This window comes from Sphingobium sp. GW456-12-10-14-TSB1, from assembly GCF_059424385.1.
Genome location: NZ_JBWKZI010000001.1, coordinates 2,540,131 through 2,655,473, shown reverse-complemented (window position 1 = coordinate 2,655,473; position 115,343 = coordinate 2,540,131). Strand labels below are relative to the sequence as shown.

The window sequence follows — 115,343 nt, the reverse complement described above, 5'->3', positions numbered from 1 at the left end:
TATGCCCGCGAGGGCGTAGAGCTGAGCCTTTCCACCCTGGCCGATCAGGTTGGCGCCTGCACCGCCGCGCTCATGCCGCTCTATCTGCTGATCGAAGCCCACGTCCTTGCCGCCGAGCGGCTGCATGGCGACGATACGACTGTGCCAGTGCTGGCCAAGACCAAGACCGATACGGGCCGGATCTGGACCTATGTCCGGGATGATCGACCTTTTGGCGGGCCCGCGCCGCCAGCAGCGATCTTTCATTATTCCCGTGACCGGCGGGGCGAACATCCTGTGGGCCATCTGCGTAGTTGGAGAGGCATCCTCCAGGCCGATGCCTATGCCGGCTATAATGCGCTGTTCCATGGCGATCGCCTGCCGGCGCCACTCACCCGTGCTTTATGCTGGAGCCATGCGCGCCGCTATTTCTTCGAACTGGCCGATGTCGCCGCGCAGCTCAGAAAGCGCCGCAAAAAGGCCGTCATCTCGCCGCTGGCAGTGGAGGCGGTTCGCCGTATCGACGCGATCTTCGACATCGAGCGCGCCATCAACGGCAAATCGGCGCAGGATCGTTTGGCTCTGCGGCAGGAGCACAGCGCCCCGCTGGTGGCCGATCTGGAAGAATGGATGCGCGACAGCCGGTCGAAGCTATCGAAGAACAGCGATGTGGCCGAGGCCATGGATTACATGCTCAAGGCGTGGCCCGCCTTCGCCGCGTTCCTCGACGACGGCCGTATCTGCCTCTCGAACAACGCGGCGGAACGGGCGCTGAGGGGCATTGCCCTGGGGAGAAAGTCGTGGCTCTTCGCTGGTTCAGATCGCGGCGGCCAGCGCACCGCCTTCATGTTGAGTCTCATTGGCACGGCAAAGCTCAACGACATCGATCCGCAGGCCTGGCTCGCCGATGTGCTCAGCCGCATCGCCGACATCCCCCAGAACCGTCTCCACGAACTGCTTCCATGGAATTGGCGTGCCGCCGAGGATCAACGAAAAGCCGCCTGATCCGCGGCCTTCACCGCATGCCTACCCTGAAGGACACGGCACATCAACTCCACCCGCCAGCGATGCCGCCAGCTTTGCACAAAGGCAAACCTCACGGCCTTTGGCTCGCGAAGAACTGAGTCGCCTTCTTAAGAAACAGCCATATCAGGCTCCGGTGTCAGTTCCTGAAGCGAGAAGCGCTCTCTTCATGCCGGCGCTCATCGCCGCCCGCTTCAATCCCGACCTAAAATCCAAATATCAGCAGATGGTCGCCGCTGGCAAACCAGCCAAGGTCGCCATCACTACACTCATGCGAAAGCTCGTCGTCACGGCCAATGCTCTGCTCAAAGCAGATCGCCTTTGGCAGCAATCTCGCGCTTGACCATCATAGATACTCTAAAGCTTGATAAGGTTTCAATCAGACGTCATCAGTATGGGAAAACCTATTCAATTGAGCAAGACGAGACTGCAGTCGATCGGCCAGCGAATTCCTAACCGGCTTACCTATTTTAATCTTACGCCACGTGTTGTAGCTAATCCCGAATCTGTAATTCAACGCTTCGTCTGTTTGACCAGTAAGAAGTCGTTCCATATCTCGAACAACAGATTCATCAATTATAACTTGACCTTTCATGGAATATTTCACTCATTATTATTGACAGGACACATAAGAATGATCTTGCGAGAATATCCACGAACTGAGATTTCGATCCACGAAGCTTCGAGGAGCAGCTATGGATCAAGATGGTAGGCGAAGTGGGCGTCCAGTGTGATGATCTTCGACTGCCTTCGTACGCGGGGGTCGCCCGGTGATTTTCATTCTAGAAAACCGCCCTCCGGATCATCGAAAATGGAACCACGAAGCTGCTTGCGTACCTTTCGCTTCATGAGTGACCAAGCCGCTTGCTTCCCGAGATAATCAAGCGGCCAAGCGGGCCACCTCTGCGGCTTGCGGTTGACGATCCAAAAATCGGTTAGATCACTACGGCGACCGGCGAGCATGTCTGCGACAGTCTGACCATGTAAATGGCTGATGGCGAGCCCATGGCCCCAGCACCCGCCGATATAGATCACGCGCTCGTCACCGACATTCGTGAGGTGAGGCACCAGGTCGCGCGTCCCCGACATGTGTCCACCCCAGTTATGTGCCAGCCTGACATCTTTTAGCGCAGGAAAGATAGCCTTCAAGTGAGCAAGCGACACCTGGCCCCCCTTGGCATCGACGGTTGGCTCCATCTCGGTTCGCGTCGGATGGCCGCCATAATAGATGAAGTAGAACTGGATGCGCTTGTCCGCAGTGGGTGCCATATAGTGGAACAGATCGAGTGAGCTTTCAATCGCGTTGCCCTGTTTCCAGCCAATCGACGCCCATTGCTCGTCGGACAAGCGCTCGGTCACCGCGCCGCGCGCGAATACCGGAGCTTGATACCGGTCGAGTTCCCTGCCGAGTGGACCTTGTAGCTGGTGCGTGAATGCATTGGTCGCCAGTACGACCTTGCTCGCAAAGATTCTTCCCCCCGGCGTCGACACTCGCACCCCGCTGGGCGTCCGCTCCAGATGAGTCGCTGGCGTGTTTTCATACACCGTAACCCCTGCTGCCTCCGCAATGCGCTTTAGTTCACGCACTTGTTTGCAGGGATTCAGCAGACCTAGATCAGTGTCTGCGATTGCAGCCTTAAAGTGGGTATTTCCGTTGTAACTAGCCTGCACCTGACGGGCATCAAGCCAGGATATCGTATCAACGCCCACCTTTTGGTGAGCGGAGTACAGATCGTGGAGATCATCGATCCATCGATCATCAAAAGCGACACGCATCAGTCCAGGAGCACGATAATCACTGTCCAGACCATTTTGTTCGATAATCTGGCGAGTGTAAGCGGTCGCGCGACGACAATATGCAAAGGCCGCCGCAGATCGTTCCACCCCGTATTTCTTGTGTATGGCCAACTGGCTCATGCCAAACTGTGGCATGAGCCAGCCAGCGGCTCGTCCGCTGGCGCCGAAACCGATGATTTCGCTTTCGATCACGACCACCGAGCCCAGACCGTCCTTCGCACAGTGCCAGGCCGATGAAAGTCCGGCGATGCCGCCGCCTATTACGAGAATGTCGCATCGCAGATCGGCAGCCAGGTCCGGATTCGCGGTGTAATTTCCATAATCCCGAATCCAGAAGGACTTGCCTGCGTGCGGGGGCGACGAGGGCTTTGCTCGCTCGTTCGTGCCCGACGCCGGGTACGGCACATCATGGCCAGGCCCGGGAGTTTGATTGTGCATCCTACCAACTCCAACTATTAAGCCAGGCCGACATCGCATCGTCCTTGGCGCAGCGCTATGAGGGCTTCAAATCCTGACATCCGGTCCGACCCGACCGATCGCTTTACAAACGCGCCACCCTGAAGTGGCGACGCAAGCCATGGTTCAGGAGGCAGCAGGCACCCGCGCCGCTTCGTGGGGCCTTCGGGCTGCATATACCGCAATTATCACAAGGGCAGCTGCGGCGGGGAAGGGCGCGGCAAGAAGGACGATGCTCAGCGAACCTTTCGCGACCAACATCGCACCGATGGCAGGGCCTATGGCCTGCGCAGCTACGTTGATGATATAGATCATGCGGGTGAACTTTTCATCTGGATCATTGTCCGCAACGAGTGACATATAATAGGTCAGGCCCAAACCCCAGGCGGATAGGTATGCTGCGAATGCTATCGTGTAGGAGAAAGTTGTCGTCGACTCGTACAGCGCCCAAATCGCGCCGAAGAATAACAGGGTAGTAAAGGCGATCCACTTGAGTCGGCCTCCGATCACGCCGACAGCAGTCGGGATCAGGACGGCCACTATCGACAAGATGTAGCTGAACGCGGCGGCATTCGCGACCTGGGCCGGATTAAGGCCATTGGCGAGGCCGACCCGTTCCGTAAATCCGGAAACCACGTTTGCCCCCACGGCGAACAGTAGCAAGCCCACCAACGCGATCTTTCCGAACGCTATGGCGCCAAGCCGGGTGCCTTCTCCATCACGGCTCCCCAGATCAACCGTGCCACCGCGCAGGTCGGCGGGAAGCAGCAGCGATAGAAACACCGCGGCACCCAGCCAGAGCGCGCCCGATGAAAGAGCGGCGCCGTAGCCGATATACTCACGCAAGGCGTCAAGCAGCCAGATTGCGGCGGCCGACAGCAACAGGGAGATGGCCATTCCGGCGCCGAACGCGCGATCCGGAACGGTCGCTCGAGCCATGATGCATGCGCACACGGTCGTCAAAAGCACCACGCTCAATCCTGATGCGAACCGCACCGAGCAGAGCAGTAAGTAACTGTCCGCCATGCCGGTCAGCGCGTTGGCGACGGTTGCCGCCAGGGAAGCGCCCAATATAAGCAACCGCCACGGCGCGCGTGGCATCAAGATGAAGCCGAGTACGGCTCCCACGACGCCGCCGGCCTGGTCGATGGTTTGAACAAAGCCCGCCTGGCTTAGGCTGATACGCAGCGTGTCGTTGTACATGCCCACAAAAAATGGCGCCACATCGATCAGAACGAGTGATAGACCATAGAGGGTACACGCTATCGCCAACGTAATTCGAGGGTGTGCACCAAGTCCGCTCTTCACTCTCTAATCTCCTGATGACAGCCTGCTCGCAGGGTGAGGTCGTTCGATGATGCCCTCGATGCAAAAGGACCGCAGGCGGGGAGCTTATCACAGGCCACGAGGCCAACAAGAATAATTCATCAATCGAATATTTATCGGCCTATCGGGCCACGCGCCCGTATCTTTCCACACCAGGACGCTTCAGGGATGGTCCTGAAGAATGGCTGCGAAACGCGATGGCCGATAGCGACGAAGCCAGAGCGCGAAGCCGATGCCGACAACCATCGCCACCGGAATACCGATAGGGATCCGATTAACGACAGGGTTGCTGCTCCCGCTGAGATACTCGAAGTTTTCAAAGGCAAAGTATAGCGCGCCCAGCAGGCCGATAAACGCCAGTGCGGGTGCGATCACGTGCTGCCAGAGCTTACGTTGCGGATGGTCCCGGAAGTAGGAGATGACCGCAAGGCTGGTCAGCGCCTGCATGAACATGACCCCAGCCGCGGCGAAGCCGAGCGCCACCAGTCCAAGTCCCAGCATCGGGTGCAGGCCAAGATATGCGGCTCCAACGATGACTATGAGCGAGATGCCCGATACGGTCAGACTGGCCATGGTCGGTGAACCATGAACGGGATGCGCACGGCCGAGCACGAGCGGAAGGCAACCTTGGCGGCCAAGCACAAACATGTAGCGGGCAGCCACGTTGTGCATCGACAATACGGTAGCGAACATGCTGGTGATGACCGCGACCTGCATGATCGTGGTGAATCCGCCGCTGATGAATTTGTCGCTGAGCTTGAAGTAGATGAGGCCGACGTCGGACTCCGGTATGCCCTTGATGTTATCAGGTCCCACCCCGCCAACGGTGATCCACGACGTCACGAAATAGAAGACACCAATGGCGCCGATCGCGAGATAGGTCGCCCGCGCAACAGACTTTTGTGGAGACTTGGCCTCCTCCGAAAAAAGTGCCGCGGATTCGATTCCGAAGTAGCATGTAAAGGCGAGCAGGATCGCGACGCCCGGCGCACCACTGGCGAGGCCACCGATATCCAATGACTGTATTGGAAATGCGCTTGTGCCGAGCTTGTCGACAAGGGCGGCATCGAAGAACAGCAGGAGAATGAATTCGATAAGGATTACGATCAGCACGGCGCGAGCGCTGAAATCAATCTTGCGCAGACCGAATAAGCCGACGATGACCCAAGCTGCCAAGGAATAGGTTACCCAGTGCAAGTCATAGCCCAGCAAAGTCTGCACCGTGGTATGCATGATAAAACCCAGGTAACTGAAGCCGCCAGGCACAAACATCGTGTAGGAAACCACGGCCACGCACGCCGCGCCCATACCCACCACTGATCCCAGACCGCGCGCGATATAGGCATAGAAGGCGCCACCCACCAAAACCTCGCGGCTGATCGCCGAATAGCCTACAGCGAATAGCGCTGTAACCACCGTGGCGATGACGAAGGCCAGCGGCAGGGCAGTCCCGCTGCCGAACACAAGCGCAACCGGCAAAACACCGATCACGCAGGCTAGAGGCGCGACCGCAGCAATGACAAATACGGCTAGCCTGAATGTGCTGAGCGTGCGCGGCAACGCAACGGGCTCGGCTCCACGGGGAGGAGGGACGGCTATTGATGCAGTGTCAACTATGGTTTGTGTCATCCCAATCTCCCGAAATTCTTTTCGTCTCGCATGGCACCGGATGGTTGACGGTGACCGTTGGCAATAGAGCGCAAGTGCCGCGACCATAATTATTCATCTGCATAAATGCAATCGCCAAACTTGAACCTGTAACATGCGTGGAAAAGGAAGCGCGAATGGACGTTCCTGGCTAACTTTGTTCGCCGATGCGGTCTGCCAGGAACTGGCCTGATTTAATAAGAATAGCCCCGGTCTTGCGCCTTCACGAAGGTGCAAGCCGGGGCAAAGTTATGCAATACCAGGAAGACTGGTGGGGAACATAAAGCTATTTTCCGAAGTCACCAGCCTGCCACATTTCGCGCACTACGCGCCAACCGAGCGGCGAACGCTTCAGCACGAAGAGCTGACGGATCGTCTCTTCCTTTTTGGTCTTGGGAGTCGGCTTGCATTTCAGCACGGCGAATACCGAAGCAAGGTCGCCCGATGCCACAAGCGAGTCTTGCACACTAAATTCGCAGCCCTTGTTTCCATTCGGACCCAGATAAGCGAACCAATCGTCAAGCGCGGTGACGGCATCTTTGATACCGCGCCTGGGAACGGCATCCCCTTCACCCGTGATGATCACGTCTTCAGCATAGAAGCGCTTGACCAACTCGGTGGTCGACAGACCATCCCGATTTGCTTTGTCCTGACTAGCGAAGAACGCGCGGAGTCCTTCCGTGATTTCCGCCTCCGAATTAGTGGTGCCCATGTCATGCGCCATGGCGCCGACTGGTGCGAGGCAAAGGGCGGATAATAGGGTCAAGCCCGCTTTGAAGTTGAGAGCCATAAGATCTCCCCGATGATGATTGGTGGATACAGTAGTTATTAGGCGTTCGGATAATAATGCCGGTTGTGCCTTTGTCAACGTGTCACCATCCTGCACAGGGACCAAAAATCTCTTCTAACCCGCAGGGCGCTTCATGGTGAAGGCGGCTGTCGAGCCGATCTCAAAATAGTCGGCGGCATAGCCGGCCCTCAACACGATCCCGGCAGAAGCGGTGTCGAACAGCCCGTCCCGCAGAAGCGTGCGATCGATGTGTACGCCGACGATCTCGCCAAGGGTCAACCAGGCCGAGGTACGGCTACCCGCGGCATCGGTCAGCCCCCTGATGTCGATCAGGCGGCACTCCAAAGCCACCGGAGTTTCCGCAACGCGCGGGCAGTCGATGATCGTGCAATCGGCCGACTTAAGGCCCGCCTCTTCAAATTCATCGATGCCCGGTGGCGCGGGTCGCGAGCTGATGTTCATCGCCTCGGCATGGCGCCGCGTGACGAGGTTGCAGGCGAAAACCCCCGTTTCGCGGATGTTGGCCAATGAGTCCTTCTCGCCGATGCTCGAGAAGCCAATGATCGGCGGCTTGTCACAGAGCATCGAGAAGAAGCTGTACGGCGCAAGATTGGCCACTCCCGCAGCCGATCGGCTCGATATCCAGCCGATCGGCCGGGGGCCAAGGATGGCGCGCAACGGATCCCGAGTCAGGCCATGTCCGGCACGAGGTTCGTAGAAATGCGTGTCGTGCATGTGCTGGTCCGTTTCGTCGGATGAGATGGGTCGCCGGTGTCGCGCGCAGTCCGACGCGCAAATCCGCTCCGGTCGGGACTTGGCCCAACGGGAGCGGAATGGCTCGCCCTATTTCGAGCCGGTGCCCGCCAGATAAGCGACCACGGCCTTTCGATCGGAACCCTTGGCCAGGCCTCCGAACGCCATGGCGGTGCCCGGATAAGCCTCCATCGGGTTCTTCAGGAAAGTGTCAAGCTTCTCGGGCGTCCAATCCCCCTCAGCCTTTGCCAAAGCCTGGGAGTATGGATAGCCTGCCGCGCCACCGATCTTGCGGCCAAGCACCCCGGCGAGGGTGGGACCGGCCGGAGACGGCGCCCCCGCCTCTGCGGAGTGGCAAACGGCGCAATTGCTGAAAACCTTCTTCCCGGCCTCGACCTCCGCAGGATTGCTCGCCAGGGCGGAATAGTCCGCCGAGGCGGCTGGTGCGGGGGCGGTGTTTCCGTCCTGCTTGTTTCCGTCGGCCGTCGGGTTCGAGCATGCAGCGAGCGCGCCGAGGCACAACGTCGCGCATGCCGTCAAACGGCGGTACCTCAACAACCGGTTGATCATTGTTGGTTTCCCTTCTCGAGCAACTGCGTCACCTCACGGCACGCACGAATACCACTTTCGACAGCGCCGTCGATATAGGCGTGCCAGCCGTCCGCCGTCCCGGAACCTGCGAAGAACATGCGGCCTTCCGGCTTCGCCATGTCCTTATACTTCTTGAACCATCCCGCCCGGTAGGCAGGCCACGCCTGCTTGGAAAACGGGTCCTTGACCCAGTTATAGGGTGCGATGTCGGTGATCTCCGCAGTCGGATGGATCTTGCGCAGTTCGGCGTTGACGGCGTCCTGGTCGTTGATGTCGAGGAGGGATTGGCGGCCAAGGGTCGCCTTCAGGATCGTACCCACCGTGTCGTCAGACTCCTCGGTCTGGATGGCGTTCAGGGGATTGGGATCGTCGCAGAAGGCGAAGGTGTTGCCGATATTCTGCTTGATGCGCATATACATCGTCGCGCCGTCGCAGATGTCCCCGTTCTTGATGAATGCGCGCTTCTCTGCGGAGAGGCCCGGCTTGAATTCTATGTCCGGATAGACCTGGGTCGGCAACGTGAAAAGCACCGCTTTCGCCTCGACCGTCTGTCCATCGGCAGTACGCAGCGTGACGCCTGTCGCGGTGGTCTCCACCTGCTTGACTACGGTGCCGAGCCTGACGTCGGCCTTGCTGTCGTCGAGGATCGCTTTCGCGAGTGCGGCAGTGCCGCCGTTGGCGATGTGCCAGTGCTTTTCTGAGTCTGTGAAGGTATATGGATCCCAGGCCGCGAGTGCGGCCAGCTTCACGAAGCTCATGGCGCTGAACGTGTTTGTGGGGGATCCCGCGTAGAGCACCAGCTCCGCGTTCAGCGACGCGCGCTGGATAGGGTCAAGGTCGAGCTTTGCCATCCTCGCGGCGCCTGAAATCTCGTCCAGCTTGGCAACCTCCGGGTTGGCGAAGGGCGAGAAGGGTTGCGGGAAAAGGGTCCTGGCGCCTTCGCAGAACTTCTTGAACGCGTCGTCGTAGCCAGCGTCAAAACGTGCCGGTGGCACATCGTGCACCTTGCCATCGGCAGTCATCACATAGGCCTTGTCCAGGTTGCGCAGCGGCACTTCCTGGAAGCCGAAGCCGTAACGCTGCATCTCGGCGAAGACATGCGGCTGTAACCAGTGCACCGACGAGCCGCCCAATTCGATCTGGCGACCAAGGAATTTACTTGTGAAGGTACGGCCACCAATGCGCGGACGCGCTTCGAGGACCACTACTCGCCAACCCTGGGCAGCCAGTTCGCGGGCGGCGGTGACACCGGCGTAACCAGCACCAACGACCACGACATCGTAGGGACCTTCGTCCTTGCCGTCACGCGCTTCCCGGTTCGGGTTTTCCTTGGCGCAGCTGACCAGCGCGATTGAGCCCGCAGCCGCGGCGCCGAATTTCATCAGCGATCGCCGATCCAAGTGTCGATCGTCCATTGGCTCGTCATTGTCCTGATGCGTAGTCATGCTGCTCCTCTTTGGCTTCCGGTGCCGCTATCGCGAATGCTATCCTGCGGCATTGATCACTTGTAATCGGGTGTATTCGTACACCCCCTCAATCCCGCCTTCCGAACCAAGACCGGACTGCTTTACGCCCCCAAACGGGATATCGGGATGGATGGCGATGTGCTGGTTGATCCAAACGCTGCCCGCCGTGATGCCGCGAGCAAGCTGCCGCGCGCGATCGATGTCCCGCGTCCAGATGGAGGCGCCCAATCCAAAAGCGCCCTCGTTGGCACGCGCGATCGCGTCCGCCTCATCCGTAAAGCGCAGTAGCGGCACGACGGGGCCGAATTGTTCGTCGGTAACCAGCGGAGCCTGATCGTCGAGATCGGCAATGATGGTCGGCTCGATGAAAAAGCCTGGTCGATTGGCGACGTGGCCGCCGGTCAGTACCGTGCCGGATGCTGCTGCCTCTTCGATCATGCCGCGCACCTTGTCGAACTGCATGCGGTTCTGAACAGGCCCGAGCGTTACGCCGTCCTCGTCGCCAGCCCCCATCCTGATTTCGCGTGTGGCGGTCACGAACCGCTCCCTGAAATCATCATATATCTGGTCGGCGACATAGAGGCGCTTGGGCGCTGCGCATACCTGGCCGGCATTGAGGAAGGCGGTGGCAGCGAGGCCCCGGGCCGCCGCCTCGACATTAGCATCCGCCAGCACGATGGCGGGATCGTTGCCGCCTAGTTCGAGAGTAACGCGCTTCATATCGTCCGCAGCGCTTCTCAGAACGGCCTTGCCGGTGTTCGTGGAGCCGGTGAACGAAACCTTGGCGATGTCCGGGTGCCCGGCCAGGCGCGCACCAAGGTCGTTGTTGTCAGCAACGATATTGAACACGCCACGGGGGAAAATGTCGGCGGCCAGACGGCCCAGTTCCAGGGTTGTCAGAGGCGTGGTCGCCGCAGGTTTGAGGACGATCGTGTTTCCGGTAATGAGAGCGGGCGCATATTTGTTGCTCGCCAGGATCATCGGGAAATTCCACGGCGTAATACCGGCCACGACACCAAGCGGGCGGCGCTCGACCTCATAATCGCCCGTGGGGTGGGTTCGCGTCTCGGCCTTCAGCTCGACATTCGCATAGAAACGGATGCCGCGGATCGTTGCCTCGACCTCGAAACGGGCTTCGCCATAGGGTTTGCCCTGCTCCCTGATAAGGAGGTGCGTAAAGCTATCCGTCTCGTTTTCGAGGCGCTGCGCGAACTCCAGCAGGCACGCACGGCGCGTTTCCCAAGGTGCCGCCGCCCATGCCGGGAACGCACGCGCCGCAGATGCGACCGCTTCGTCGATCTGCGCCCCATCGGCGGCGTGGGCCTGGGCGAACGGTTCGCCCGTCGAAGGATCTATGACCGGGATGATGCGCGCACCATCCACCAGCTGACCATCTATGAGCATTTTGTAGGCGTTCATTGCGGCTCCTGTCCTCTCGATAGTGGGTCCAACAAGTGGTCTTTATGATCTTCGGCCTGATTTTGCGGAAGCCGACCCGCTAATCGTTTCGGATGGACCGATTGCTAAGATGCTGCGAACCGCCCGAACCGATAAGGTGACGGATCTATTATGGGGTCGGCGCCCGTTATCAGGTCGGCCGCCAGTTCACCCGCCGTAGGCGAGGTTCCGAAGCCATGACCTGAAAAGCCCGTGCAGACGGTCAGCCCGGGGATGCTGCTCACGTGATCGATGACTGGCGTTGAGTCCGGGGTGACATCCACGGTTCCTGCCCACGTCTGGACGATTTCGGCCTGCTCGAATACGGGCCAGGCTGCGCTCAGAGCAGCGAAAGCTTCACCGATTGCGCGTTGATCGATCGCCGGATCTTTTGTTCGGACACGCTCAAAGGGTGAACGGGCATCAGGTTTCCAGCGGCGAGGAAGGGCCAGATCCTGAAAGAATTCGCGCCCGATCGACACTCGAAGATACCGCCCTTGGGTCTTCAGGGAGGAAATATATCGTTGGCCGATCAAGAGATGGTCAAGCGTGATCGGCGCCTTTACGGCACTGCGCTGGGTTACGATAAAGCCGCCATCCGCATGTTTCCGAAAGGAAAAGTCCGGCCCTCCCACGGCAATCTCGGTCGGCCCCTCCATCGGAGCGGTGCGGGCCACCGACACAGTAAGCGGCAAAGTCGGAAGATCGACGCCCAGATTACCCAGGAAGCGCCGCGACCACAGGCCGCCCGCCAGCAAAACGGCATCGCTGCGGATCTCGCCATGCTCTGTCACTGCACCCGTGACACGACTGCCAGAAAGGACGAGCGAGCGCACCGCACAGTTTTCGAGTATGATCGCCCCCTTGGCGCGTGCGGCGCGCGCGATCGCGTAGGCGGCTAGCGAGGGCTCGGCACGCCCGTCCGACGGCGTATAGATGCCCCCAGCCCAGTCGCCGCGTCCGCCAGGAACGAGGTGATCGATATCCCGCAGGGTGAGCAGACGAGAATCCAGATCGCACTGCTCGACGGATTGTAGCCATTTCTCGTGGACATGCATTTCCGCCTCGCTTTTAGCGAGAAAGAGAATGCCGGCCTGCCGATAGCCTACATCGGAACCGACCCGCTCTGCCAATCCAGCCCAAAGCCGGTCTGAAGCGGCAGCCAGCGGCACGTCGGCCGGAGCGCGACTGGTCTTGCGAATCCAGCCCTGGTTACGGGACGACTGCTCCCCCGCTACCGACCCCTTTTCCAGGACAACCACCTGAACACCGCGCTCGCTGAGCGTGAGCGCCGCTGTCAGCCCAACGATCCCACCCCCGATAATGACCACGGAAGCGGATCGCGGAAGCCTGTCGCTAGTTGTTATGGATGCGGTTGGCGATTCCACCTGGCTATCCTTCATACATATATATACCCGCCGCCGATGGAGCGACGACGACGTGGGTCAGATCGACAGTCGTCGGGTTTCCACCTTACCCTTCGAAGCGCCCCGGAATGCGGTCACTTCGATCTCGACCTTGTACACGTTCGAACTAAGTGGAGGACACGTCAATGTCATCGCCGGATCGACGCCGCGGAAACGTTCCCCTACCTTGGCCATGACCGCTGGTACGTCGGCCGGGTCCTGGATGAAAATGCGGGACGCAACCACGTCGCCAAGGCTTGCTCCGACCTCGCCAAGCGCGCGCTCGATGTTGGCTATCACCTGTTCGGTCTGTTGGGTGACATCGTCCGGTATCTCCTGCGTTTGAGGATTGCGGCCCGCGGTGTTGGAAACGAATATCAAGTTATCGACCGCTACCAGTCGCGAATAGCTCGCCAGATCCTCATATCTTGAGCCTGTCTTGAGTTTTACGACATTAACCATTTGTCCTCCGACTAAGTAGCGCGGCCGATCTGGCCGAATACGGATTATGCATCAGCGCAGAACGGGCGTTTCCCAAAGGTTCAGGGTTTGCCCGATGTTGCGTTCGATGGCGTTTCGATAGATGATTGTGCCCCAGGCGACGTCCTCAACCGGCATTCCGCCTACCGACATGATGATGATCTCCTCATCATTCGTCCGGCCCGGCGCCTCTCCAGCGACGATGCGACCCAAATCCTCGAGATCCTCTTTGGCCATTCGGCCTTCGGCGATCATGTCCATGAACTTTACGCCAATGACGGGCACCACATTGTGTGCAGGCTTTGGCAATTCTTCAAACCAGGCTTCATAGAGACCAGTATTGTCCACGACCTTACGAACTTCCGGAGCTTCCATGTCACTGTCGATCTCACAGCTGGATGGCATAGCCAGGAAAGCGCCGGGCTTGACCCATTCACGTTTGACAAGAGGATAGGTCGATGGGTCGCCGGACAGACCGGTGTTGCAGTAGGTGACGATGTCGGATTCGCGAACCGCCGCCTCGATCGTATCGACCACCTCGATGTTCGCGATCTGGGGCATGTCGGATTTGAGCCAGGCGAGGAAGCTATCGATACTGGATTTGCCGCGCCCTTTGATCTTGATCGTGTCGATGTCGGGACAAACGGCGCACAGAGCCATGAGCGTGGTCTTACCCATGACGCCGGGGCCGACAAGGCCGACCACTTTGGAGTCCCGACGCGCCAGATGGCGAGCCCCGACGCCGGGAATGGCGCCGGTCCTGTACGCTGACAGGAGATTGGCGGACATGAAGGCAAGAGGCGCACCCGTGTCTGCGTCATTGAGCACGAACATCAGGATAGACCGCGGCAGGCCTTTCTCACGATTTTCAACGTTCGATCCATACCATTTGACGCCGGCTGTACGGAAGCGACCGCCAAGATAGGCGGGCATGGCCATGAAGCGGCGGTCGGCAGTCGCCTTCGGCATGTCGGGGAAAGGAGACTCCTTTGGAAACAACACCATCGCGCCATGGGAGTCATTATTGGCACCCGCCATGCGATAGTCGCCGTGCCACAAGAGCCCGAACATCTCCTCCATCGTATCGACGCAGGTCGGCATGTCGGTCACACCCGCTGCGATCATGTCGCTCTCGGATAAATAAACAAAATCTATCTTTGCCGGGCTGGCCATTGAATCTTCTCTCCAGAATATTCTTCAAGTCAATAATAAAAAGATCGGGTCGTCGTCGGTTTGAACAGTGTCCCTGCGTCGGTTCTCCGAGCCGGTATCTACCCGGCCAGACTGCTTCTCCACGCTCGATCGCCGGATACTGCGAACATGCCTTTAGTCCTATATTAAGAGAGCCTGGCTTTCCGTGCCGATCAAATCTGCTCAGCTGATTTTCGACCAGACGGGCTCCACATATGCGCTGAGCTTTCCCGGGTAAGTTCATCCGAACGATGTTATTTCAGGCAGGGATATCTCGCGCTAGACTCTCTCAGATTTCCGGATTAATTCTACAGATGCAAAATTATTGGTCAAGTCAAGAAAGGCGGCTCTGCTCGGTCGAAAGGGCAGGGCGCATATACCTCGTTTCGAGCGGTTTGTTTTTGTTGTCGTAGGGCTTTCCTGGGCGGATAGTCGATGCGTCGTTTCGGCGATCATCTGGAGCCATGCGCGAGGGGCGAAGGAGATCGACGGATGCTGAGCGAAGGCCAGTTGATCGATCGCAAGTGCAGATTTCTACCGTTATTTACGCCACTCGATGCCTCCGACTGCTTCGCAATGGGGCCATGGCGGCCACCTTGCTCCGTGCATCACGCCCGGCTTACTGCCCAGGTCGCCTCAAGGTCGAGCACTACCACGACATGATATCCTGCCGGTTGCGCGCAACAAAATCGAGAATATAACGTTGGCGGCTCGGGCTAAACGGCGAGATAGTAAAGAGTTTCATCTTGTAATATTGCAGGTGTAGAATTAACGCGCGTCTGGGCAGCATAGGAGGTGGCGGTTGAAGGCCCATCGCATCGGAAAGACCGTAGCGAGTTGGAATGTGACGACGAGGGCGGGAACAGCTGCTGCACGCCGCAGCCGCGAAACGATACCGACCGGGCGTCGTGCGTTAGCTTCGGCGCGAGTGCGCCCGCCGCTGCCCACCTTCCTCGTCGGTCGTTACAACATCAATGCTATGGTTCTGGCGGCGTATGCGCAGATGCTACCCCACCTGTCCATTCCAACAATGGACAGGCAAATTGACCATCGGCGAAATCGCGGAGATATTATTCAGTGACTGGACGTGACGTTATCCAAGGACGTGGACGAGCTCGGCTTCTCGCAAGCCTGGTACTTGCCCATGCGATTCAGAAATCTTGATGTTGGAAGCGGCGAGAATGGAAGCTGAAGCGCAGGCCGCGGCCGCTCCGGAAAAAAAGACGGAAGCTACAGAAAGGCGGCGTAAGCCTGGTCGGCCAAGGAAGGACGGCAACCATCGCGAGACGATCCTCAACAAGGCGGAGATCGCCTTCGCAGAAGGGGGCTATGCGGGCATCAGCATCCGCGATATCGCCGAGCGGGCGGGCGTTAACCAGGGGTTGATCCGCTATTATTTCGAGAGCAAGCAGCAGCTGTTCGATGAGGTTTATCGTCGTCGCGGCGGATTGTTGTCCGGACGCCGTCACGTTCTGCTGGATCAGCTTCTTGAAGGAGGAAAACCGTTAACGGTCAAGGCGATCGTCCGCGCTTATCTTCAACCACAATGGGATCTGAAGTACAGCGGAGAGGCGGGGTCCGCCTTCGTGCGCCTTCAGGCCCGTCTGCACGCCGAGCCGGAAGAGCATGCGCTGAGACTGCGGCGGGAGGTCTACGACGCCTCAGTCAAGCGGTATGTCGATGCGCTGGCGAAGGTGCTCCCCGACATTCCCAAGAGAACCATCGGCCTGCGCATGGCGTTTCTCGTGGGGACATATCTCTTCATGCTGAACGATCTCGGCCGCATTGAGGACCTGACTGAAGGTAAGATCAGGCATATTTCCAAGGACGAGATGCTCGACCATATGGTCGAGTTTCTCGCTGCGGGCATCCAGGCGGCCGTGCCATAAGCGAACGCTGGCCGGGCATATAGACCAGCCAGCGTTCCGAGCTCATCCGGTTGGAGTCAACTCGCCGAACCGGATTCCCGCCTTTCTGCCATCGTAAGTAGCCTGCGCGATTTGGCCAGCGCCGAGGCAGTCTCCGACCCGATCGACCGAGCGGATGAGGCCCGCCCCGCGCTTCGCGACTAGCTCCTGATAGAGTTCATCGTCAGAGATCTGGCCGGTAACCAGGACAACTGTGTCCGCGTCGATGCGGCTTTCTGCCCCGTCAAGCAGGCGGCTGGCGGTCACCGAACCTTCGTCGATCGATGTGATCATTGTGCCGACCACGATCGCGATCCCGGCTTCATTCATTGAATTGATGACGTGCACGAGTTCCAATGTGTTGTGCGTCCAGGGGGAAGGATCGCTGGCCGTCGTTACATAGGTCACCTTGCAACCCGCCTTGGCAAGGCGGTCGGCTATAACGGCCGCCATATAATAATAGTCCTCGTCGTAGACGACAACGCTGCCGCCACTCGGCACATTGTCGTTGAGGATGTCCTCCGCGCAAAGCACATGGGGAAGGTCGTGCCCCGTGATGGGCTCGTCGTGATGGCGTCCCACGCCTTCGCCGCGCCATTTGGCGCCCGTCGCAATGATGATGTGGTCGGCCCCGAAACCCACGATATCGTCTGCGTTGAGCGGACTTTCGAGATACATGTTGACGTTCGGCATCGTCTGTAGCTGACTGACGCGGTAATCCACCACGCGACCCCAGGCACTCAGCCGCGGCATCCTCCGCTCGCGTACGAGGCGGCCGCCCCATTCGCTGCCCGCGTCCGCGATAGATACCTGATATCCACGCTTGGCAAGCGTGTGGGCTGCCTCCAAGCCAGCCGGGCCGCCGCCCACTACGAGTATAGATGCGTCGGGGTCGTGCGCCTCCGGCACATTCTCAGGATGCCAGCCGTTCACATGCTCCTCGCCTGCGGAGGGGTTCTGCGTGCAACGGATTCTGGAATAGGTCATCACCTCAGCGGTGCAGGCGTTGCAGCCGATACATTCCCGGATGTCGTCGTGACGGCCCGTGTCGATCTTGTTCGGGAGGAAAGGGTCAGCTATCGAAGGGCGCGCGGCCCCGATGAGATCAAGCACTCCGCGCTTGATCTGACTTACCATCGCATCAGGCGAGGTGAAGCGGCCGACGCCAACAACCGGCTTGTTGGTGACCTTTTTCACAAAATCGATGAACGGCTCCTGCTGGCCCTCCTCAAAGAACCGACTGCTGCCGCTATCCCAGGCCCAATCGCTGACGTTCACGTCCCACAGGTCAGGCACATCGGCAAGCGCCTCCACCACACGGCGACCATCCTCGAGTGCGGTGATGTTCGAAGGCCGACGCCGATCCTCGACAGCGAAGCGAACGGCGACGGCACAGGTGTCCCCCACCGCGTCCTTCACGTCGGAAAGCGTCTCCCGGAGCAAGCGGACGCGATTCTCAAATACGCCGCCATATTCGTCGGTGCGCTTGTTCGTCCTGGTATCCAGAAAGTCCTGCAGCAGCGACAGGTTGTGCGCGCAGTAGACGTAAATGATATCGAAGCCGGCCTTGCGGGCACGCAGCGCCGCGTCCCGATACCACTGGCGGAAGTTTGTGATGTCCTGCCTGTCGATGGTTCGCGCCGAGATGGGATTGATGAAATAATGTGGGAACTTGCCGGTGGGTGAAAGCGGATGTTCGCGATGGTTGATGGCAGGGCCGGAGGCACCCGCATGCGCGAGCTCTATACCTGCGAGCGCGCCATACTCCTTCACGGCTGCGACCACGCGTGATAGCGGCTCGATATATTTGTCGTTGTACATCCGCGGATCAGGCAAAGGTGCGTGGTCCGAGGTTTCGTGGATCATCGTCTCCTCAAGACAGACAACGCCCCAGCCACCCTCGGCCCTGGCTTTCCGGAACGCAATCATCTCATCCAGGGCGGGCATGCCCATCGCGGTGGCGTGCGGCACAACATAGAACCGGTTCTTCGTTCTTACAGGGCCGATCTGCAGCGGTTCGAAGAGAATATCGTATCGAGGGTCGCGCATTTGTTACTCCACGTTATCACGCAGTCAGTTTTCGGAATGACGGGAAGACGCCGCCGCGCATCCATCTCGTCCAGAGCCGGATGGATGCGCGGGACCATAGTGCCAACGGCGTGAAGTCGCATATGGAAAGCGGCCAAAAAAGGGGCAATCACACAGCTAAGGGCATAGATGAGTTGAAAGGCGGGCCTGTTGCTTCCACGCTGATGTGGACGCAAAGATGTACCGACATAAGCGATCGATCAAGGGCCGATCTATAGTTCTCAACCTATTTTTGCCCCGCGTACCAAGCTGTTACTCATGCTCATAAGGGCTGAATGCCTTGGCTATGGCGAAGTCGTCACTTTCAAGGACGATGCTGGGCTCGTTCATCTCAACCCAGCCGCAGAATGGCGGCGACATCTCATATCCCAAAAGCTGTTGAACCCGCTTGGGATATTGTTTCACCATGTCTCGCGGCACAACCAGATACTGATTCTCCTCCTGACGATGATAGCCTTGGGTGAAGGATAGTGCGATCGCCAAGCGGCACTCGTTCGAAATATTCGCGCCCCCTCCATGATAGACGCTGCCCACATACATAAGACCCGATCCGCGCTTCATTTCAGCAGGAACCGCTTCATGGGGCTGAGGCCGCCGGTCCATGTCCCATTTATGGCTGCCCGGGATCACCATCGTTGCGCCGTTGCTTGCGGTGAAGTCCGTTCCTGCAAGAAGCGTCTGGAGGAGCACATGGGGACCGGGATGGCGGACGTGGTACATTCCATCGTCACGGTGCAGGTCCTGTGCAGCCTGGCCCGGACTGATCTCGATTGCTTGCGTCACCGATACCTGAACCGTGGGCCGTACCATGGTCTGCCGTTCGCCTGCCATCATCGGGAACTCGACGCAAAGAAGTCTCTCAGCCGTGCCTAGAAACAACGGATGGAGAACAAATTCCGTCATATGCCGTGATTTGGCAAATAACGCGGACGTGCGCCGGGTTCGATTGCCCGAGAAGCCAGCCTCTCCGAACGGTGAACGCTTTATCCATGGCTCCAGGTCGCCGACTAGCTGATCCATCACACCCGGTGTGATCATGCCCTCAATGATGACGGCACCATCCCGGTCAATGATTTCACATACAGCGTCAACCGAGGTGTCATTCGAGACAGAAGCTATTGTAGCCATGACTATACCTTATCAACGTAAACGAAGGCGAGGACGGGAAAAATGGAGCGGCAATTTCTGCAATTCATGCACTTGATCACGGACGTCACAGAACAGCGGCGGGATCGAAACGATCTATCATGCGCTCTGTGTCGGTCGAACGACTCGCGCCACATTCACCCGACGCTGTCTGGAGCCTGATCCGATCAAACTGGATCGGATCAGGCTCTAAAGTCTTTCGATTCCTACATTTTCCGATCCAGCAGGTGATGCCATCTGCTTCGAAAATGCTCTAGCTGCGCACTCCTATATGCGGACGACTATGGTCCTGATATAAGCTCCCCGGCTCCCGCTGTCGAAGCTTAGTGCCGGGGAAGCGCAAAGTCGGCAGAACTTCATTTCACCGATCGTATGGCAAGTCCATTTGCTTTGCAGAAGGCGTTCTTCGAGATGAGCTTGCCGTCGCGAAAATCCAGGATATCCAGCCCGTCGACGCAAGATTGCTGGCCGTCTGCGGCCGTCATCATCATCGTCCAGGCGACAAGGGCGCGGTCGCTTGCTTCGTCCAGCATCGTCGAGGAAACCGTATACTGGACGCTTCCAAGAGTGCCGTCGAAGATGGACTTGAGTGATGCGCCGATGGCATCGACACCCTTATGCTCGATGCCGTTGGGATCCATGTACACGCAGTCTGGAGACAGAAGACCGAGCATTTTGTCGTAATCGCCGTCATTGAATGTGCTCATAAAAGCGGTAGTGTGTGCATTTAGGTCAGACATGGTCGCTCCTTTGACGTGTTGCGTGCGGAAAGATGACGGCCGCCTATGCTGGCCTTTGTAATCGGCTGGGTCAGAGGGCTCGCTCGTCCTGGCTGAGTCAGGCCTATCAAGTCGCGGAAAGCCTGTGGTGAAACGTGCGCCCATCGTTTGAAGGCGTTCCTGAAGTTGCTCACTTCGGTGTAGCCCGCCCGATCAGCCACGTCGCCAATCGTCAGTTGTGGATCGGAAAGGCATTGCTTGGCGAATGCGAATCGGACTTCCGCGATAATTTGTGCGTAAGACGTCTCTAGACAATGGAGTCGTCGGCGCAGGGTTCTTGCTGACAATCCCAAATCCCGCGCAATATCGGCTTCGGCCGCATCGAAGCGTGGGCCATTCAGAATCGCCTGCTTCAATCTGCGGATTAAAAAGGCGTCCGAAGAATGGCCCTCGTCGGAAAGCAACTGAAATAGGCCTGGCATTGCAGCGGTTATGGGCTCTTCAGCAGCACCACCGTTCTCCTGGCAATGATGATGAGTGGGCGCGTGACGCGGCGTACACCGAGGGCGCGCGTGCTTTGAATTGGCAAAGGAGTGGGAGGACTTATCCCCTGAACTCCTCCAGGTATCACGCGAGATGCACGAAGCACGCGTAACGCTCGAGCCTTCGATACCTGCGGCGCTCACCAGATGCCGCCGATTCAAACTTTCGGACTGTTTCTGGACGTTTGTTATTTGCGGTGGCATCCAGTGCATTCCTCTCGTATCTTCGCTGGCGCGCCTTGTTCGGCCGCGCGACGAAAATCTTTCAATCTCGTTATAAACTGGATCCGGTCGGCGGTTCGCAACCAAACAGACAGGACCCACGGGCAGCCTGCAATCGCACATCGGCCAGACATGCTGCGCGCAAGGTAACTTCCCGATATTTCCACAATCAATTATACAGAAAAAGAAATCAAGTGAGAATGTGCATGGGCAGTGGCCGCCGTCGCAGGCGCAGCGTCCCATCGGTCATGTGTTTGACACCTGACTAAATTAGGACCGGCTCCGATATGCATAAGCCAAGCTGGATCCCATGGATATTCGACCTTGTATTTATCCAACGGACGAATTAATGTTGCCACAGCAGCAAAGGAGAGGGCAATTGAGGGCCTACCGTATAGGGCAGATCGTGCCGAGTTCGAATGTTACGATGGAGACTGAAATACCGGCGCTCCTCCGTGCCCGCGAGACCATCTCGCCCGAGCGCTTTACCTTCCATTCGGCCCGCATGCGCATGAAGCACGTGACCAAGGAAGAGCTGTCCAAAATGGACGGCGCCAGCGACACGTGCGCCATCGAGTTATCTGACGCGGCCGTCGACGTGATGGGTTATGCATGTCTGGTGGCTATCATGTCGATGGGCAAGGGTTACCATCGTGAGTCCCAGGCCCGCCTGCATCAGGCAACAATCGATAATGGCCATCCGGCCCCCGTCGTATCGTCAGCTGGCGCGCTCGTGGATGGGATCAAGGCGATTGGCGCGAAGCGAGTGGCGATTGTGGCGCCATATATGAAGCCGCTAACCGAGCTTGTTGTCGACTATATTCGTGCCGAAGGCATCGATGTCGTCGAATGGCGCGCTCTTGAGATTTCGGATAATTTGGCAGTCGCCGCTCACGACCCCGCCCGGCTTCCGGGCATCGTCGCGTCGATGGAGCATTTGGCCGAGGTCGATGCTGTAATTTTGTCTGCATGCGTGCAGATGCCGTCGCTGCCCGCCGTCTCGATCGTTGAGGCGCAGGTCGGCAAGCCGGTGTTGACCGCAGCCATCTCCACAACCTGGGCGATGTTGCGAGCCCTTGACCTCGACACGCGCGTGCCCGGTGGCGGGACGCTTTTATCAGGGGCATTCTAACAATGGACGGCAGTCCTTTCGGATACAACGTTCATGCGAACGGCATCCGGCACCATCTTGTGCGCCATGGCGCGCCTGGGCGGCGTCAGATGCTTCTCGTGCCTGGCATCACGTCGCCAGCGGTCACGTGGGATTTCGTTGCCGCTCGCCTGGCCGAGACGTACGAGGTTCATGTGCTCGACGTTCGGGGCCGCGGATTAAGTCAAGCTGGCGACCTTGATTATTCCCTGGATGCAATGGCGGATGATGTCGTCGCGCTGACGGGTGTTCTTGATCTCGATCGTCCGGTGATTCTTGGTCATTCCATGGGCGCCCGCACCGCGATCCGCGCCGCCCGGAAAGCGCCCGGGATTTTTGCCGGGCTGATCTTGGCCGATCCGCCCGTAAGCGGGCCGGGCCGTCGCCCCTATCCCTCGGCATGGCCATGGTATGAGGATTCGATCTTGCTGGCGCAGCGCGGCTGCTCGGCGGAAGAAATGAAGGCATTCTGCCCGACCTGGACTCAGGATCAGCGCGCGCTGCGTGCTGAATGGCTCCACACGTGCGAACTGCGTGCGATCGACGCGGCCTATAAAGGCTTTCATACGGATGACGTTCATGCCGACCTGCCGCACCTTGACCTGCCGATACGGCTCGTCGTGGCCGGTGGCTCGCCGGTCATCGAAACGGCAGATATTGAAGAAATTCGGACACTGGCGCCCGGCATCGAGGTCGTGACCGTCGAAGGCGCAGGGCACATGATACCGTGGGATGATCTGGACGGTTTCCTCGGCGCAGTCGCAGGTTTTCAAGCCGACATCAAGGAGGCCACCGCAAATGGATCGCGCTAGTTTCGCGGAGATATGCCTCCACCAGCTGAAAATGTCCTGTGTTCGCGCCGACGAGCGGCTGGTCGTGCTGACTCAGGGTGACGAGCGACTAGATTATGCCGACGCGTTTCTCGCTGCGGGCCGGGCGCTCAAGGCGAATATCTACCACATGCGGCTGCCGGCGCCTGCACCGATGGGCAATTGGGCGGTAGGGCAGACGCCGCTTTCGCGGATGCCTGAAGCCGTGGAGGCATTGAAGAATGCCGATATGGTGATCGACTGCGTCTTCCTGCTGTTCTCGCCCGAGCAGATGGCGATCCAGGCCGCGGGTGCTCGCGTCCTTACGGTTGTGGAGCCGCCGGAGTTGCTCGCGCGGATGCTGCCTTCCAGGGAGTTGCGTGAGAAAGTGGAGGTCGCAGGCGAGTTGCTGTGTCGCGCGAAATCGATGCACATCACGTCGCCTTATGGGACGGACGTCACGTATAAGCTTGGCACCTATCCCACTGTCACCGAATATGCCTGCACCGACACGCCGGGCCGATGGGATCACTGGCCATCCGGCTTCGTCTTTACAGGCGGCGACGACGACGGCGTGGACGGGCAGATCGTCATCGCGCCGGGCGACATATTGCTGCCGCAGAATATTTATGTGCGCGAGCCTATAACATACACGATCGAGAAGGGCGTCGTCACCTCGATCCGGGGCGGCTTGGAAGCTGATCTGGTCAAGTCGTACATGGCGGACTTTAATGATCCGCGCGGCTTTGCGCTGAGCCACATCGGCTGGGGAATGAATCCTGACGCCAAGTGGCACCGGATGACGCCCGGCGAATTCCCCGGCGGAATGGGCATGGAGATGCGTAGCTTTCTTGGCAACGTGCTGTTCTCAACCGGTCCAAATAACGAGCTTGGCGGCATGAACGACACGGACTGCCATCTCGATATACCGCTGCGCGGTTGCTCGCTGTTTTTGGATGGAGAACCGGTGTTGCTGGACGGAGCAGTCGTAGCGAAGGACCTGACGGCTTGCGAAGGGGGTAAGGTGTTCGATGTCGCAGGATGAAGTCTATGAAAAGGCGGGGTTCGGAGGCAGCGTGCCCCGCGGCACTCGGCCGGCGGTCGTGGTGGTCGATTTTACCTATGGCTTCACCGACACTGTTTACCCGACGGCGGCGGATATGCATGCGCAAATCGCGCGAACCCGTGCCATCACCGATCTGGCCCGAAGCCGTGGTTTTCCCGTTATCTACACGACTATCGCCTACCAGCCCTGGGAGGTCGAGACGTTGGCCTGGCTGCGTAAGGCCACCGGAATGAGAGCGCTTCTCGCGGGGAGCAGGCTCGTTGAGATCGATGCGGCGACCGGGATCTCCGATGGCGATCCGATCGTGGAGAAGCATGGCGCATCAGCATTCCATGGCACGAACCTGGCGGCCATGCTCACCGGGGCGGGTGTCGATACCATAGTGGTAACGGGCGCGACTACGTCCGGTTGTGTCCGGGCGACCGTCGTGGATGCAGTGCAGTCTGGCTTCAACGTTCTGGTGCCGCGCGACTGCTGTGCTGATCGCGCGAACGCGCCACATGAAGCCAGCCTTTATGACATCGATCAGAAATATGGCGACGTCACCGACGCCGCGGACGTGACCGATTGGATCGCGAAGCTTTGAATAACGCAGGTGCATGCGCATCAGAAAACAACTGGAGGGAACCGCAATGGCTCAACATGTAATCGTCGTTGGAGCCGGGCCCATTGGCCTGCTAACCGCTTTCGGACTCGCGAAGGAAGGCACGCGTGTCACGATTATCGAGGCGGAGGAGCAGTTCAACGATAAGCCGCGTGCGCTGGTCTATCACTATCCCGTTCTGCCCCATCTCGACCGGCTTGGACTGTTGCAGGACTGTGAAGCGGAGGGTTTCCTGCGCCAGACCTTCGGCTGGCGTATCCACAGCACGGGCGAACTTATTGAGTGGAAATGGACGCCTGAGGGGATGGGGGGGAATGCGCTTCATCTGCACCAAGGGTTGTTGTCCAAGATCATTGCACGGCATGTCTCGGCGCAGCCGAATGTGGAGATATTGCTGCGAACTAAGCTGACCGGGTGCTGCCAAACTGCGGGCGGCGTGATCGCGGAGGTCGAGGGACCCAATGGATCGGCAGTGCTGGAAGGCGACTATCTCATAGGGGCGGATGGCGCGAACAGCACGGTACGCCAGAATGTACTGGGGCTCCAGTTTCTGGGGACAACCTGGCCCGAGCGCTATGTGGCGACGAACACGAGAATCAACCTGTCGGCGCTGAACTATCCTGAGTCCGTCATGCAGCTCGATCAGAAGCACGGCTCCATTATCTGCAAGATCGAGCAGCCAGACGTCTGGCGGGTAACCTTTGTCGAAGACCCCGAGCTACCTTTCGAGGGGCTGGAAGAGCGCATCCACACGATGTTCGCTGATCACCTGCCCGACCTGCCCTATGAGGTGCTCGCCTACTCGCCCTACCGCATGCACCAGCGCATAGCCGATCGGATGCGTGTGGGGCGGATCCTGCTTGTCGGTGACGCTGGCCATATCACCAACCCCACAGGCGGGCTTGGCCTGACTGGCGGCATGTTCGATGCTTTCGCCCTGATCGGCGCTTTGAACCGGGTCATCCATGACGGGGCAGGGGAGGAAATACTCGAATTTTACGAGCGCGATCGTCGTCGGGTGTTCGCCGAGGTTACGTCGCCCCGCGCGTCGTTCAATCTGCGCAACCTCTATCACCTGAAGGAAGGACAGGAGAAGGAGGACCGCATAGCTTTCCTCCGCGCCGTGGCCGCAGATCCGCGGCTAGTTGAGCGGGAAATGAGCTTCACGACGCAGATGGAAACGCATTTCTGAGCAACATGCGCACCTTTGAAATGGCAGACTTTGGCGGTGTCTTCCTGACATCGCCGCCTGTTGATGCCGGGGACGCGGTGTGGCCCGGCATCAACGCCTATGTCCAGTGGTTCATTCCTGTAAATCCCCGTCCGGTTTCTATCCTCTTCGTCCATGGTGGCGGCGGACAGGGCGCTGACTTCGTCAGGACACCGGACGGTCGGCGCGGATGGGTGCATCGGTTCCTGCAGGCGGGCTATGCAACATATGTCCTAGATCGGCCGGGGCATGGAAGGTCAGCCTGGAACGAAAACGTGCTTGGCCCGGCAACGCCCACGGCAGACTACGGAATGCTATACCCCCGGTTCGTGGAGCCGGCGAAGCACGACTTATGGCAAGGTGCCTCCAAGCATAACCGCTGGCCCTCCGATCCGTTGGCCGGTGACCGGTTCATGGCAAGCCAAGGACCGATGGCCACTTCGTTAGGTGCGAGCCAGCGTCACGTTGAGGCTATCGCCGAACAACTGCTCGATCTGACCGGCCCGACCGTGGTAGTGAGCCACTCGATGGGGGGGCCATGCGGATGGGCTCTGAGTGCCGTTGGCGGGCAGCGGGTCGCGGCCGTACTGGCGGCGGAACCTCTGGGGTACTCGGGCATGGTGCATCCGCTTGGAACCTTCAATAACGGTCTCGCGCCGGAGGCATATCAAGGACTTCACGACCCGTTCGCGAAGCCGGTCGCCATTGTTACAGGCGAAGCCACGTGGATGAGAGAAGCCAATAGGCGCGCAGCGGAGTACGTACGAGCACGGACTCCAGTGTTTGAACACATCGCCTTGGAAGAACATGGCATAACTGGAAATGGTCATATGCTAATGGCCGAGTCCAATAGCGACGAAATCGCCGATCTGATGATTCGATGGTTGGATGCGAATGTTTCGTGTGGGCTGGCTCAAGCTAGAGCTTGATCCGATCAGACTGGATCGGCTCAAGCTGTATTTGTTTTTTGTTTTCCGCATTTTCCCAGCCAACAGATGATGCTATCTACTTCGAAAATGCTCCAGATGTGATCAGTATCTCTGCACTGACATAAATCGGAGCGTAGTCGCCGCGAGGGTGTGATCTGCATCCGTGCGAAATTCGCGATGCGCCCCCGCGGCGGTTTGATCGGAAGAAGCATCGTAACCGACTATTCGCGGCCATCGACGGTTGAATAGGGATAATGCCATCACTGCATGTCGCGCTTTTGGATAAGCAAAAGCGGGGGTTGTCTGGCAGTGAGGAGGCTGCCCCGAACCGGCGCTACTGATGGCCGATCCTATCTAAAGGTTGCCTGATGGTTTGCCAGGCAACGCGTCTGAGCCGTCCTGTTTTCTAAATGACAACACATGATCGCTGAGCGGAAGCGAGCGAATCCTCGGCCCACCAGCATCATAAATTGCGTTCAGCATCGCAGTCATCACAATAGGGACGGCGTCCTCTCCAACGCCGGCAGGATGATCGTCGCTCTCGACAAGTTCGACCACGATGTTTCTACAGGCAGTGGCAAGCCGAGCGACGTTGTGATCCTGGAAATTGCGCTGGACCACACGACCGTCCTTGAGTGTGATTTTGCCGTAAAGCGCCGTAGTGATTGCCCAGAAGATGCTTCCTTCGACTTGGCCGCGGACTACTTCGGGATTGAGGATGCGGCCGCAGTTCATCACCACATATACGTGATCGACTCTAAGCCCGCCTTTGCCGTCAAGCGTAACCTCCACAACCGATGAGGCAGTGCCAGTGTGGTAGGTATCCCAATAGCTGAAGTCGCTGACCGAAACGCCTTTGCCGCGGCCCTGCGAGAGAGGCGTTTCCCAATCGGCGATTTGGCAGACCCGCTTCAACACGGCGCGCATGTGCCGGATGCGTCGAATGGCGACGTCGCGGCCTTTCAGGTCAGTGGGCACCGAACCCTCGTCCAGCAGGTCCATGTAAAGGTCGACCGGATCACGTCCAGCGGCGACCGCCAGTTCGTCCTGAAATCCCTGGTTCATCCAGACATGCTGTGTGAACGCCACGCCGCGCATCCAGCCGAACGGCTGAGGCGTCTTGACGCGAGCATACTCGATCCTAAGGTTCGGCACATAGTGCGGTAGGCGAGCCGGTCCATAGCTTTGATCGGGCGCTGTGCCACTAATCACGCGATTGAACCACGCGATCACATTCCCCTTCTCATCAAGCCCCGCCTTGAAGCGTGAGATGGTAATCGGTGGCGGATAACCGCGCGCCATCATCTCTTCGCGGGTCCATATCATCTTGATGGGCTTGCCAGGAATGGCCTTCGCGATCTGGACCGCCTGCGATACATATTCGTTCTGGCAACGCCGTCCGAAGCCCCCCCCGACATATGGCAGATTAAACTGTACCCGTTCAGGCGGCAGCCCGGCTGTAACCGCGGCGAGTCGATGCGCTTCCTGGGCGAACTGCGTGGACGCCCAAACCTGGAGTCCGTCCGAATTCAGCCATGCGGTGCAGTTGATCGGCTCAAGCGGCATCGCGTCCATGAAGGGGTAGGAATAATCCGCCTCGATAACGCGGTGAGCACGGCCGATCGACCCTGCGAAATCTCCGGCTTCCCGGACTACCGGCTGCGGCCGCCCAGCCCGGCTGACCAGGTTCGCCATGATGGACTCACTGCTGGTGTGAGCAAATTCCCCATCATCCCACTCGATCGGAAGCGCCAGAAGCGCCTTCCTTGCCCTCCAGAAGCTGTCCGCGACGACGGCAACGGCATCGTCCATCCCGTAATCTTCTCCGCCGTCGGCAAGCGGACCGTTGAGGCCGCAAGGTCCTGCCGCGATCCGGACGACCCCGACAACGCCCGGCATCTTGGCAATCGCTTGTTCGTCGAACGAGACAAGCTTGCCGCCATAGACAGGGGATTGTTGCACGACCGCATACAACATGCCCGGCAAATCGACATCGATGCCATATTCCAGCTTCCCGGTCGTCTTGGGAACCAGATCGAGGCGCTTGATCGGCTTTCCGATCAGCCGGTAGTCAGCAGGGTCCTTAAGTTTGACCCGCGAAGGGTGCGGCGGCGCAATATGGGAGGCGGCGGACGCGACCTCCGCGTAGCTTTGCCGTCCCCCGCCGGGCAATATGATGCTGCTCTCCTCGGTTCTCAAATCCGCTACGTCGAACCCCGAGCGCCTGGCGGCAGCGGTCAAAAGCATTTGTCTGATCTGAGCGCCTGCCATTCTCATGGGATTGAAGAGACGGTCAGCTGACCAACTGCTCTCCGTGCATGTATATACATACACATTGTTGCGCTTGAGGTTCGTCAATGGATCGAAGAATTCGGGCCGGATCGATGACCATTTCAGATCGAGCTCTTCCGCAAGAACCTGCGAGAGGGTTGTGACCACACCCTGTCCAATGTCGCTCTGTGGAATGCGGATGCGAACCGTGTTGTCGGGCATCATTACAACCCAAGAGAATAGCTCGACCGAATCGGAAGGCTTAGGATCGGCGACCCGGCAACCAGTCATGGTGACGGGAAAAACCACACCTGCCGAAACGGCGGCGATCGACTTCAGCAAGGAACGGCGGTCAGTATTCATGGCTTCTTCACGTGCGCCCGTTCGCGGCCGCGTGGATCGCGGCGCGTATGCGATCATAGGTCCCGCACCGGCAGATGTTCGTGATCTCGCGATCGATGTCTTCATCCGTAGGGAAAAGTTTCTTCCCGAGAAGTGCGGTGGCTGCCATTATCATGCCGGACTGGCAATATCCGCACTGTGGAACACGAATATCCTGCCAAGCTTTCTGTACAAACTGGTCGCCATTGGCCGAAAGCCCCTCAATCGTGGTTACTTCGAGCCCGACCGCGGCCGTCGCAGCCAAGGAGCAAGATCGGGCAGTCTGGCCGTCCACTATGACCGTGCAGGCGCCGCACTGGCCGATGCCACAGCCATATTTCGTACCTTTGAGCTTCAACGTGTCACGGAGCACCCAGAGTAGTGGCGTATCATCGTCGACCTCGGCGGGCATGGTCGACCCATTAATCTTCAGCTCAATCCTCATCATTATACTGCCCATCTGGCATACACTGCCGACCGCGGTAAATTGGCAATCCTTTTGAGCACGCGGAGGCCGGGGCGTCAATATAATTATCCACACGCTGAATTGGTGCAGCCCGCCTGACGCAAGCAGGGCCTACACCATTCAGGAGATCCGCACCGCAATGCCGTAGGAGTGCTTTGGGTCGGTTGTCCGCGCGCCTCGCCCGCCGGAATTTTCTTGTGAAATGGAGGGCTCCATCTGCCTTGTCGCACGTTGATGATATGTCTAGCGACAGGAGGTCAGGCGCATGATCATTCGAGCTTTGAAGCCCTGTTCACTCCTCGTCGGCGCGCTTCTCCTTGCGATTTCCGCCCCAACTGCGTTTGGCAACGGTCCCCCATCTTCGTCCCCTATCGAGGCCCGGAAGCTTTTAGCCAAGGTGGACGCAGATCAGGACAGGCGAATATCGTTGGCGGAATGGCGCATGCAGAGCCTGCCGAAAGCCAACTTCAAAAAGCTGGACCGTAACCGGAACGGCTTCATCACTTTCCGGGAACTGGCTGCTTTCCCGCCGTCGACCCTTGATGCAACGCGCGACGGAAAGCTTTCCGCCCGTGAGTTGAAGTTTGGCAAAGCCGCGGCCCGAATAGGAGCTGCACCAGCTTCCAAGTAATATTAAGGCCGCGTTCGAAAATGGATTCTTCTGACCGACTTTGGTGAAGGACGAAAATATCCATTGAGAGGCGTTCATTGGAAGAGTGATCATCCATCTTTGTAGCATTGCCACTTTTTTGGCGGGCGCTTCGACAAAGTCGAAAATCGATCGTTCAGCGTCGTCGAACACAAAATCGCTACCGGCCGCGATGCTCGGTAAATACGCGAAAAAATGGGGCGATGCTTGCCCCCTGCATGGCGAGGAGTTGCAGATATCGTGAATTTGGTTTAATAATATCGCCACAATATCGATCCATTCGCAACTGTCGGCAATGGGGGCGGCAATGATTGTGTTGTGCGCGACGAGGCTTATCTCATATTGTTCGTGGTCTTGTCTGGAAAGTCGGCCTGGGAAACGTCTGTTTCACAATCTTCGGCCGTTATTGCTTGTCCCCTTGTGAAGCTGGTGGCGCCTGCGCAACCCAGACCCGAGTCCGATTTGGTCGAATTTTTCATTGTCGAGGATAAGATGAGCGGCTGCGCTTCGTCGCCGCAGAAATTTCGCTCCCATGGCCGATAATTTATTCGGCTGTTGATTTTCGAAAGAGCTGTGAAATTGGTGTTGTGAGTGTTCCAATATAACCGTGGATTACATGCTATCTATTTGAATATAAAAAGATAATCGTCGGGAAGGGGTCGGCTGATCCATTTGCTGCGAGGCGCGTGTCCTGCCCAGCTCTAATGGGCGTTGACAATGCGATTAATTATGCGACAACGTAATTACTGCATGTTGCTCGGTCGACTCCGCTTAGGCGGAATTTCGTTCGGCGCGAGGAGAAGCAGTGGCGGTTCGCAGGTGCTGAGGGGGCACCTTGGCCGACGCGAACGGGAAGTGCCTTCGGCGAAATGCACTCTCGCTCTGCAGAGGACGTATAATGAAAGGGAGAAGTATATGATTGCTCGCATCACCCGCGGTTCTGCTCATACCGCACTGGCGATTTCGCTTGCTTCGCTGCCGCTGGCAGTCTCTGCTACTGCTTATGCCAAGGATCAGGTCCAGCCTGAACCGAGCGCTGCTTCCGCAAGGGGCAATGGCGATATCGTTGTTACGGCGATGCGGCGCGAACAGCGCCTTCAAGACGTTCCAGTCGCCATTTCTGCCTTTGGCGGGGAGGCGCTTGAGAAGCGTCAGGCGGTGCAGATCTCCGATCTCATTCAGCTGTCTCCCAATTCGCAGGTCAACTATCCATTCGGTGAAGGTGGCCCGCCCAACTTCGTCATCCGCGGCATTTCCTCGACCGACTATTCCGCTAACCAGAGCAAGCCGATCGCGATCTACATCGACGAAGGCATCCGCGGCCTGTCGACATTCGAAACCATGCCTCTTTTCGATGTCGAGCGCGTCGAGGTATTGCGTGGCCCGCAGGGCACGCTCTACGGCAAGAATGCGACCGGCGGTGCTGTCAATATCGTCACGAAAAAACCGGGCTTTTCCACCGAAGGATATGTGACGGGCAGCTACGGCAACTTCAATCGTGTTCGACTGCAAGGGGCTTTGCAGGTCCCCTTGATCGACAATGTGCTGTCGATGCGCGTTGCAGCGCTCTATGTGCACGATACAGGTGTTCTCAAGAATGTTACGCCTGGCCTTGGCGACCTCGACCAGACGGATGTTTTTGCCTTCCGCGGCGCGCTTCAGTTTGAACCTTCGGACAGATTCGAGGCGACGCTCCGTTTCAACCACATGAGAAGCGGCGGCCGCAATTACGCGCCGTTTGCGGGCAACATCAACTTCAACGATCCCCAAATCATCTTTCCCGGTAACAATCTGTCCAACCTTCCGGGGTCTAACCGCGATGGTCTGGGTTTCTTCGAAACTGCCGTCAATCGCGCGCCCGAGCGTGATATCCGCAGCGACGGGCTCAACCTGATCATGAATTGGGAAGCATCCGACAACCTGAAGCTCACCTCCGTGACGACCTATGACTGGGGCAGGTGGGTTGATACCGGAGATGATGACGGTCTCGTCATCGAGGCGGATGATCCGATCGTCACCTTCGGCAAGAACATGAAGCAGTTCGTCCAGGACCTGCGGCTAGCCACCTCCTTTGATGGCCCCCTAAACGTCCAGGCCGGCCTCCTCTATACTTATGACTCGGTAAATGCAGGCTTCAACTATTCGCTCCTGACGGATCCGGGTTGCGGTGCCGTATGTAGCTTCGGCTTCACGCCCACTGGAACCGGCTTTATCCAGTCGAACAGCTTCAACCAGAAGCGCAACAGCTATGCCGGTTATTTTCGTGCTGACTATGAGGTAACCGACACGCTTTCCGCATATGGGGGTGTCCGTTTCAGCCGGGATAAGGTCGCTGTCTCTAATTTCAACGCATTCCTCGGTGACAATGTAGATCCCGTAGCCATTCAATCGATCAGCAATTATTCTGATCGCCGCACCTTCAACAATACGAGTTTCGAGGTTGGCGTAAATTGGAAGCCTACGCAAAATATCCTGCTTTACGCTTCAATGCGCGAAGGGTATCGCAGCGGCGCCGTGAACGCGCAGGCCTTCAGCGATCCCTCCGAAATCACGTTCGCGCCGCCTGAAACTGCGCGGACTTATGAGGCCGGGTTTAAGTCCACGCTTCTCGACCGTGCGCTGACCATCAACGGTACTGTGTTCCAGACCGATTACGCAAATCAGCAAGTTGTCGTGACCGAGGCGGGCGGGCTATTTCCGCTCCGTTCGATCAGCGCCGCGCGCGTTCGCGGGTTCGAAGCTGATATTACCGCGCGGCCGATCGATCGGGTGACGCTTGGCGTCGGCGTCGGCGTGTTGGATCCAAAATACCGGAACAATGCGACAGTTACGGGTACGAGCGGCATCGACGTCTCAGGAAATCAGATATCCAATGCCGCAAAGTTCAGTCTCAACCTCAGCGGCGATTTCGTGCTCGCCGAAATCAACGACGCTACCGTCGACCTCAGTCTCGACGGTGCATATACTTCGCGTGTCTATTATGACATCGCTCAGACCCGAACGCTGTCTCAACCAGGCTACTGGGTAGCCAACGGTCGCATTGCTTATAACGCCAAGCGTTTTGCAGTGGGTGCAGGCGTAAAGAACATCTTCAACGAGAAGTATTTTACCTACGGCTTGGGTTTGCGGTTTGCAGGATTGGATTACCTGATCCGTGGTACACCGCGGACCTACAGTGCGGATGTCACTTTCCGCTTCTGATTTTCAAAAGATGCCAGTTTAACTTTTTTGTACTTCTTTCTCGCTGACGAACAATCAGCGAGAAAGAAGTCTTTTATTTAGTATAATCAAACTCCATTTCGCTGAAGTCGTTATAAATTGTTCAAGGTTTAGACATAGATTTTGGACTATCATAAAGGATTTTTATACGGCCGCTTTGCAGGATAATAACCTAAAACAGAAGTTGGGGATGCGCGATGTTTTGGTTACCAAAGCGACAGGAACGACCGGGCGTTATGTAGTCGAATGCCTCGCGGAGCGCGGGGCAACGGTCAAGGCCTCATCAAGAAACCCTTCATCGGTCACGCAGAGCAACGTCGTACCGATATTGTTTGATTGGGAGAACCGATCGACTTGGGATGTTGCATTGGACGTAACCGTCCGGCCTGACCCGCTTGCTCAAGTTGCCCGGTGTGCTCAGGACGTCCTTTAGGTCGTGCAATAGGACGTACTTTAGGACAGCCATGACGCAGGTAACGGTGCTGACGGGCGCTCGACGCCGCCGGGATTGGTCGGATGAGGAACGCCTTGAGATTTTGCACGAGGCGTTCTCGCCCGGTGCATGTGTGGCCGATGTCGCACGCCGGCGCGACGTTTCGCGAGGCTTGATCTACTTGTGGCGCCGGACAGCCTTGCGCCAAGTCCAGGAGGCATTCGTTCCGGCGGTGATTGAGGATGACCCAGGTTCCGTCGGCAGCGCATCGGCGGCGAAGCCTGAAGCCGCGATCGTGTTGGAGCTGACCGACGGCCGGCGCTTGCGCATTTCGGCTACTGCCCCGGCTGCGCTGGCGGTAGCGGCTCTGAAGGCGATGCGATGATCCCGCCCGGGGCGCGAGTGTGGATCGCGATGGGCCACACCGATATGCGGCGTGGGATGCAGAGCCTGGCTGCGATGGTGCAGCAGCACTTCCTGAAGGACCCGTTTGCCGGCGATCTCTGGGTCTTCCGGGGCCGCAGCGGCTCGCTGGTCAAGATCATTTGGCACGACGGCCTGGGCATGTCGCTCTACGCAAAGCGGCTCGAGAAGGGCAAGTTCGTATGGCCCTCGGCGAAGGACGGCGTGGTGTCGCTCACGAGCTCTCAACTCGCTTGCCTGCTTGACGGCATCGACTGGAGGAACCCGCGTGTGAATAAGCCTGCAATGTTGACCCCGGTTCTGGGGTGATAGGCGTCCAAAGTTGACCCCCTGAACGATGTAAGCGGGGTCTGACGGCCGCCTTGCGCGGCACCCATTCGCCGGGATGATTGCCGCTCTTTGAGCGGGGTTGCGGGTGTTGGACGAGATCGAGGATTCAGCGAGCAGTGGAGCGACTACTCATACGAGCGGTCGTATGAGTAGTCTGATAGAGGTCGTTAGCAGGGTGTCGGGCCGGCGGCGCTGGACGGTGGAGCAGAAGCTGGCCGTGCTGCGGGATGCATTCGGCCCGGGGGGCTGCGTGCGCGCGGCCTGTGAACGCCATGAGGTTGGCAGCGGATCGATCTACACATGGCGGCGACAGGCGATGTCCGGTGAGCTTGCGGGGGTGCGCAAGCCGATCGAGCCCGTTTTTGCGGAGGTGCAGATCAGCGAGCAGCCAGCCTTACCCGCGCCGACGGTCGCGGCGCGCAGCGGCGGCGTGATCGGGATCGAGCTACCGTCGGGTATCAGGGTGAGCGTGGACGCCACGGTCGATGGCGATGCGCTGTCGCGGGTGATCGGTATCCTGACGCGATGATCCCGCTGCCGCCCTCAACGCGGATATTCCTGGCTTGCGGCGCGACGGACATGCGCAAGGGTTTTGACGGCCTTGCCGTGATGACGCAGCAGGTTCTGGAGCAAAGCCCGCATTCCGGCGCGCTATTCGCCTTTCGGGGGAAGCGCGGCGATCTGGTGAAGCTGCTCTGGTATGACGGCCAAGGGATGTGCCTGTTTTCCAAGCGGATGGACCGGGGCCGGTTCGTGTGGCCGTCGACCAAGACGGGGTCGGTGGTGATGACGGCGGCCCAGCTTTCCATGCTATTGGAAGGCATCGACTGGCGGCGTCCGGCGCGCACTTTTACCCCGTCACTCGCGGGATAAAACGCCCATATTCCGGCGCTTTTCCTAGCATTACGACCGCTGTTTCGCTATAGGATAGCGGTGTCGGACGCAGGCCTTTCCACCGCTGACAAAGACGCTCGGATCGCCGAGCTCGAAGCTGCTTTGGCGGCCGCCCACGCCGATATTTCTGCTCGCGACATCCTGATCGACACGCTGCGCGTGCAGATCGCACGCCTCAAGCGGATGCAGTTCGGCAAGTCGTCCGAGAAGCTCGACACCCAGATCGCGCAGCTTGAGCTGGCTCTCGAAGAGCTTGAAGGAGAGGCCATCGTTGCTGCCGCGCGTCGGGCCGATCCGGCAGATGGCGTTCGCTCAGCGCCTGTTCGCGCGCTGCCCGCCCATCTGCCGCGGGAGGAACAGCGGATCGAGCCTGAGCAGGGCAACTGCGCCTGTCCCGACTGCGGCGGCGTGTTGCGGCCTCTGGGGCAGGATAGTGACGAGGTCCTCGATGCGGTGCCAGTCCAGTGGCGCGTCGTTCGGACCATCCGGCCCAAGTATAGCTGCAGGGCTTGCGAGAAGATCGTGCAGGCGCCCGCGCCGGTAAAAGCCATTGCCCGGGGCAAAGCGACCTTTGGCACGCTGGCCCATGTCGTTGTTTCCAAGTTCGACCATCATCTGCCGCTCTACCGTCAGGCCGAGATCATGGCGGCGCAGGGCATCGAGATCGATCGCTCAACGCTGGCAGGCTGGGTCGGGCAGGCATCCGTGCTGCTCGATCCGATCGTCAGTCGCATTCGGGAGGTCGGCCTGACCGCCTCGAAGATCCATACCGACGATACACCGGTTCCCATGCTTGATCCGGGCCGCGGCAAAACGGCCACCGGCAGGCTTTGGGCTTACGCCGTCGATGATCGCGGCTCCGGCGCCACGACCCCCTCGCTGGTCTGGTATGAGTTCACCACCGATCGCACAGGTGCCCATCCCCAGCGGCAGTTGGCCAGCTTCAGCGGCTACCTGCAGGCCGATGGCTATGCGGGATACGACAAGCTCTACGACACCAACCGTGTCACCGAGGTCGCCTGCTGGGCGCATTTCCGGCGCAAGATATTCGACATCCACGCCACCAAGCCGACGCCGCTTACCACTGATCTGCTGGAACGCATCGGCCAGCTCTATGAGATCGAAGCAGAGGTTCGAGGCCAACAACCCAAGATCCGGCGACGAACCCGGCAGGACCGCACCCAGCCATTGATCGACGAATTGCGCCAGACACTCGACGATGCCCTGCGCCGTCTCTCGCCCAAGTCCGAGATGGCCAAGGCGATCGCCTATGGCCGCAAGCGCTGGGGGGCGCTCACCCGCTTTCTCGACGATGGCCGCCTGGAAATTGATAACAACATCGCGGAGCGCGCCATGCGGTGCGTGGCCCTGGGCCGTAAAAACTGGCTGTTCGCTGGCTCAAAGGCGGGCGGCGATCGCGCCGCCGCCATCTACTCCGTCATCGAAACCGCAAAGCTCAATGGCCTCGAACCGCAGGCCTATATCGCAGATGTCATCGCCAAGATCGCTGGCGACTGGCCCGCTACTCGCTGGGATGAGCTCATGCCTTGTTGGGGTGGACGGCTCCCAACGGCATCGCAATGTGCCAGAGTGAGTGCGTTGCAAGACTCAATCAAGGGAGCCGCCCGTGGAGCAAATTACCCGCATAGGCATGGATACGTCAAAGAACGTTTTTCAACTGCATGGCGTCGATGCAGCGGAGAAGCCAGTGCTGCGCAAGAAGTTGACGCGCCGAGAGATGATTCGGTTTTTCGAAAAGCTGCCACCCACCCTCGTCGCTATCGAGGCATGCGGCAGTTCACATCATTGGGCTCGTCTTCTCGGATCGCTCGGGCATGATGTAAGGTTGATCGCGCCGCAATTAGCGAAGCCCTACGTCAAGCGCGGCAAGAACGACGCTGCGGATGCCGAAGCTCTCTGCGAAGCGGTGAGCCGCCCAACAATGCGCTTCGTTCCGGTAAAGACTGCAGAACAACAGGCCGCGCTCATGTTGGTCGGGGTGCGCGAAAGGCTTATTCAGAAGCGCACCCAGCTCGTCAACGCTATACGAGGGTATGGCGCGGAGTTCGGCATCACCGCGGCGACGGGTGCATGTCGCGTCGTACCGCTTCTCGAGTGCATCGCGGAAGATGAAACGATACCCGAATTGGCGCGCGAACTTTTTGCGCTGCAGGGAAAGGAATATGCGCAGCTCCAGTGCGAGATCGAACGGATCGACGCGAAGCTGATGGAATGGCATCGCAACGACGAATGTAGTCAGCGACTGGCCAAAATTCCCGGCGTTGGGCCTATCGGCGCGACCTTGCTCATGATGAAAACGCCCGATCCGCATCTATTCAAATCCGGTCGGGATTTTGCGGCATGGATGGGCCTGACCCCCAAAGATCACTCGACCGCCGGCAAGACAAGACACGGCGTTATCACTCGCGCTGGTGATGAGCTTCTCAGAAGCACGCTCGTGGTCGGAGCCACCGCAGTCGTTCAGCACGCCCGCAATGGGCGAGGCAGGAATCTAACACCGTGGCTTATCGGCTTGATTGCACGAAAATCGCCTAAGCTCGTTGCGGTTGCCGTTGCTAACAAAGCCGCACGTGTCGCGTGGAAACTCATGGTGAGCGGCGAGCGATACCAGTGCGTCGCGCCGCCCGCGCTAACTGCGGTAGCAGCATAAGAATTAGCCAGGGACGATGAGCAAAATATCAATGCTATCGTACTGAGCTGATCCGTGATCTTGCATGAAGAGAGCAGATGGTGCGATCGATCGATCCGAGGCGTGTGACACTCCGTCAGTTCCAATGGCCATCACAGGCCGCTGCCTTGTTGGGAACACACACCGCGGAAACCATCTTGGCCAGCGGTCACGTGCGACCGCACCGAAAGGCCGGACATATGGAAGCAAGCGATCCGATCAAATTTTCCGTTCAGCCCTTGCAAGAGGGAGCCGTCCACATATGCAAGAGGGAGCCGTCCACATATGGAACTGGCGGCCAGATCAGCAGCCGATCGCAGAAGCCGCCTGATCTGCGGCCTCCAGCCCACGCTTACTGAACGATTGCGGTTCACGCTCTCGCACTTTGCTGCGGGAGCGGGTGGGAGATGCTGATCGTGGAGACGGTAGCGCGCATCCGGCGCGAGTTTTTCGTCAAGGGCAAGTCGATCAAGGAGATCGTGCGGGACCTTGGCGTTTCGCGGAACACGGTTCGCAAGGTGCTGCGCTCGGGCGAGACGGCTTTCACATACGAACGCAGCGTGCAGCCCTTGCCGAAGTTGGGGCCCTGGGCCTCGGATCTGAACAGGCTTCTGGAGGCGAACGACCGGAAGACACGGCGCGAGCGGCTGACGATGGTCAGGCTGTTCGAGGAGCTGCAGGGTCTTGGCTATCGTGGCGGCTATGACGCGGTCCGACGGTACGCGGCAAACTGGCATCGTGAGCGCTCAGCGGTGACGGCGGCGGCCTATGTGCCGCTGAGCTTCGCGCCCGGCGAGGCCTACCAGTTCGACTGGAGCCATGAGATCGTCGTCATTGCCGGGGCGACGACCACGGTGAAGGTCGCGCACATGCGGCTTTGTCATAGTCGGATGTTCTACGTGCGCGCCTATCCGCGGGAAAGCCAGGAGATGGTCTTCGATGCGCATGACAAGGCGTTCGCCTTCTTCGGTGGCGCCTGCCAGCGCGGCATTTACGACAACATGAAGACGGCGGTCGATGCGATCTTTGCCGGTCGCGAGCGCCAGTATAACCGCCGCTTTCAACAGATGTGCGGGCATTATCTGGTCGAGCCTGTTGCCTGCACGCCGGCGTCAGGCTGGGAGAAGGGCCAGGTCGAGAATCAGGTCGGCCTGGTGCGTGAACGCTTCTTCACGCCCCGGCTGCGCTTCAAGAGCTACGCCGAGATGAACGCATGGCTTGAGGATCGCTGCGTCGCGCGGTCGAAGCATGCCGCACATCCCGAGTTGAAGGACCGGACGGTGTGGGAGGTGTTCGAGACCGCGGATCGTCCCGCCCTGATCGCCTATCGCGGGCCCTTCGACGGCTTCCACGCTCTGCCCGCGTCGGTATCGAAGACGCTGCTGGTGCGGTTCGACTATAACAAATACTCGGTGCATGCGTCAGCGGCGGGGCGGCCGGTAGATATCCATGCCTATGCCGACCGTATCGTCATCCGGCAGGAAGGCGAGATAGTCGGCGAGCATGTCCGCCGGTTCGGCCGTGAGCTGACGATCTATGATCCCTGGCATTACGTCCCTGTGCTGGCGAGAAAGCCCGGCGCGCTGCGCAACGGCGCGCCCTTCAAGGACTGGTCGCTTCCGCCGGCAATCGAGCGGGTACGACGCCGCCTTGCCGGCCATGCTGATGGCGACCGCCAGATGGTCGGCATCCTGACGGCGGTCCTGAGCGATGGGCTCGATGCCGTGGAAGCCGCCTGCGCCGAGGCGCTGATCGGCGGCACCGTCAGCCGCGACGTTGTGCTCAATATCCTGACCCGTCAGCGCCAGCCATCGGCGCCGCTGACCATCGCTACGCCCGAGGCGCTCCGGCTCCATCACGAGCCCGTCGCCGACTGCGCCCGTTACGATAGCCTGAGGAGGTTCTATGGAACGCCACGAGATCCTGGAGATGATGGGGACGCTCAAGCTCGCGGGCATGCGGCACGCCTATGATGAGGTGATCGCCGATGCGGTAAAGCGACAACATGGCCCAAGCCGCGTGGTCGGCGATCTGCTGAAGGCCGAGATCGATGAGAAGCAGGCGCGCTCGATCAAATATCAGATGACGATCGCCAAGCTGCCGCTGGCCAAGGAAATTACGGCGTTCGACTTTGCCGAAACGCCGATCAACGAGGGGCTGGTTCGCGATCTGGCCACCGGCGCTTTCCTGGCCAACCAGCGCAATGCCGTGTTGGTAGGAGGAACCGGGACCGGAAAAACCCACCTTGCCATTGCGATCGGACGCTCGTGCGTACGCATCGGCGCGAGGGTCAGATATTATAACACCATTGACCTGGTGAACCGGCTCGAAGCTGAAACCCGCGCAGGAAAGGCGGGGCGCATTGCCGATCATCTGTCCCGGCTCGACCTGGTGATCCTCGACGAGCTGGGCTATCTGCCGTTCGCGCTGTCTGGCGGCCAGTTGCTGTTCCACCTGGTCAGCCGGCTCTACGAGCAGACCTCGATCATGGTGACCACCAACCTCGCGTTCGGCGAATGGCCCTTGGTGTTCAGCGATGCCAAAATGACAACCGCGCTGCTCGATCGGCTGACGCACCATTGCGACATCATCGAAACCGGCAACGAGAGTTGGCGCTTCAAGAACCGCGCAGCTGCCTGATAGCCCAAAATAAACGCCATCGGCATGGGGGTGAGCCGGCTCCGGGCTACGCCCTCCGCCGCCTCACCCCCATGCCGACGATCCTGCGTACTATCAGGGGGTCAGTGTTGGGCGCTTATCCGGGGTGAATATCCGGGGCCGATTGACACTGATCTGCGGCCTCCAGCCCACGCTTACTTTTTGCATCGCTGCAGCGCTCTTCCTAGTACGCTGTGTCACCAGTGTCACTTTACCCCGCCGGTAAAGTGACACTGGTGATTTTTCTGGCGAGTAGGGAATTTAGGGGATTCGCGGCAAGATCGGTTGTGGTAGATTCCTGCTATGTTCCACCAAGCCGACCTCTTCGACCATATGGCACCAGCGCCGCTCAACTTGGCTTCGTCGGTTGTCGCGTTACCAGATCTAGTGGAGCGCGTATCGCAGGTATCGAAGCGCCCTAGGTATGTTCTGCTCATCCTCAATCTGATCGCGAAGGCCGCAGGGGAGAATGGCAGTCTCGGGCCTTACGTACGAAGCGACGCTGCCCAGATACCTGTGCGTGACTGGCTCTGCCAGGCATTGGCGCCGCTGGCCAACCGCGACTGCCGCCGTACAGCCATGATTGCAGCGGTTCGATCAGAGTGGTCGGCGAAGGCTGACGCTTCGGAAAGTGCAGGAGATTTGGCTCAGAAGGAGAATGAAGAGATTGAGGCGCGCATTCTGCGGTCGGGGCGCACGAATGTCAGTCGAGCCGTATCGGATCTTGTTCGGGCTGGATTGCTGCATCGCCACTATCAGGGATACCGCGTCGATCACCCCAACCGGGGCGCGCAGCGCGAAGCGGTATATACGATAGCTCCGGATGTGCGCCTGGCATTAGCGGGAATCTGTTAACACGCCTCCGTATTTGCTGCGCAGTGAATATAGCTGTACGATCAAATTTGGACCGGCGCTGCGGGAATGGGCTGCGTAACCCATTGATTTAACATAAGATATATTATCGAACCGCCATTATCGGCTGCTTAAATCCGAGAGCTGCTGCTCTTACGCGCTATCAATACGCGCGCGCCAGACAGCCTCAAGCAGCATCGGCTCACCCCGTTTATTGGCGCATACGTCGAATTGGGGGTGGACCTGACAGGAAGGCAACGAGAGGCTGCGTCGATGGCGAGTAAATGTGACAAGGGCCGTCTCGCTGATATCAGCGTTTTCGAGCATCAAGCGAAATCAACCACGACGTTCGATCAGCTGTCATCGATCGTGGATTCGTTCGTTAGGCAGGTCGGCTTTCGCTGGTTTGCTCTTCTGCACAACGTCGATCTTGTTCAGCGGAGCAAGAAGGCGATAATGCTCACCACCTATCCGGTTCGATGGCTCGACGAGATCATCGAAACCAGGCTCTATCTCGATGATCCCATTCACGCTGCATGCGCGAAAACGTCTTCGGGGTTGACGTGGGATCGCATCGACGAATTCATAGTGCCTAGCCCTCATCAGGTATCGATCCTGAAAAAAGGCAGCGCCCACGGCCTGCGCACCGGCTTTACGATGCCGATTAGGATGCAGGACGAGCCTGAAGCCGTCTTCACGATCGCGCGATCGACAGACGCGGTGGCAACCACCGAGGACGTGCTCACCGCGCGCCTCGTGGGGACGGTCGCTTTTGATCAAGCTCGCGCCATCCTCGGCGACGAGGGCATCGTCTACCAGCCAGTGTCACTAAGCCCACGCCAGATCGACTGCATCGCGTTAGTCGCCCAAGGCAAAAGCGACTGGGAGATCTCCCAGATCCTTTCGCTCGGCCGCGACACTGTGCACGAGTATGTCGAAGGTGCCCGTCGCCGGTATGGCGTCAGGCGGAGAACCCAGCTAGTTCTTCGGGCGGTGCGCGACGGGCATTTGAACATCAACGCGTTGCTGTAGGCGCCGGCCCCTTGGCGATAAGGCTCGCCGAGGTTCGGTCATTCTGCGATTCGGTCAGCGCCGCGAAAAGCCCCGATGCTCTGTATGATTTCATGCAAGACATCACCGCCAGAATGGGGTTTGCCCATTTTGCTCTCGTCCATCATGTCGATACGGCGGTGCCGGCTACAGGGACGATCAGGCTTGTGGACTACCCGCAAAGCTGGATGGACATTTTCGAAGAGCGCCGGCTTTACGCTGCTGATCCTATCCACCGCGCGAGTCAGCAGACGTCGGTGGGTTTCGCTTGGAATAATGTCGAAGCCCTGATCGCGTTGTCACCGCGTGATCGCGCGGTCCTTACCGCCGCGCGCGATGTCGGTATCGGCGATGGCTTTACGATCCCCGCGCATATTCCCGGGGAGATTAACGGTTCCTGCTCGTTTGCGACGGCGAGCGGCGTCGGGCTCGATGAGGAACAGCTTCCCCTTGTCCAACTCGTCGGCAACTTTGCGTTCGAGGCAGCTCGGCGGGTCAATCGCTCCGTAGGATCCCATCCCCGCGAATTACCGCGGCTGACCGACCGACAGGTCGAGTGCGTGGCTCTCGTTGCGCGCGGGAAGACCGATTGGGAGATCGCCAGAATCCTCGGCGTCGGCTCAGAGACAGTGAGTCAACACCTCAAGGATGCGCGTGACCGATATGGCGTCACGAAGCGCACAATGCTGGCGATGCGCGGGCTGTTCGATGGATCGATCAGCTTCGCTGACGTCTTCGGAAGATGACTGCCATGTGCTGATCTCCCCTTTTCTGGGGATAACGTAGCGGTCAATATTCTGTTCGAAAAACCTCCTCACACAGGAGGAAGACAATGCTTATCATAGGAAATGGCATAGACGAGGCACTCGACGCGCGCGTCTTCCGAGAAATGTTTGAAGAAAGAAAGCGCGTCTTTGTTGATCTGCTTGGATGGGACATTCCGGTTCTCGCAGGTCGCTATGAAATCGACCAGTTCGATAATGACGAGGCCGTCTACATAGTTGTCACCGATGCACAGGGACACCATCGCGGATCGGCCCGGCTCCTCAAGACCGATCGACCGCATATCCTCGGATCAGTCTTCCCGCACCTGTGTGACGGGAATGTGCCGGTCGGCCCGGAGGTGAGGGAGATCACCCGCTTCTGCCTTGCGCGTGCGATGGGCGCCGCCGAACGGCGCACAGTCCGCAATCGTCTGGTGTCCGGGCTAGTCGAGCATGCTCTGGCCTCCGGAATTACAACCTTTTCTGGCGTGGCCGAAGAGAGCTGGTTCAAACAGATCCTCGCATTTGGCTGGGACTGCGAGCTGCTTGGCGACCGCCTCTCGGGGGTAAGCCGGAACCTTGCCGCGATGCGGATTTCAATATCGTCAGAAACCCCCGACCTACTGCGGAGGACCGGCATCTACCTTCCCACGACGCTGGTCGATCTCGACCGTGCAGCGGCGTGACGCGGGAGACCGACCATGGCGACACAGCACTCCCCTGCCCTTGCAGCGCCCCGCGATGCTAAGCCGCATCTCGAGCTCCTCGCACGCGACGGATTTTGCGTCATTCCTGATCTCGTGCCAGCAGCCGACATCGGCTTGCTCAGCGCTGATCTCGACGATCGTTTCGCCGCGACGCCGTTTTGCGAGGGAGGATTTTACGGCAGTCGTACCAAGCGGTTCGGAAGCGTCCTGAAGAGATCACCCTATGCGGCGGCGCTCATCCAGCACAAGCTTATTCTGGAAATTGCTCAGTCGATCCTCGGCCCGTGGTGCGACACGATCCAGCTAAACCTCGCCCAAGCGCTCGAACTCCACCCTGGCGCTCCCTGCCAGTTCCCCCATCGCGACCAGGACATGTGGCGCGGACCCGTTGGTGAACTCGAATATTTGATCAACGTCATGTGGCCGTTCACCGAATATCGGACCGACAATGGCACCACCCTCATCTGGCCCGGGAGCCATGGCCAACGAGCGGTTGCGGAGGACCACGGCATTGGCCCCATCGCGGTCGAATGCAGTCCAGGGGCTGCAGTAGTTTTCCTCGGATCGACGCTTCACGGTGCCGGCGCGAACACGACCGAGACGATCCGCCGTGGCATGATAGTCAGCTACTGCCTCGGCTGGTTGAAACCGTATGAGAACCAATGGCTCGTCTACCCGCCGGAGATAGCGCGCGGGTTCGAGCCGGCGCTGGCGGCACTGGTAGGCTACCAACAGCACAGGCCGAACCTTGGTAACTACGAGGGCCGCTGTCCCTCGATCCTGCTGAACGCTGACCCGCCTGATCATCTGGCAGCCACTGACGCCCTGAGGCCTGACCAGGAAGAAGCATTGGCACAGTATCTTCTCGAACAGCAGCGCGATCCCGCACCGTCATTGCGCAACGGCTAAGGGCTCCACGGCGATCCCCCCAACTGGGGGGATTGCTGAAACAATGCGCAACAGGCTCAAAAGACGGTGATTTTCGAGCCGTGTCGCAAGCGCCGCAATCCACCGCGAGGAGACAATTTGTGCAGCTTCGTCTCATAGCCATGGTCACGCCGATGCTGGCGATGTCCGCGCCGAGCACGCCCGCCCTCGCCAACGATCTGGGCTGTCAGATCCTAATCTGCCTCTCCAATCCAGGAGGGGCGACGCAATTTTCTGCATGTGTTCCTCCGATGGCCAAGCTCTGGCAGAAGCTCGCGACCGGAGCCTCTTTTCCCGGTTGCTCGGGCGGGAGCGTCGCCAAGACAAAGGTCTTCGACCGAGACTCCGCCACGAAGCGCCGGGTCGTGATGACGTTCACCGATGGGCGACAGCAAAGTTATTCCCTAGCCAACATCGAGAACCTTCCGACAGCAGCAAGCGCCACGGGGACACCGGCGCGGTGATTCTCGAACTCGCAACCGTCGTGGGCCTCGCGCAGCAGTGCGCGCCATCGGTTGCGGTCGAGACGATGGTGTCGGTCGTCCACGCTGAGAGCCATTTCAATCCCTACGCGATCGGCGTGAACGCTAAGGGTGTTCCGGCTCCGGATCCTGGCGATCGTGCAGCTGCGGTGCGCGACGCGCGCTCGCTGATAGAGCTTGGCTACAATATCGACCTCGGTCTGGGTCAGATCAACAGCGCAAACCTGAAGCGCCTCGGCCTGTCGGTCGACGACGCCTTCGACCCGTGCCGGAACCTCGAAGCCGCTGCACGGGTCTTGGCCTCCAACTATCTCAGCGTCGTGCGGACAAGCGCTTCGACGGAGGCGGCCATCGCGGCCGCCATGTCGATGTACAACACGGGCAACCGCTGGCGTGGATTTGGAAACGGCTATGTCGGCCGTGTCTATGCATCGTCTGGTGTCGTCGTGCCGGCCATGCGGCGCAGTGGATTTGCGGTCCAGAACATCGCGGTCACGCCGCCGCCGCCGCCGCGAGAAGCTATTCAGACGCTCGCGATGTCGGACGCGCCGCGCGCCGCTGCCGGCAGCGCGAAATGGAATACGGCTGCGGGGGCGCAGTCAGCGACATTGATGGTCTTCGGGGGGGCATCCAGCACAATAGCGAAAGGACAACCCGAATGACGGCCTTGATGACCGAATCCCGCGACTGGTTGACGCCCCGCCGCCGCTCTCTTGCGCAGCATGCGGCCTTTCTTCTGCTGGCCCTCGCCGTGACGTTGCTTCTGACCGATCCGGCTTACGCTCAGGCCGCCGACGGCGTTACGTCGATGGCCGAGAACATCAAAACCTGGCTGACGGGCACGTTCGCCAAAACCATCGCGGTGATCGCCGTGGTGATCGTAGGGTTCATGTTCTTCACAGGTCGGGCCAGCCTTGGACTTCTCGTCACGGTCATCGTCGGCATCTTCATCGTGTTCAGCGCGCAATGGATCGTCGACACCATCACTGGCGGCGCATGAGTGCGGGCCATGGATACCGATGACCAAAAGCTGCGCGAGGAGACGCTGTTTCTGGCGGTCACGCGCCCGACCATGTGGTTGGGTGTGCCGATTGAAGCGTCGCTGCCCATTGCGCTCGCGGCCTGCCTGACCCTCATCATCACGGGCAACCCGCTCTATGCCTTCGCGCTGGCCGGGGCCTTCCTGGCGATTGCCCGACTGATCGTGCGTCATGATGCAAACGCCTTCCGGTTGTTGTGGCTCTGGACGATGACCAAGGCCCGGTGCCGCAATCGCAGCTGGTGGGGTGGAAGCTCCTACTCACCGCTGCCGATCGACGGCGCCAAGCGTCGGGGCTTTGCCCATGGCTAGCGTGGTGGGATCGCTGGGAGGCGCAGGCGCGCGCACACCGTGGCGCATCCTCAAGAACGAGGCGGATCCCGCGCGCTATCTGCCCTATGCCCGACACGTCGACGATGCCGTCATCGCGCTCGACGGCCGCGATCTCATGATGATGTTCAAGCTCGATGGCCTCGCCTTCGAGACGGCGGACCCGGTCAATCTGAATGACTGGCACGAGAAGTTGAACGGAACGCTGCGCAATATCGCGGACGATCGTCTGGCGATCTGGACGCATATCGTCCGCCGCCCGGTGACCGACTATCCTGAAGGCGAGTTTAGATCCGCATTCGCCGCCGATCTTGACGCCACCTACCGCGCCCGCGTTACCGCCAAGAGGATGTTCGTCAACGAACTCTACCTCACCCTCATCATGCGTCCGTCGGTGGGATCGGCAGACAGAACCGGCGTTTTGCTGCGCCGGCTGTCGACAGCCCGCAAAGACGGGCAGGAGGTCGACCAGGACGAGCTCGCACGGTTCGAGGACAAGGCCCGCGATATAGAGAAGTTGCTCGCACGGTGCCGCCCCCAGAGGCTTGGCCTCTATGAGCATAACGGGTTGATGTTCTCTCGGCCGCTCGAAGTCCTCGAGCTGGTCATGATGGGCCGCGCCGCGCGCGTGCCGCTGGTCCGAGGTCATCTCGGATCAGCGATCTATGGCGAGAGGGTGATCTTCGGCCGGGAGACCGTGGAGGTCCGAGCGCATGATGAGAGCCGGTATGTAGGGCTGTTCGGAATCCGGGAATACCCGGCGATGACGCGCCCCGGGCAGATGAACGCTTTGCTCAGCCAGGATTTCGCGTTCGTCGTGACGCAGTCCTTTGCGTTCATGGGCAAAGCCCGCGCCTCCGAGCGCCTGCGCCGTCGGCAGAACCAGATGGCGTCGACCGAGGATGCGGCCGCGAGCCAGGCGCTCGAGCTGGCTGACGCTGCCGATGATCTTCAGAGCAACCGCTTCGTGCTTGGCGAACATCACTTCTCGCTCGCCGTTTTCGGTGAGAACCAAAAGCGGTTGGCGGAAAACCTATCGACGGCGCGGGCGGCCCTCGCCGATGCGGGACTGGTATCTGCCCGCGAAGGCCCGGCTCTGGAAGCCGCATTCTGGTCGCAGCTGCCCGGCAATTTCGCATGGCGCGCCCGACCGGCGGCGATCACGTCGCGCAATTTTGCGGCGCTCTCCCCCTTCCACACATTTCCGGCCGGTAAGCCCGATGGCAATCATTGGGGCGCGGCGATCGCGCTCATGAAAACCGCCGCCCAATCGCCATTCTACTTCAATTTCCACGTCAACGATCTCGGACATACCCTGATCATCGGCCCGTCCGGTGGCGGCAAGACGGTCGTACAGAACTTCCTGATGGCGCAGCTGGAGAAGACGGGCGCGCAGCAGATCTTCATCGACAAGGACCGGGGTGCCGAGATCTATGTGCGGTCGTCGGGCGGAACCTATCTCGCGCTGCGAAATGGTGTGCCGACCGGGTTTGCACCACTTCGCGCGCTTGAGCAGACGCCGGGCAACATCGTTTTTCTAGGACGCCTTATCCGGCATCTCGTTACCCCGTCTGGTCAGCAGCTGGGCGTCTCACAGGAGAAGATGATCGATGAGGGCATAGTCTCGATCGGTCGGCTCCCACCCGAGGATCGTTCGATCCTCGCCCTCCGGCAGCTCCTGGGCCAGCGTGACCCGGAAGGCATCGGGGCGCGCCTGGAAAAATGGGCACGCGGCGGCTCCCTCGGTTGGGTCTTCGACAATGACCGGGATGAATTGTCGCTCGATGCGCGGTTTATCGGCTTCGACATGACCGATTTCCTCGACAATCCGGAGATCCGCACGCCCCTGATGATGTACATGTTCCATCGGATCGATGCCCTTCTCGATGGCCGGCGTCTGGTCATCGATATCGATGAGTTCTGGAAAGCGCTCGGCGACGACGCCTTTCGGGCATTTGCCCAGGACGGGCTCAAGACCTACCGCAAGCAGAACGCGTTCCTGGTCTTCGGCACGCAGAGCCCTGCCGACGCGCTGCGCTCCGACATTTCGCACAGCATCATGGAGCAGGTCGCCACCAAGATCCTGTTGCCGAACCCCTATGGCCGAGAGGTCGACTATATCGACGGTCTCGGCCTCACGCGCGCCGAATTCAAGCTCATCCGCAGCGAGCTGATCCCCGAAAGCCGACGATTCCTCGTCAAGCAAGGACATGACTCCATCGTCGTCGAACTCGACCTTGGAGGCCTGACCGACGAACTCGCGGTGTTGTCGGGGACGACAGAAACCGTCGGGATTCTCGATCAGGTCCGCCGCGAACACGGTGACGATCCAAGCCAGTGGCTACCCATTTTCCACGAACGGCGCCGAGCCAGCAGAACGAAAGGATAAGGTCATGAGAGCATTACGCGCACTGGCGTTGGCCAGCGCACTGACAATCTCGATGCCGGCGTTCGCACAGGGCATCCCGGTCTATGACTCCAGCACCTTCCTGCAGACCCTGTCTACGGTGAAAAACACGCTGTCGATGATCGAGCAGGGAAAGGAACAGATCGCGCAGGCGACCGACATGTTCAACAGCATCAACAAGCTGACGAACGTCAACCGGATTGCCAGCTCGTTGAACACTGATGCCGTTCGGCATCTTCTGCCGAGCGAGGCAAGGGACATTCAAAGACTGATGTCCTCTGACATCAGCGGTCTTGGCAGCCTCAGTTCCTCTGCTTCGCGGATCCGTACCAACAACCGCGTCGCGATTCCCGACCTTCGCACCGACGCCACCGACTTTGAGCGGAGCGGCCGCGATGCCATCTCGCGAAATGGCGACCTTGCGGCGCGCGACGCCGCTGTCGCCGAGGCGGCCTATGGCGTCACCACGCAAAGGACGGCGGGGCTCGAAGAGCTGCGCTCGTCGCTCGACACGGCGTCGGACGCCAAGGACGTAATGGACATACAAGCCCGGGTCGGGGTGGAAAACGCGCACATCCAGAATGACGCGGTCCAGCTTCAGGCGCTGCAGATGCGCCAGGCCGCAGAAGCAAGGCTGCGGTCGCAGCGCGAGAGCGAAACCAGCCTCGCCAAACTCGAACAGAGCCTGGGCAGCCGGCCATGAAGGGCATTCGCTCTGCATCGACCCTCGCGGTGCTGGCCCTGCTTGCAAGCTGCGGCAAGCCTGCGGGCAAAAAGGAACTGGCGGCAGATCCAGAGCTACGGTCTCAGGTGCTCGCGGCCTGTGCGGACGGCACGCACCGTGATGCCCAGGAGTGCAGCAATGCCAAGGCGATCGACAATGCGGAGAAGCTCGATCGCTCGCTGGGTCCGAAATAGGGCGAGCACGCAGGTATGGCATCGACCCTCTTTGCGGACATCTACACCAACATCGACGGGAAGCTTGATCTCTTCCTCAACGAGCGGCTGAACAACGTCATCGATGTCGTGCGCGGACCGCTCGCGCTCGGTCTGGTGATCTACATCGCCCTGTTCGGCTACATGGTGATGCGCGGGATCGTGGCAGAGCCGTGGGGTGAATTGTTCTACCGCATGGTGAAGCTGTGCCTGCTCTACCTCGCAGCCACCACCGTCGCCTATTCAGAGTGGATCACCAACCCGCTGTTTCACGGGATGCCGGACGCCATCTCTCAGGCACTGGCGGGCAAGACGATAACCAGCGTCGGCGCGGTGTTCGACGATTATTTCGGACAGGTCGACAATATCGTGCGGATCATACGCACTGAGGCCGAAACCTATCTCGACATCAATCCCTGGAAGTTGGTGCTCCTGACGCTCGCTATTCTGATCTACGGACTGGCTGGATTGTCTGCTGCGATCGGCTTTGCCATCACCGTCTTCGCCAAGGTCGCGCTTGCCGTTGTGATCGCGCTCGGCCCGATTTTCATAGCGCTTTCGCTCTTCGAGACGACCCGCCGCTTTTTCTATGGCTGGCTTGGTCAGGTGTTCAACTACATCGTGTTGATGGCCGTGATCATTGCGATCACCGCTCTCATCACCGACCTCGGAGCGACTGCGCTCGCCACGGCCGAAGGAACACCGGACGTCACGATCGGCGCGGTCCTGTTCTCGGTCTACATCTTCCTTGGCACGATCTTCTTCTTCCAGGCCCCTTCCATCGCGACGGGCATTGCCGGCGGCGCCGCGGCTGGCGTGGGCGCCTTCGCAGGATCGGCCTGGGGAACGATGGCGGCGCCGTTCCAGCAGCGGCGCATAGCCCGCAACAGCCGCAATCTCGAACGGGCCGCGCAGCGCGGGGGTTCGGTGAGCCGCGCATGACCAGAAGGATGACACCATGAAGTGGCCTGCCAGAACCTTCAACGCTTTGTGCTTATCGGCAGCGGCCGTCGCCCTGCCCCTCTCCGCGAGCCATGCTGCATCGAAACCTAAGAAGCTCCCGGTGTGTGACGGCAAGCATCTGCGTGACGTGAACATCTACGGCAGCGTTTTGCCAGGCTCGTCGATCCCGGCGACCGTCGCGCCGCCCGCCCCGCCGCCTGTGCCGCAGATCAAACGCCCCGCTGACGGGGGCACCCCTCCTCCACCTGTTCCTGGCGCAGCTCCCGACAAGGTGTCGGCGCGGGCGGTGGCCCGCTCGGTAAGGAGCTGCTGATCATGCGAAGCCAGACCGAAGGTGTGCCAGCCAAGGACGCAGAACTTTATTTCGGACAGGCGCGGTCCTGGGACCAGGACCGGCAACGTAAATCGCTTCGTTCAGAGCGGATTGCCTGGATCGTGGCGGGCCTGTCACTGGTCGCATGCACGGCCGAGGCGCTGGCCCTTGCCGGGCTGACACCGCTCAAAACCGTCATGCCCTACATCATTCGCGTCAACCAGACGACGGGCGCGGTGGATGTCCAAACCACCCTCACGCAAAAGCCCATGCGCTATGACGAGGCGGTCACGAAGTTCTTCCTCGCGCAATATGTTCGGGCGCGCGAGAGCTGGCTGCAGGCCGCCGCAGAGGAGAATTTTCGGGCGGTCACCATCTTGTCGGAACCCGGCGAACAGCAGCGATGGGGACGCTTCTTCAGTTCGAACAACAGTGCGAGCCCACAGGTCGTGTGGGGAAAGGGTGCGGTGGTCCAGGCGCGCGTCCGTAATATCGCCTTCATCAACGACCGCGTCGCCAATGTGCGCTTCACGCGCACGGTGCAGACCGACACCGACACGCAAAGCAGCGATTGGATCGCGACCGTCACCTTCCGCTACACCAATGCGCCGATGGCCGAAGGGGACCGCTATCGAAATCCGTTAGGCTTTCAGGTCGAGAATTACCGCGCGGATCCGGAGGTCGTGCGATGATCGACGCTCGCTGGCTTCTTCCGCTCGCCTTGCTCGCCGCGACGCCCGCGCTCGCGGAGGACACGCCGCGCGCCGGCCCTGCAGATCCGCGGGTGAAGTTCGTCGAGTATCAGGAGACGCAGGTCTACCATATTGTCGGGACATTCCGGACCGCGACCCAGGTAGTGCTAGGTCCAGATGAGACGATCGAGCATGTCGCACTGGGCGATACGGTGTCCTGGGAGGTGGCCGTCGCTGGGCACATTCTCTTCCTAAAGCCGCGCGAACGGGCAGGCCCGACCAATCTGATCGTCACGACCAACAAGGGCGGCGAGCTGCGCAACTATGCGTTCGAACTGACCACTCGGCGCGGCCCCATCGGCAGTCGCAGCGGCGAAACATTCTTTCAGGTTCGCTTCCGTTACCCGCGCGACGATGCGGAACGGGCCGAACGCATGCGCGCCGCCCAGGAGGCCCAACGCCTCGCCGCGCTGCAGGCCGCCGCGGTGCGCGGTGCCTTGGATCATGGTGTGATCGAGGGCCCGCGAAACCTTAACTACAAGGTCCAGGGTTCCAGCGACCTACAGCCTTCCGAAATATCCGATAATGGCCAATTCACGGTTCTCCGCTTCCCCGGCAATCACGAGATACCGGCTATCTATCTGGTTCGCCCCGATGGTTCGGAGACCCTAGTCCCGTTCGACGTCCGTGATGAGTTCGTCGTCGTCCACGCCGTTGCTGCGCAACTGCGGCTGCGGCGGAACCGCGAAGTCCTGTGCATCTATAACCTCGCACCGACCCCCTATGGCGTCGATCATGGCACCAACACCGCCTCGCCGCATGTCGAGCGCACAATCCAAGATCCGAAGGAGTAAGCGCGATGGACGAACCGGCGCCAGAAGCCCCTCGCCGTCCGGCTGGCGATCCGACGCCCGAGCGCGATGAAATCATCCGCGAGCGTGGCATCGATCCGATCGGAGGCATGACCCCGGCGAAGCGAAACACAGCGCTGATCTTTGCCGGCACCGCGATGGTTCTTGGGATCCTGTGGGTGAACTCCGGTCCGAGCACGAGCAGCAAACGCAACCTGATGGACAAGCCCGAGGCTATGGCGCGGCGGCCTGACCTCGCGGCGCGCGAGACTGTGGCATACGACGCCGTTGCCGCGAAGCCGAAGCCTCTCGGCGCACCGTCGGCGGATCCGAACGCACCGGTGATCAACCCGGCACCGGGCACTGTTGGTCCCGACGGTCAGATCGTCCCTGCGCTGCAGCCTGGCGCGGCCCCAGCTGCGGCAGCGCAGGACAAAGGGCAAAATCTCGCCGATCAGGCCCGGAGATCGACGCTGATCGCTTATGGTGGCAGGGAAGCACTTCAAGGGGGCGGGCGGACCGCCGGCGGCGGCGCCGACGGATCCCAGGCGGACGATGCGGGCGATGGCGCCGAGGGTCGTGTCCGTGGCAATGCGCCCAACGCGCTTGATGCGCTCCGGCAGAGTTCAGCGGTCGGTGAAGCGCGGGCCTCCATGCTCCCGAACCGCAACTATCTCGTCACCGCCGGAACCTTGATTCCCTGCATCCTCCAGACGGCGATGAATTCGGCGCAGCCGGGCTACACGTCCTGTCTGATCCCGCGCGACATCTATTCCGAGAACGGGCGGGTCGTCCTCATGGAGAAGGGCACGAAGGTGCTCGGCGAATATCATGGCGGGATCCAGCAAGGACAGAATCGGCTCTTCGTGCTGTGGACCCGAGCCGTCACGCCACAAGGCGTCCGTATCGACCTCGCCTCGCCGGGCTCGGATGCGCTGGGTCGTGCCGGCATCGCCGGGTCGGTCGATACATTCTTCTGGGCACGCTTTGGCAGTGCGCTCTTGCTCTCTCTGGTCGACGACGCCGCATATATCGCCGGGCAAGCCGTCTCCAGCGGCAACAACAATTTCAACAACACGACGCGCACGCCCAGCGAAGGCGCGGGCATCGCGCTTCAGAACAGCATCAATATCAGGCCCGTGCTAACCAAGAATCAGGGCGAGGAGGTAGGGATTTTCGTCGCCAAGGACTTCAACTTTGCCGATGTTTACGGTCTTGAGCTCCGGCGGGAGAAATGAGCGATACCGCCGTCCTGCGCCATTATCTGGCACCGATCCTGCCGCTGCTGGAGCCAGCTGAGGTCACCGAACTCGTGATCAACAGGCCCTGCGAGGTCGGGATCGAGGACCATCGCGGGTGGCATTGGCACGATGTCCCCCAACTCGACAGCGACTGGCTTGCGACCCTTGCCATCGCGGCCGCGAGTTTCACGCGCCAGGATGTCAACGCCGAGACGCCGATCTGCTCGACCATCCTGCCGGGCGGCGAACGGTGTCAGGTCGTGATTCCGTCGGTGACGCCAACTGGCGCCCCATCGTTCACGATCAGGAAGCCATCCCGGGTCACGCTCGCGATCGACCAGCTCGCCGAGACCGGATTGTTTGCCGGCACGCGATCGGCCGCCCGCGGGCTGGGCGATGTCGATGCGCAGCTCGTGGCGCAGCGCGACGCCGGCGACTGGCCAGCCTTCTTCAGGACCGCGGTCGCGGCCCGCAAGAATATCCTCGTGAGCGGAGCGACCGGGTCGGGCAAGACGACCTTCGCCAAGGCCCTCATCCAGCTCATCCCGCCAGAGGAGCGGTTGCTCACGATCGAGGATACGCGCGAGCTGGTCGTGGAGCATCGCAATGTTGTCCATATGGTGTACTCGAGCGAGCGGCAGGGTCTTGCGAAAGTAGGACCCAAGCAATTGCTGGAGAGCGCATTGCGGATGCGGCCGGATCGCATCCTCTTGCAGGAGCTGCGGGACGGCACCGCCTTCTTCTATCTTCGCAACGTCAACTCCGGTCACCCAGGCTCGATCACGACGGTCCACGCTGGCTCCGCCATGGGCGCGTTCGAGCAGCTGACGCTGTTGGTCAAGGAATCCGAGGGCGGACGTGACCTGGCCCGTGACGACATCCGCGGCCTACTCCGGATGCTGGTCGACGTCGTCGTTCAAACTCGCAAGCAGTCGGGGAAATTCGCAGTCGAGGAGGTGTATTTTGATCCGCCTGTCGGAGGCGCGACCGCTCACTAGGGTCGCTATCGTCGCGGGCGTCCTCGCGGCCAGCTGTATCGGTTTCGCGTCGGTGACGATCGTCATTGCGCTTGCGGGTCTAGGTCAAATCGGTCCGCGCATGGACGTGTCCGCCGTTCCGGCCTGGCTTTGGTATTATCGCGGCGACCCGCTGCTTCATCTGTGGCTGAAGCGCGGAGCGCTTGTCAGTGCGGCGGTGGCGTTCGTGATCCTACTTGTCGTTCTGAAGCAGCGGCGACCGCTTCACGGCGAGGCCAGGTTCGCGAACGAGTCCGAGATCCGCCGCGAGCAGCTGCGCGCGAAGAGCGGCATCATCGTCGGGCAGAAGTCCGGCCGCTATCTGGTGTTCGGCGGCACCGAGCATGTTCTCCTGGAGGCACCGACCCGTGCTGGCAAGGGTGTCGGGGTCGTCATACCCAATCTGCTGAGCTGGGCAGACTCGGTCGTCGTCCTCGACGTCAAGCGAGAGAATTGGGACATCACGGCCGGCTTTCGTGCGCGTCACGGCCAGGCCGTCCATCTCTTCGATCCTCTCGATCCTGAAGGACGATCGGCGCGCTACAATCCGTTGAGCTTCATCGACCGGCTGGATGATACGGAGGTCGTCAACGAACTGCAGAAGATCGGCGGGATGTTGTTTCCTGCACCAGAGAAGGCAGACCCCTTCTGGGCCGAGGCTGCGCGCGCTGCCTTCGTCGGCGTCGGTGCCCTGGTCGCCGCCAACCCTGCCCTGCCCTTCACTATCGGCGAAATCTACCGGCGGCTGACGAGCGGTGATCCCAAGGTCGAATTGCCGAAGGTCGTCGAGGAGGCAAAAAAGCGGGGCCAGCGTTTGAGCCAAGCCTGCGTTTCCGCGCTCAGCGACTTCACCTCCGCGTCTGACAATACGTTCTCCGGCATCAAGCAGACGATCACGTCGAAGCTCAATCTCTGGCTCAACCCTTATGTCGATGCGGCGACCTCCGAGACTGACTTCGATCTGCGCCAGGTCCGTCGTGAACGGATATCAATCTATCTCGGGGTGTCGCCCGACAACATCGACCGGATTGCTCCGGTCTATAATCTTTTCCTGCAGCAGTTGATCGACCTAAACACGCGCGAGTTGCCGGCGACGGGCGGCCAGGTGCCCGTTCTCATCCTGCTCGACGAGTTTGCGCGGCTCGGCAAAGCGCCTGTGATCGCCTCGGCCTTTTCCTATGTGGCGGGATATGGGCTGCGTCTCCTTCCCGTGATCCAGAGTCGGTCTCAACCACGCGGGATCTACGGCGCAGATGTCACCGACGAAATCATCGCCAACTGCGGTCTGGAGGTGGTCTTCACGCCGAAGGAATTGCGTGTCGCCAACGAGCTGTCGGAACGCCTCGGCTTCTTCACGATGAACGTCCGCTCCAAGAGCCGGACCATTCATGGAATGCTGGCCAATCGCAGCATCTCGGAATCAGATCAGCGACGGGCACTCATGATGCCGCAAGAGCTGATGCAGATGCCCAAAGGTGACCTGCTGCTGCTGCGGGGCGGCATAGCGCCCGTGCGCGCGCGAAAGATCGAATATTTCAGGTCGCGACGCTTCACGAGCCGCGTTTCTGAGGCGCCCAAAGTGGCGGCGCGCCCGGTGACGGTCCCGCGAAGTGCGCCCGTCTCTCCGGCTGCGGGCGCAGCGTCAGGCTCAGACGTGCTGTCGCAGGCTATCGAGGCGAAGCGCGCCGCTTTGCTCGATGTTACACCGACCGAGGAGATGCTCCCTGTGACGCGGCTACTGACAGATGACGAGGTTTCCGGCTTCGCCGAAATCACGGACGACATGCTTGTTCTGGGGGAGCTGGAGGACCTCCCTCACCCCGGCGACGAGAAGGCCGCATTGGACTTCGTAATGGCCATGACCGCCCGTGCCGTCGTCGATGCAGAGAACGACCTTGAGCCAGCTGCGGCAATGATCACGGAAGGGCACGATCATGGACGATAAGAGCGAGGCGCCCGCCCCGAAGGCGCGCGCGCGCGACAATAGCGTCGCGGTTGACGACAAGGATCGTGGCAGGAAGGCTCCAGCCAAGACTCCCGATCGGGCTCCGGAGCCGAACCCGTCCAGTGATCCGGGAAAGCCAGGCGTCGAGAAGACCCAGAAAGTCCCCTCGGTTGAAGCTGGTGATCTGCCTGATGCCGTGCGTAGGCGATACTATGCCAACAAGGCCAGGTGGTCCGGTGATCCAGCATATTTCACCACCGCGGATACGAAGGATCCCGCATTCCGGGATCAGGGCCGTCGCCTCGTCACCGCGACTGAAAGCCAGGAGGTGGTGAAAGACCTTGTCGCCATCGCGCAGCATCGCGGCTGGGATAAGATCCATGTGACTGGCACAGAGGCGTTTCGGCGTTCGGTATGGCTGGAGGCAAGCCAGAAAGGTGTCGAGGTTCGGGGGTACAAGCCGAATGATCGCGATCTGCAGGAGCTCGACCGACTGCGAAGTGACGGGAGCAGGAACACGATTGCCCCGGTTGCCATGGAACGAGCGCCCGAACGCGGCGACGCGCCGTCTCCAACGGGACTGGCCGAGCGCTCCAATCCCAATAAGCCCCCAACCCAGGCCGCGGACAGTCGATCAGCGTCGAATGATCGGGCCGCCGAGAGCCAGATGCGCGTGATGGAAGCCGTGATCCGACGCACGTTGTTCGAGAATCCCGAGGCCGTCACGCGCGTGATGGCCGTGGCGCGCGCGCAGCTTGACGCCCATATCGCGGCCGGCAAGACGATCCGTCCGGCGGTGGTGCACGACAAGGTGTCTATGAAAAAGGAGATCGACGGTGCGGCCGCGCCCGGACGGTCAGCTGGCGATCGGCGAGGGCGCGAGCCTAAACCTCCCGAGCGTCACCGCTCGCGCTAGGTTCACAATATCGGTATTTTGTTCGTTCTTGGCGAACGTCTTGCCGTATCTGGCAAACTCTCTCGTTGCAGGTGGTTTGTGAATTCTCTAAAACGTCGGCCGTGGACGAACATAACCGGCAACCTCTAAACCGCTTGATGGCAAGCCTGCCCCCCGGTCTGCTTGTGGATTCCGCTTGGCTTAAGGCTCAGGGCATCTCCCGCACGTCCATCCACGACTATGTCCAACGCGGCTGGCTCGACCGTGTGGCGCCGCGGGTCTATCGACGGACGAGCGGACCTGGTGGAGGGGGCGCCCTGCGCTGGGAGGCGGCGGTCGTATCGGCGCAGCGGTTTGCCTCGGCTTCGTTTCATGTCGGTGGCACCACCGCGCTCGAACTTCTCGGCCTCGGTCATTTCGCCAGACTGGGCAGCGAGCGAGCGATACATCTCTACGATCCAGAAGGATCGATACCGACATGGCTTCCGAAACTGCCGACCGAGGCGCGCTTTGAACTCCACAAGCGGCAGCTTTTCGCGGCGCCCGCGCTCGGGATTGACTGGCGTCGACTTGACCTTGGGACCACGCGCCTCGGAGGTGTCGTTCCGTCACCCGAAGCAGGTGAGCCATGGGATCATTTTCTCCGGATCGCCGGCGCGGAGCGGGCAGCGATCGAGATGATGGACGGTCTGCCCGATAGCCCGACATTCGATCACGCCGACACGATCTTCGAGAGTCTGACGACATTGAGGCCCAGGCTGCTGACGCAGCTCCTGGAAACCTGCACGAGCATACGGGCCAAGCGGCTGTTTCTGTTCTTTGCCGATCGCCACCACCATAGTTGGGAGAAGCACGTTGATCGCGCCAATATCGATCTCGGCCGAGGCAAGCGGCAGCTTGTCGCCGGCGGCCGCCTGGACGCCCGGTATCAAATAACCGTGCCGGCCGGCATGTCGACCAAAGCGGGAGAGGGCGCGCAATGACGACGCAACGCTATGTCGATCAGGTGAGTCTGCTGGTTCGCGCCATCCCGGAGATCGCGCGTGAGGAGATATTCGCCCTCAAGGGTGGGACGGCGATCAACCTGTTCGTCCGCGACCTCCCGCGGCTGTCGGTCGATATCGACCTCGTGTACCTGCCCATAGCCGATCGAGACAGTTCGCTGGCGGCCGTTTGCGAAGGGCTTGAGCGGATCGCCGGAAGGCTCGAGCGGGGCGGCACTATGGCAGTCGAACGCCGACTGCTGCCCGATGGCAAGCGCCTCGTCGTCTCCGCTGAGGGCGTCACCATCAAGATCGAGGTCTCGCCGGTCCTGCGAGGTACGGTGTTCCCGCCAACGCTTCGTTCCGTCAGCGCGGCCGTCGAGGAGCGCTTCGGCTTTGCCGAAATGCAGCTGGTCTCCGAAGCCGATCTCTACGCCGGGAAGATCGCGGCGGCGCTTGATCGGCAGCATCCCCGTGACCTGTTCGACATTCATTTCCTGCTGGCGAACGAAGGAATTGATGACGATCTCTTCAAGGCATTCCTGATCTATCTCGTCAGCCACCCTCGCCCCGCGCACGAGCTCATAGATCCCCATCGGCTGGATATCTCTTCCCAGTATAATGACGAGTTCCTGGGCATGACCGTAACCGACCTGGCGTTGGACGTTCTTCTGGACGCGCGCGAGCGATTGATCGCGGAGATCGCGGATCGTGCGCGCAGTCATGGAGCGAGGCAATTTTTGACGAGCTTCCACGAGCTTGCGCCCGATTGGAGCACATTCGATTTCGACACCAGCATAGCCGAGCTGCCGGCAGTCCGATGGAAGCTATTTAACCTCAATAAACTGCGCGAGCAGAACCCTGCCAAGTTCGAGGAGCAGACGGAAGCGCTGGAGCACTGCCTCCAGCCTTGACCGCCACCCGGGCGCGCCCAGTTTGATCAGGCGACTTTGCGGCCCTCAAGAGGGCCTCCGGTGCTGCAAGATATCAATGCCGGCAGGCAGACTAATTTTCTTTGCATCTGCCCACGTCATTTGCGTTCTCTTTTCGTTCTGATACAAAAAGGTGACCAGTCCGAGTCTGACGAGGAGGAAGCCATGTCGCGACTGCATGTTTGCGCGGCCTCTATCGCAGACGTCGCCCAGCATTTCGGCGTCTCCGATATACCAGCGATCGCGCCGCTCGGAGAGACGGTCGAGGGTCTGCCCGGACTGGCCGTGCTACAACACAATGGGCGTCGGCGGCTCAAAATGATGGACTGGGGATTTCCTCGCCTGACACGGGAAATGCGCGAGCGCGATGAGCTTCCAGGCAGGGTAGGCCTGGTCGCCGACCTGACCAACCCGATGTGGGAGCAGTTGGTGCAGGACGTGCGATATCGCTGTCTGATCCCGATCTCGCATTTCGCCAATCCCGATGGCGTAGCCGGCGCCAAGACACGCACATGGTTTTCGGTGAAGGGCCAGCCGATCGTCGCATGGGCCGGCTTTTGCCGCAACATCCCCGACTATGGTCCGGTCTACGCCGGCATGACGATGGATGCCAATGCCGCCGTGGCGCCGACCAACGACCGCATGCCTGTTCTGCTCTCACCCAGCGACCATGACCGATGGCTGTCGGGATCTATCCGCGACGTCATCGGGTTTCAGTTCGGAGCGCCGATCGCCGCCGATCGGCTCGTGGTGGAACATACCGAGGATGCATGGCGCAGTGGCAAGCTTCCCAAGACTGCTGAGCCGCAGCGCGCGCTTCTCTGACTGTCGGGCTGCTCTGCCCGCTTTGCTGGCAGGGCGTTTGGCGGCGTTGCACACCGGCGCATGACGAGTTCGCACCGCATGAACGCCGCCGGCCACGCGGTCACCCCGGATGGGCGATACTTCGTCGTGCGCGGCCGCCTGTGGCGGATGACCGACCCGGCGCTGACGGCGGACGCCCTGGAGGCCAACATCTCCGCACTGATGTCCGCGCGCCGAGCCGTCCGCAGTGCCAGGATTGACCATGATGCCGCGGCTGAAGCGGCGGCCCATGCCGCAGTCGACCGGGCAAAGCGTGCGCTGGGCGAACGCGGACCCGTTTGGTGGAGCGACGGAGCGCCAGACTATAGCCGGCATATGGCGCGTAATACGCCTTATGCTGGCTGGTTTGCGGACCTTGAATGACAATGCTGCCCGCCGAACATGCTGTGCGCTGTCGATGAATATGATAGGTTTGGCCCATGTGTAATCTCTACACCGTCAGGAAGAGTGCGGCCGAGGTGGCGGCGCATTTCGGCGTCTCTGATCCGACGCAATCAAACGCGGGTGACGAAGTCTATCCGGGATATCCCGGCCTAGTCGTCCGCGAGGCGGATGGAAACCGGATCCTGCAATCGATGGCCTGGGGGTTTCCGCTCCGCCTGAAGGGCATGTCGCCGACCGCGAAGCCCAAGCCTGTCAACAACATCGCGGATCTTTCAAAGCCGATGTGGAAGGGACTTGCCGCCAAGCCACAATGGCGCTGCCTCATCCCGTTCACCCATTTTGCCGAAGCTGAAGGCCCGAAAGGCGCCAAGACCCGCACCTGGTTCAGCATCAAGGATGAGCCCATCTTCGCATGGGCAGGCCTCTGGCGGGTCAGCGAGGAATGGGGTCCAGTCTATTCGGGCGTCATGACGGACTGCAACGAGGCCATCCGCCCGGTTCACGACCGGATGCCGGTGCTGCTGCATCGCGACGACTATGACGCGTGGCTTCACGGAAGTTTCGACGACGCGCTGGCGTTTCAAGCGCGATGCTTTCCCGACGATCTGATCGAGATGGACCGGACGTCCGAACTGTGGGTGAAGCGAAAGGCGGCGGAGCCTGCCGCTGCGCCGACCTTGATGGTGTGACCGAGCCCGGTCGACGGACGCGATGGCGCACAAGAAGCTGACCCTCCCATCGAAAATCTGCGTGGTCTGCGAGCGTCCCTTTGCCTGGCGCAAAAAGTGGGAGCGGGACTGGGACAGTGTGAGATTCTGCTCGGAGCGCTGCCGCAGGCAAGGCAGCCGGAGCACGTCACAGTCCTGAGCGATCACCGGTGCGGGGTGTCTCGGTTCAGGCATCCTCCGACGGCGGCGCCACATCGGGCGACCAAGGCACGCTGTCGAACTTCAGGCGCATCTTGGCGGCAAAGCCTTCGTCGATCGATTTGGCATAGTCGATCAGCCCGCGGATATGGCGGTGCATGCCAGACACCGTGTCGAACTTGCGCGCATCGCGATGCGCCTCGGGACCGACCTTCTCCAGATAGTAGAGATGTTGGCGGAGATGATCGCGAAACTCCCGGGTAAGCCGGGGCTCGGCTCCGTCGACGAGAAGGCCGAGGACAACCTTGCGCGCGCCGGGAGGCACGATGCAGGTCTTGCGACCATTGACGCTCAACCCCACACGGCGCAGGCGCGCGGTGACCTGCCGGACGAGAAGCATGGCGCGCGCGCGATCGAAATCTCCATTGGTCGAGAAGGTGATATCGTCGCTGTAGCGAGTGTAGGTGACCCCGGCGCGCGCGGCGAGCGCCGCGATCTCCTTGTCGAGCTCGCGCATCACCAGGTTGGACAGCATGGGACTAGTCGGAGCGCCTTGCGGCAGATAGCCGATGTGGAACTGACGATAGGCCGGGATCTTCCGCCGTGTCGCGTGCGCGAGCCATTCCGGTCGGTCATAGCGTTTGCTGCCCGAGGGTGCATGGGTGCACAGGCGCGTCAGCTCGAGCGCGACCAACGGGCTGTAGCCCGCCTCGAGAAAGACCCGATAGACCTTCAGCTCGCTGATCGAGCCGAAAAATCCGCTGATATCCATCTTGATGAGCCAGCGCGCTCCGCAATGCTGCAGCGCGCATCGTCTGATCGACGATTTGGGCGCGAAAGCGAAACTGGCCCGATGAACCGGCAATTCCGAGAGTATGTGGGCCGCGATCCAGCGCTGCACGGCCATCAGCTTGGCGTCGGGCACGCTGATCTGGCGGTGGCCGCCCGAGCGCTTCCTGATCTTGAAGAAGGTGTAGTCGCTCGCACGCGAGCCGAGCACCATCTTGCGCAGGTGATACCATGAGATGCCGGTCCGGCTCGCGAGATGCTTCAGCGTGAGGATCGGCGGCAACTTGGGATGCCGATCAAGGAAATCCTCGATCGCCGTCGCCGCCCTTTGAACCATGGCATCATCAAGGCCGAGCTGCTGCCCCGCCTCGTGATAGTGTTGAGGAGACCACATTCAGGACTACTTCGATATCCGCCGCAGGCGGATGCATGCGGCCTTCTAGGAGACAAGCGCTCGTGAAAGAAGGTCGCATGCAACCTCCTGTCAAGCGCCGGCTTATTCTTAGGGCAACTGAAATCCGCGCCCCGACACAAGCCTGTTGAGCAAGTGTCTATGCGTCCAAATGGACGCGCACTAGCCTCAAGGTGGTCCCCTCAACTGATGGGGATGGTACCCATCTTCGCCCCGCTGGGGAACCCATTTCGCCCGCTCTGCCGGCCAGGCCTCCTCTTTCAGCTCCGCCCGTCCGTGAGGGGTCAGGCGCAGCGTTGCAGTGAGATACCCCCGCTCCACGCAGCGATCGAGCAGTCTCGAACATTCGGCCGCATCGTAGCCGGTCGCGTAGCTGAGCGCCGTGCGGCTGCGCACGCCTGTGGCGACCAGCGCCAGCACCATTGCGGTGGTGAGCCCGAGCACGGACTCGCCCAGGACTGCAGGCGGAAGCTCCGGCTCCTCCTCGCCCGCGAGCTCGAAGAGCATCGCAATCGGGTCGCGCGCCATGATGTCGGGCGGAAATGCCGACTTCTCTCCGAGCAGCACGGTCCTGTCGGGAAACAGCGGCTGCCAGGCCGAATCCTCCGACACCGGTGCCCACAAGATCGATGGCGCGTTGTTCGGACAGCCATGCTCGAACACCAAGGCCGCCATGGTCTTCTTGAATCCGAACCGCATCCCGCGCCGGGAGGTCTTACGCCCGTAGCGATTGCACAAAGCGGTGATGGCCATCTCGATATCGCCGTGCCACGGGATGTCGCTGAAGGTGGGGCAATCGCGAACCAGTGCGATCCTGGGCTTGCAGGTCAGCCCGTTGACCTTCGTCATGCCAACCCGCGTCGCGGTGTAAGCCAGCGCGACGAACCTGATCTGATGCCGGCTATGCCACGACATGAGGCTTTCGGAACGCCACATCGCCCGAATGAAGCCTGCCGTCCGCTTCCCCGATCCGATGATGTCGTCCACCACGATGACCGCCTTCGCCTTGGTTGCGCGCAGCATTTCCAGCGATGGGTGGTTCAACAGTTTGTCGGGGTCGACCTTGCAGAGGTTGCGGATGATCGCGGCAGCGCGCACTTCGCTGCCAACATCAGCCCCCCTCCCCACGGCATCGAGCGGCGCCATCGGATCATCGGGGTCCGCCATCGACTCGAAGTAATTGATGTCGTCGTCGAGCTCCCGAGTGGCGTAGAGCGCGACGGGACCGTCGACCCTCGCCGCTTCAGACAGGATTAGCGCCGTCACCGCCCGTTCGAAAGTCGAATGCAACACCAGGGTCAGCGCACTGAGCAGCCGCGCGGCATTTTCCTGATCGTCTGCGTCGAACTGGCCCAACCAGGCCTTTGCCCGATCTGTATTAGGGAGGCGCAGAGCAAAATCTGACGCGGTGAAAGAGGAATCGGCGGAACTCATCTGCGAACCCTACCGCAAATACATCGCGATGCGAGTGCTTCGCGGACGTGATCAAAGATAGGAGATGGCCGCTCCCAATGGCAAAGGATGTAGCCAGGAAATCGCTCATTTCATGTGGTGCTCTTGGACACTTTATTGCCTCTCGCCGAACAGCTCGACAGGGCCGCCATTGTCAAACGGCGTTCAAAAGGGACCCCCGATCGGCGTCGAAGAGGGACCCCCTTTTCAGATAATATGATGCTGGTTTGTTGAAGATGGCCTTGCGCTGCGTGCGGCGGAGGGCGGGCGTAGCCCGACCGGAGGCGCGCGCAGCGCAAGATAGATTTTTGAAGGCGCCGAAGGTGGCTGTCAGCTGCGGTTTTTGAAGCGCCAGCTGTCGTTGCCCGTCTCGACGATATCGCAGTGGTGGGTGACGCGGTCGAGCAGCGCCGTGGTCATCTTGGGATCGCCGAACACGGTCGGCCATTCGCCGAAGGCGAGGTTCGTGGTGATGATGACGCTGGTCCGCTCATAAAGCTTGCTGATGAGGTGGAACAGCAACTGCCCTCCCGAGCGGGCGAACGGCAGATAACCGAGCTCGTCGAGAACGATCAGGTCGAGCCGCGACAGCTGCGCCGCCAGGGTCCCGCCTTTGCCGATCCGGGTCTCCTCTTCGAGGCGTGTCACCAGTCATGATCAGGAAGCGGCGGTTGAACACACGCTCCTTGCCGGTGAACACGGCCGTCACCGCCGTCTTCATATTATCGTAGATACCGCGTCGCGGCACACCGCCGAAGAACGCGAACGCCCGGGCATGGGCATCGAACAGCATCTCCTGGCCCTCGCGCGGATAGGCCCGGACATAGGGTGCGCGCGAGTCGCAGAGACGCATATGCGCCACCTTCACCCGCATCGGCTTGCCGGCGATCTCCACATCCTCGTGGCTCCAGTCGAACTGGTAGGCCTCACCCGGCTGGAAGGTCATCGGGATGAACGCCGGTGCGCCTTCGCCAGCATCCTTCCGCCGCGCAGCACGCCAGCGCGCCGCATAGCGGCGCACCGCATCATAGGATCCATCGAACCCCTCGCGCACCAGCAGGTCATGGATACGCGTCATCCGTAGCCGATCGCGGCGGCCGCGACCTTCGTTCTCCTCAAGCAGCGCATCGAGACGATCCTGATAAGGACCGATCCGCGGCAGCGGCTGGACTTTGCGCTGATAGTTGAACGCCGCCTCCGGCGACCGGATCGCTTTGCGGACGACCTTCCGCGACAAACGAAGGTCACGAGCGATCGCCTTGATCGCCTTACCCGCTGCATGCTCACGCCGAATCCGAACCACTGTCTCCACGATCAACATCCCGTTCTCGCCAACTGATCAAAACCAGTCGGCCGACTAAATCCCCGGGATGAAGGGGTCCTTTTTGCACGCCGATCACCCCACGAAGGGGGTGCCTATTGCACGCTGATCCTCACCGAAACTGCCACCGCGTCGCTGGCGCATCGGCAAGGGCAGTCTACGGCCGGGCAGTCATGGCGCTGGAACGCTCGACCTCGTGCTCGCGTATGCCCATCTGCGGGTGCGCCGCGATGCCCAGGCTCAAGTTGAAGCCCAATTTGGTCGATTTACCTCGTGAGGGTGCCAATTCGGGTCCGCCTTGGTGGCAGAAGGCGCGATCATGTCGAAATCTGCCCTGAGATGCCCGTGGAGCGCATTTGCGACACTGGCACACCTCAGGTGCCCGGGGCTGGTTTTTGCGCTGTAAGGGGCGTTTCCGGCGACCTTATAATTGCCAAGCTATATCAATTATTTATAGTCGAACCAGCGGGATCGGGCCCGCCAAGGCCCGCAATACGGGCGTCAAACTCGGCCATTTCGGCATCAAACGCCGCCAGGACTGAATCCAGCATTGGTGAGGGGGCAGGCACTAGGCCGGGGCGTCCCCGCGTCGGGGCGACCAGGCCGAGCGAGACGGCGATGTCGGGGGTGACATAGGAGCGCCAGGTTCCGCGCCCGGATATTTCTACCAGCAGGCCGAGGCGGGTCGCACGCTCGAGTAGCTTGCCTGCGCCCGACACGGTGAGGTCGAGCTGGAGGGCGAGTGAGCGAGCGGCCACGCAGGGACGGGTGAGGGCGAGCCGGCCAAGGTCGGCAAGCTTGCCGGGACGATGCTGCGCGGCGATTGTCGCCGCGCCGCGCTGCACGGTGTCTTCGAGCCGTTCTAGCCGGGTCAGACCGTCCTCAGCGCTGCGGCGCAGCTGCTTCAGCAGCCGCTTGAGCAGGGCAGGGCGATCACCCTGCACAAAGCGCTGTCCGGGATCGCCCGTGACGAGGCAGGGCAAGGCGCGCTGCGATAATCCCATGCGCCGCAGAACCACCGGGAACGCCAGCCACGGCGTGATGGTGCGGTCGCGCCGGGCCCAGTCATCGAGCAGCGCGAGCGCGCGGGCAAGAGCAGGGGCCTTGTCCCACCCTGCGGGCAGATCGAAGCTGAATGGCAGGTCCTCGCGCCAGTGCCTTCCCTCCTTCTCGGCGAGCCGGTCGCGCCAGGGCTCAAGTGCGGAGAACGGGGCGTCCGCCGTTTCGAGACGCGGCCGTCCGGCCAGCTGGAGGCCGCACCGCCAAGAAATAATATCGATTTCTTCGATTTCGAGATGCTGCAGGCTAAGCGCTTTGGCATAGCCGTTCCAGCTGGCGCGCAGACGCCAGGCCGGAGCGAGCGCAGTCGCGGAAATCCGGGCATCAAGCCGCCCGATCGCACCGCTGGCGTCGGCGAGTGCGCTCACCAGATCGGGCGTCCAGGCGAGCGCGCAGAGGGGCGGGAGAGGGCGGTTCACGGATCAATACTAGACGTAAACCCACCTTTCAGTCCACATGGATGGCATATTAGTGTTGATAATGGATGCTTATCGTGAGGCTATACATAAGCGAAACGCCCGGTTATCGTCGTCCCCATGCCGAAAAAGCACCCCAGACCCGCCGCAGGCAGCGCCCTCGTGCCGCTGAGCGTCGAGCCGGCCGATCTCGTTGCCGATGTCCGCGCCCTGATTGGGACGGGAACCCGTCCGGGTGGCGGTATCGACGAGGCCTTGCTCGACGCCGCGATGCGGGGCTGGTCGATCAATACCCGGCGCGCGTTCCGCTCGGACCTGACTTTGTGGGGACAGTGGTGCCACTCACGCCGGATTGTACCGGGTGCGGCCGAACCCGCCGACGTCGCCGCCTGGATCCGTGCGCTTGCCGGGATCGATCCATCGTCCGTAAAGACCCGCGCCATGGCCACGATCGAGCGCTACCTCGTCCATGTCGGGTGGGCCTACCGCATGGCAGGGTTGACGGATCCGACCGCCGCAGCGCTGGTCAAGTTCGAGCGCAAGGCGGCGCGCAATCATCTCGGCGTGCGCCAGAGGCAGGCGCGCGCCATCCGGTTCAAGGGCGACATCGCTGATCTCGACAGTCCCGCCTCTGGCGTGTGCCTGGCCCATGTGCTCAAGGCCTGCCGCCGCGATGAATTGGGGATGCGCGACGCGGCCATGTTGCGCATCGCTTACGATACAGCCGCGCGGCGCTCGGAACTGGTCGCGATCGATGTCGGGCATATCGAGGGGCCCGACAGCGACGGAGCCGGTTTGTTGCACATCCCTTCAAGCAAGACCGACCGAAAGCAAGCCGGAGCCGAGGCTTATCTTTCTCCCGCGACGATGGCGGCCATTGCCCGCTGGCGTGAAGCGGGCAGGGTGGACAAGGGTCCGCTGCTGCGCCGCGTGACGACGCACTTCGACGGCTCGATCGACAGCATCGGCACCGAGCGCCTGCACCCGAACAGCATCACACTCATTTACAGGCGGCTCATCCGTCGCGCCTGGGAGAAGGGCCTGCTCGGTGAAATGAGCGAAGCCGAACGCGACCGCTGGCTCAGCACGGTCTCGTCACATTCGATCCGGGTCGGGGTGGCCCAGGACAATTTTGCGGCAGGAGAAGGACTGCCAGCTATCATGCAGGCCTACCGGTGGCGCGATGCGCGTACCGTCTTGCGGTATGGCTCAAAGCTTGCCGCTAAAAGTGGGGCAAGCGCCAGATTGGCCAAGCGGTTCGCCGATCAGTAACCGGATCTGCCTGCCGCTGCTGCGCCCTTTGAATGCAGTCTATTGTGGCGCTCAATAACAGCGCATTGCACGCCATTGCGCTCTATTTTGGCGTCCGACATCTGCCTCGTCCACTTGCGGCGTGATGTTCGATTCGCCGTCGACGCGGTGACGGGTCTTTTGCCCAACGGCCCGCGATCATGCCAAGATTGCCATCGCTTCATGGCTGGCGCGCGATTCATTCGACCGGCTGCGCACCGTGGACGTCCTCGACTCGCGTGAACCACGTATCGATGGCCCGATCCGAACTTCCCGTGGCGACGATGCTGGTGCTGAGTCCAATTCCCGGCCTCGTGCTGGGAACACCGGCCCGCGAACGCCCCCGATTAGGATTCTCGATCTCTCCTCGCCCGCCCCGAGGGCGGTTTCCCATAGCGATCACGAAAACTGCGGCTAAAATGGCTGGCACTCTGAAACCCGCAAGCTAATGCAACTTGTGTGACGGACAGCGCCGTCGTGCGCAAGAGTTGCTCCGACTTCTCGAGCCGGATGCGCATATAGCTCTCCCGCATGGTCGCACTGAGATGGTTGCGGAACAGGCGTTCCAATTGCCTGACCGAGACCTCTGCGATTTTAGCTAGGGTTTCGCGCGGGGATGGTTCCTCCACCGTTTCCTCCATATGAGCGAGTACCTTCAGTACCGTGTCATTGGACACCTGATGCCTTTCGCGCAGGCTCAACCGCTGAGGGCGGTCGGCCCTACGGGTATCGGTACGGATGAACCAGTCCGAAATAATCGAGGAAAGGCCGTAACCTTGCTCACGCTCGATCATTTCGATCGCCAGGTCCAAACCCGCCATCCCGCCCGCGCAGGTCACGCGGCGGCGGTCGATGACAAACAGTACGGTTTCTGGCGAAACATTCGGAAAAGTTTCAACGAAGACGGGCCGATGCTCCCAATGGATCGTCGCGCGATAACCATCGAGAAGCCCGGCCCGCGCCAGCAGGAAAGGGCCAGCAGATACCCCTGTGATGACTGCGCCCTGTGCCGCCATGCGCCGTAACCAAGCAAATGTGCGTGCATCCGAAAACCCCGTGGGGTCACCGCCTGCGAAAACGAACAGCGTTTCGCAGTCAAACGGCTGGCCCACCGCGAAGTCGGCTAGGATCGTTGCGCCATTCGACGCATGGATCGGCCTTCCATCAACTGAAATGTGGGACCAGCGATAGAGCGTGCGCCCCGCCAGCGCGTTCGCTGCGCGGAAGACCTCAATTACTGAGGCATAGGACATCAGCGAGAATCCGTCGATCAGCAACAGCCCTAGCGTCCGAATTTCTTCAGCGCTGCGAAGCTTGTCGGTTTTGGTCATATAAGGGTCGCTCATGGACAAGCGATATGGTGCCGAACGGCTACTTACAAGACATCACATCACACGAATTTCGAGGCGCCGCACGCATGACGCGCTTTTCCATTTTCAATCTTGCCACGCACGCTCTCAAGGGGCATCGCGATTGGCGCCCGACCTGGCGCGATTCCGCGCCTGCTGAGGGTTACGATATCGTCATCGTCGGTGGCGGCGGCCACGGCCTGGCCACTGCCTACTACCTCGCCAAGGTCCACGGTATCCGCCGCGTCGCAGTGGTCGAGCGTGGGTGGATCGGCGGCGGCAACGCCGGACGCAACACCACGATCATCCGCTCCAACTACGGATTGCCCGGCAACGAGCCCTTCTACGAATTTTCGATGAAGCTTTGGGAAGGGCTGGAGCAGGACCTGAACTACAATGTGATGGTCAGCCAGCGCGGCATCCTGAACCTGTACCACAGCGATGCCCAGCGTGATGCTTTCGCCCGGCGCGGCAACGCGATGCTGCTCCATGGCGCGGGAGCGGAATTGCTGGACCGGGACGCGGTGCGCAAGATGGCACCGTTCCTGAATTTCGATTCGGCCCGCTTCCCGATCATGGGTGGCCTGCTGCATCGTCGCGGAGGTACTGCCCGGCACGACGCGGTCGTCTGGGGTTATGCCCGCGGCGCTTCCGACTTTGGGGTCGACATCATTCAGAACTGCGAGGTCAAGGGCTTCCTTCGTGACGCCAGCGGCGCCGTCACCGGCGTGGAGACAACGCGCGGTGCAATCCGCGCGAACAAAGTCGGCCTGTCGGTGGCCGGACATTCCTCTGCCGTCGCAGCGATGGCCGGGCTGCGCCTGCCGATCGAGAGCCATGTGCTCCAGGCCTTCGTGACCGAGGGGCTGAAGCCGGTCATTCCCGGCGTCATCACTTTCGGGGCCGGACACTTCTACATCAGCCAGTCGGACAAGGGGGGGCTCGTCTTCGGCGGCGACATCGACGGATACAACACTTACGCCCAGCGGGGGAACATGCCGGTAGTGGAGGACGTGTGCGAGGGTGGCATGGCGATCATGCCGATGATCGGTCGCGCCCGCCTGCTGCGTTCCTGGGGCGGTGTCGTGGACATGTCGATGGACGGCTCCCCGATCATTGACCGCACCCCGGTCGAGGGCCTCTATCTTAACGGGGGCTGGTGCTACGGCGGTTTCAAGGCAACGCCGGCCGCCGGGCGCTGCTTTGCCCATCTGCTCGCGACGGGCGCCCCGCACGATACGGCTGCCGCCTACCGCTTCGACCGCTTCGAGCGCGGTCATCTGATCGACGAAAAGGGCGCCGGCGCCCAACCCAATCTTCACTGAGGGAACGAGGCCATGCGCATACCCTGTCCCTATTGCGGCGAACGTGACTCCCAGGAATTCGTCTATCGCGGCGATGCTTCGCCCCGCCGCCCTGAAGGCGAGGACGGCTTCTACGACTATGTGTACCTGCGCGACAACGTGATCGGCGAGATGGCCGAGCACTGGTACCATGCGCAAGGGTGCCGCAACTGGATCACCGTGCTGCGCCACACCCGCACACACCGCATCGCCGCCGCCACGCTGTCCCGGGAGACACCCGCATGAGCCGCCTTTCTGCCGGTGGCCTGATCGACAGGCAGCGCCCGCTTTCCTTCACCTTCGACGGGAAGGCCTATTCGGGCTTTGAGGGCGACACTCTCGCCTCCGCTCTCGTAGCTAATGATGTCCGTCTCGTCGGCCGCTCGTTCAAGTACCACCGGGCGCGCGGGATCCTCACAGCGGGAAGCGAGGAGCCCAACGCCCTCGTCACCCTGCGTACCGGCGCCCACGCCGAGCCGAATACGCGCGCGACCACCGTCTCGCTGTTCGACGGTCTGGAGGCGAGCAGTCAGAACCGCTGGCCCAGTCTGCGCTATGATCTGCTGGCCGTGAATCAGCTTGCCTCGCCGATCTTTGTGGCGGGCTTCTATTACAAGACCTTCATGTGGCCCGCTAAATTCTGGGAGAAGGTGTACGAGCCGCTTATCCGGCGGGCGGCGGGGCTGGGCAAGCTCTCCATGCTGCCCGATCCGAGCGAGTATGACCGCGAGCATGCCTTCTGCGATCTGCTCGTCATCGGTGGTGGTGCGGCCGGTCTTGCGGCGGCCCTGACCGCAGGACGTGCAGGGCTGCGCGTCATGCTGGCGGACGAGGACGCCCGTCCCGGCGGGCGCCTGCTGAGCGAGCGGCAGGAGATCGACAGCATGTCCGCAGTGCAATGGGTTGCACAGGTGCTGGCGGAGCTGGCCTCGCTTCCGAACGTGCGCGTGCTCAGCCGTACCGGCGTATTCGGGGTCTATGACGACGAATATGTGGCCGTCGAACGCGTTTCCGACCATCTTGTCGCCCCGCTGCCGGGGCAGCCGCGTCAGCGGTTGTGGAAGATCGTCTCCCGCCGCGCCATCCTCGCGACAGGCGCCATCGAGCGGCCGCTGGTGTTCGGTGGCAATGACCGGCCTGGTGTCATGACTGCCTCGGCTGTCTCGACTTACGTCAATCGTTACGCCGCGGTTCCCGGACAGCGCGCCGTCGTGTTTACCGCCAGCGACAGCGGATGGTCGACTGCGCGGGACCTGGCGGCAGCGGGCGCCTCCGTCGTGCTTGTCGACCACCGCGAAGATGAGCCTGCCCTCGCCGCTGAACTACGTACGCGTGGTGTCGAAATCCTGAGCGGCGCGATCGTCACTGACGTGCACGGTGTTCCGGTCAGGAAGGTTGACGTGCGCCTCGCGGATGGTTCGCGCCGCACGCTCCGCGCGGATCTCGTCGCGATGGGTGGCGGCTGGAATCCGGCAATCGGCCTTGGCAGCAACATGGGAGCAAAACCTGTGTGGTCGGAATCGCAACAGACTTTCCTGCTCGACGAGACCCCACCCGGGCTCGTTCCGGCCGGTGCGGCGGCAGGCCGGTTCTCGCTGGCGCAGGCCCTAGTCGACGGCGCTGCCAAGGGTACCGACGCCGTGGCGGACGCAACCGGCCGCGCTGTTCCCCCGCCCTCGTTTCGGGCAGCGGACGAAGCCGCGTCGACCGCGCCCTTGTGGCATGTACCGGGCGCGCGAACCAAGTGCTTCGTCGATTTCCAAAACGACGTGACAGCCAGCGACGTGCAGCTCGCTGCCCGTGAAGGCTTCGTGTCCATCGAACACATGAAGCGCTACACGACGCTTGGCATGGCGACCGACCAGGGCAAGACCAGTCAGCTCAATGGCCACGCACTGCTGGCGGCGGCAACTGACCGCACGATTGGTGCGGCAGGGACGATCATGTCGCGCGCGCCTTATCAGCCAGTGGCGATCGGCGTGCTGGCGGGCCATCACCGCGAGGAATCCTTCCGCCCTGTGCGCCGCACGGCCAGCCATGACTGGGCGGCCGAACAAGGTGCAACCTTCGTTGATGCCGGACAGTGGAAGCGTGCGCAGTGGTTCAGCCGCCCGGGGGAGGCGTCCTGGCTGGAGACAGTCAACCGCGAGGTTACGATGACCCGGCGCGGCGTCGGCATCTGCGACGTGTCAACGCTCGGCAAGATCGACGTGCATGGCCCCGATGCCGCCCTGCTGCTCGACCGGCTCTACATCAACATGTTCTCGACCCTTGCCGTCGGCAAGGCGCGCTATGGCGTGATGCTGCGCGAGGACGGCATCGTCATGGATGACGGCACAACCACCCGTTTCGCAGAGGACAGCTTCTTCGTCACCACCACCACGGTCAACGCCGCGCGGGTTATGCAGCATATCGACTATGCCCGGCAAGTGCTCTGGCCCGAGCTCGACGTTCAGGCCACTTCGGTGACCGAACAGTGGGCCACCTACGCCGTCGCCGGTCCCCGTTCGCGCGAGATGCTGCAGGCGGCATTTCCGGACCTTGACGTATCGAACGACGCCCTGCCGTTCATGGGCGCTGCGAAGTTCCGCTGGCAGGGTTTCGAGGCGCGCATCTACCGCCTGTCGTTCTCCGGTGAGCTGGCCTACGAAGTAAGCGTACCTGCGACGCTCGGCGACAAACTGGTGCGCCACCTCTTCGCTGCCGGCCGCTCCTACGACGCCGTGCCCTACGGCACCGAGGCGCTCGGCGTTATGCGCATCGAGAAGGGCCATGCCGCGGGCAACGAACTGAATGGCCAGACCACTGCAGCCGACCTCGGCATGGGCCGGATGATGTCGAAAAAGAAGGATTTCATCGGCCGCGCCATGGCTGCCAGGCGCGGGCTCGCGGATCCGTCGCGCCCCGCGCTGGTCGGTCTCAGGCCGGTCGACCGTACCCGGCATCTGCGTGGTGGCGGACACCTGCTCGCCCCAGGTGCAGCACCGCTGCCGCAGAACGACGAAGGGTTCGTGACCTCGGCCGCTTGGTCGCCAACGCTGGACCATTCGATCGCGCTTGGCCTGCTGGTCAACGGCGCACAGCGTCACGGCGAGCGCATTGTCATCCACGATCCGGTGCGCGGAGGCGATATCCAGGCGGAAGTCTGCAACCCGATTTTTGTCGACCCCGAAGGAGTCCGCGTCCGTGCCTGAACACCTCACCATCCAGGAGCGCGATGATATCGCTCTGGCATCCGTCATGGCGAGAAAGAGCATGAGTGCCGCGAAGATCGGCACTGCGCTGGGCATGTCGCTGCTTGACCGACCGGCGGCCTGCGGCTCGGGAGCCGTGACCTTCATCGGCACGGGCCCGGGGACCTGGCTCGCGTTCCACGATGGCACCGCTCCCGATTTCGCTGCCGATCTCACGCATCGGCTTGCGGGACTCGCATCGGTATCCGACCAGTCCAGCGGCTACGTTGTCCTGCGTCTTGCAGGCGAAGGCGCGCGCAAGCTGTTACAGCGCGGGGCGGCGATCGATTTCCACTCCGCATCCTTTTCCAGCGGTTCGGTGGCAACCACGGTGATCGCGCATATCGGTGTCGTCATCCGGCAAGTCGACGACGGTCCCACTTACGACCTTGCCACTTTCCGTAGCTTTGCCGGCAGCCTGCGCGAGTGGATCGACCACGCCGCAGCCGCGCTGGCCTTCTAATCCGAGGACACGATGACCAAACCCTATCTCCTGACCCTGTCCTGCGCCAACCGGCCAGGGATCGTCACGCGCGTTACCGACGTGATGTATCGCCATGGCGGCGACATCAAGGAAGCGCACCAGTACGATGACGCCGAAACCGGCCGCTTCTTCGGCCGCATCGTGCTCAGCCTGCCGGATGAGGCCGCTGCCGATGATCTGCGTGCCGGCATCGCGCCGCTGGCAGAAGAGCTCGCGCTCGACTGGACGCTGCGTCCCAAGGATGAACTGCGCAAGGTGCTGATCCTGGTATCCAAGTTCGATCACTGCCTGGTTGATCTGCTTTACCGCAACCGCATCGGCGAACTGCCGATGGACGTCGTGGGCATCATCTCCAACCATCCCCTCGGCACCTATCAAGGTGTCGATTTCGGTGGCATTCCGTTCCACCACCTGCCGATCACCAAGGAAACGAAGCCGCAGCAGGAAGCCCGGATCAAGGCGATTGTCGATGAGACGGGCGCGGAACTGATCGTGCTGGCGCGCTACATGCAGATCCTGTCGGATGACCTTGCCGCGTTTCTCTCGGGCCGGTGCATCAACATCCACCATTCGTTTCTGCCAGGCTTCAAGGGTGCCAAGCCCTATCACCAGGCGCATGCGCGCGGTGTCAAGCTGATCGGCGCAACCGCGCACTACGTCACCGCCGACCTCGACGAAGGACCGATCATCGAGCAGGACGTGGAGCGCATCTCGCACCACGACACGCCCGACGATCTCGTGCGCAAGGGCCGCGACATCGAGCGCCGGGTGCTGGCGCGGGCGGTAGCTTTCCATCTCGACGGCCGCGCGCTCGCCAATGGCGCGAAAACGGTCGTGTTTCGCGACTGACCCGATGGCAGCCATCATAGACGGACGGGCGATCGCCGCGAAGCTTCGTGGCCGGGTCGCGGAAGAAGTCGTCAGTCTGGCCGCGGAAGGGATCGTGCCGGGACTGGCGGTGGTGCTCGTCGGCGACGATCCTGCCAGTCAGGTCTATGTCCGCTCCAAGGTGACGCAGACGCTGGAAGCGGGAATGCGGTCGTTCGAGCACCGCCTTCCCGCCTCCACGAGCCAGGAGGAACTTCTTGGCTTCGTGACCGCGCTCAATGACGACGATGCGGTCGACGGCATCCTCGTGCAGCTTCCCTTGCCGCAACACATCGATTCAGACCTGGTGCTGGACGCGATTGATCCGCTGAAGGATGTCGACGGCTTCCATCCGGTCAATGTCGGGCGTCTTTCCACCGGCACCGGAGGACTGATCCCCTGCACACCGCTGGGTTGCATGATCCTGCTCGACACCGCGATCGACCACTACCGGGGCCTGAAGGCAGTCGTGATCGGCAAGTCCAACATAGTCGGCAAGCCGGTCGCCATGCTGCTGCTTGAACGCGAGTGCACCGTCACCGTCACTCACATAGCCACCCGCAACCTGCCGGACACCGTGCGCAGCGCCGACATCGTTGTTGTCGCCGCAGGCAGTCCGGGCCTTGTGCGCGGAGATTGGGTTAAGCCGGGGGCTGTGGTCATCGACGTTGGCATCAACCGCGTCGAGCGCGACGGCAGGAAGGTGATCATCGGCGATGCCGTGCGCGAGGAAATGGATCACGCCGCCGCTGTAACGCCCGTCCCCGGTGGGGTTGGGCCAATGACGATTGCCTGCCTGCTGAGCAATACCCTGCGGGCGGCGAGGCGCCGACGCGGGCTGCCCGGCGCGGTGCGCGAGGCGGCAGTTGCCTGATCGATATGATGACATCGGGCAACATCCTCTTTATGAAACAGTGCCCGAACAGGTTTTTAACGGAGAGTCGGCATTACTGCTACCGTCAATACCGAAGATCAGGATACCTTGACGGGCTCGGCCGCACCCGGCAAGCCCGATCGCAGTCTGGAAAAAGCACTGGGCACCCAAATTCGTGCCGTCCGGCGCGATCTCGATCTCTCTATCGCCGATCTTGCCTCGGCAGCGGGCATATCCACCGGCATGCTCTCGAAAATCGAGAATGGGGGCATTTCCGCTTCGCTTGGCACACTCCAGGCGATCTCAGGCGTATTGCAGGTTCCCCTGTCTCTTCTCTTCGCGTCGTTCGAAGACCGGCAGGACTGCTCGCACGTGAAGGCGAACGCCGGCGTTACGATAGAGCGCCGCGGCACCAAGGTGGGCCATATCTATCAACTGCTCGGCCATATGTTGCGCGGCGATGTCAACGTCGAGCCGTACCTTATCACCCTTCGCGAAGATGCGGCCCCTTACACCGGCTTCGCGCATAGCGGCGTCGAGTTCATCTACATGCTCGAAGGCGAACTGACCTACCGCCACGGCAACGCGAGCTACCCTATGCAGCCGGGAGATTCGCTGCTGTTCGACAGCGGGACCCTGCATGGCCCGGAACGGATGCTATCGGAGACATCCAAGTATTTGTCGATAATCATATATCCGAAGAGTTGATTTCCTTACAGGCAAATTTGTTTCCTGTGAGTTGACCAATTTTCCATACTCCAGTACGACTTCCTTCTCTGACGAGGGAATCGACCATGTGTGGAATTGTTGGGTTGTTTTTGAAGAACAGCACGCTTGAGCCCCGTTTCGGGGAACTGCTTGCTGAAATGCTCGTGGTCATGACCGGCCGCGGTCCCGATAGCGCGGGCTTTGCTGTCTACGGCAGTGGTGAGAATGGGCGCATCAAACTGACCGTGCGGGGTGATGACCTCGATTCGATCGTCGCAGACCTGGGCGGCGATATCAGTGGCTTCATCCGCGACACGCATCTGGTGCTCACGCTTCCCGAACGCGATGAGCAGCGCGTTCGCGACTGGCTCGCCGCCTCGCGTCCGGATCTTGCGGTTACCGGCGCAGGTGAGCGCATCGAGCTGTACAAGGAAGTCGGCCTGCCTGCCGACGTTGCCAAGCGCTTCGGCCTCGCCGGCATGTCGGGCACGCACGGTATTGGCCACACCCGCATGGCTACAGAGAGCGCCGTCACCACAGCGGGCGCCCACCCGTTCTCGACCGGCACCGACCAGTGCCTAGTTCACAATGGCTCGCTTTCCAACCACCGAAGTCTGCGCCGAATGTTGGAGCCCAAGGGCATCCGCTTTTCGACCGATAACGACAGTGAAGTCGCCGCCGGCTATCTCAGCTGGAAGCTGCAGGAAGGAGCGACGCTGGCCGAAGCACTCGAAGCGAGCCTTGACGACCTCGACGGCTTCTTCACCTTCGTGGTCGGCACCGAGAGCGGCTTCGCAGTGCTGCGCGATCCAGTTTCATGCAAGCCTGCCGTCATGGCCGAAACCGACGATTACGTCGCGTTCGGCTCTGAATACCGCGCATTGGCGGGTCTTCCGGGTATCCAGAACGCCCGCGTGTTCGAACCTGAACCTGCCCGTGTCTATGCTTGGGAGCGCAACTGATGCCTGTCGTCGATCTCGCCGAAACCACCAAGCGCGACCTTAACGCGCAGCTTCACGCCCTGCCTGCCGACACCAACGCGACGCACTGGACCGTCGAGAATTCCGAAGGCCAGCACGCGCTTGCCGTCGGGCTCGATGTACCCATCACCGTCGAGATCAATGGTCACGCCGGTTACTACTGCGCCGGCATGAACAAGCAGGCAACCGTCGTGGTGGACGGCAACGTTGGCGTTGGAGTCGCCGAGAACATGCTTTCGGGCAAGGTTCACGTGAAAGGCGACGCCAGCCAGTCGGCGGGCGCCACCGCGCACGGCGGCCTGCTGGTGATCGACGGTGACGCCTCGGCTCGATGCGGCATATCCATGAAGGGCGTCGACATCGTCGTAAAAGGTTCGATCGGCGCGATGAGCGCATTCATGGCTCAATCCGGCAACCTCGTGGTCCTGGGCGACGCCGGCGATGCGCTGGGGGACTCAATCTACGAAGCCCGACTCTATGTGCGTGGCACGGTCAAGAGCCTCGGCGCCGACTGCATCGAGAAGGAATTGCGCGACGAGCACAAGGCCGACCTGCGCCGCCTGCTTGACGCCGCCGGCCTGGACGAGACCGTCAGCGTCGCTGATTTCCGCCGCTATGGCTCCGCCCGCGGTCTCTACAATTTCCACGTCGACAACTCGTCGGCTTACTGAGGACCTACAGATGGACCTGGAGAACATCCCCCAGACGTTGCCGCGCTTCTCGGCAACTTTCGATCCTCACACGCTGGCGGAAATCCGCAGAGCTGCCGCGACCGGAATCTATGACATTCGTGGCGGAGGTACGAAGCGCAAGCTGCCGCATTTCGACGATCTGCTGTTCCTCGGGGCATCGGTCTCGCGCTATCCGCTGGAGGGTTACCGAGAGAAGTGTGCCACGGATGTGTGGCTGGGCACTCGCTTCGCAAAGAAGCCGATCCATCTCAAGACCCCTGTCACCATCGCCGGGATGAGCTTCGGCGCCCTGTCGGGTGCCGCCAAGGAGGCGCTGGGCCGTGGCGCGACCATCGCCGGGACCTCAACGACCACTGGCGACGGCGGCATGACGCCCGAGGAGCGTGGTCAGTCGCAGACACTGATCTATCAGTACCTGCCTTCGCGCTACGGAATGAACCCTGATGACCTTCGCCGTGCCGATGCGATCGAGGTGGTCGTCGGGCAGGGTGCGAAGCCCGGCGGCGGCGGTATGTTGCTGGGCCAGAAGATCTCCGATCGCGTTGCCATGATGCGGAATCTGCCCAAGGGCATCGACCAGCGTTCGGCCTGCCGTCATCCCGACTGGACCGGTCCCGATGATCTTGAGATCAAGATCGAGGAACTACGCGAGATTACCGACTGGGAAAAACCAATCTACGTCAAGGTGGGTGCGACGCGCCCTTATTATGACGTTGCCCTTGCGGTGAAGTCGGGAGCCGACGTCGTTGTCCTCGACGGAATGCAGGGCGGTACGGCCGCGACGCAGGACGTATTCATCGAGCATGTCGGGATTCCGATCCTTGCCGCGATCCGCCCCGCAGTGAAGGCGCTGCAGGATCTGGGCATGCACCGAAAGGTCCAGCTCATCGTCTCGGGCGGCATCCGTAGCGGTGCAGACGTGGCCAAGGCCTTGGCTTTGGGTGCGGATGCCGTCGCCATCGGCACCGCCGCGCTGGTCGCGTTGGGTGACAACGACCCTGCCTACGAAGAGGAATACCGCAAGCTCGGCTCCACCGCCGGTGCCTACGACGACTGGCAGGAGGGCCGCGACCCCGCAGGCATAACGACGCAGGACCCTGAACTTGCCGCGCGCCTCGACCCGGTTCAGGCCGGCCGCCGCCTTGCCAACTACCTTTCGGTACTGACGCTGGAAGCACAGACCATCGCCCGCGCTTGCGGCAAGAGCCACCTGCACAATCTCGAGCCCGAGGATCTGGTGGCCCTCACGCTAGAGGCTTCTGCCATGGCCGGTGTGCCACTGGCCGGAACGAACTGGATCCCCGGCCAGACTTTCTGACCGGCCGGTGGTCCCGGAGCCGGCAATCCCAGATGCCGGCTCCAACGAAGGCACCCTCGTGCTCGCAGGCAGGAACGGGTTTATCGGACAATCAGAGCGCAAAGCGGCCGGTCGTCCGTTGCTGGAGAAATATGACCATGACCATTAGCCTTGCGGAAATCGCCAAGGAAAAGGGAATCAAGTACTTCCTCATTTCCTACACCGACCTGTTCGGCGCCCAGCGTGCCAAACTCGTTCCTGCCTCTGCCATCGCCGGGATGCAGAAAAACGGCGCCGGTTTCGCCGGTTTCGCTACCTGGCTCGACATGAGTCCGGCCGACCCGGACCTATTTGCGAGACCCGATCCGGAAAGCCTGGTCCAGCTCCCCTGGAAACCCGAAGTGGGCTGGCTCGCCGCCGATCTGTGGATGAATGGCGCTCCCGTAGAGGCCTCCCCGCGCGTCGCCCTCAAGAACCAGATCGCGCGCGCTGCCGAAATTGGCCTGCAGATGAAAACCGGGGTGGAATGTGAATTCTTCCTGCTATCTTCCGACGGTCAGTCTATCGCCGATACGGCAGACTGCCAGGCCAAGCCCTGCTACGACCAGCAGGCGCTGATGCGCCGCTACGATGTGGTTACCGAGCTGTGCGATGCCATGCTGTCGCTCGGCTGGAAACCTTACCAGAACGACCATGAGGACGCGAACGGCCAGTTCGAGATGAACTGGGAATATGACGACGCGCTGCTCACCGCCGATCGCCATGCCTTCTTCAAGTACATGGCCAAGTCGATTGCCGAAAAGCACGGCCTGCGCGTGACCTTCATGCCCAAACCGTTCACCCACCTGACTGGCAACGGCTGCCACATGCACGTCTCGATGTGGAAGGGCGACACCAACGCCTTTGCCAACCCTGGTGGCCAAGACCTGACCGCCGAGGCGCTGCACTTCATCGGTGGCATCATCAACTCTGCGGATGCACTCACGGCCTTCCTCAATCCGACCGTCAACAGCTACAAGCGTATAAACGCGCCGCGCACCACTTCAGGCGCGACCTGGGCGCCCAACTCGGTGACGTGGACGGGTAACAACCGCACGCACATGATCCGCGTGCCCGAACCGGACCGGTTCGAGCTGCGCCTGGCTGACGGTGCAGTCAATCCGTATCTGATGGCCGCTTCAGTGCTGGCGGCGGGCCTCGACGGACTGGCCAACGCCCGCGACCCGGGACCGCGCTCCGACATCAATATGTATACGGAGGGCAGCACGCTACCGGCCAAGAACAAGCTGCCGCTGAACCTGCTCGACGCCCTACGAGCGCTGGAAGGCAGCGCCGTACTCAAGGACGCGCTCGGCCAGCTCATTCCCGCCTATCTGAAGCTGAAGACAGGTGAATGGAACGACTTCACCCGTCATCTCACGCAGTGGGAACGCGACACCACGCTGGACTGCTGAACGGGCTCTCTCGCACCGCACATCGCCGTACCGGCCTGTTCCCGGCCTGCCGCCGGGAGCCGTGGAGACGTGCGCGCAGAACGCGCCGGATTCGTCATGTGGAGGCAGTCAATGAAACTCATCCTGTAAGCGGGGCCTGAGTACCGCAGCTATGCGGCTTGGGCGACGTCTTGCTCGGTCGGATGCCAGTTCCATATGTGGACGGCTCCCTCTTGCAAGGGCTGAACGGAAAATTTGATCGGATCGCTTGCTTCCATATGTCCGGCCTTTCGGTGCGGTCGCACGTGACCGCTGGCCAAGATGGTTTCCGCGGTGTGTGTTCCCAACAAGGCAGCGGCCTGTGATGGCCATTGGAACTGACGGAGTGTCACACGCTGAGGATCAGCGTGCAATAGGCACCCCCTTCGTGGGGTGATCGGCGTGCAAAAAGGACCCCTTCATCCCGGGGATTTAGTCGGCCGACTGGTTTTGATCAGTTGGCGAGAACGGGATGTTGATCGTGGAGACAGTGGTTCGGATTCGGCGTGAGCATGCAGCGGGTAAGGCGATCAAGGCGATCGCTCGTGACCTTCGTTTGTCGCGGAAGGTCGTCCGCAAAGCGATCCGGTCGCCGGAGGCGGCGTTCAACTATCAGCGCAAAGTCCAGCCGCTGCCGCGGATCGGTCCTTATCAGGATCGTCTCGATGCGCTGCTTGAGGAGAACGAAGGTCGCGGCCGCCGCGATCGGCTACGGATGACGCGTATCCATGACCTGCTGGTGCGCGAGGGGTTCGATGGATCCTATGATGCGGTGCGCCGCTATGCGGCGCGCTGGCGTGCTGCGCGGCGGAAGGATGCTGGCGAAGGCGCACCGGCGTTCATCCCGATGACCTTCCAGCCGGGTGAGGCCTACCAGTTCGACTGGAGCCACGAGGATGTGGAGATCGCCGGCAAGCCGATGCGGGTGAAGGTGGCGCATATGCGTCTCTGCGACTCGCGCGCACCCTATGTCCGGGCCTATCCGCGCGAGGGCCAGGAGATGCTGTTCGATGCCCATGCCCGGGCGTTCGCGTTCTTCGGCGGTGTGCCGCGACGCGGTATCTACGATAATATGAAGACGGCGGTGACGGCCGTGTTCACCGGCAAGGAGCGTGTGTTCAACCGCCGCTTCCTGATCATGACCGATCATTACATGGTCGAGCCGACCGCCTGCTCGCCGGCGGCGGGATGGGAGAAGGGCCAGGTCGAGCAGCAGGTCCAGACAATCCGAGGCCGCTTCTTCCAGCCGCGGCTCCGGTTCGCCAGCCTGGCCGAGCTCAACGGGTGGCTGGAGGCCGAGTGCCGGCGCTGGGCCGAGCATCATGCCCATCCCGAACGCGGGGATATTACCGTCGCCGAGGCGCTGGATATGGAGCGACCGGCCCTGCAGCCGATCCTGGCACCGTTCGACGGCTTCCATGAGAGCGAGCATGCCGTCACCGGCACCTGCCTCATCAGCTTCGATCGCAACCGCTACTCGGTCATGTCGACGGCCGCACGCCGGACCGTTCAGGTGCGCTCCTATGCCGATCGCATCGTCATACGCTGCGGCGATGCGATCGTCGGGGAGCATGAGCGCCACTTCGGTCGGAACCGCACGATATACGATCCCTGGCATTATCTGCCGGTCCTCGCGCACAAGCCCGGCGCGCTGCGTAACGGCGCACCGTTCCAGGACTGGGATCTGCCGCCCGCCCTGCACCGATTACGGCGAAGGCTCGGCACCGGGGACGAGGCCGATCGCAGGTTCGTGCGGGTCCTCTCGGCGGTGCTCACCGATGGCCTGGAGCCGGTAGAGGCTGCCGTGCGCGAAGCGTTGGCGAACGGAACGGCCAGCGACGAGCTGATCCTCAACATCCTCTCCCGGCGCCGCGAGCCGGCGACACCCCACAGCATCGTCACTTCGGAAGACCGGATGCTGCAGCATCCTCCGCTCGCCGACTGTGCCCGCTATGATCTGCTGCGAGGCTATGATGCAGCGGCATGATATGATCGACACGATGCGCGGCCTCGGACTCAAGGGCATGGCGGCGGCGTTCGACGAGGCGGTCACCACCGGCCTCCAGCGCAAGCGCACCACCATGGAGATACTGACCGACCTGCTCCGTGCTGAGGCGACCCACCGGGATGCAGCCTCCATCCGCTATCGGATGACGGCTGCGAGGCTGCCCGTGGTGAAGGACCTGGAGCGGTTCAGCTTCGAGGGCACACCGATCAATGAGGAGATGATCCGCTCCCTTCACGATGGCTCCTTCCTCCCGCCTCGCCGCAATATCGTGCTGGTCGGCGGCACGGGGACAGGCAAGACCCACCTCGCCATCGCGATCACCGCCAATGTCGTGCGAAGGGGCGCTCGCGCCCGCTACTTCAACACCGTCGATCTGGTGACACGCCTCGAAGAGGAGACCCGGATCGGCAAAGGCGGGACCCTGGCGGCGCAGCTGTCGCGGCTCGACCTGATCGTTCTCGACGAGCTCGGTTATCTGCCGTTCGCCCGCTCGGGAGGGCAGTTGCTGTTCCACCTCATCAGCAAGCTTTATGAGCGGACCAGCGTCATCATCACCACGAACCTCGCCTTCGGCGAATGGCCGACCGTGTTCGGCGATCCCAAGATGACCACGGCGCTGCTCGACCGCGTCACCCACCACTGCGATATCGTCGAGACGGGCAACGACAGCTGGCGCTTCAAAAACCGCAGCTGACAGCCACCTTCGGCGCCTTCAAAAATCTATCTTGCGCTGCGCGCGCCTCCGGTCGGGCTACGCCCGCCCTCCGCCGCACGCAGCGCAAGGCCATCTTCAACAAACCAGCATCATATTATCTGAAAAGGGGGTCCCTCTTCGACGCCGATCGGGGGTCCCTTTTGAACGCCGTTTGACACGCTGATCCAATATGCCAGTCTGAAGGGCCTGACACGAAGCGCGTAGCTATTGCTTGCCACGAGCAGGCGAACCGGTGAAGTTCACGTTGTGGTCAGTCTGTTCGTCGCCATTACGGACCGGTCGTGGTTCGATCTGCTTTCGGTCGAGCGCCCGGACGAAGTAAATTTCTGGCAGCCAAGCGGTTTCCGGAATTTCAAAGCCGTGTCGGTTGGCGAACTGTTCCTGTTCAAGTTGCATGCGCCCAATGATTTTATCGTCGGTGGGGGTGTATTCAGTCACGCCTCCAACGTCCCGCTATCGCTCGCCTGGGAGGCTTTCGGCATCAAGAATGGCGTGACGTCGCTGCCGGAAATGCGGCGGCGGATCGCGCAATACCGGCGGGACGACGCACTCCTCGATCCCCGCACGGACCCGCCAGTTGGATGCCGCATCCTGACCCAGCCGTTCTTCTGGCCGCGCGAGCAATGGATTCCGGTGCCCCAAAGCTTCGCGCGCAACATCGTCACCGGCAAACGCTACGGCAGTGACGAGGCGGACGGGCGTTATCTCTGGGAGGCAGTCGTCGAGCGAGCCTCGCTCGATCTGGCGACGACGCAGCCGGCTGCGCGCTACGGCGCTCCCCAGACAGTACGTCCACGCCTCGGGCAGGGGGCGTTCAGGCTGACTGTTACCGATGCTTATGATCGGCGTTGTGCCGTGTCGGGCGAGCGCACGCTGCCAATCCTCGATGCCGCCCACATTCGCGCTTATGGCGATGGTGGCGAGCATGACGCCGCGAATGGCCTGCTACTCAGGACCGACATCCACCGCCTGTTCGATCTCGGCTACGTCACTGTCTCTGACGACAATCGCTTCGAGGTCAGTCATCGCCTGAAGGCCGATTTCGACAATGGCCGGCACTATTACGATCTCCACGGCTCGCCGGTTCGGGGACCGCAAACCGGCTACGCTCCGCCCTCGGCCGATGCCTTGGCCTGGCATCGCGATCATCGGTATCTGGGATGAGCGACGATACGATCGATACGGCGATGCGCGCTGCTGCTGTCGCCCATCTGGACCGGCTAGCGGCGGGCCGTCCGCTCACCTCTGACGATCTTGCCGCCGGCTTCATATTCCACGGGCAGCGCATCCCGCTGGTCAACATGCGACGTGGCATTTTCAAGCCGCAGGTGATGCGCCACCTACTCAGCATCCGGACCGTCTATCCTCGTACCGGCGCGAGGGTGTGGTACGACGACCAGCGCCGCGTCCATGAGCAGATCCACGCCGGAGAAGAGTTCGTCGATTACGCCTTCATGGGCAGTGACCCGGAAGCTGCGGACAATCGCTGGCTGCGCGAGGCGATGGAAGCGCGTATCCCGATCATCTATTTTCTTGGCATCGCGCCCGGACGCTACACCGCCATCTTTCCGACATTCATCGCGGACTGGTCGGCGAGGACGCTCACCGCGCGTCTCGCTTTCGCAGTGCCGATGACGATGGGTGCGCCTGCCATCGCCTTGCCGCCTGAGCCGGAGCGTCGCTACGCCCTTCGCCTGGTCAGTCAGCGTCTCCATCAAGCGACGTTCCGCGAGGCAGTGCTCACAGCCTATGATGGACGTTGCGCGATCTCGCGGCTACCCGAACCACGGCTGCTTGATGCGGCGCACATCGTGGCGGATCGCGATGAGGTTCTTGGTCAGCCAGTTGTTGCCAATGGCCTACCGCTGTCCAAGGTCCATCACGCGGCTTTCGATGCGAACCTGATCGGTATCGATCCCGACTTTCGTATCCATGTTTCCGAGCAGCTCTTCGCCATGAACGATGGTCCGATGCTCGAACAAGGGATCAAGGCGATGCGCGGCAGGACGATCCTGATGCCGAACCGAAAAATCGACTGTCCCGACCGTGATCGACTGGCGGCACGTTTCGAACTCTATCAGGCGGCGAACTGAGACGCGGTACCGGCTGCATTGGAGGCTCAGTGGGCCGCATCATTCTCCGGGTATGCTAGCCGAAAACAGGTCGCGAAGCGGCGCTGATCCGCGTTGCTTAGGCCGGCGTCAGCAAAGAGTGCTTCCCATCGGCCAGCAACAATTTCCTGAAGCTGCCGGACGATGCCTTGCGCGTCTTCCTGCGACAGATCGAACATTGCCGCACCCGCAAGTGCATTTTGCAGCGTAGCGAGCCGGCCTTGAGGACCGACGCCCAGCACCAGTCGGCGTTCGAGGCCGACCTGCGGCTTTGGCACCACGTCGTAGAGAGGCGACAGGTTCCACCCGTCGTCGACACGCAGGAACCCGTGATTGCGAAGATGGTCATCGTCGTTCGTCACGAGGATGTTGAACACCATGCGGCGGAAAAGTTCGTGGAGATCGGCCCGAACATTGGTGCCGTGTTGGCGAATCACGCCCGCCAGGTCGGCATAGCTATAGGCGCTCACCTCACTCTCATGGGCAGCGAGCATCGTTAGACCGGAGGCAAATGGAAGCCGTTCCAAGTCGTTGCTGCGCGGCCGCCGGTCGAACCGTTCGATCATATAGATATCCCGGCCGAGGACGTGCTCGAACGCGAGCTGAGGCACGTTCATGCCGCACTCGGTGGCCAGCCGCATCGTGGCAAGCTCGACGCGGCACTCCGGGAAACTGTCGTTCTTCGCCTGGAATTTCGCGATCCACGGCTGGTTGCCAACTTCCGTCGCGGCTTTTGGGCGTGCGCCGCCCAATGACGATCCCGCGGTCAGCAGGCGGCGCAGATTCTCGTCGAGTTCATCGACGAGCTGCGCACGCTCGGCGGCATCAGCCAGTTCCGCCAAGGTGAAATGCTCACCCGGTGCGTCGCCGTCACCCCAGGGGGTAAGGCGCTCGGGCTTCTCGGGTGTCGGTCCGAACGCGAGCGCGCCTACACGGTTGTCGCCCGAGGCGAGGATGAGGTCGATCTCATTTGGTGGTCGGTCGCCCATCGCCTTGTACATGAGATACTGACCCCAGCCATCGGGAGCAGCGTCGCGGATGCCGCCAAAAACGGCGAATCCTTCTTCGGTCCGGAATGTCTGCTGGGTGCCGGGCGCGTGGAGCGGTAGAGATATCGGATCGACCGCGATGCGATCCTCGCGCTCAAGATAGCGCCGCCCATAACCGAAGGTCGCGAAACGGTTGCGCGGTTCCTCGGTCATGGTCAGCAGCCCGGCGGGCACTGGCCCCTCGGCGAGATGCACGAAGACATAGGTGCGAGCGGTCGTCACGGTCTAGAAATCCAGCTCGTCGTCGCTTGATGCGTGGGTCGTCTTCGGCAGGCGAGCGAGATCTTCGCTCATTCCTGCGCGATCGGAGTCCGCCGCAACGAGGTCAGAAAGGCGCGATGTCATCCCGAAGACCAGCAAGGCACTGGCCAGCACGGCCAGGCCGATCGTGGGATCACCGGCTTCCAGCCGCTGCAAGGTCTGAATGGAAACCAGCATCCTCTCGGCCATCAGCCGCTGAGGGAGCTTGCGCCGACGCCGGGCGAGCGCAATGTCGCTCCCGAGCTGTTTCAGGGCTCGAAGACTTTGAGGCGGTAGGCCGCTTGCAGCTCGTGACGCACGTGGCATGAGGTTTACATGACATATCAGCTGAATTTTGTCAATTTAGCATGATATGTCATGTCAAATCTGGTTTCTGATCGCTCCTACAGCGCCGCCGAAGACGTAACTAGCGCGGCGCTCGCGTTCGAGGCGGTCGTCCGCGGCCGCGTCCCGGTTTCCCCTTCTTCGCCTTGCCCTTGAGGTCAACGGGGGGGCGTGCCGCTGGCGCCGCTTCGCGAAGCTCATCGAGATAGTCAGACCAATGCTGCATCATGGCGATGCGCTCATCCAGATACTCGCCGCGCGCATAGGCACGTCGTACCGAAGATGCATCCTGGTGCGCTAATTGCCGTTCGATCGCGTCAGGATTCCATTGGCCCATTTCATTGAGCAGCGTCGCCGCCATCGCCCGAAATCCGTGGGCCGTCATTTCCCCGGAAGGATAGCCAAGCCGGCGGAGCGCTTGATTGACGGCATTCTCGGACATGGCGAGCTTCGGCTTCCCCATGCAGGGGAACACGTACCTGCGATGGCCGCTGACCTCCTGCAGCTCCTCGATCAACGCCAGCGCTTGACGCGACAGCGGCACCTTATGCGCCCGCCGCATCTTCATCTTGGGTGCTGGGATGACCCACATGGCCTTGTCGAAGTCGAATTCGCTCCATTCCGCCTGGCGCAGCTCGCCGGGCCTCACGAACAAATGCGGTGAGTGTTGATTTCCACTGAGAAGTGACCCGGGTAGGGCGTAAATTTCCACTGAGAATTGACCCATGTTGAACTCGTCCCTGGCTTTGGCAAGCGAGGGTATATGGAGTGTTGGACATGGCGTTATTGAGCGTTATCCGGCGCTGGCATTTTCGCGATCATCTACCGATCCGAGAGATAGCGCGGCGCACCGGACTATCACGCAACACGATCCGCAAATATTTGCGGTCCGAGACGATCGATCCGCGATTCAAGGTGCCTGATCGACCAAGCAAACTGGATCCATTTGCTGAGCATCTGGCGGCCTGGCTGCGGCGCGAGATGGGCCGATCGCGCAAGCAGAAGCGCACGATCAAGCAGTTTCACGCCGATCTGGTGAGCCTGGGTTATGAAGGATCCTACAACCGGGTTGCCGCTTTTGCTCGGGACTGGCGCGAAGATTATCGGCGCCAGCAACAGATTGGCGGGCGTGGGACATTCGTGCCCCTGTCGTTCGCGCCGGGGGAAGCTTTCCAGTTTGATTGGAGCGAGGACTGGGCAATCATTGCCGGGGTTCGGACCAAGCTGCAGGTCGCGCATTTCAAGCTCAGTTACAGCCGGGCATTCATCGTGCGCGCCTACCTTCTGCAAACCCATGAGATGCTGTTCGACGCCCATAATCACGCCTTCCGCGTGCTGGGCGGCGTGCCGCGCCGGGGTATCTATGACAATATGCGCACGGCGGTCGACAAGGTCGGGCGTGGTAAGGAACGCACCGTCAACGCACGCTTCCTGACGATGGTCAGCCACTATCTGTTCGAAGCCGAGTTCTGTAACCCGGCTGCGGGATGGGAAAAGGGGCAGGTCGAGAAGAATGTCCAGGATGCGCGGCACCGTCTGTGGCAACCCACGCCGCAGGCCGAGAGCCTTGATGCGCTGAACCTGTGGCTGGAGGAGCGCTGCAAGGCGTTATGGGAGGACATCTCTCACGGGATCGAACCCGGGTCGGTTGCCAATGCCTGGGCCGATGAATCTGAGTGTCTGATGGTTGCGGGCAGGCCCTTCGATGGTTTTGTGGAATATCGCAAACGGGTATCGCCGACGTGCCTCATCCACTTTGAGCGCAATCGCTACAGCGTACCGGCCTCTTTCGCCAATCGCACTGTCAGCCTGCGCGTCTATCCTGATCGCTTCCAGGTCGTCGCCGAGGGGCAGCCAATCTGCGCGCATCAGCGCATCATCAACCGCTCTCACGACGGTCCAGGTCATACGGTTTATGACTGGCGTCATTATCTGGCGGTCGTGCAGCGCAAACCCGGCGCCCTGCGCAACGGAGCGCCCTTCCTTGAGCTACCCGATGCGTTCCAGCGTCTGCAGCGACATCTGTTGCGCAATCCTGGCGGCGACAGGGAAATGGTCGAAATACTGGCGCTGGTTCTTCATCATGATGAGCAACTGGTGCTGACGGCGGTCACCATGGCGCTGGAGGCTGGCGTTCCGACCAAGACCCATATCCTCAATCTGCTCTATAGGCTGGTCGACGGAAAACCGATCTCCACGCCGCCGGTGACGGCGCCCCAGGCGCTCAAGCTGGTCAGCGAGCCGATGGCCAATGTCGAACGCTATGATGATCTGCGCAAGGAGAAGCGTCATGCGTCATGACCCTGCCAGCGGCGCCATCGTTGTCATGCTCCGCAGCCTCAAGATGCATGGCATGGCGCAGGCCGTCACCGATCTCATGGAACAGGGATCTCCAGCCTTCGAAGCCGCCATCCCGATCCTCTCCCAGTTGCTCAAAGCCGAGACAGCAGAACGGGAGGTTCGGTCTGTGGCCTATCAGCTCAAGATCGCGCGCTTCCCTGTCTATCGCGATCTGGCCGGCTTCGACTTTACCAGTAGCGAGGTCAATGAAGCTCTGGTGCGTCAGTTGCATCGCTGCGACTTCATCGACATCGCCGACAATATCGTGCTGGTCGGCGGTCCTGGCACCGGCAAGAGCCATGTGGCAACCGCGCTGGGCATCCAGGCCATCGAACATCATCGAAAGCGCGTCCGCTTCTTCTCGACGGTCGAACTGGTCAATGCGCTCGAGCAGGAAAAAGCACAGGGCAAGGCCGGTCAGATCGCCAATCGCCTCCTGCACTCCGATCTCGTTATCCTGGATGAGCTTGGATATCTGCCGTTCAGTGCTTCAGGTGGCGCGCTGCTCTTCCATCTGCTGAGCAAACTCTACGAGCGCACCAGCGTCATCATCACCACAAACCTGAGCTTCAGCGAATGGGCCACCGTGTTCGGCGACGCCAAAATGACCACGGCGCTTCTCGATCGGCTTACCCATCACTGCCACATCCTGGAGACCGGCAACGATAGCTTCCGCTTCAAAAACAGCTCTGCCAAGCAGGCCAGAACCCAAAGGAGAAAACCACGGGTTGACCCACCCATGACACCCGAAACATAATCCGCAGACGGGTCACTTCTCGATGGAAAACCCGGGTCACTTCTCAGTGGAAATCAACAGCGGAGGTTCAACGCGGGACCTACGCGCTCATGAAGCTCGCGAAGATGCTCGGCAGACTCGCGGTCGGCGAGGTGGGCGACGACGGGGAGCAAAGCGCGGACCCGGCGCTCAATGCCACCGCGCGTCGCTGCGAAATAGTCTCGTACCACCTCAGGGCCGCGCTTGATCGCCCGCGCAAACTGATCTTCGCTGGGCTTCCCGAAACCGTCAAAGCCAGCGCGTTCAAGGCGTTCGAGCATTGTTTCGAGCGTGGGCCGCCGAACGCCCATCAGTTTTGTGAGCGCTGGTGCCGCCTCACACAGCAAGTCGATGCCGATCGTTCCCGGGGCAACAAGTACCAGCGTCGGCAACTTCGGGTCCGCGACGGGTTGCGCGCGCTCGTCGCCACGGGCGTGTGCGAGTTCGCCATCGATCATAAGCGCGAAGCTGGCGCAGCGGCGGAGTCTGATCTGGCGGAGGCGCCGTTCGAGTTCGTCGGGCGGGAGCGTCCGCAATTCCAACGGGTCGCCGAGATATTCGTGAGCGAGGACTGCCGCATCAATCAACCACGTAAGGCTGCCCGTCGCCAGCAGTGGATCGTCGGTGCGCGGCGTAAATGCCTGCCCATCGACAATCAACTCAACGTCGCCAGCGTCGGCCAGGCGCGAGCGAAAGGCACCGGTTGCCTGGATCAGCGTGGCGATCGCCGCTGCGTCGTTTTCTCCGACGTCTAACACCGCTTCGCCGCGATCGCCCAAGGCGCGAGCCGCAAATCCTTGCCGTTCGCTGGTGACGTGGACCAGCGGTGGTTCGTCCGCGTCAGGACGACAAAGTTCGAGACTGCCACCACGCTCGACCACGAGCGCGAGCGTTGTTGGCAGAGACTGACCAGTATCGACGACGTCGCTCCACGCGCGGCGTAGCTGATCGCGCAGGTCGCGGCGCTCGGCGGCATTCAAATCATCGAGACTGGCCGCCAGCGCGGCGAGACGCGCGCTAGCTGTTTCGCGGTTCGACCAATCCCTAAGGCCGATCCGCGGATCGAACAGGATCGAAGGCAGGGCGGCACGCGCGCCGGTCTCGGATTGAAATCGTGGAACGAACCGCGGCGGAAGCTGGCGGGCGGCAGTAGTCGACCAACTCTCCGCCGGTGCGGCGAACACGATGTCATCGCCCCGAACGCTGGCGACCCAAGGCGCGGCACCTAAGAACACTGCGAGCGGCGTCGGCAGCTCAACTCGGTTTAAACGGCGATAGTGGTCGATGGAGAAGCGAAGGTGCTTGGCACCATGCTCCCGCAAAAACGCGACAATCAGTTCGGACGGCCCAACCCGCGCGTCGGCGGTGAGCTGGGCATATTCAGTTTGACCGGGAAGTCGCCAGATTTCCCCCACCAATTCGTATTCGGTATAGGGGTTCTCGAACCGGGTCCCGCTGACTTTGGCGGTCCAAGCCGACCCAAAGCCGTTTTCGATCGATTGGGTTGAAAGGATGCTTTTCCAATGCCAGCTTGGCGTCCCCCGTCGCGCGACTGCAGCAGGGAGCGGCGGTAAGCCGTCGCTAACTCCCAACAGCGCAAGAAACCGATGCCAGTCCTCCCGGCGATCACCTGCCCCTACGCGCGGCCAATCTGCAAAGCCGATCAATAGGCGCCCGCGGACCATCGCGCAATCGGGCGAAACGGGTGCGGCTTCAAGGAGATATGGCTCAACCGTGCGCCCGAGCGCGGTCCAAGCCGCAGAGAACACTGCGGTTCGCGCGGGATGCCACCCTCCCAGTGTCGGCACCCACAAATCGGCCGCACTGAGCGCATCCTCAACCGCCTTTCCCCCACCACCATTCCACACTTTGAATGACCAGATTAGTGCTTCCTGACGCTGAAGATCGCTCGCTTTGTCCGATAGCGTACCTTTGAGTGTCGCGAGCACGTCGAGCGGGTCGTAACTGCGGAGCAGTCCCGCCTTTTCGAAGGCACGCTGCGTTGTCTCGCTGAGTTCTATCGCATCGCTGAGAAATCTAAATTTCCGCTTGAGCGACGGCGGCGGGCTCGGCGGTCCCTCGTTGCGTCGGCGCCGCCCGGACTTGGTCCTGACAAAAACCGGAGGAGCACCGTCGAGTGCTTTCGCGGTCGCGGCGAGCAACTTGCCATCCGCGTCGACGAATATCTTGCGCCCCCTGAGCGAAGATAACGGCTGGCTGGATGCTGCGAACACTGCGCAAACGTCATCGAGAAATGCCTTCCACCGTGTCGGCGACGCGCGATGTTCTCGCGCGAGCCACCGGGCAACTGCTTCGGACCAGATGCAGAGCGCGTCAGCGGACAGATCCAAAGGCAATTTGACCGCGCTCGCGACCGTCCTGATCCGCGCGAGACGATCGGATCCAAGCGTCTCCAGCACAATGTCGGCTTCGGCAACAGAAGCGAGGCGCTTCGGTGTCATCTGCGTAACCCTCACCTCGGGCCAAGCATAGAGCGCCTTGAAATTTGCCCAGTTCGAAAGTCCGCCTGCCACCACCGGCCAGATCACCACCTCGTCAAGCGGTCGCTCGATCTCAAGAAAGGCAGCTACTAACTTATCAGTATGCGGTGCCGCCCAAGCAGCGAGGTCGACAACGACGCTCGGAGGCAGGTCCATTCCACCGTCGACGATCGTGGTCGCCGCCAACGCGCATGTCCTCGCCGCCGCTTCCAGCAGGAACTTGTTGAACGGTACGTCTGGTTTCATCGATCGGCGATCAATGTCAGCGAAGAACGGCGCATCGATATGTCCGCCGATTGGTGCGATGGCGTTCTCAGTCATCGGCAGAAAATTGAACAGACGTCCAGCGGTGCCATTCCCATTGATTGGTACCGCGACCGAGACAATCGCTTCGCCCTGCCAGTCAAGCCAGCGCTTGAGTGGCGGCGCGGCCTGAAGGCTGGCTTTGATTGCATCGAGGAGCGGCGGCTTAGCAAGCACTGAGCGGGCAAGCAGATAGTCGTGGCCGTCGACCGCGACCTTTGCCAGCGAACTGGTATTGGCGGCGCCTTCGAAGATGGTCGTGGCAGTTCGGGTCGATCGCTGGCGGGCCACCTTCTGTCCGAAGCGCACAATCTCGACATCGAGCGCCTCTAGCCGATCTAAGAAAAGCAGCACCGGCGTGGCTGGATCGAGCAAGGCTTTTACTTGTGCCTCTGCGAGGGCTATCGCTTCAACAGAATTAAGTGGCAGCGAAACCACCGTGGCGAAACCGTTCGCTGCCAAGGCTTCAACTGCGGTGGACTGCGGCATTTCCGGCTTCGGGACGAGGTAGCGCGGCACGGTATCGGCGACGTGCCGTGCCTCGTCTTGCGTCGCACCGAGCGTCAATAGGTCATTTTCGATTTCGCCGCGTGAAGCGAAGCGGAAACAGTAGCCGTCGAACTTTCCACTCGTCGTACCGGGGCGCCCGGAGTAGATTCTTACATCATCGGTCAAAGCCTCGACACTGCGAAAGCCGAGCCCCTTGTTTCCAATTCCCTCGCCAATCCGCTTGTCGCTGGTGCCGATGTTGATGACCGCGTCTAAATTCGACCGGGAAAATGCACGCCCTCGATTGGCGACAAGTAGTTCGCCACAATCGTCCTTGGTTATTAGCAATCGAACAACGATCTCCCCGCATCCACCTGTCGCGTCCGCTGGGTGGGCATCGTGACCGTTTTGCACCAGTTCGAAGAGGACGCGGTCCCCATACTGTGTGCCGATCACCTCGTTGAGATTCTTTAGGCTCTCGTAGACCTTATGCCCGCGGCGGTGCCCGTCGAGCGCATATTCGAGCAGCGAGTTTGCCGTCTCTGCAACTTCGCGTGCATAATCAGGCGAGCTATTTTTCGTTGAATCCGTGACGATCGTATTGTCGCGTTCAGCCATGCAAGCTCCATAACTCTCCTGCTAAACGCAGACTAGGCGGTTGTATTTTGAAAGTTTGAGGAACGACCATGAAAAAGCCGCGGCGCGACCTTTCCCGACTGCGCTTTGGTTTCGATTAAGGGCAAATGTGTCAAAACGCGTGCGGAATCGACGACAGTACTCGCCAAAAACCGCAGTATTCGATCCAAAATAATCGACGGCCTTTTTCAAGTTGGCGGGTCGATGATTTGAATGGCTAAGATGAAGCTGCAAAGCGACCCCCATATCACGCGGCGGTCAGCGGCTCGCTTCGCGTTGTCGAAGCTCATCAAGATAGTCGCTCCACCATTGCGCCATCTTCACGCGTTCATCCCAGTAGTTCCCGCGATTATAGACGCCGCGAATAGCGTTGCTGTCGCCATGGGCGAGAGCGCGCTCGATGGCGTCGGGATGCCAGAGGCCGCTCTCATTGAGCATTGTCGATGCGGTCGAGCGCAAGCCATGTGCCGTCACTTCGTCCTTGGTGAACCCCATACGCCGAAATGCCGCATTGATCGTATTCTCGCTCATTGGACGCTGGCGCGTATGGAACGCTGGAAAAATGTAGCCCTTGCCGCCGGTGATCGATTTTAGGTCTCGAAGCAGTTCCAGCACCTGGCATGATAGCGGCACCACATGGGTCCGACGCGCCTTCATTTTGCCTTCCGGAATTGTCCAGGTGGCCTTGTCCCAATCGATCTCGTTCCACTCGCCATGGCGCAGCTCACCTGGTCGCACAAAAACATGGGGTGCAATCTTCAATGCGAATTTCGTTGCCGGGTAGCATTCGAAATCATCGATGGCGCGAAGTAGCCCGCCCAACTTCTCAGGCTCAAGGATCGCCGCGTAGTGCCGCGCCCTGGGCGTGACCAGAGCGCCCTGCAAGATCGATGTCGGATCGATTTGGCACTGACCAAGCGCGGCCCCATACCGGAACACCCGACTTGCGAAGGATCGGCATTTCTTCGCGGTTTCGAGATTGCCTTTCGCTTCGAGTTTCTTGAGCGCCGCCAGCATCAACTGCGGATCGACGTCGTTGATTGGCATATTGCCGATTGCGGGCTTGAGCAGTTCGAGGAACCAGCGCGCCTTGCACAGCGTGGCCTCCGCCCGACCTTCCGGTACCATCTTCTCATCGATGTACTTGTTGGCGATGACCTCGAAGGTGTTTTCCGCACCTAGCTTGATCCTGGCCTTCTTGCGCTTGCGCTCCAGCATCGGATCGATGCCATCGGAAACCTTGAGCCGAGCTCGGTCGCGAAGCTGGCGCGCTTGCGACAAGCTTACCTCTGGAAACGCGCCGATAGGCAGCTTCTTTTCCTTCCCACCAAAGCGGTACTTGAAATACCAGAGCTTGGAGCCGTTGGGCTTCACCAGAAGCAGCAGCCCACGCGAGTCGTATTTCTTGTAAGACTTGTCGGCAGCCCGGAAGCCTTTGATTTCCTGCACATTGAGGCTCATTTGGGGGCCTCACTTTCGTGCGATTTGGGGGCTTTTGACCTGGAGCCCCCAGCCGAGGCCCCCAGAGACGTTGGAACAAAGGGAAACAAAACAAGACCTCGCTTTCCGCGCTAGAGGTCAATAATGGCAGAATTCCGCCATTTCTGCAATGTTTTGGAACGTTCTGATGAGAACAAATGGTGCCCAGAAGAGGACTCGAACCTCCACGACCTTGCGATCGCCAGCACCTGAAGCTGGTGCGTCTACCAATTCCGCCATCTGGGCACGGGGTAGGAGCGCGCAACTAGCCGCTGGCCTTGGGGCTGTCAACGCAGGAAAGCGGATAATTTTTGTGGCTTGGGCAAAAAGCCGGGTTATGGGCGATCAAGCCCTTTGCCTGACAGGATGCCCCGCCATGACCCATGCCGATTTCGTACCGCCAGCCTTGTTTACCCGGCCTGACGGGGTGCGCCTTGCCTATCGTCAGCGGGATGGCGCGGGGCCGACGATCGTCTTTTTGCCGGGCTATATGTCCGACATGGAAGGGGGCAAGGCGATCGCGCTCGACGCTTGGGCGGCGCGCAGCGGGCGGGCAATGTTGCGGCTGGACTATGCCGGGTGCGGGGCCAGCGACGGGCGGTTCGAGGATGGCACGCTGGCCAGTTGGCGGGACGATGTGCTGTTGCTGGTCGATGCGCTGGTCGAAGGGCCGATGGTGCTGGTAGGGTCGTCCATGGGCGGCTGGCTGGCATTGCTCGTGGCGCTGGCGCGGCCAGAGCGGATGGCGGGACTGGTGGGCATCGCCGCAGCGCCCGATTTTACCGACTGGGGCTTTACCGAGGCGGACAAGGCGTTGCTGATGACCGAGGGGCGGATCGAGGAGCCAACGCCCTATAGTGACCAGCCCTATGTGACGACGCGGGGCTTCTGGGAATCGGGGCAGGCGTCGCGGCTGCTGGGCGGACCGATCGCCATCGACTGTCCGGTGCGGTTGCTGCACGGGCAGTGCGACGATGCTGTGCCCTGGGAAACGGCGCTGCGGATTGCGGCGCAGGCGCGTTCATCCGATGTGCAGACGCTGCTGGTTAAGGACGGCGACCACCGCCTTTCCCGCGACAGCGACATCGCCCTGCTGATCCGCACCGTCGCCAGCCTGCTGGATAGTCTCTGATGCCCTTTTTCCTGCCGCTCCTGTTCCTTGCGCAAGGCTATGACCCGGAAATCGAGGCGGTGATGAACCGCAGCCGGAAGGAGAAGCAGGAAGCAGCGGCGGCTGCGACGGCTGCGGCCCCCAAGCCAGCAGCGGCGCGGGAGGATGGACGGATTCCGGTTCCGGCCAAATATGCCGCGCCTTTTCAGGCCTGCCTGGATCAGGCGATCGAAGCGCCCGATGCAGGCGTCGCCTTTGCCCAGAAGTGGCGGATCGACGGCGGCAGTTTCTATGCGCGGCATTGCATGGGCTTTGCCTATGCCCGCGCCGAGCGCTGGGGCCCTGCGATCGTCGCGTTCGAGCAGGCTGCCGAGGAGGCAGAGCGCAGCGCCGAAATGGCGCAGAGCGCGCGGCTGTGGGCGCAGGCGGGCAATGCGGCGCTGGCCAGTGGCGATCCGGCCAAGGCGCGGCAGGATTTCGATGCGGCGCTGGCGCGGGGGCTGCCGGATGGACTTGAGAAAGGCGAAGTGCATCTCGATCGGGCGCGGGCGCTGGTGGCGCTGGGCGATACGGTAGCGGCACGTGAATCGCTGGATGTGGCGCTCGCTCAGGCCCCACGGGACCCGCTCGGCTGGCTGCTGTCGGCAACGCTGGCGCGGCGGTCAGGCGAGATGGCCTTGGCGCAGGCGCATATTGCCCGCGCCGTGCAACTGTCGCCTGACGATGCGTCGGTGGCGCTGGAGGAAGGCAACATCGCGGTGCTGACACAGCATGACGATGTCGCGCGCTCGGCCTGGCAGCGCGCGGTCAGGCTGGCGCCGACGACAGCGGCGGGGAAGGCAGCGGCGGACAATCTGTCGCGATTGCCCGCCGCGGGTGCGGTTAAACCGAAACTGAACTAGACATATGCAATGATTTTACCGCCATATATCTAAACTATTGTTATTTAAGGTAAAAATCAACCGTTGTGACGACGCGGACCTTTTTGTAGGGCGTATCGCTTGATCCATCGCCGCCTTCGCCGTCGCGTGCGTCGATCGAAAAATAGCCCTGGGTGGCGCTTTTGATGCCGCCGACGCTGGTGCCGCTGTCCTTTGCGAATTGTTCGGCAGCGTTGCGCGCATCCTTGGTGGCGGCGGCGACCATCGGGGGTTTGAGGTCGTTCAATTTGGTGAAGCTGTAGCGCATGCCCGACCCTTCCTGCAGCGTCACGCCGCGGCGGACCAGGTCGAACTGTTGCGCTACGGCGCGCTGGGCGCGGGCGATGTCGGTGGTGCGCAGCAGCATCCGCTGGGTAATGGTGATATTGTTGACGCCATTGTTGAGATATTGGTTCACGCCAGCGCCGACCGGGGTGAGGGCGTCCGGCTTGAAGCCCAGACTGGCAAAATAGGCTTTGAGTTCGCGCGTATTGTTGTCGATTTCGGCGCGCACCGTAGGCAGGTCGAAGCCGGTCGCCGAATAGCTGATCGACCAGGTGGCAAGGTCTGCCGTCACATCCTTTTCGGCAAGGCCGCGCACGGTGACAGAGCGGTCCGCTGCCTTGGCCCGTTTCAGCCCGTCGCCCAGCAGATAGCCGCCGCTCATGACGCCCAGCGCCAGCAACGCGGCACTGCCCAGCAAAACCTTGTCCCGCAATTCCAATGCCATAATGCTTTCCTCTTCCTTCGGGGGATGCGCGACCTTATCTATAGGGTTGTCGTGCCAGAACCGAGATGAACCGTTGCTTTATGGCGACGAATGGAGTGACCCTTGCCCAAATATCTGCATAGCATGATCCGCGTGACCGACGTGGACAAAAGCATCGCCTTTTTCGACCTGCTGGGGCTGAAAGAGGTCAAGCGGTTCGATAGCGAACAGGGGCGCTTCACATTGGTCTTTCTCGCCGCGCCGGGCGATGAGGAGGCGCAGGTTGAATTGACCTATAACTGGCCCCCGACCGACGGCAGCCAGCCGGAAAGCTATGATGGCGGGCGCAATTTCGGCCATCTCGCCTATCGAGTCGAGAATATATACGAGACCTGCCAGCGTTTCCTGGACGCGGGCGTGACGATCAACCGGCCACCGCGCGACGGACATATGGCTTTCGTGCGATCGCCGGACGGCATTTCGATCGAACTGTTGCAGGACGGGCGGCTGGACCCGGCCGAACCCTGGGCGTCGATGCCCAATGTTGGTACATGGTGAGCGCTATGCTGGAAGTGATCCGCATTCCGGTGCTCAGCGACAATTATGTCTGGATGATGCATGACGCAGCAAGTGGCGAGACGGTGGTGATCGACCCTGCCGTCGCCGATCCGGTTCTGGCAGCGGCGCAGGCGCGCGGCTGGACCATTGGGCAGGTGTGGAACACCCACTGGCATGGGGATCATGTCGGCGGCAATGCGGCGATCAAGGCGGCCACGGGTTGCACGATTACCGGCCCGGCGGCGGAAGCGGACAAGATCGGCACGCTCGACCGGATGGTGGGAGAAGGCGATGAGGTGCGGATCGGCGCACATGTCGCGACCGTGATGGAAATCCCGGCTCACACCGCCGGGCATATCGCCTATCATTTGGCCGACGAGCATATCGTTTTTGTCGGCGACACGCTGTTTGCGATGGGCTGCGGGCGGTTGTTCGAGGGGACCGCGGCGCAGATGTTCGCCAATATGGCGAGGCTGGGCGCTCTGCCGGAGGATACGGCGGTCTATTGCGCGCATGAATATACACTCTCCAACGGTCGTTTCTCTTTGGAGGTGGAGCCGGACAATGCGGCGCTGGCTGCACGGATGGTAGAAGTGGAGGCTGCGCGGGCGCGTGGCGAGGCGACCGTGCCGACGACGATCGGACTGGAGCGGGCGACCAACATCTTCATGCGGGCGCGGAACGTTGATGAACTGGCGCAGCGGCGCGCGGCGAAGGATGCGGCCTGACGGATTCTGCGCTATGTTGCCGTCTTTGGGGGCAGAGAAAGAGGAGAGCCATGATGCGTGCATGGATATGCCTGACGCCCATGCTACTGGCCGCCTGCACCGGTAGCTACGAACCCACCCCCCTGACCCAGAAGCAGGCGACAAAGCTGGAAGAGGAGCTGGCTGGCAAGGTTGCAGGCGAAAAGGTCAGCTGCATCGACCAACAGCCGCAGACCAACCTGACGGTGATCAGCAACAATGTGCTGCTCTATCGCGTGAACAAGCGGCTCATCTACAAGAATGAGCTGATGGGCAGTTGCAACGGCCTGACCTTTGGTGACACGCTGATCGTGCGCGTTTTCGGGACGCAATTGTGCCGGGGCGATCTGGCCGCCAGCGCCAATTTGATGTCGGGGATGACGACGGGCAGTTGCGCACTGGGGGATTTCATACCCTATCGCACGCCCGGCAAGTGAGCGGCTGCCCTTATCGTCGTTTGACGGCAGCCGCTTCGCGGGCGAGCCTTTTGTCCAGATTCGAACGCGCAGCAGCGGCGTAGCGGGCGCAAGCCTTGCTATCGATCAAAGGGGCAGTTCCCGCTAGGCGATCGTAAAGAGCGCTGGCGGATGGATGCGGCGTGATGAGCAGGTCGCAGCGGAGCGCCGCGACCTTGGCAATGGTCGTGCGCAGGCGCGCGACATGGGCGGGGTGATCGGCAAAGCGGTACCCGTCCGCCGATACTGCGCTCAGACTGTCGGCATATACGATCCTGCGGCAATTTTTTCCGGCGCAGGCAGTCCATGACCAGCTGGTGCCGCCCGGCGAATGGCCCGGCGTCAGATGGGCGGTCAGGCGGAGCGATCCCAGCGTGACGGCTTCGCCATCCCTGACGATGCGCCCGACGCGCGCGCCGGTAAAGGCATCGAGGCCGCCGCGTTGCGGATCGTCGCGGGCGGGGATGCCGCTTTCCAGCATTGGCCGGGCAGCCGCCGACGCGATCAGGGTGGCGCCGGTGCGCTGCTGAAGGGCGTGCAGCCCGCCGGCATGATCGACATGCTCATGGGTGGAGAGCAGATATTTAACGTCCTTGGGGCGCACGCCCAGCCGCTCGATATTGGCGATGATCGCCGGGACAGCCTGCGCGGTGGCCCCGTCGATCAATATATGGCCTTTCGCCCCGGTGACGAGCAGCACCGTGATGCCGCAACTGCCTACGTCATAGATATTGGCGAAGATGCGGACGGGAGGGGCGGGATCGCTCCAGCCATCCTTGCCCGCGCACTGGCGCTGATGCTCGGCCATGCTGGCCGGGCCGGATGGCGTTGCGGCGTGCAATGGCGCGCTGGCGACCATCGCGGCCAAGATCGGCACAGGCAGAGCGTTCAATCCCTCATGCCTTGTACAGCGCGTCCATCCGATCGGCATAGCGTTTACGGATGACATGGCGGCGGATCTTCATCGACGGGGTCATTTCCTCATTGTCGATGGTGAAGGGTTCGTCGGCCAGGATGAAGCGGCGCACCCGTTCGATCACAGACAGGTCGGCATTGACCCGGTCCACTGCCGCGCGCAGCGCCGCCATATAGGCCGGATTGGCATGCGCGTCGGCAGGCACGACGCCATTGGCCTGCGCCCATTCGCGGGTCCATTCAGCGTCCGGCACGATCAGGCCGACCAGATAGGGGCGACGGTCGCCATGCACCATCGCCTGACCGATCTCATTCTGGAGCGTCAGCATCCCTTCGATCTTTTGCGGGGAGACATTGTCGCCCTTGTCATTGACGATCAGGTCTTTTTTGCGGTCGGTGATGCGAATGCGCCCCTTCGCATCGAATTCGCCAATATCCCCGGTGTGAAGCCAGCCGTCTTTCAGCACTTTTTCGGTTTCGACCGGGTTGCGCCAATAGCCGTGCATGACCAGTTCGCCGCGCACGAGGATTTCGCCATCGTCCGCGATCTTGACCTCCACCCCTTTGAGTGGCGGCCCGACCGTGTCCATGGCGATGCCCGCGCTGGGCCGGTTGCAGCTGACCACGGGACCGGCTTCGGTCTGGCCATAGCCCTGGAGCAGGGTGAGGCCCATAGCATCGAAGAACAGGCCGACATCGGGGTTGAGCGGCGCGCCGCCCGATACGAGCGCCTTGAGCCTGCCGCCGAAGCGGGCGCGGATCTTGGGAAGAAGCGTGCGGGCAAGCAGGGCTTTTAGCGGCAGGTCGAGGACGGAGGCCTTGCCCTGCTGTTCCTTTGCGCCGATGCGCAGCGCCTGCGCCATCAGCCAGGTCGGGAATTTGCCCTGCTTCTCGATCGATTTGATGATGCGGGCGCGTAGCACTTCGAACAGGCGGGGGACGACGACCATGATGGTGGGCCGGGTTTCCTCGATATTGCTCGCGAGCTTTTCCAACCCTTCCGCATAGTAGATTTGCCCGCCCAGCAGCATGGGCAGGAACTGCCCGCCGCTATGTTCATAGGCATGGGAGAGGGGGAGGAAGGAGAGGAATGTCTCCTCGCCCCAGCCGAAATCCTCCGCAACGATGGTGCCTGCGCCTTCGGCATTGAGCAGGATCGCGCCATGATGCTGCATCACACCGCGCGGCGCGCCGCCGGTGCCGCTGGTATAGATGATGCAGGCCTGATCCTGGCGGATTGCGGTCTGGGCGGCGGCGCAGGCGGCGACGTCGGTGGGGTGGGCGGCGATCAGATCGTCCCACAGATGGCAGGTCGCCTGCCCCTGTGCGCCGCGCAACGGCTCCATACCGATGACGAAGCTGGCCTGCGAGCGGACGACGGCGGGCATCAGCGCCTGTGCCAGCTTGGCGGTTGAGACGATGACGGCGCGGGCGCCGCTGTCGGTCAGGATATGCTGGTGATCGCGCGTGGTGTTGGTGGTGTAGGTCGGCACGGTGATGCAGCCTGCCGCCATGATCGCCAGGTCGGCGATGCAGAATTCGGGCCGATTCTCGCTGACCAGCATGACCGGGTCGCCGGGCTTGAGGCCCAGGGATTTGAGCGCGGTGGACAGAGCGGCGACCCGGCGGGCGACCTCATTCCAACTGAGCGGATGCCATGTCCCGCCGCTCTTGCGCCACAGAAAGGGGGTGTCGCCGCGCTCTGTGGCGCGCGTGAAGAACATGGTGACAAGGTTGGGAAATGTCTCGATGGCCCTCAAGGCTCGACTCCTGCGGTTCCGACGCATCTGGCGCGCGCCTGATCTTGGCCATGGCTATAGCCCCGCCATGCCGTAGCGGCCATGCTTTTCTCAGTCGAACAGCCCGTTTTGGAAGTCCTGCGGCGGGTTGAGGCCCAGATGCTTCCAGCCCGGACCGTTGAGGCAACGGCCACGCGCGGTGCGGGCGATGAGGCCAAGCTGGATGAGATAAGGCTCGATCACTTCCTCGATCGTGTCGCGCGCTTCGGACAGGCCGGCGGCGAGGGTTTCGACGCCCACCGGGCCACCCCGATAAATGTCGGCGATCATCATCAGATAGCGGCGATCCATCAGGTCAAGGCCCAGATCATCGACATCCAGCCGCCGAAGCGAGGCGTCGGCGACCTTGGCATCGACGGCGGGGACGCCAGCGACATTGGCGAAATCGCGCACCCGGCGCAGCAACCGCCCGGCGATGCGCGGGGTGCCGCGCGACCGGCGGGCAATCTCCACAGCGCCGTCGGGGGTGATGGGAAGGTCGAGCAAGCGGGCGGCGCGGCGCACCACTAGTTCCAGTTCGGGCACGGTGTAGAATTGCAGGCGCACCGGGATGCCGAAGCGATCGCGCAGGGGGGTGGTGAGCAACCCCTGCCGCGTGGTCGCGCCGACCAGGGTGAAGGGCGGCAGGTCGATGCGGACCGATCGGGCGGACGGGCCTTCGCCGATCATCAGGTCGAGCGCGCGGTCCTCCATCGCGGGGTAGAGGACTTCCTCCACCGCCGGGTTGAGGCGATGGATTTCGTCCACGAACAGGACGTCGCCTTCGTCGAGGTTGGTGAGCAGGGCAGCGAGATCGCCCGACTTGGCGATGACCGGGCCGGACGTGGCGCGAAAGCCCACGCCCATTTCCTTGGCGACGATCTGCGCCAGCGTGGTCTTGCCAAGGCCCGGCGGGCCGAAGAAGAGCACATGGTCCAGCGCCTCGCCCCGCGACTTCGCGGCCTCGATAAAGACACGCAGATTGCCGCGCGCGGCTTCCTGCCCGATAAATTCGTCGAGCGATTTCGGGCGCAGCGCGGCGTCGACATCCTCGACGCGACGAGTGGGGGCGAGCAGGCGGTCTTCGGTCATGGGCGACCCTCACCAACTTCGTCATGCTGAACTTGTTTCAGCATCCATCGTGCGTCAATCGTGGATGGACCGGCGGCAAGCCGAGGTTGACCGCCAGATCGACCCAATCGGGATTTTCCGATTCGATGAGATTGATCTTCCATTGTCGATGCCAGCGCTTGAGCTGCTTCTCGCGCAGGATGGCCTGCTCCATCGTATCGCAAGCCTCGAAGCGAACGAGGCGATGGACGCCATATCGGCTGGTGAAGCCCGCCAGTGCATCCGTTCGGTGTTGCATCAGCCGACCGATCAGGTTGGACGTCACGCCGATGTAGAGCGTGCCGTAGGGCTGGCTGGCGAGGATATAGACGCATGGTTGCTTCATCGACCCCCCCCTTCGGCTTGTGCGGCCCAATGGATGCTGAAACAAGTTCAGCATGACGGGTGTGTAACCGCATCACTTCGCGGCCTTCCGCAGAGCGAGCCGCACGAGCGCATCGAGGCTGGCGTCATCGCCCAGTTCGGCTTCGGCGGATGCGACGGCGGTGCTGGCTTCATGGGGTTTGAAGCCGAGATTCTGGAGCGCAGAGAGTGCGTCGGCGGCGAAGCTGCCGGTCGGCAGCATGGCGACGCCGCCCGCGTCGATCGGGCCACCAGCCGGGGTTGCGCCGATCTTGTCCTTCAATTCATTGACGATGCGCTGGGCGAGTTTGGGGCCGACGCCGTTCGCGCGCGCGATCATCGCCTTGTCCCCCATCGCGACGGCGCGGTGCAGTTCGAGCGGTTCGAGCGCGGACAGGATCGCCAGCGCCACCCGCGATCCCACGCCCTGCACATGGGTGAGCAGCCGATACCAGTCGCGCTCCTCTGCGCGCGCGAAGCCGACGAGGCGGATCGAATCTGCCGCGACCAGCATTTCGGTGTGGATCGTCACCGCTTCGCCGATGCTGCCCAGCGCCGCGAGCGTGCGGGATGAGGCGCCGACCAGATAGCCCACGCCGCCCACATCGATGATGGCATGGTCCAGCCCGGTGCTGTCGAGCCGTCCTTTCAATTTCGCGATCATGTCCGCTGCCCCATGGTCATGATCTGTTCTTTACAGGCTCCCGCGCGCGGCGCCAGCGTAAAAGCGCGGCACCTTTTGCGCGCCCATGCGTAGTGCAGCGCGACACCGATCTTCCAAGGACGCGACAATGCTTATGACCGCACCGATGCTGGGCCCAAAGGATTTTGAATATCCATCGATCATGCTGTCGGGGGTGGTCGACCATGGCATGTATCTGCATTTCAAGAACTGCCTGTCGAACGCGCCGCAGCAGGGTTTGGTGGTGGTGGAAATTTCCACCCTGGGCGGCGACCCGGAAATTGCCCGGTTGATGGGCGAGGATATTCGTTTCCATTCCGACCTTTATCCTGAACGGCGGCTGGTATTTCTGGGGCGAACCGCAGTCTATTCGGCGGGGGCGACCTTCATGAGCTTTTTCGCCACCGAAAATCGCTATGTGACGCGCGGTACCCGGATCATGATCCATGAGCGGCTGATCACGAAGAATATCCAGCTGTCAGGGCCGCTTTCCACCTGCATCGCGACGTTGAAGGCGACGCTGAACGAGATTGAATCGTCGATCGCGATCCAGAATGAAGGGTTCCAGAATCTGATCCTGGGATCGGACATCAGCATGGAGGAATTGCTCCAGAAAGCGCCTGAAAACTGGTATCTGGAGGCCAATGAAGCACAGGCGCGCGGACTGATCGCCGCCGTGCTATGAAGGGCGCATGAGCCGCACGATTTCCCGCCAGCCCATCTTCCCCTGGCGTTATGGCATGTTCCTGGCGCTGCTGGTGACGGCAGCGCCGCTTGGTCTTTGGCTACGCTGGCATGAAGCGGTGATGGCGGGTTTCGACATCGCCGCGCTGGCTTTCATGGTGTCGGTCGTGCCGCTGATCCGTGCCGATCCCGCCGCCATCCGGCGCAAGGCGCAGGCGAATGACGCCAATCGGGAGTTAATGCTGTTGCTGACCGGGATCGTCAGCCTGGTCATATTGGTCGCGGTCGGCGTGGCCGTGAGCCAGCATGGCGGGCCCAAGGCGTGGGTGGTCGCGTTGCTGCTGGCCACATTGCTGGTCGCCTGGCTATTTTCCAACCTCATTTACGCGATGCATTACGCGCATATCTTCTATCGGGCGGACAAGGGCGGCGGCGACTGCGCCGGGCTGGATTTTCCGGACACGAAGGAGCCGGGCTATTGGGATTTTCTCTATTTCGCTTTCACGCTGGGCATGACGTTCCAGACGTCCGACATATCCATCACTGACAGCGGCGTGCGGCGCACCGTATTGTTTCAGTGCCTTGCCGCCTTCCTGTTCAACCTTGGCATATTGGCCTTTACCATCAACGTGCTGGGCGGCTGAGCGAAATCAAATCCGGCCCATCAGGCGGCAGTGTCGATCGGGCCGCGTCGCCCCTGCGACTGGCTTTGCTTGGCGGAGCGGGGCGTCGAATCGTCCAGTCCCATATGCCGTACCGTCCTCCACCATTCGGGCAATATCGGCTTGAGCACCGAAAGGCTGCCGCTGCGGGGCGCGGCGTACCAATCGTCGCCGACACGCTGGAAACGCCAGACCGGATCGCAGTTGAGCGGCACACGCTCAAACACTGGTTGGCCATTGGCGCTGCCAAGGGCCGGGACTTCCTTCAACTGGGCAGGGACGTTGCGCACGCTGCCATCGGGAAATCGCACCGCAATCGTCATCTCCTGTCTCCATTGTCGAAGCTTAGGTTGAGATAACGCACTGAGATAAAAAGGGTTCATGGCCTTGCTACAGGTTAAGATGATTCCTGTCGGTTGTCGCGGGCCATGCCTTTCACCGCTTGCTTACCCTTTTGCGCTAGAGCAGCGACCATGCGCGATTCCGTCGATCCCTGCCCCAAATCCGCCGTCAGCCACGGCGTGGGCATCGCTGGCCTTGTCGGCCTTGGCCTCTGGACGCTGGTAGCGCGCCATTACGGCATGGACGGTCCCAATGCCGGGCTGGCCGCGGTCGTCGCCTGCGGCCTGCCAATGGTGCTGTGGTCGCTGATGGTGGACAAGGTGCATCGCAACGCATCGACCGGCATCGACTGGCGTGGCCCGGCGCGTCCCGTGCGCGACGTGCTGGACATTAGCATCGTCAAGATTGCGGGATTGTGGGCGACCTGGCTCGCTATTGCGATCTTCTATTGCATCGCGCGCTGGTACTGGAACGGCAACTACCGATTTTCGATGGACCTGTTCACCGCTGCAGCGCCCTGGCTGCTCGCTTTGTCCATCCCCTACATCATCTGGATCGACCGGCGGTTGGTGCACCCCAAGGACGCCAGTTACAGTTTTGGCCAATGGGTGATCGGCGGCGCGGCGGGCGCGCCCGACATGCGCCAGGTCGCCCACCATGCCCGCGCCTGGACGGTGAAGGGCTTTTTCCTGGCTTTCATGGTCTCCATCGTGCCCGGCAATTTCGCCAATGTCGTGGACTGGCGGATCGAGGAGGCCTTCGCCAATCCCGTGGCGATGGCCGGTTTCCTGATTGCGGTCATGTTCATGATCGACGTGTGCCTTGCCACGGTCGGCTATATTCTGACCTTCAAGCCGCTGGATTCGCATATCCGCACCGCCAACCCCTATCTGGCGGGCTGGGTCGCGGCGTTGATCTGCTATCCGCCGTTCGTGCTGATGGGGGGCGGGGGACCGCTTGATTATCATGCGGGCGGAGCGGAATGGGATTATTGGACGCAAGGGTCGGGCGTGCTGCAATGGGCGCTGGGTGGATGGCTGGTGCTGCTGACCGGCATCTATGCCTGGGCGACGGTGGCGTTCGGCCTGCGCTTTTCCAACCTGACCCATCGCGGCATCCTGACGCACGGTCCCTATCGCTGGACCCGGCATCCGGCCTATCTGGCGAAAAATCTGTTCTGGTGGTTTTCGGCGCTGCCTTTTCTGAGCGTGTCCGGGTCCATGACCGACATAGTGCGCAATTGCGCGATGCTGGCGCTCACCAATGCGGTCTATTATTGGCGCGCCCGGACGGAAGAACAGCATCTGTCCGCCGACCCCGATTATCGCGCCTATAGCGACTGGATGGAGCGCAACGCGCCGGTGCCGCGCTTCTTCGCGTGGGTGACGGGACGCAAGCGCCCCGCCGCCGCGGTGATTCAGGCAGCCGAATAAGCCGCCCGCATCGCGCGATCAGAAGCTTTCTTCCGCATAGATTTTGCTGACGTCGCCGCCCCATTCGCCATGATAGCGGTCCAGCAGCCGTTCAGCGTGGGTCTTGCCGGACGACACGACCTCTTCCAGATCGGACAGATAGCCGGTTTCATTGTCGCCTGCCGTATTGAGACGGGCGCGGGCGGCGAGGCCTGAACGCGCAATGTCGAGCGCGGGACGGGCGATGTCGCGCAGCGTGCGGCCCTTGCCGACCGGCGCATCAAGGCCGAGGCGCGGCACGGAATCGCGCAATATCTGGCGATCTTCCATGCTCCAGTCCTTGACCAGATCCCAGGCGGCATCGAGCGCGCCCTGATCATAGAGCAGGCCGACCCAGAGCGCGGGCAGGGCGCAGATGCGGCCCCAGGGTCCGCCATCGGCGCCGCGCATTTCAAGGAAGCTTTTGAGCCGCACTTCGGGAAAGGCGGTGGAAAGATGATCCTCCCAATCCTTCTCCGTGGGCTTTTCGCCCGGCAGGGCCGACAGTTCGCCGTTCAGGAAATCGCGGAACGACAGGCCCGAAGCGTCGATATATTTGCCGTCGCGATAGACGAAATACATCGGCACATCGAGCGCATAGTCGGCATAGCGTTCATAGCCAAAGCCGTCTTCGAACACGAAGGGCAACATGCCGGTGCGGCGCGGATCGGTGTCCGACCAGATATGGCTGCGGTAGGAGAGGAAGCCGTTGGGCTTGCCTTCGGTAAAGGGCGAATTGGCGAACAGCGCGGTGCCGAGCGGTTGCAGGGCGAGGGAGACGCGGAACTTCTTGGCCATGTCCGCTTCGCTGCCATAGTCCAGATTGGTCTGGATGGTGCAGGTGCGCAGCATCATGTCCAGCCCCATGGAGCCGACGCGCGGCATGTGCCGCAGCATGATTTCATACCGGCCCTTGGGCATGATCGGCAGGTCTGCGCGCGTCTTGTCTGGCCACATGCCTAGGCCCAGAAAGCCCAGGCCCAGCATGTCGCCGACATATTTCACCTGTTCCAGATGGCGGCCGGTTTCGGCGCAGGTCTGGTGAATATTGTCGAGCGGCGCGCCGGACAGTTCGAGCTGCCCGGCCGGTTCCAGGCTGATCGTGCCGTCGGCGCCGGACAGGGCGATGATATTCTCGCCCTCGAACACCGGGTTCCAGCCATAACGGGTCAGGCCGATCAGCAGCGTATGAATGCCGCCCTTTTCCTCATAGGAAGGGGCGTGATGATCCTTGCGGTTATAGACGAATTTCTCGTGCTCCGTGCCGATGCGCCAGCGATCCTTGGGCTTTTCGCCCTTTGCAAAGGCCGCGATCAACTGGTCGCGGCTTTCGATGACGGGATCTTCACCCGCTGAGTCGGTTCTGGTGCTCATGCCCCGCCCTTAATGCTTCCCCTCGGCCGGTCAAACAGCGACTGGCGTTGATCAGATAGGGCCTGTCTATAAACGGTTCAATCCAATAGCGAAATGAAACTTAGTGCCAGTCCCCGTTCAGCGTCATCCACGCTGCCGTTGCGGCGATGGCAGCGGTTTCGGCGCGCAGGATGCGGGGACCAAGCGAAACCGCCACGGCGCGCGGGTGGGCGCGGATCGCTTCGCGTTCGGCAGGATCGAATCCGCCCTCCGGCCCGATCAGGAAAGCGGCGGGACCGGGGTGGGCGGCAAAGGCTGCGGCCAGCGGTGCGCCGCCGGTTTCATCGGCAAAGAACAGGTGACGGTCCTGCGGCCAGTCGCGCAGCAACGCATCGAGCTTCACCATCGTGGCAAGATCCGGCAGGCTGGTACGGCCGCATTGTTCGGCGGCCTCGACCAGATGGGAGTGCAAACGATCCAGATTGAGCTTGTCCACTACGGCGCGGCGAGTGAGGACCGGCTGGAGCTTGGCCACGCCCAGTTCGCACGCCTTTTCAGCGATCAAATCTATCCGGCCCTTCTTGATCGGGGCGCAGCAGAGCCAGAAATCCGGGACGGATTCGGGCGCTTTGGTCTGGCTGATACATTCAAGGATCAGGTCGCGCTTGCGGATGTCGCGGGCGCGGGCGGCCCATTCGCCCGACCGGCCGTCGAACAGCAGGACGATGTCGTCGGGCTTCACCCGCATGACGCTGATCAGATAATGGGCCGGATTGCCATCGACAGGCACCGACACGCCATCCCCCAACTGGGTTTCGACATGCAGACGCGGCGCGCTTTGTGGCGGCCAGGCGGGAGTTGCGGTCATGATGCGCTTTCCGTTCGACGAAACTTGCCCGGAGGCTATGGGAGTCTTTAGAGAAGAACGGGGCGTCGACAAGTCGGCCCGAATGGAGTGCGTCAGTTGAGCCAGACCATCGTTCCCGACAGCCAGGCGCGTGGGCTGCTGGCGCGGCTGCCGGACACCCCGCGCGCGCTGGTGCAGATGGCGCGGTTCGACCGGCCCATCGGCTGGTGGCTGCTCTTCTGGCCGGGGGCCTGGGCGGTGGCGCTGGCGGGGGGCGGCTTTGCGCGCTGGCCGCTGATACTCTGGCTGTTGGCGGGGAGCATCGCGATGCGCGGCGCTGGCTGCGTATTCAACGATATCGTCGATCGCGATCTCGACCGCAAAGTGGCGCGCACGGCCGCGCGCCCGCTGGCGAGCGGCACGATGACGCTGCGCACGGCCTGGCTGTGGCTGGTTGCGCTATGTCTGGTCGGGCTGATCGTGCTGCTGCAATTGCGCCTCTATGCCCAGGTCGTTGCGCTGGCGTCGCTGGCGCTGGTCGCGGCCTATCCCTTCATGAAACGGATCACCGGCTGGCCGCAAGTCTGGCTTGGCCTCGTCTTTTCATGGGCGGCGCTGGTCGGGTGGAGCGAGGTGATGGGCGCGCTGACGCTGCCGGGAATTTCACTCTATGCCGGAACCATTTTCTGGGTTGTGGGCTATGACACGATCTACGCGCTGCAGGACCGGGAGGACGACGCGCTGATCGGCATTGGTTCCAGCGCCCTATCCATGGGGCGGCACGTCCGGCTGGGCGTGGCGCTCTGTTATCTGTGTGCGCTCGGCCTGTGGAGCGGGGCGATCTGGCAGGTGCGGCCCCAGATGCTGGCGCTGGCCGCATTGCTGCCGGTGGCGGGGCATCTGCTGCGGCAGGTCGCCACCCTGCGCGAAGATGGTCTCGATCCACTCGTCAAATTCCGATCCAACCGCTTTGCCGGACTGCTGATGTTTCTGGGATGCCTAGTGGTCGGCAGCGCATGAGCGCGCCAATTGCCGGCCCCGTCGCCGGAGAGGATTGCTGGCAGATCGCACGGGCGACGCGCGCCAGCACGATTATCGACGCCGATGCCTATTTCCGCCATGCCCGCACGGCGATGCTCAAGGCGAAACGGCGGATCATGCTGATCGGCTGGGATTTCGACGCCGCGATCAGCCTGGTGCGCGAGGATGAGGTCCATGATGGCGCGCCGGTGGTGATCGGCGATTTCATCAGTTGGCTGGTGGACCGTACGCCGGATCTGGAAATCTTCCTGCTGCGTTGGGATGTCGGCGCGATGAAGTCGATGGTGCGGCCGACCAACCTGTTCACGACGCTCAAATGGATGGCCCATCCGCGCGTGACGGTGAAGCTGGACAGTCATCATCCGCCCGCGGCCTCCCACCATCAGAAGATCGTGGTGATTGACGATTGTTTCGCCTTTTGCGGCGGCATCGACATGACTGGCGACCGATGGGACACGCGCCATCATCGCGATGAAGAACCGGGTCGGCTGCATCCCGATGGGTCGCCCTATGGCCCCTGGCACGATGCGACCACGGCGCTGACCGGACCTGTCGCCGCGGCGCTCGGGGAACATGCCCGCAATCGCTGGGTCGGGGCGGGCGGCGATGCGCTGGCTCCGGTCGAGGGGGTGGAAGATTGCTGGCCCGACCATCTGCCGGTGCAATTCACCGATGTCGATGTCGCCATTTCCCGCTCCGCGCCCAAAATGGACGATCAGGAGGAACTGATCGAGATCGAGCGGCTCTATTGCCACCAGATCGCTGCGGCGCAGCGTTGCATCTATGCCGAAAGCCAATATTTCGCGTCGCGCCGCATTGCCGAAGCGATCGCCAAACGTCTGGACGAAGCGGACGGGCCGGACATCGTCATCATCAATCCGACCCAGGCCGATGGCTGGCTGGAGCAGCAGGCGATGGATTCGGCGCGGGCGCGTCTGTTCGAGGCTTTGAAGGCGCGCGACGTCCATGGGCGGCTGCGCATCTATCATCCCTTCACGACGCGCGGCGTTCCCATCTATGTCCATGCCAAGATCCTGATCGTCGATGACCGGCTGATCCGGGTCGGTTCATCCAACATGAACAACCGCTCGATGCGGCTGGACACCGAATGCGACGTGACGATCGATACCGCGCTGCCCGCCAATGCTGGCTGGCAGGACAGGATCAGGGCGATCCGCGACGATCTGATCGCCGAGCATCTCGACCTGCCGGTGGAGCGGGTGGCGCGCGTCGTCGCGCAGCGCGGGCTGGTCGCGGGGATAGAGGAAATGCGCCAGAAGCCTGGCCGGACGCTGCGTCCCTATGAGACGCCAGATTTGAATGACGTACAGGCCTGGCTGGCCGACCATGAGGTGCTGGACCCCGAAGGGCCGGACGAAATGTTCGAGCCGATCAGCGAACGTGGCCTCTTCCGGCGAATGAAGGGCTGGTTAGGGCGGGCTAAGGATTAAAGGCCGAGCGCCTTGCGGAGTTCGGCGTTGATCCGGCTTTGCCAGCCCGGCCCGGTGGCGCGGAAACCGTCCAGTACGGCAGCGTCGAGGCGAAGGGTTACCTGTTGTTTGGGGGCGTCCGATTTGGGGCGGCCGGGACGGGTCAGCGTGCCAGTGGCGGGGCGGATAACCCTATCGCCGATGCGAAATTCCGCCCGGTCAAATATCTCCTCCGTCCATTCGGGAATGTCATCATCATCCCAATCTGCGGGCAAAGGCTTTCTGCTCTCGGTCATTGCATTTCCTCATGGAGATGACCCGGATTCCACCATCAACCGGCGTCCAGACCACGGTAATGAGCCTGTCGTTCATCAGGCCATAAGTCTGAAAACGCGGCTCAACATAGTCATATCTATCGTCCTCCACCGTGTAGGACGGACCGTCAAAAACCTGCGCGGCATCAGCGAAATCCAATCCCCGTTCCTGTAGGGTTTTCAATCGCTTTGCCGGATCGAAGCTCAATTCCATTTTCATGCCCCTAGAACGTAGTTACGCGACGCGCTCCAGGGTG

107 protein-coding genes, 1 tRNA gene and 5 pseudogenes (1 of these 113 running past the window's edge) are annotated in these 115,343 nt (G+C 61.3%); 73 read left to right on the top strand and 40 right to left on the bottom strand.

What is annotated here, in order from left to right; genetic code table 11:
* Positions 1-984: pseudogene (gene tnpC, locus AC07X9_RS12965) on the top strand (IS66 family transposase); its annotated part reaches 525 nt to the left of the window's first position; the annotation flags it as partial.
* 187 nt (positions 985-1,171) lie between these two features.
* On the top strand, positions 1,172-1,345 hold the full coding sequence (locus AC07X9_RS12960; protein ID WP_017181820.1) for a hypothetical protein: 174 nt from the start codon (positions 1,172-1,174) through the stop codon (positions 1,343-1,345).
* A 434-nt stretch (positions 1,346-1,779) separates the two neighbouring features.
* On the opposite strand, the gene AC07X9_RS12955 is transcribed toward AC07X9_RS12960, so the two are convergent.
* The 11 genes from AC07X9_RS12955 to AC07X9_RS12905 form a co-directional block, all read right to left on the bottom strand.
* Positions 1,780-3,237, bottom strand: coding sequence for an NAD(P)/FAD-dependent oxidoreductase (locus AC07X9_RS12955; RefSeq protein WP_051034288.1), 1,458 nt, complete (start codon positions 3,235-3,237; stop codon positions 1,780-1,782).
* 144 nt (positions 3,238-3,381) lie between these two features.
* Positions 3,382-4,563 carry an MFS transporter gene (locus AC07X9_RS12950; RefSeq protein WP_124810770.1) on the bottom strand — a complete coding sequence of 394 codons (1,182 nt, stop codon included), beginning with the start codon at positions 4,561-4,563 and terminating at the stop codon, positions 3,382-3,384.
* A gap of 180 nt (positions 4,564-4,743) precedes the next feature.
* Positions 4,744-6,210, bottom strand: coding sequence for an APC family permease (locus AC07X9_RS12945; RefSeq protein WP_157784780.1), 1,467 nt, complete (start codon positions 6,208-6,210; stop codon positions 4,744-4,746).
* Positions 6,211-6,514: 304 nt separating this feature from the next.
* Complete coding sequence (locus tag AC07X9_RS12940; protein ID WP_026002165.1) at positions 6,515-7,018, bottom strand: hypothetical protein; 504 nt, start codon at positions 7,016-7,018, stop codon at positions 6,515-6,517.
* Between the two features lie 114 nt (positions 7,019-7,132).
* On the bottom strand, positions 7,133-7,753 hold the full coding sequence (locus AC07X9_RS12935; RefSeq protein ID WP_017181815.1) for a flavin reductase family protein: 621 nt from the start codon (positions 7,751-7,753) through the stop codon (positions 7,133-7,135).
* Positions 7,754-7,861: 108 nt separating this feature from the next.
* Positions 7,862-8,341, bottom strand: coding sequence for a c-type cytochrome (locus tag AC07X9_RS12930; RefSeq protein ID WP_017181814.1), 480 nt, complete (start codon positions 8,339-8,341; stop codon positions 7,862-7,864).
* Positions 8,338-9,807 (bottom strand): (S)-6-hydroxynicotine oxidase NdpB, encoded by a 1,470-nt coding sequence (ndpB, locus tag AC07X9_RS12925; protein ID WP_037514113.1) that lies wholly within the window; start codon positions 9,805-9,807, stop codon positions 8,338-8,340. The genes AC07X9_RS12930 and ndpB overlap by 4 nt, the downstream gene beginning before the upstream one ends.
* A gap of 39 nt (positions 9,808-9,846) precedes the next feature.
* Complete coding sequence (locus AC07X9_RS12920) at positions 9,847-11,247, bottom strand: aldehyde dehydrogenase family protein (protein ID WP_017181812.1); 1,401 nt, start codon at positions 11,245-11,247, stop codon at positions 9,847-9,849.
* A gap of 104 nt (positions 11,248-11,351) precedes the next feature.
* Positions 11,352-12,653, bottom strand: coding sequence for an NAD(P)/FAD-dependent oxidoreductase (locus AC07X9_RS12915; protein ID WP_232313830.1), 1,302 nt, complete (start codon positions 12,651-12,653; stop codon positions 11,352-11,354).
* Positions 12,654-12,710: 57 nt separating this feature from the next.
* Complete coding sequence (locus AC07X9_RS12910) at positions 12,711-13,133, bottom strand: RidA family protein (protein ID WP_017181810.1); 423 nt, start codon at positions 13,131-13,133, stop codon at positions 12,711-12,713.
* 51 nt (positions 13,134-13,184) lie between these two features.
* Positions 13,185-14,324: an ornithine cyclodeaminase family protein gene (locus tag AC07X9_RS12905; RefSeq protein ID WP_086485784.1), complete on the bottom strand. Its 1,140-nt coding sequence runs from the start codon at positions 14,322-14,324 to the stop codon at positions 13,185-13,187.
* An 820-nt stretch (positions 14,325-15,144) separates the two neighbouring features.
* Between AC07X9_RS12905 and AC07X9_RS12900 the strand changes: the two genes are divergently transcribed.
* The gene (locus tag AC07X9_RS12900; RefSeq protein ID WP_124810772.1) at positions 15,145-15,423 is read left to right on the top strand and encodes a hypothetical protein; all 279 of its coding nucleotides are present in this window, start codon (positions 15,145-15,147) and stop codon (positions 15,421-15,423) included.
* Between the two features lie 100 nt (positions 15,424-15,523).
* Positions 15,524-16,231 (top strand): TetR/AcrR family transcriptional regulator, encoded by a 708-nt coding sequence (locus tag AC07X9_RS12895; protein ID WP_017181808.1) that lies wholly within the window; start codon positions 15,524-15,526, stop codon positions 16,229-16,231.
* 42 nt (positions 16,232-16,273) lie between these two features.
* Here the strand turns inward: AC07X9_RS12895 and ndpC are convergent, their stop codons facing one another.
* The 4 genes from ndpC to AC07X9_RS12875 all read right to left on the bottom strand — a co-directional run bounded on the left by ndpC (position 16,274) and on the right by AC07X9_RS12875 (position 20,666).
* Entirely contained in the window at positions 16,274-18,298 is a 2,025-nt protein-coding gene (ndpC, locus tag AC07X9_RS12890) for a 6-hydroxypseudooxynicotine oxidase (RefSeq protein ID WP_017181807.1), read from the bottom strand.
* Positions 18,299-18,589: 291 nt separating this feature from the next.
* Positions 18,590-19,465, bottom strand: a complete 876-nt coding sequence (locus AC07X9_RS12885; RefSeq protein ID WP_017181806.1) for a phytanoyl-CoA dioxygenase family protein — start codon at positions 19,463-19,465, stop codon at positions 18,590-18,592.
* Between the two features lie 374 nt (positions 19,466-19,839).
* Entirely contained in the window at positions 19,840-20,223 is a 384-nt protein-coding gene (locus AC07X9_RS12880) for a nuclear transport factor 2 family protein (protein WP_157784779.1), read from the bottom strand.
* Positions 20,211-20,666 (bottom strand): helix-turn-helix transcriptional regulator, encoded by a 456-nt coding sequence (locus AC07X9_RS12875; RefSeq protein ID WP_165418744.1) that lies wholly within the window; start codon positions 20,664-20,666, stop codon positions 20,211-20,213. The genes AC07X9_RS12880 and AC07X9_RS12875 overlap by 13 nt, the downstream gene beginning before the upstream one ends.
* A 679-nt stretch (positions 20,667-21,345) precedes the next feature.
* Here AC07X9_RS12875 and ndpH point away from each other — a divergent pair.
* Genes ndpH through AC07X9_RS12845 form a run of 6 tightly spaced genes read left to right on the top strand, consistent with a single transcriptional unit; the run spans position 21,346 to position 26,734 of the window.
* Complete coding sequence (gene ndpH, locus AC07X9_RS12870) at positions 21,346-22,098, top strand: maleate isomerase (protein WP_037514121.1); 753 nt, start codon at positions 21,346-21,348, stop codon at positions 22,096-22,098.
* Positions 22,099-22,100: 2 nt separating this feature from the next.
* Entirely contained in the window at positions 22,101-22,928 is an 828-nt protein-coding gene (ndpF, locus tag AC07X9_RS12865) for an N-formylmaleamate deformylase (RefSeq protein WP_066861594.1), read from the top strand.
* Positions 22,915-23,970, top strand: coding sequence for a 2,5-dihydroxypyridine 5,6-dioxygenase (ndpE, locus tag AC07X9_RS12860; protein ID WP_017184746.1), 1,056 nt, complete (start codon positions 22,915-22,917; stop codon positions 23,968-23,970). Before ndpF ends, ndpE begins: the two co-directional genes overlap by 14 nt.
* On the top strand, positions 23,957-24,577 hold the full coding sequence (gene ndpG, locus AC07X9_RS12855; protein ID WP_017183769.1) for a maleamate amidohydrolase: 621 nt from the start codon (positions 23,957-23,959) through the stop codon (positions 24,575-24,577). Before ndpE ends, ndpG begins: the two co-directional genes overlap by 14 nt.
* Before the next feature lie 46 nt (positions 24,578-24,623).
* A complete protein-coding gene (ndpD, locus tag AC07X9_RS12850) occupies positions 24,624-25,787 on the top strand; it encodes a 6-hydroxy-3-succinoylpyridine 3-monooxygenase NdpD (protein ID WP_025547122.1) in 1,164 nt (387 codons plus the stop codon).
* Positions 25,788-25,792: 5 nt separating this feature from the next.
* Complete coding sequence (locus AC07X9_RS12845; RefSeq protein ID WP_017183767.1) at positions 25,793-26,734, top strand: alpha/beta fold hydrolase; 942 nt, start codon at positions 25,793-25,795, stop codon at positions 26,732-26,734.
* Positions 26,735-27,088: 354 nt separating this feature from the next.
* Here AC07X9_RS12845 and AC07X9_RS12840 read toward each other — a convergent pair whose 3' ends face one another.
* Together AC07X9_RS12840 and AC07X9_RS12835 are read right to left on the bottom strand one after the other, a co-directional pair.
* Positions 27,089-29,335, bottom strand: a complete 2,247-nt coding sequence (locus tag AC07X9_RS12840) for a nicotine dehydrogenase subunit L (protein WP_100215233.1) — start codon at positions 29,333-29,335, stop codon at positions 27,089-27,091.
* A gap of 40 nt (positions 29,336-29,375) precedes the next feature.
* Entirely contained in the window at positions 29,376-29,834 is a 459-nt protein-coding gene (locus AC07X9_RS12835) for a nicotine dehydrogenase subunit S (protein ID WP_017183765.1), read from the bottom strand.
* Between the two features lie 283 nt (positions 29,835-30,117).
* Here AC07X9_RS12835 and AC07X9_RS12830 point away from each other — a divergent pair, with 283 nt between their 5' ends.
* The 35 genes and pseudogenes from AC07X9_RS12830 (at position 30,118) to AC07X9_RS12660 (ending at position 62,587) form a co-directional block, all read left to right on the top strand.
* Complete coding sequence (locus tag AC07X9_RS12830; protein ID WP_017183764.1) at positions 30,118-30,483, top strand: EF-hand domain-containing protein; 366 nt, start codon at positions 30,118-30,120, stop codon at positions 30,481-30,483.
* A 933-nt stretch (positions 30,484-31,416) separates the two neighbouring features.
* The gene (locus tag AC07X9_RS12825; RefSeq protein ID WP_017183763.1) at positions 31,417-33,702 is read left to right on the top strand and encodes a TonB-dependent receptor; all 2,286 of its coding nucleotides are present in this window, start codon (positions 31,417-31,419) and stop codon (positions 33,700-33,702) included.
* Positions 33,703-34,184: 482 nt separating this feature from the next.
* Entirely contained in the window at positions 34,185-34,538 is a 354-nt protein-coding gene (gene tnpA / locus AC07X9_RS12820; RefSeq protein WP_017183762.1) for an IS66-like element accessory protein TnpA, read from the top strand.
* The gene (tnpB, locus tag AC07X9_RS12815) at positions 34,535-34,885 is read left to right on the top strand and encodes an IS66 family insertion sequence element accessory protein TnpB (RefSeq protein ID WP_017183761.1); all 351 of its coding nucleotides are present in this window, start codon (positions 34,535-34,537) and stop codon (positions 34,883-34,885) included. Before tnpA (AC07X9_RS12820) ends, tnpB (AC07X9_RS12815) begins: the two co-directional genes overlap by 4 nt.
* A 166-nt stretch (positions 34,886-35,051) precedes the next feature.
* Positions 35,052-35,435 carry an IS66-like element accessory protein TnpA gene (gene tnpA / locus AC07X9_RS12810; protein ID WP_026002509.1) on the top strand — a complete coding sequence of 128 codons (384 nt, stop codon included), beginning with the start codon at positions 35,052-35,054 and terminating at the stop codon, positions 35,433-35,435.
* Positions 35,432-35,779 carry an IS66 family insertion sequence element accessory protein TnpB gene (gene tnpB / locus AC07X9_RS12805; RefSeq protein ID WP_017183759.1) on the top strand — a complete coding sequence of 116 codons (348 nt, stop codon included), beginning with the start codon at positions 35,432-35,434 and terminating at the stop codon, positions 35,777-35,779. Before tnpA (AC07X9_RS12810) ends, tnpB (AC07X9_RS12805) begins: the two co-directional genes overlap by 4 nt.
* A gap of 54 nt (positions 35,780-35,833) precedes the next feature.
* Positions 35,834-37,369: pseudogene (gene tnpC, locus AC07X9_RS12800) on the top strand (IS66 family transposase); the annotation flags it as partial.
* A 58-nt stretch (positions 37,370-37,427) separates the two neighbouring features.
* On the top strand, positions 37,428-38,471 hold the full coding sequence (locus AC07X9_RS12795) for an IS110-like element ISShsp1 family transposase (protein WP_026150064.1): 1,044 nt from the start codon (positions 37,428-37,430) through the stop codon (positions 38,469-38,471).
* Between the two features lie 425 nt (positions 38,472-38,896).
* Complete coding sequence (gene istA, locus AC07X9_RS12790) at positions 38,897-40,462, top strand: IS21 family transposase (protein WP_017182771.1); 1,566 nt, start codon at positions 38,897-38,899, stop codon at positions 40,460-40,462.
* The gene (gene istB / locus AC07X9_RS12785) at positions 40,395-41,129 is read left to right on the top strand and encodes an IS21-like element helper ATPase IstB (protein WP_026002321.1); all 735 of its coding nucleotides are present in this window, start codon (positions 40,395-40,397) and stop codon (positions 41,127-41,129) included. Before istA (AC07X9_RS12790) ends, istB (AC07X9_RS12785) begins: the two co-directional genes overlap by 68 nt.
* A gap of 321 nt (positions 41,130-41,450) precedes the next feature.
* Positions 41,451-42,002, top strand: coding sequence for a hypothetical protein (locus tag AC07X9_RS12780; RefSeq protein WP_017182769.1), 552 nt, complete (start codon positions 41,451-41,453; stop codon positions 42,000-42,002).
* 270 nt (positions 42,003-42,272) lie between these two features.
* Positions 42,273-43,031: a helix-turn-helix transcriptional regulator gene (locus tag AC07X9_RS12775; protein WP_017182768.1), complete on the top strand. Its 759-nt coding sequence runs from the start codon at positions 42,273-42,275 to the stop codon at positions 43,029-43,031.
* 11 nt (positions 43,032-43,042) lie between these two features.
* Positions 43,043-43,795, top strand: a complete 753-nt coding sequence (locus AC07X9_RS12770) for a LuxR family transcriptional regulator (RefSeq protein ID WP_017182767.1) — start codon at positions 43,043-43,045, stop codon at positions 43,793-43,795.
* Positions 43,796-43,881: 86 nt separating this feature from the next.
* Positions 43,882-44,499, top strand: a complete 618-nt coding sequence (locus AC07X9_RS12765) for an acyl-homoserine-lactone synthase (protein ID WP_017182766.1) — start codon at positions 43,882-43,884, stop codon at positions 44,497-44,499.
* Positions 44,500-44,514: 15 nt separating this feature from the next.
* Positions 44,515-45,429, top strand: a complete 915-nt coding sequence (locus AC07X9_RS12760; RefSeq protein WP_017182765.1) for a phytanoyl-CoA dioxygenase family protein — start codon at positions 44,515-44,517, stop codon at positions 45,427-45,429.
* A gap of 140 nt (positions 45,430-45,569) precedes the next feature.
* Positions 45,570-45,911 (top strand): hypothetical protein, encoded by a 342-nt coding sequence (locus AC07X9_RS12755; protein ID WP_017182764.1) that lies wholly within the window; start codon positions 45,570-45,572, stop codon positions 45,909-45,911.
* The gene (locus AC07X9_RS12750) at positions 45,908-46,591 is read left to right on the top strand and encodes a lytic transglycosylase domain-containing protein (protein WP_017182763.1); all 684 of its coding nucleotides are present in this window, start codon (positions 45,908-45,910) and stop codon (positions 46,589-46,591) included. The genes AC07X9_RS12755 and AC07X9_RS12750 overlap by 4 nt, the downstream gene beginning before the upstream one ends.
* Positions 46,588-46,929, top strand: a complete 342-nt coding sequence (locus AC07X9_RS12745) for a TrbC/VirB2 family protein (RefSeq protein WP_017182762.1) — start codon at positions 46,588-46,590, stop codon at positions 46,927-46,929. The genes AC07X9_RS12750 and AC07X9_RS12745 overlap by 4 nt, the downstream gene beginning before the upstream one ends.
* A 9-nt stretch (positions 46,930-46,938) precedes the next feature.
* The gene (locus tag AC07X9_RS12740; protein ID WP_017182761.1) at positions 46,939-47,280 is read left to right on the top strand and encodes a VirB3 family type IV secretion system protein; all 342 of its coding nucleotides are present in this window, start codon (positions 46,939-46,941) and stop codon (positions 47,278-47,280) included.
* A complete protein-coding gene (locus tag AC07X9_RS12735; RefSeq protein WP_017182760.1) occupies positions 47,273-49,687 on the top strand; it encodes a VirB4 family type IV secretion/conjugal transfer ATPase in 2,415 nt (804 codons plus the stop codon). The genes AC07X9_RS12740 and AC07X9_RS12735 overlap by 8 nt, the downstream gene beginning before the upstream one ends.
* Before the next feature lie 4 nt (positions 49,688-49,691).
* Positions 49,692-50,408, top strand: coding sequence for a TrbJ/VirB5 family protein (locus AC07X9_RS12730; RefSeq protein ID WP_026002319.1), 717 nt, complete (start codon positions 49,692-49,694; stop codon positions 50,406-50,408).
* Complete coding sequence (locus tag AC07X9_RS12725; RefSeq protein WP_017182758.1) at positions 50,405-50,623, top strand: EexN family lipoprotein; 219 nt, start codon at positions 50,405-50,407, stop codon at positions 50,621-50,623. Before AC07X9_RS12730 ends, AC07X9_RS12725 begins: the two co-directional genes overlap by 4 nt.
* A 15-nt stretch (positions 50,624-50,638) precedes the next feature.
* A complete protein-coding gene (locus AC07X9_RS12720) occupies positions 50,639-51,583 on the top strand; it encodes a TrbL/VirB6 family protein (RefSeq protein WP_017182757.1) in 945 nt (314 codons plus the stop codon).
* 336 nt (positions 51,584-51,919) lie between these two features.
* The gene (locus tag AC07X9_RS12715; RefSeq protein WP_017182756.1) at positions 51,920-52,609 is read left to right on the top strand and encodes a VirB8 family type IV secretion system protein; all 690 of its coding nucleotides are present in this window, start codon (positions 51,920-51,922) and stop codon (positions 52,607-52,609) included.
* A complete protein-coding gene (virB9, locus tag AC07X9_RS12710; protein ID WP_017182755.1) occupies positions 52,606-53,463 on the top strand; it encodes a P-type conjugative transfer protein VirB9 in 858 nt (285 codons plus the stop codon). The genes AC07X9_RS12715 and virB9 overlap by 4 nt, the downstream gene beginning before the upstream one ends.
* A 5-nt stretch (positions 53,464-53,468) precedes the next feature.
* On the top strand, positions 53,469-54,698 hold the full coding sequence (virB10, locus tag AC07X9_RS12705) for a type IV secretion system protein VirB10 (RefSeq protein WP_017182754.1): 1,230 nt from the start codon (positions 53,469-53,471) through the stop codon (positions 54,696-54,698).
* Positions 54,695-55,699 carry a P-type DNA transfer ATPase VirB11 gene (gene virB11 / locus AC07X9_RS12700; RefSeq protein WP_017182753.1) on the top strand — a complete coding sequence of 335 codons (1,005 nt, stop codon included), beginning with the start codon at positions 54,695-54,697 and terminating at the stop codon, positions 55,697-55,699. Before virB10 ends, virB11 begins: the two co-directional genes overlap by 4 nt.
* A 7-nt stretch (positions 55,700-55,706) precedes the next feature.
* Positions 55,707-57,662 carry a type IV secretory system conjugative DNA transfer family protein gene (locus AC07X9_RS12695; protein WP_066858416.1) on the top strand — a complete coding sequence of 652 codons (1,956 nt, stop codon included), beginning with the start codon at positions 55,707-55,709 and terminating at the stop codon, positions 57,660-57,662.
* Entirely contained in the window at positions 57,652-58,578 is a 927-nt protein-coding gene (locus tag AC07X9_RS12690) for an LPD7 domain-containing protein (RefSeq protein WP_017182751.1), read from the top strand. Before AC07X9_RS12695 ends, AC07X9_RS12690 begins: the two co-directional genes overlap by 11 nt.
* Before the next feature lie 101 nt (positions 58,579-58,679).
* Positions 58,680-59,540 (top strand): type IV toxin-antitoxin system AbiEi family antitoxin, encoded by an 861-nt coding sequence (locus AC07X9_RS12685; RefSeq protein ID WP_026002318.1) that lies wholly within the window; start codon positions 58,680-58,682, stop codon positions 59,538-59,540.
* Positions 59,537-60,454: a nucleotidyl transferase AbiEii/AbiGii toxin family protein gene (locus tag AC07X9_RS12680; RefSeq protein ID WP_017182749.1), complete on the top strand. Its 918-nt coding sequence runs from the start codon at positions 59,537-59,539 to the stop codon at positions 60,452-60,454. The genes AC07X9_RS12685 and AC07X9_RS12680 overlap by 4 nt, the downstream gene beginning before the upstream one ends.
* Positions 60,455-60,514: 60 nt before the next feature.
* Entirely contained in the window at positions 60,515-61,297 is a 783-nt protein-coding gene (locus tag AC07X9_RS12675; protein ID WP_232313704.1) for an SOS response-associated peptidase family protein, read from the top strand.
* 60 nt (positions 61,298-61,357) lie between these two features.
* On the top strand, positions 61,358-61,699 hold the full coding sequence (locus AC07X9_RS12670) for a hypothetical protein (protein WP_241763628.1): 342 nt from the start codon (positions 61,358-61,360) through the stop codon (positions 61,697-61,699).
* 56 nt (positions 61,700-61,755) lie between these two features.
* On the top strand, positions 61,756-62,409 hold the full coding sequence (locus AC07X9_RS12665) for an SOS response-associated peptidase (protein ID WP_017182745.1): 654 nt from the start codon (positions 61,756-61,758) through the stop codon (positions 62,407-62,409).
* A 22-nt stretch (positions 62,410-62,431) separates the two neighbouring features.
* Entirely contained in the window at positions 62,432-62,587 is a 156-nt protein-coding gene (locus AC07X9_RS12660) for a DUF2256 domain-containing protein (protein WP_081490906.1), read from the top strand.
* Positions 62,588-62,614: 27 nt separating this feature from the next.
* Here the strand turns inward: AC07X9_RS12660 and AC07X9_RS12655 are convergent, their stop codons facing one another.
* The 5 genes and pseudogenes from AC07X9_RS12655 to AC07X9_RS12635 form a co-directional block, all read right to left on the bottom strand.
* Positions 62,615-63,658, bottom strand: coding sequence for a reverse transcriptase family protein (locus AC07X9_RS12655; RefSeq protein ID WP_176342117.1), 1,044 nt, complete (start codon positions 63,656-63,658; stop codon positions 62,615-62,617).
* 297 nt (positions 63,659-63,955) lie between these two features.
* A complete protein-coding gene (locus tag AC07X9_RS12650) occupies positions 63,956-65,221 on the bottom strand; it encodes a phosphoribosyltransferase-like protein (RefSeq protein ID WP_081490904.1) in 1,266 nt (421 codons plus the stop codon).
* A 348-nt stretch (positions 65,222-65,569) separates the two neighbouring features.
* Positions 65,570-65,890: pseudogene (locus AC07X9_RS12645) on the bottom strand (ATP-binding protein); the annotation flags it as partial.
* Positions 65,889-66,560: pseudogene (gene istA / locus AC07X9_RS12640) on the bottom strand (IS21 family transposase); the annotation flags it as partial. The pseudogenes istA (AC07X9_RS12640) and AC07X9_RS12645, both read right to left, overlap by 2 nt.
* A gap of 443 nt (positions 66,561-67,003) precedes the next feature.
* On the bottom strand, positions 67,004-68,038 hold the full coding sequence (locus AC07X9_RS12635) for a hypothetical protein (protein WP_017181640.1): 1,035 nt from the start codon (positions 68,036-68,038) through the stop codon (positions 67,004-67,006).
* A gap of 117 nt (positions 68,039-68,155) precedes the next feature.
* Here AC07X9_RS12635 and AC07X9_RS12630 point away from each other — a divergent pair, with 117 nt between their 5' ends.
* Positions 68,156-69,307, top strand: a complete 1,152-nt coding sequence (locus tag AC07X9_RS12630) for a tyrosine-type recombinase/integrase (protein WP_017181641.1) — start codon at positions 68,156-68,158, stop codon at positions 69,305-69,307.
* Positions 69,308-69,672: 365 nt separating this feature from the next.
* Here AC07X9_RS12630 and AC07X9_RS12625 read toward each other — a convergent pair whose 3' ends face one another.
* Positions 69,673-70,656 (bottom strand): GlxA family transcriptional regulator, encoded by a 984-nt coding sequence (locus tag AC07X9_RS12625; RefSeq protein WP_017181642.1) that lies wholly within the window; start codon positions 70,654-70,656, stop codon positions 69,673-69,675.
* Between the two features lie 86 nt (positions 70,657-70,742).
* Between AC07X9_RS12625 and AC07X9_RS12620 the strand changes: the two genes are divergently transcribed.
* From AC07X9_RS12620 to AC07X9_RS12550, 15 genes are all read left to right on the top strand, one after another.
* Positions 70,743-71,999: a sarcosine oxidase subunit beta family protein gene (locus tag AC07X9_RS12620; RefSeq protein ID WP_017181643.1), complete on the top strand. Its 1,257-nt coding sequence runs from the start codon at positions 70,743-70,745 to the stop codon at positions 71,997-71,999.
* Between the two features lie 12 nt (positions 72,000-72,011).
* Positions 72,012-72,263: a sarcosine oxidase subunit delta gene (locus AC07X9_RS12615; RefSeq protein WP_017181644.1), complete on the top strand. Its 252-nt coding sequence runs from the start codon at positions 72,012-72,014 to the stop codon at positions 72,261-72,263.
* On the top strand, positions 72,260-75,211 hold the full coding sequence (locus tag AC07X9_RS12610) for a sarcosine oxidase subunit alpha family protein (RefSeq protein WP_017181645.1): 2,952 nt from the start codon (positions 72,260-72,262) through the stop codon (positions 75,209-75,211). The genes AC07X9_RS12615 and AC07X9_RS12610 overlap by 4 nt, the downstream gene beginning before the upstream one ends.
* A complete protein-coding gene (locus tag AC07X9_RS12605; protein ID WP_017181646.1) occupies positions 75,204-75,713 on the top strand; it encodes a sarcosine oxidase subunit gamma in 510 nt (169 codons plus the stop codon). Before AC07X9_RS12610 ends, AC07X9_RS12605 begins: the two co-directional genes overlap by 8 nt.
* 12 nt (positions 75,714-75,725) lie before the next feature.
* The gene (gene purU / locus AC07X9_RS12600; protein ID WP_017181647.1) at positions 75,726-76,583 is read left to right on the top strand and encodes a formyltetrahydrofolate deformylase; all 858 of its coding nucleotides are present in this window, start codon (positions 75,726-75,728) and stop codon (positions 76,581-76,583) included.
* On the top strand, positions 76,552-77,475 hold the full coding sequence (locus tag AC07X9_RS12595) for a bifunctional 5,10-methylenetetrahydrofolate dehydrogenase/5,10-methenyltetrahydrofolate cyclohydrolase (RefSeq protein WP_441347664.1): 924 nt from the start codon (positions 76,552-76,554) through the stop codon (positions 77,473-77,475). The genes purU and AC07X9_RS12595 overlap by 32 nt, the downstream gene beginning before the upstream one ends.
* A 108-nt stretch (positions 77,476-77,583) precedes the next feature.
* Entirely contained in the window at positions 77,584-78,183 is a 600-nt protein-coding gene (locus AC07X9_RS12590; RefSeq protein WP_017181649.1) for a helix-turn-helix domain-containing protein, read from the top strand.
* An 86-nt stretch (positions 78,184-78,269) separates the two neighbouring features.
* A complete protein-coding gene (locus tag AC07X9_RS12585) occupies positions 78,270-79,145 on the top strand; it encodes a class II glutamine amidotransferase (RefSeq protein ID WP_026002135.1) in 876 nt (291 codons plus the stop codon).
* Positions 79,145-79,834: a GltB/FmdC/FwdC-like GXGXG domain-containing protein gene (locus tag AC07X9_RS12580; RefSeq protein WP_017181651.1), complete on the top strand. Its 690-nt coding sequence runs from the start codon at positions 79,145-79,147 to the stop codon at positions 79,832-79,834. The genes AC07X9_RS12585 and AC07X9_RS12580 overlap by 1 nt, the downstream gene beginning before the upstream one ends.
* Positions 79,835-79,844: 10 nt before the next feature.
* The gene (locus AC07X9_RS12575) at positions 79,845-81,173 is read left to right on the top strand and encodes an FMN-binding glutamate synthase family protein (RefSeq protein ID WP_017181652.1); all 1,329 of its coding nucleotides are present in this window, start codon (positions 79,845-79,847) and stop codon (positions 81,171-81,173) included.
* Positions 81,174-81,304: 131 nt separating this feature from the next.
* Positions 81,305-82,606, top strand: a complete 1,302-nt coding sequence (gene glnT, locus AC07X9_RS12570; RefSeq protein WP_017181653.1) for a type III glutamate--ammonia ligase — start codon at positions 81,305-81,307, stop codon at positions 82,604-82,606.
* Positions 82,607-83,096: 490 nt separating this feature from the next.
* Positions 83,097-84,611 carry an IS21 family transposase gene (gene istA / locus AC07X9_RS12565; protein WP_021238707.1) on the top strand — a complete coding sequence of 505 codons (1,515 nt, stop codon included), beginning with the start codon at positions 83,097-83,099 and terminating at the stop codon, positions 84,609-84,611.
* Entirely contained in the window at positions 84,598-85,326 is a 729-nt protein-coding gene (istB, locus tag AC07X9_RS12560) for an IS21-like element helper ATPase IstB (RefSeq protein ID WP_031304487.1), read from the top strand. The genes istA (AC07X9_RS12565) and istB (AC07X9_RS12560) overlap by 14 nt, the downstream gene beginning before the upstream one ends.
* A gap of 267 nt (positions 85,327-85,593) precedes the next feature.
* Positions 85,594-86,511: an HNH endonuclease gene (locus AC07X9_RS12555; protein ID WP_086485782.1), complete on the top strand. Its 918-nt coding sequence runs from the start codon at positions 85,594-85,596 to the stop codon at positions 86,509-86,511.
* A complete protein-coding gene (locus AC07X9_RS12550; RefSeq protein WP_086485781.1) occupies positions 86,508-87,440 on the top strand; it encodes an HNH endonuclease in 933 nt (310 codons plus the stop codon). Before AC07X9_RS12555 ends, AC07X9_RS12550 begins: the two co-directional genes overlap by 4 nt.
* Positions 87,441-87,466: 26 nt before the next feature.
* Here AC07X9_RS12550 and AC07X9_RS12545 read toward each other — a convergent pair whose 3' ends face one another.
* The 3 genes and pseudogenes from AC07X9_RS12545 to AC07X9_RS12535 all read right to left on the bottom strand — a co-directional run.
* Entirely contained in the window at positions 87,467-88,729 is a 1,263-nt protein-coding gene (locus AC07X9_RS12545) for a type II toxin-antitoxin system HipA family toxin (protein WP_176342116.1), read from the bottom strand.
* 3 nt (positions 88,730-88,732) lie between these two features.
* Positions 88,733-88,999, bottom strand: a complete 267-nt coding sequence (locus AC07X9_RS12540; RefSeq protein WP_369596854.1) for a helix-turn-helix domain-containing protein — start codon at positions 88,997-88,999, stop codon at positions 88,733-88,735.
* Between the two features lie 175 nt (positions 89,000-89,174).
* Positions 89,175-89,756: pseudogene (locus tag AC07X9_RS12535) on the bottom strand (tyrosine-type recombinase/integrase); the annotation flags it as partial.
* A 113-nt stretch (positions 89,757-89,869) separates the two neighbouring features.
* Here AC07X9_RS12535 and istA (AC07X9_RS12530) point away from each other — a divergent pair.
* Together istA (AC07X9_RS12530) and istB (AC07X9_RS12525) are read left to right on the top strand one after the other, a co-directional pair.
* Complete coding sequence (gene istA, locus AC07X9_RS12530; RefSeq protein ID WP_086485527.1) at positions 89,870-91,393, top strand: IS21 family transposase; 1,524 nt, start codon at positions 89,870-89,872, stop codon at positions 91,391-91,393.
* A complete protein-coding gene (istB, locus tag AC07X9_RS12525; RefSeq protein ID WP_069338825.1) occupies positions 91,383-92,189 on the top strand; it encodes an IS21-like element helper ATPase IstB in 807 nt (268 codons plus the stop codon). The genes istA (AC07X9_RS12530) and istB (AC07X9_RS12525) overlap by 11 nt, the downstream gene beginning before the upstream one ends.
* Positions 92,190-92,242: 53 nt before the next feature.
* Here istB (AC07X9_RS12525) and AC07X9_RS12520 read toward each other — a convergent pair whose 3' ends face one another.
* The 3 genes from AC07X9_RS12520 to AC07X9_RS12510 all read right to left on the bottom strand — a co-directional run bounded on the left by AC07X9_RS12520 (position 92,243) and on the right by AC07X9_RS12510 (position 97,861).
* Positions 92,243-96,118, bottom strand: coding sequence for a sacsin N-terminal ATP-binding-like domain-containing protein (locus AC07X9_RS12520; RefSeq protein ID WP_086485778.1), 3,876 nt, complete (start codon positions 96,116-96,118; stop codon positions 92,243-92,245).
* Between the two features lie 276 nt (positions 96,119-96,394).
* Positions 96,395-97,597, bottom strand: a complete 1,203-nt coding sequence (locus tag AC07X9_RS12515; RefSeq protein WP_086485777.1) for a tyrosine-type recombinase/integrase — start codon at positions 97,595-97,597, stop codon at positions 96,395-96,397.
* 177 nt (positions 97,598-97,774) lie between these two features.
* Positions 97,775-97,861: transfer RNA gene (locus AC07X9_RS12510), tRNA-Leu, on the bottom strand.
* Between the two features lie 130 nt (positions 97,862-97,991).
* On the opposite strand from AC07X9_RS12510, the gene AC07X9_RS12505 reads away from it, so the two are divergent.
* Together AC07X9_RS12505 and AC07X9_RS12500 are read left to right on the top strand one after the other, a co-directional pair.
* A complete protein-coding gene (locus AC07X9_RS12505; RefSeq protein WP_017182921.1) occupies positions 97,992-98,747 on the top strand; it encodes an alpha/beta fold hydrolase in 756 nt (251 codons plus the stop codon).
* Entirely contained in the window at positions 98,747-99,628 is an 882-nt protein-coding gene (locus tag AC07X9_RS12500; RefSeq protein WP_017182922.1) for a tetratricopeptide repeat protein, read from the top strand. Before AC07X9_RS12505 ends, AC07X9_RS12500 begins: the two co-directional genes overlap by 1 nt.
* 40 nt (positions 99,629-99,668) lie before the next feature.
* On the opposite strand, the gene AC07X9_RS12495 is transcribed toward AC07X9_RS12500, so the two are convergent.
* On the bottom strand, positions 99,669-100,376 hold the full coding sequence (locus tag AC07X9_RS12495) for an SIMPL domain-containing protein (RefSeq protein ID WP_017182923.1): 708 nt from the start codon (positions 100,374-100,376) through the stop codon (positions 99,669-99,671).
* A 102-nt stretch (positions 100,377-100,478) separates the two neighbouring features.
* On the opposite strand from AC07X9_RS12495, the gene AC07X9_RS12490 reads away from it, so the two are divergent.
* From AC07X9_RS12490 to AC07X9_RS12480, 3 genes are read left to right on the top strand one after another with little or no spacing between them, the layout of a single operon-like run.
* Positions 100,479-100,913 (top strand): VOC family protein, encoded by a 435-nt coding sequence (locus AC07X9_RS12490; RefSeq protein ID WP_017182924.1) that lies wholly within the window; start codon positions 100,479-100,481, stop codon positions 100,911-100,913.
* A gap of 5 nt (positions 100,914-100,918) precedes the next feature.
* Positions 100,919-101,641: a hydroxyacylglutathione hydrolase gene (gloB, locus tag AC07X9_RS12485; RefSeq protein ID WP_017182925.1), complete on the top strand. Its 723-nt coding sequence runs from the start codon at positions 100,919-100,921 to the stop codon at positions 101,639-101,641.
* Positions 101,642-101,694: 53 nt separating this feature from the next.
* On the top strand, positions 101,695-102,096 hold the full coding sequence (locus AC07X9_RS12480; RefSeq protein ID WP_026002348.1) for a hypothetical protein: 402 nt from the start codon (positions 101,695-101,697) through the stop codon (positions 102,094-102,096).
* Between the two features lie 10 nt (positions 102,097-102,106).
* Here AC07X9_RS12480 and bla read toward each other — a convergent pair whose 3' ends face one another.
* The 5 genes from bla to ruvA form a co-directional block, all read right to left on the bottom strand.
* On the bottom strand, positions 102,107-102,991 hold the full coding sequence (bla, locus tag AC07X9_RS12475; protein ID WP_017182927.1) for a subclass B3 metallo-beta-lactamase: 885 nt from the start codon (positions 102,989-102,991) through the stop codon (positions 102,107-102,109).
* A 19-nt stretch (positions 102,992-103,010) separates the two neighbouring features.
* Positions 103,011-104,753, bottom strand: coding sequence for an AMP-dependent synthetase/ligase (locus tag AC07X9_RS12470; protein WP_017182928.1), 1,743 nt, complete (start codon positions 104,751-104,753; stop codon positions 103,011-103,013).
* A 126-nt stretch (positions 104,754-104,879) separates the two neighbouring features.
* The gene (gene ruvB, locus AC07X9_RS12465) at positions 104,880-105,899 is read right to left on the bottom strand and encodes a Holliday junction branch migration DNA helicase RuvB (RefSeq protein ID WP_017182929.1); all 1,020 of its coding nucleotides are present in this window, start codon (positions 105,897-105,899) and stop codon (positions 104,880-104,882) included.
* Positions 105,900-105,936: 37 nt separating this feature from the next.
* A complete protein-coding gene (locus AC07X9_RS12460; protein ID WP_017182930.1) occupies positions 105,937-106,263 on the bottom strand; it encodes a GIY-YIG nuclease family protein in 327 nt (108 codons plus the stop codon).
* A gap of 72 nt (positions 106,264-106,335) precedes the next feature.
* The gene (gene ruvA, locus AC07X9_RS12455) at positions 106,336-106,944 is read right to left on the bottom strand and encodes a Holliday junction branch migration protein RuvA (protein ID WP_017182931.1); all 609 of its coding nucleotides are present in this window, start codon (positions 106,942-106,944) and stop codon (positions 106,336-106,338) included.
* A gap of 127 nt (positions 106,945-107,071) precedes the next feature.
* Here ruvA and AC07X9_RS12450 point away from each other — a divergent pair, with 127 nt between their 5' ends.
* Both AC07X9_RS12450 and AC07X9_RS12445 read left to right on the top strand, forming a co-directional pair.
* A complete protein-coding gene (locus tag AC07X9_RS12450) occupies positions 107,072-107,647 on the top strand; it encodes a peptidase S14 (protein ID WP_026002350.1) in 576 nt (191 codons plus the stop codon).
* 7 nt (positions 107,648-107,654) lie between these two features.
* Positions 107,655-108,290, top strand: coding sequence for a DUF1345 domain-containing protein (locus AC07X9_RS12445; protein ID WP_017182933.1), 636 nt, complete (start codon positions 107,655-107,657; stop codon positions 108,288-108,290).
* Between the two features lie 20 nt (positions 108,291-108,310).
* Here the strand turns inward: AC07X9_RS12445 and AC07X9_RS12440 are convergent, their stop codons facing one another.
* Positions 108,311-108,631, bottom strand: a complete 321-nt coding sequence (locus AC07X9_RS12440; RefSeq protein ID WP_017182934.1) for a hypothetical protein — start codon at positions 108,629-108,631, stop codon at positions 108,311-108,313.
* A 150-nt stretch (positions 108,632-108,781) separates the two neighbouring features.
* On the opposite strand from AC07X9_RS12440, the gene AC07X9_RS12435 reads away from it, so the two are divergent.
* Positions 108,782-110,083 carry a methyltransferase family protein gene (locus AC07X9_RS12435; protein ID WP_017182935.1) on the top strand — a complete coding sequence of 434 codons (1,302 nt, stop codon included), beginning with the start codon at positions 108,782-108,784 and terminating at the stop codon, positions 110,081-110,083.
* A gap of 18 nt (positions 110,084-110,101) precedes the next feature.
* On the opposite strand, the gene AC07X9_RS12430 is transcribed toward AC07X9_RS12435, so the two are convergent.
* A complete protein-coding gene (locus tag AC07X9_RS12430; RefSeq protein WP_017182936.1) occupies positions 110,102-111,475 on the bottom strand; it encodes a glutamate--cysteine ligase in 1,374 nt (457 codons plus the stop codon).
* Between the two features lie 100 nt (positions 111,476-111,575).
* The gene (locus tag AC07X9_RS12425; protein ID WP_017182937.1) at positions 111,576-112,322 is read right to left on the bottom strand and encodes a 16S rRNA (uracil(1498)-N(3))-methyltransferase; all 747 of its coding nucleotides are present in this window, start codon (positions 112,320-112,322) and stop codon (positions 111,576-111,578) included.
* Positions 112,323-112,418: 96 nt separating this feature from the next.
* Between AC07X9_RS12425 and ubiA the strand changes: the two genes are divergently transcribed.
* Together ubiA and AC07X9_RS12415 are read left to right on the top strand one after the other, a co-directional pair.
* Positions 112,419-113,321, top strand: a complete 903-nt coding sequence (gene ubiA, locus AC07X9_RS12420) for a 4-hydroxybenzoate octaprenyltransferase (RefSeq protein ID WP_017182938.1) — start codon at positions 112,419-112,421, stop codon at positions 113,319-113,321.
* A complete protein-coding gene (locus AC07X9_RS12415) occupies positions 113,318-114,793 on the top strand; it encodes a phospholipase D-like domain-containing protein (protein WP_017182939.1) in 1,476 nt (491 codons plus the stop codon). The genes ubiA and AC07X9_RS12415 overlap by 4 nt, the downstream gene beginning before the upstream one ends.
* On the opposite strand, the gene AC07X9_RS12410 is transcribed toward AC07X9_RS12415, so the two are convergent.
* Both AC07X9_RS12410 and AC07X9_RS12405 read right to left on the bottom strand, forming a co-directional pair.
* Positions 114,790-115,047 carry a BrnA antitoxin family protein gene (locus AC07X9_RS12410; RefSeq protein WP_017182940.1) on the bottom strand — a complete coding sequence of 86 codons (258 nt, stop codon included), beginning with the start codon at positions 115,045-115,047 and terminating at the stop codon, positions 114,790-114,792. The two genes, AC07X9_RS12415 and AC07X9_RS12410, sit on opposite strands and share 4 nt — an antisense overlap.
* Entirely contained in the window at positions 115,028-115,300 is a 273-nt protein-coding gene (locus AC07X9_RS12405; protein ID WP_017182941.1) for a BrnT family toxin, read from the bottom strand. The genes AC07X9_RS12410 and AC07X9_RS12405 overlap by 20 nt, the downstream gene beginning before the upstream one ends.
* Between the last annotated feature and the right edge of the window lie 43 nt (positions 115,301-115,343).

Coding starts and splice junctions, on each gene's coding strand:
- AC07X9_RS12960 (WP_017181820.1), top strand. CDS start 1,172: ATGCCGGCGCTCATCGCCGCCCGCTTCAATCCCGACCTAAAATCCAAA.
- AC07X9_RS12955 (WP_051034288.1), bottom strand. CDS start 3,237: ATGCACAATCAAACTCCCGGGCCTGGCCATGATGTGCCGTACCCGGCG.
- AC07X9_RS12945 (WP_157784780.1), bottom strand. CDS start 6,210: ATGACACAAACCATAGTTGACACTGCATCAATAGCCGTCCCTCCTCCC.
- AC07X9_RS12940 (WP_026002165.1), bottom strand. CDS start 7,018: ATGGCTCTCAACTTCAAAGCGGGCTTGACCCTATTATCCGCCCTTTGC.
- AC07X9_RS12935 (WP_017181815.1), bottom strand. CDS start 7,753: ATGCACGACACGCATTTCTACGAACCTCGTGCCGGACATGGCCTGACT.
- AC07X9_RS12930 (WP_017181814.1), bottom strand. CDS start 8,341: ATGATCAACCGGTTGTTGAGGTACCGCCGTTTGACGGCATGCGCGACG.
- ndpB (WP_037514113.1), bottom strand. CDS start 9,807: ATGACTACGCATCAGGACAATGACGAGCCAATGGACGATCGACACTTG.
- AC07X9_RS12920 (WP_017181812.1), bottom strand. CDS start 11,247: ATGAACGCCTACAAAATGCTCATAGATGGTCAGCTGGTGGATGGTGCG.
- AC07X9_RS12910 (WP_017181810.1), bottom strand. CDS start 13,133: ATGGTTAATGTCGTAAAACTCAAGACAGGCTCAAGATATGAGGATCTG.
- AC07X9_RS12905 (WP_086485784.1), bottom strand. CDS start 14,324: ATGGCCAGCCCGGCAAAGATAGATTTTGTTTATTTATCCGAGAGCGAC.
- AC07X9_RS12895 (WP_017181808.1), top strand. CDS start 15,524: ATGGAAGCTGAAGCGCAGGCCGCGGCCGCTCCGGAAAAAAAGACGGAA.
- ndpC (WP_017181807.1), bottom strand. CDS start 18,298: ATGCGCGACCCTCGATACGATATTCTCTTCGAACCGCTGCAGATCGGC.
- AC07X9_RS12885 (WP_017181806.1), bottom strand. CDS start 19,465: ATGGCTACAATAGCTTCTGTCTCGAATGACACCTCGGTTGACGCTGTA.
- AC07X9_RS12880 (WP_157784779.1), bottom strand. CDS start 20,223: ATGTCTGACCTAAATGCACACACTACCGCTTTTATGAGCACATTCAAT.
- ndpF (WP_066861594.1), top strand. CDS start 22,101: ATGGACGGCAGTCCTTTCGGATACAACGTTCATGCGAACGGCATCCGG.
- ndpE (WP_017184746.1), top strand. CDS start 22,915: ATGGATCGCGCTAGTTTCGCGGAGATATGCCTCCACCAGCTGAAAATG.
- ndpG (WP_017183769.1), top strand. CDS start 23,957: ATGTCGCAGGATGAAGTCTATGAAAAGGCGGGGTTCGGAGGCAGCGTG.
- ndpD (WP_025547122.1), top strand. CDS start 24,624: ATGGCTCAACATGTAATCGTCGTTGGAGCCGGGCCCATTGGCCTGCTA.
- AC07X9_RS12845 (WP_017183767.1), top strand. CDS start 25,793: ATGCGCACCTTTGAAATGGCAGACTTTGGCGGTGTCTTCCTGACATCG.
- AC07X9_RS12835 (WP_017183765.1), bottom strand. CDS start 29,834: ATGATGAGGATTGAGCTGAAGATTAATGGGTCGACCATGCCCGCCGAG.
- AC07X9_RS12830 (WP_017183764.1), top strand. CDS start 30,118: ATGATCATTCGAGCTTTGAAGCCCTGTTCACTCCTCGTCGGCGCGCTT.
- AC07X9_RS12825 (WP_017183763.1), top strand. CDS start 31,417: ATGATTGCTCGCATCACCCGCGGTTCTGCTCATACCGCACTGGCGATT.
- tnpA (WP_017183762.1), top strand. CDS start 34,185: ATGACGCAGGTAACGGTGCTGACGGGCGCTCGACGCCGCCGGGATTGG.
- tnpB (WP_017183761.1), top strand. CDS start 34,535: ATGATCCCGCCCGGGGCGCGAGTGTGGATCGCGATGGGCCACACCGAT.
- tnpA (WP_026002509.1), top strand. CDS start 35,052: ATGAGTAGTCTGATAGAGGTCGTTAGCAGGGTGTCGGGCCGGCGGCGC.
- tnpB (WP_017183759.1), top strand. CDS start 35,432: ATGATCCCGCTGCCGCCCTCAACGCGGATATTCCTGGCTTGCGGCGCG.
- istA (WP_017182771.1), top strand. CDS start 38,897: ATGCTGATCGTGGAGACGGTAGCGCGCATCCGGCGCGAGTTTTTCGTC.
- istB (WP_026002321.1), top strand. CDS start 40,395: ATGGAACGCCACGAGATCCTGGAGATGATGGGGACGCTCAAGCTCGCG.
- AC07X9_RS12780 (WP_017182769.1), top strand. CDS start 41,451: ATGTTCCACCAAGCCGACCTCTTCGACCATATGGCACCAGCGCCGCTC.
- AC07X9_RS12775 (WP_017182768.1), top strand. CDS start 42,273: ATGGCGAGTAAATGTGACAAGGGCCGTCTCGCTGATATCAGCGTTTTC.
- AC07X9_RS12765 (WP_017182766.1), top strand. CDS start 43,882: ATGCTTATCATAGGAAATGGCATAGACGAGGCACTCGACGCGCGCGTC.
- AC07X9_RS12760 (WP_017182765.1), top strand. CDS start 44,515: ATGGCGACACAGCACTCCCCTGCCCTTGCAGCGCCCCGCGATGCTAAG.
- AC07X9_RS12755 (WP_017182764.1), top strand. CDS start 45,570: ATGGTCACGCCGATGCTGGCGATGTCCGCGCCGAGCACGCCCGCCCTC.
- AC07X9_RS12745 (WP_017182762.1), top strand. CDS start 46,588: ATGACGGCCTTGATGACCGAATCCCGCGACTGGTTGACGCCCCGCCGC.
- AC07X9_RS12740 (WP_017182761.1), top strand. CDS start 46,939: ATGGATACCGATGACCAAAAGCTGCGCGAGGAGACGCTGTTTCTGGCG.
- AC07X9_RS12735 (WP_017182760.1), top strand. CDS start 47,273: ATGGCTAGCGTGGTGGGATCGCTGGGAGGCGCAGGCGCGCGCACACCG.
- AC07X9_RS12730 (WP_026002319.1), top strand. CDS start 49,692: ATGAGAGCATTACGCGCACTGGCGTTGGCCAGCGCACTGACAATCTCG.
- AC07X9_RS12725 (WP_017182758.1), top strand. CDS start 50,405: ATGAAGGGCATTCGCTCTGCATCGACCCTCGCGGTGCTGGCCCTGCTT.
- AC07X9_RS12720 (WP_017182757.1), top strand. CDS start 50,639: ATGGCATCGACCCTCTTTGCGGACATCTACACCAACATCGACGGGAAG.
- AC07X9_RS12715 (WP_017182756.1), top strand. CDS start 51,920: ATGCGAAGCCAGACCGAAGGTGTGCCAGCCAAGGACGCAGAACTTTAT.
- virB9 (WP_017182755.1), top strand. CDS start 52,606: ATGATCGACGCTCGCTGGCTTCTTCCGCTCGCCTTGCTCGCCGCGACG.
- virB10 (WP_017182754.1), top strand. CDS start 53,469: ATGGACGAACCGGCGCCAGAAGCCCCTCGCCGTCCGGCTGGCGATCCG.
- virB11 (WP_017182753.1), top strand. CDS start 54,695: ATGAGCGATACCGCCGTCCTGCGCCATTATCTGGCACCGATCCTGCCG.
- AC07X9_RS12690 (WP_017182751.1), top strand. CDS start 57,652: ATGGACGATAAGAGCGAGGCGCCCGCCCCGAAGGCGCGCGCGCGCGAC.
- AC07X9_RS12680 (WP_017182749.1), top strand. CDS start 59,537: ATGACGACGCAACGCTATGTCGATCAGGTGAGTCTGCTGGTTCGCGCC.
- AC07X9_RS12670 (WP_241763628.1), top strand. CDS start 61,358: ATGACGAGTTCGCACCGCATGAACGCCGCCGGCCACGCGGTCACCCCG.
- AC07X9_RS12665 (WP_017182745.1), top strand. CDS start 61,756: ATGTGTAATCTCTACACCGTCAGGAAGAGTGCGGCCGAGGTGGCGGCG.
- AC07X9_RS12660 (WP_081490906.1), top strand. CDS start 62,432: ATGGCGCACAAGAAGCTGACCCTCCCATCGAAAATCTGCGTGGTCTGC.
- AC07X9_RS12650 (WP_081490904.1), bottom strand. CDS start 65,221: ATGAGTTCCGCCGATTCCTCTTTCACCGCGTCAGATTTTGCTCTGCGC.
- AC07X9_RS12630 (WP_017181641.1), top strand. CDS start 68,156: ATGCCGAAAAAGCACCCCAGACCCGCCGCAGGCAGCGCCCTCGTGCCG.
- AC07X9_RS12625 (WP_017181642.1), bottom strand. CDS start 70,656: ATGACCAAAACCGACAAGCTTCGCAGCGCTGAAGAAATTCGGACGCTA.
- AC07X9_RS12620 (WP_017181643.1), top strand. CDS start 70,743: ATGACGCGCTTTTCCATTTTCAATCTTGCCACGCACGCTCTCAAGGGG.
- AC07X9_RS12615 (WP_017181644.1), top strand. CDS start 72,012: ATGCGCATACCCTGTCCCTATTGCGGCGAACGTGACTCCCAGGAATTC.
- AC07X9_RS12610 (WP_017181645.1), top strand. CDS start 72,260: ATGAGCCGCCTTTCTGCCGGTGGCCTGATCGACAGGCAGCGCCCGCTT.
- purU (WP_017181647.1), top strand. CDS start 75,726: ATGACCAAACCCTATCTCCTGACCCTGTCCTGCGCCAACCGGCCAGGG.
- AC07X9_RS12595 (WP_441347664.1), top strand. CDS start 76,552: ATGGCGCGAAAACGGTCGTGTTTCGCGACTGACCCGATGGCAGCCATC.
- AC07X9_RS12585 (WP_026002135.1), top strand. CDS start 78,270: ATGTGTGGAATTGTTGGGTTGTTTTTGAAGAACAGCACGCTTGAGCCC.
- AC07X9_RS12580 (WP_017181651.1), top strand. CDS start 79,145: ATGCCTGTCGTCGATCTCGCCGAAACCACCAAGCGCGACCTTAACGCG.
- AC07X9_RS12575 (WP_017181652.1), top strand. CDS start 79,845: ATGGACCTGGAGAACATCCCCCAGACGTTGCCGCGCTTCTCGGCAACT.
- glnT (WP_017181653.1), top strand. CDS start 81,305: ATGACCATGACCATTAGCCTTGCGGAAATCGCCAAGGAAAAGGGAATC.
- istA (WP_021238707.1), top strand. CDS start 83,097: ATGTTGATCGTGGAGACAGTGGTTCGGATTCGGCGTGAGCATGCAGCG.
- istB (WP_031304487.1), top strand. CDS start 84,598: ATGCAGCGGCATGATATGATCGACACGATGCGCGGCCTCGGACTCAAG.
- AC07X9_RS12550 (WP_086485781.1), top strand. CDS start 86,508: ATGAGCGACGATACGATCGATACGGCGATGCGCGCTGCTGCTGTCGCC.
- istA (WP_086485527.1), top strand. CDS start 89,870: ATGGCGTTATTGAGCGTTATCCGGCGCTGGCATTTTCGCGATCATCTA.
- istB (WP_069338825.1), top strand. CDS start 91,383: ATGCGTCATGACCCTGCCAGCGGCGCCATCGTTGTCATGCTCCGCAGC.
- AC07X9_RS12520 (WP_086485778.1), bottom strand. CDS start 96,118: ATGGCTGAACGCGACAATACGATCGTCACGGATTCAACGAAAAATAGC.
- AC07X9_RS12515 (WP_086485777.1), bottom strand. CDS start 97,597: ATGAGCCTCAATGTGCAGGAAATCAAAGGCTTCCGGGCTGCCGACAAG.
- AC07X9_RS12505 (WP_017182921.1), top strand. CDS start 97,992: ATGACCCATGCCGATTTCGTACCGCCAGCCTTGTTTACCCGGCCTGAC.
- AC07X9_RS12500 (WP_017182922.1), top strand. CDS start 98,747: ATGCCCTTTTTCCTGCCGCTCCTGTTCCTTGCGCAAGGCTATGACCCG.
- AC07X9_RS12495 (WP_017182923.1), bottom strand. CDS start 100,376: ATGGCATTGGAATTGCGGGACAAGGTTTTGCTGGGCAGTGCCGCGTTG.
- gloB (WP_017182925.1), top strand. CDS start 100,919: ATGCTGGAAGTGATCCGCATTCCGGTGCTCAGCGACAATTATGTCTGG.
- AC07X9_RS12480 (WP_026002348.1), top strand. CDS start 101,695: ATGCGTGCATGGATATGCCTGACGCCCATGCTACTGGCCGCCTGCACC.
- AC07X9_RS12470 (WP_017182928.1), bottom strand. CDS start 104,753: ATGTTCTTCACGCGCGCCACAGAGCGCGGCGACACCCCCTTTCTGTGG.
- ruvB (WP_017182929.1), bottom strand. CDS start 105,899: ATGACCGAAGACCGCCTGCTCGCCCCCACTCGTCGCGTCGAGGATGTC.
- AC07X9_RS12460 (WP_017182930.1), bottom strand. CDS start 106,263: ATGAAGCAACCATGCGTCTATATCCTCGCCAGCCAGCCCTACGGCACG.
- ruvA (WP_017182931.1), bottom strand. CDS start 106,944: ATGATCGCGAAATTGAAAGGACGGCTCGACAGCACCGGGCTGGACCAT.
- AC07X9_RS12450 (WP_026002350.1), top strand. CDS start 107,072: ATGCTTATGACCGCACCGATGCTGGGCCCAAAGGATTTTGAATATCCA.
- AC07X9_RS12445 (WP_017182933.1), top strand. CDS start 107,655: ATGAGCCGCACGATTTCCCGCCAGCCCATCTTCCCCTGGCGTTATGGC.
- AC07X9_RS12440 (WP_017182934.1), bottom strand. CDS start 108,631: ATGACGATTGCGGTGCGATTTCCCGATGGCAGCGTGCGCAACGTCCCT.
- AC07X9_RS12435 (WP_017182935.1), top strand. CDS start 108,782: ATGCGCGATTCCGTCGATCCCTGCCCCAAATCCGCCGTCAGCCACGGC.
- AC07X9_RS12430 (WP_017182936.1), bottom strand. CDS start 111,475: ATGAGCACCAGAACCGACTCAGCGGGTGAAGATCCCGTCATCGAAAGC.
- AC07X9_RS12425 (WP_017182937.1), bottom strand. CDS start 112,322: ATGACCGCAACTCCCGCCTGGCCGCCACAAAGCGCGCCGCGTCTGCAT.
- AC07X9_RS12415 (WP_017182939.1), top strand. CDS start 113,318: ATGAGCGCGCCAATTGCCGGCCCCGTCGCCGGAGAGGATTGCTGGCAG.
- AC07X9_RS12405 (WP_017182941.1), bottom strand. CDS start 115,300: ATGGAATTGAGCTTCGATCCGGCAAAGCGATTGAAAACCCTACAGGAA.